Genomic DNA, 115,343 nt, shown 5'->3' on the forward strand with positions numbered 1-115,343 from the left:
TGTAGACAACATTTCGTTTTCCGCAGAAGAGGGAAAAATAATCGGGTTTGTCGGACCGAACGGCTCCGGAAAATCAAGTACTATTACCAATATTATCGGTTTGCAAAACAATTATAAGGGTACAATTAAAATTTACGGCTCCGATATTAAAAACGGAAACGAATATAAAAAAAGAATCGGCTATGTTCCCGAAGCGGGTGAATTATACGAAGTACTTACCGGAAGCGAGTATATAGACTTTGTCGGTAAACTTTACGGTGTAAACGGTGAAGTTATAAAAAAGAGAGCATTACAGTTGGCGGAAAGTTTTAATATTGCAGAAAAATTAAATATAAGAATTTCGCAATACTCAAAAGGTATGCGGCAAAAGGTTCTGATAATTTCAGCTCTTATTCATAACCCCGATATTCTTTTACTTGATGAGCCTTTAGACGGATTAGATGCACAAAGTATTGCCGTATTTAAAAACTTACTGGTCGAGTTGGCAAAAAAAGGGAAGACAATTTTTTATTCTTCACATATAATGGAAATAGTAGAAGAGATGTCCGAGGACATAATTGTCATAAATAAGGGCAAGATTATAGCAAAAGGAATGTTGGAACAAATTAAAAGCGAACTGAATAAAGAAGGTGTAAATCTTGCACAATTATTTCAAGAACTTACAGGAACGCTTAACCCGAAAGAAGAAGCTGAAAAGATATTAAAAATAATGTCGGAGGAAATTTAGGCTTTTTTATGTTATAAAAACTCAAGCCCTCTTGACAAGAAAATTTATTGGGTCATAATAAGGCTTAGCATCGAAAAACAAGGAGATATTCAATGCAAGCTGTTTTTGAAACGGGTTTTGATATTATTTACTTATCCGCAGTTATTTTTCTCGGTATAAAAATGATAATGGAAAGTAAGGGGAAAAGGCAATATCTGTTATACGGTATTATGGCTTTAATTTTAGGTTTCGGAGATTCATTTCATTTAGTACCCCGGGCGGTTGCCTTATGCACAACGGGCTTAGAGAATTATACCGCAGCACCCGGAATCGGTAAACTAATTACTTCCGTTACGATGACGCTCTTTTATGTGCTGCTTTATTATGTGTGGCGGGAACGCTATCGAATTACCGGAAGAAAAAAGCTTACACAGGCGGTATGGGCTCTTGCACTTTCCCGTATTATCCTTTGTCGTATGCCGCAAAATAAATGGTTAAGTGCAACGCCTCCATTATCCTGGGGAATTTATCGAAACATTCCGTTTGCACTTTTAGGACTTTTAATTATAGTGATTTTTTATCAAAGTGCAAAAGAAAAAAACGATTACAGTTTCCGTTTCTTATGGCTTACTATTGTTTTGAGTTTCGGTTTTTATATTCCGGTAGTTTTATTTGCAGATACCGTACCGATTATCGGAGTTCTTATGGTTCCGAAAACTTGCGCATATATTTGGACCGTACTTATAGGATATAATTCTATGAAAGGAGATATTAAAAGATGAAAAAATATATAAATTATTCTTTTATTTATGCGATTGCTGCAATGGCAAGCGGTGTGTTTTATCGTGAATTCACTAAACTGAACGGGTTTTCCGGTGTAACGACGCTCGGTAAAGTACACACTCATTTATTTTTACTTGGAATGATTGTATTTATGATTGTTGCACTGTTTGCAAAAAACAGTACTCTTGATACTCAAAAATCATTCCGTTTTTTTCTATATACGTACAATATCGGAGTTCCTCTGACTTCAGTTATGATGATTGTTCGCGGAGTATTGCAGGTGTTGGACATTCCGCTTTCATCCGGAATAGATGCGGCTGTTTCCGGTATTGCAGGGATAGGACACATCTTAACAGGTACGGGAATAATTCTTTTGTTGACGGCACTTAAAAACAGTAAAGATTTAACCGGTTCCGATAAGAATTCGTTATAATTTTAAATTAAAATCAGAATTTTATTTTTTATATAAAAACAGTTTTATGTTTTTTCGGAACTTCTAACACAAAACCGTTTTTATATCTTATTACTTTTCTGCTATTTTACTTCAAGGTAGTCTATTGCAACACCGGAAATAATTACATAATCCATTGTTGCACTGCCGAATAAACCTTTTTTGTATTTTGCGTCCATAACTATATTAACAACATCATCGGCTTTCGGATATTTTTCTTTTGCAATTTCAAGCAATTTTGTATATCCGGCTCCGGTACCTGACAGCTTTCCGGCATAATCTACTCTGCCTAATACTACATATTTACTTCCATCGGCAGGAAATTGTGCCGTTGTTTCTACAGGCCGCATAGTTGAACAACCCGATACCAGTATAACACTTATCAGTAAAATAAGCATTCCAATCATTGAAACCGATTTTTTTTGTTTCATTGTGTCTAACTCCTTCTTGCAAATTTTTATATTATTTGCAAATTAAAATTTACTTTCGGAATCGAAATTTAGTTTGAGCGGTTCCGCTCCTGCAAAGGTTAAGCAGGTCATTCAATATATTTTCGATTCTCTTCTATTTTACCCCCCCCCCCCCCCCAATTTTGTCAACCCCCTTGACACTATTTTTTAGAAAATTTATAAAGAAATTCGATTTTAAAAACCTGAAATTATATTTCGATTTAATAAATAAGGAGCGGTAAGTATGAAAAGAGGCTTTTTGTATTTTTTATTTAAGCCTTTCCGTATAAGTTTAAAATATTTTTTTCTAAAGATTTCGTCATTAGTATTTGAAGGTTTTTATCCGTTGCTGGAAGTTTTTGCATTTACTTTTTTAATTGATGAATGTATGTCTTTTTAACTTAGGAGAAAGACAAATGAAACCGCAGTTAAAAATTTTATTAAAAAAAGAATTATATGAATTTAGGTATAACTATAAAGCGTGGGCCGTGGCTGTTATATGTACGGCAGGTCTTTATGTCCCATGGATGAAAGATAGAGGACTTCAGGTTTTTACGCTTCTTTTTTTATATTATTAGCCGTAGGGCAATATATTTATAATTCATATTCGGACGAAATAAATTCTTCCGGCTCTATTTTTATCCATAATTTAAATTTCAGCTTTTTACAAGTCTTTTTTATTAAAATATTTTTTTCATTTGTAATTGCAGCGTTAATGCTTATTGCCGATATTCCTAATATAAGCAAAGAAATAAAAATAATAGATTTTTTATGGCTTTCTCCTCTCATAATTGCAGGGGCGAGCATTATGCAATTATCCGGTATTTCATCGAAAGGCTCCGAAGATACGTCTTCTGTAATTATGTTTATCGTATCATTTATAATGCTGACATGTGTAATGTTAATTCAAGTTATGATTTTAAGAATTTTAACCTGTATGTTTTTAGCCGTATTATCGGTATATGCCGCCTATAAGGTTTCTTATTCGCTAAAATACCGTACACAATTATAAGGAATTTTTTTTTTAATTTTATTAAAAATATGTTTTCGATTCCTGTTATAAAGGTGATTACACTCGGTATTTTAGAGGGTAATCGCCGAATAAATTCCTTATCTGTAAGCCTCATAATTTTATTCATTTTATCGGCAATAAGTAATTTCCTTGCTTTAAAACATTCTAACACAGCAGGATACCGCTCCGAAATTTCCAAGTTGTTTTAAAAAATACTTAAATTTCTTTTAAAAATACGGGGAGCGGTTTTAAAAAGAAGTCAATCGGTTAAACTCTTAAATTTCCTGCAAAAAGAGTTAAATCCAATTCCTGAAAATCTTTTAATACATCATCGGGGTAGGGCGGGATTTTTCCCCGTTTTACCCGCTCCATTGCCGACTCCCAAAGGATAAGAGAATTTGAATCTAGAGAGCCCGTTTCTTCCAATGCCATACTGCGGTAAGGATGTTTATGCAGCGGAATATTTCCGGCCATTGCATGATTTAAGAGTTTCCAATTTTTATGAATCAGGTCCCTAACTTGCGTAAAAACTTCTTCGCGCGAAGATACGAATTGAAGAGTGAATTTATTCTTAAACCCGGCATCTTCTTCATAAAATATTTTTACACGCGGGTTATTTGTTATAATTATTCTTTTAGGCAGTGTTTTCATTGTCGTAAAATTAAAAAGGTAAAAAGATAGGGCAGTTTTATAAACTGCCCTTATCAGCTAAAACCTTAAGGGGTTAGTTCTTATATTTACTTGCATCAAAAGGAAGACCGTTATTGTAGTCTTTTAAAAGTTTTGCAACCGTTCCGCTCAGGATAAGCAATGCTATAAGGTTAGGAATAACCATTATTCCGTTAAAAAGGTCGGATAACTCCCAAACCAAATCAATTTTCAATAAACTTCCCAAAAATACAAAGGCTACTACTAATAATTGATAGGGGATTAAACCCTTTGTTCCGAACAGATATCGGATATTTGTTTCACCGAAATAATACCAACCGATAATAGTTGAAAAAGCGAAGAAAAGAAGACAAACGGCGATAAAAATAGTACCGATGGAACTTCCGGGTAAGTGCTGGGCAAAGGCGGTTTGAACCAGTTTAATACCCTTCATTGTAGCTTCTCCGTTTTCAAACTTAATAATTCCCGCACTTAAAACCGTAAATACTGTAATGTTAAGAACTATAAAAGTGTCGATAAATACGGCAACAATACCCAAAACACCTTGCTCTACAGGGTGATTTACTTTTGCAACCGCGTGAGCATGCGGAGTGGAACCCATACCGGCCTCATTGGAAAATAAACCGCGTGCAATTCCGTAGCGTGCAGCCCTTCCTATTCCGAAACCTAAAGCGCCTCCCCAAACGGCTTTGGGATTAAAGGCTCCTTTAAAAATATCGGCAAACATAGCGGGAATATTTTTTGCATTTAATATTATAACCACAAGACCTACTATAACATATACTATAGCCATAATAGGAACTACTTTTTCCGTAACTGAAGCAATGCGTTTAACTCCGCCTAAGAAAATAATACCTGCAAGTACTGCAAGAACAATACCGGTTATCCATGTAGGAATATTAAAGGCATTATTAAAAGCATCTGAAATCGAGTTTGCTTGAACCATATTACCCATAAAGCCTAGAGCAAGAATAATTGCTATTGCAAAAAAGCCTGCAAGGAATTTGGCAAATCCGCTATTTCCCAAACCTTGAGAAATATAATATGCAGGGCCTCCTACGGTTTGACCTGAGTCGTCTTGAGTTTTATATACTTGAGCTATACAAGCTTCCGCGAAGTTTGTTGCCATTCCTGCAAAGGCGGCAATCCACATCCAAAATATTGCACCGGGACCGCCCATAATTAAAGCCGTCATAGCTCCTACAAGGTTTCCCGTTCCTACTTGGGCAGCAATTGCGGTTGCAACCGCTTGGAAAGAACTCATTCCGTGCTTTCCCGCCTGTTCACCTTTTAAAGAAAAGTTACCGAAAAGCCTTTTCCAGCCCATACCGAATTTGGTAATTTGAACACCGGCCAGTCTGATTGTAAAAAATAAACCGGTTCCGCACAAAAGCGGAATTAAAAAATAGACACCCCATACAATTCCGTTTAAACCGGCAACGAAATTTGTAAGACTTTGTAAAAATTGTTCCATAAAAAGATTTCTCCTTTTTCCACAAAATTTCGCGGAAATAATAATTTGTATAAAGTATTATATAATTAAACGGTAAAAGATGTCAATATGTAAGTTATGTTAATAATAAAGCTTTCGGTTCATAATTTCGTTTTAAATAAATTCGGTTAAAAAAAATTGAAAAACCTATTGACTTTTTTTTTAAATTATAATATTATCACTTTATCGGGCGCTTAGCTCAGCTGGTACGAGCGTCTGGTTTACACCCAGAATGTCGGCGGTTCGATCCCGTCAGCGCCCATCTTTAAATCCTTGCTATATATAGACTTATCGAATTTGCGACTTTCACCTGATTTTAAAAAGTCAAGTAAGTAGGGAGTTTATGTATGGAATATCATGTCTTTAAAAAACCGAGAATAAAAAACGGAAAAAATCAAAACAATATAAACTTATATCAAACAGTTTTAAAAATTCCTCAAGCGGGAATTTCTACGTCGGTGATTTTTATCTTTTATGTCCTCGGTAATTAACTTATGTAAAAAATATTTTTAAACTTTGTTATTGATATTATACAAGCGTCTTTACATAAAACCTTAATAATGTTAAAATCGGAAAAGGAGAAAACTATGAATTATCTTGAACGGTTTAAGCGTTATATAGCGATGGATACAAAATCAAATGAAGAAAGTCTTAGTTGTCCTAGCACTCCGGGACAATTGGAACTTGGGAAACTTCTTGTAAAAGAACTTACGGAAATGGGTTTAAAAGCGGAACAGGATTCCGACGGCTACGTTTATTCATGTTTACCCGCCAATACCGATAAAAAGGTTCCTGCGATAGGTTTTATTGCACACATGGATACGGCTCCGGATTTGGACGGAAAATGCGTTAATCCTAAGGTTTTTGTTTATTCCGGAGGAGATATTAAACTGAACGACGAGTACACGATGACGGTAAAGGATTTTCCGTTTTTAAAAGATGTGGAAGGTATGGAGCTTATTACTACAGACGGAACTACTCTTTTAGGTGCGGACGATAAATCCGGTATTACAATAATAATGTGTGCAATAGAACATCTTATCTCTCATCCTGAAATTAAACACGGAGATATAAAAATAGGTTTTACACCCGATGAAGAAATAGGGCGAGGCGCCGATAAATTCGACGTAAAAAAATTCGGAGCCGATTTTGCGTATACTGTTGACGGAGGCCCTTTGGGTGAACTGGAATACGAAAATTTTAACGCTGCCGGCGTAAAAATAGAAATCCGCGGAAAAAATGTACACCCCGGTTCTGCAAAAAACGTTATGGTAAACGCTCTGTCCGCCGCACGGGAACTTGAAAATATGCTTCCTGAAAACGAAAAACCGGAATATACTTCAGGTTATGAGGGTTTTATCCATCTTCATTCAATTGAAGGCACGGTAGATTTTACAAAAATGTCGTATATTATCCGCGACCATTCAATGGAAAAATTTATACATAAAAAAGAACTTATGCAGGCCGCCGTCGATTTTTTAAATAAAAAATACGGAAACATTATCAAAATGGAAATAAAAGATTCATACTATAATATGAAAGAAAAAATAGAACCCCGTATGGAAATAATCGAACTTGCAAAAAAATCTATGGAAGAGTTAGGTATTACGCCTATAATTAAACCCATACGCGGAGGAACGGACGGTGCAAGGCTTTCATTTATGGGGCTTCCCTGTCCCAATATTTTTGCGGGCGGTTACAATTTTCACGGCAGATTTGAATTTATTCCTACAAAATTTATCGAAAAAGGAATAGAGCTTGTAGTAAAAATCGCTGAAAATAACGCAAAGTAAACTTTATGCATAATACTGAAAATTTTCCACGCTTTAAAATTACCGCAAAGGGTTCAAAATTTTTACGAAGCGGACATACATGGGTTTATGAAGATGAAATTACGGAAGCAGAAGAAGCTGCAAACGGAAGCCTTGTAAATATTTTTAGCGATAAAGATAAGTATTTGGGTACTGGATTTTACAGTAAAAACAGTAAAATCAGAGTTAGAATAATTTCCGATAATAAAAACGATAAATTCGACGACGCTTTTTGGAAGCGCCGTTTTGAATATGCTTGGCAATATCGAAAAGACGTAATGCGGAAAGAAGATTTAAACTCATGCCGAATTATTTTCGGTGAAACGGACGGTTTTCCGGGTCTTACCGTTGATAAATTTGCCGATATCCTCGTTATTCAGGTTTTGTCTTTCGGCTTAAACGCAATAAAGGAAACCTTAATTTCAATTTTAGTTGAAGTTTTAAAAGAAGACGGACAAAATATTGCAGGAGTTTTTGAGCGGAACGATTCCGAATTAAGGGTGCTTGAGGGCTTGGAAGAAGGGAAGGGCTGGCTTTTTAAATATACAGAGCTTCCGTCTTCTTTCAGCGAAGTTATAATTTGCGAAAACGGAATAAAATATTCTGTAGATTTTATAAACGGACAAAAGACCGGTTTCTTTTTAGACCAAAAGTATAACAGACTCGCCGTTTCCTCTCTTGCACGCGGTAAGCGTGTTTTAGAATGTTTTACTCATACGGGCTCCTTTGCATTGAATGCCATTGCAGGCGGGGCCGAAGCCGTTACGGCAATAGATATAAGCGCGTCCGCTTTGGAAACCGCAAAGAAAAATGCAGCACTTAATTCCGTTTTAAATGCGGAAGAAAAAATTATATTCGTTAAAGCCGATGTGTTTAATCTTTTAACCGCCTTGGTTGAAAATAAGACGGGAACCGATTGGGATACCGTCCGTAAAAACGGTCCTTACGATATGATTATTTTAGACCCTCCGGCTTTTGCCAAACACCGCAATGTACGGGATAGAGGATTAAAAGGTTACGGGGAAATAAATAAAAAGGCTATGCAGCTTTTACCGCGAGGCGGATATTTAGCTACGGCAAGCTGCAGCCGTTTTATAAGCGAAGATGATTTTACTTCAATGCTTTTTGAAACTGCAAAAACCGTAAACAGACGGCTGCGCATTATCGAAAAACGCGGACAATCCGCAGATCATCCCGTTTTAATGGGACAGACTGAAACAGAATATTTGAAATTCTTTTTACTTCAAGTAGTTTAAGATACGGAAAAAAAGGAAGGGTTGCAAGGAAACTCATAAAAAAAGAAGCCCTTAAAGGCTTCTTTTTCCTAAATCTTAATAGCTTTTTGAGTCTCTTGAACGCCTTGTTTTTTTCATCAGCTTTCGGCGGAGAGCCTTGTTTTTTCTGTTTAAGATTGTAGAAGGTTTTTCATAATACTCGCGTTTTTTCCATTCGCGGATAATACCTTCTTTTTCCACTTGACGCTTAAAACGCTTTAACGCTTTTTCAAGGTGCTCGGAATCATCAATTGAAACAAATGCCATTTTTTTTACTCACCCCCTCCGGCTTTAAGATTAAAGAAACAGTATATAAAAAATTAAAGATACTGTCAAGAGGTTTAAAAAGAAAATATCAAGCCGCTATGGAAATATTCAATATCTTCCGCCATTGCAAAAAGTCTTAACCACCTCTTTTTTTTTTATTTTTTTTTGTTAAAGTACAAATTATGGAAAATAAAAAGCGTATTAAAGAACTTGAAAAACTTATAAAAAAACATCAAGATCTTTATTATAATTCGGAGCCCGAAATTTCAGATGCCGAATTTGATGAGTTATGGGACGAATTAAAAATCCTTGACCCTAAAAATAAAATATTTACTGTAGTCCCTAAAGAATCTGCGGACGGCTTTCCAAAAGCCGAACATATAGTACCTATGGGAAGTCAGGAAAAAGCCGCTAATCCTGAAGCCTTTTCCGCATGGGCTTTAAAAATGCCTTTTAACGAGTTTATAGTTCAATATAAACTTGACGGGGCAAGCATTGAGCTTCAATACGAAAAAGGAAAATTTGTAAGAGCTGTTACGCGCGGGGACGGTAAAATCGGAGATGATATAACGGAAAATGCCCATAAAATGAAAGGCGTTGTAAAAATTCTTTCAGGGCTATCTTCTCCTTCAGGGGAAAATCCTTTTACGGGGGGAATACGCGGAGAGGTTATTATGACCCGTTCGGCTCATAAAAGTTTTTTTTCGGACAAGGCTAATTGCCGCAATGCTGCAAACGGTTTAATGAAAAAAAAGAACGGGGAGGGTAACGAACATTTAACGGTAATTTGTTACGACGCCGTACAAGGTACGCAAGGCAAACCTTTTTCAGGTTATGCACCTTTTAAAACGGAAACCGAAAAACTTGCTTGGCTTAAAGATTCCGGATTTTTAACCGTTGAGCTTAAACTTTGTAAAAGCATAGATGAGGTAATTAAGTACCGTGCCGAAGTTATGGAAAAAAGGCCTTTACTTGATTTTGATATAGACGGTCTTGTTGTAAAAAACGATGAAATCGATTCTTCCGATGTGAGCCGAGCAAGACCTGAAAAACAAATAGCCTTTAAATTCAGCTTGGAAGAAGCCGTTACCGTTTTACGCGGAATTGAGTGGAGCGAATCGGGTGCAACTTATACGCCGATAGCCCTTATTGAGCCGATACGCCTTGCAGGTACGACTGTAAAAAGAGCGAGCCTTGCCAATCCGAACATAATAGAAGCCTTAAATCTTAAAATAGGAAGCCGTGTAGCCGTAACAAAACGGGGTGAAATTATTCCTAAAATTGAAGCTCTTATAGAAAACCCTTCAGGAGTAAAACCTATAGAATATCCCGATAAATGTTCCGCTTGCGGAAGCAGCTTGGTAAATGAAGGAACGCGTCTTTATTGCCCTAATATTTCGTGTAAAAAACTTATTCTACATAGAATTGAAAAATGGATAAGCGTTTTGGATATACGTGATTTCGGTATTACTTTAATACGCCGCTTATTCGATATGGAAAGAATCAATTCCATTTATGATTTATACACCCTTACCGTAGAAGAGCTTTCCGCAATCGACAGAATGGGAAAGGTTTCGGCTGCAAAAGTTTATACTGCTCTTCATTCAAAAAAAGAAATAAGCCTTAAACAATTCATTGCGGGTTTTGATATTGAAGGAATAGGCGAAGTAATGGTAGAAAAACTTGAAGAAGCCGGTTTTGATACGCCTGAAAAATTATTTAAAGCAAATGAAAACGATTTTGCAAAGGTTTATCAATTCGGCGAAGTGTTATCAAATATACTTGTTACAAGTTTAAAACTGTTAAAAGAAGAAATGCAAACTCTTATCGATTCCGGAAATATAAAAATTAAAGAGCCTCTTTCGGAAAAAGACGGGGCCGTATTAAAAGGCTTCAGTTTTTGTTTTACGGGAGAGTTAAATTCGATGAAGCGGGCGGAAGCTGAAATTAAAGTAAAAGAAAGAGGCGGCTCGGTTAAATCGTCCGTTATAAAGGGGTTAAGCTATCTTGTTACAAACACGCCAGATTCAGGTTCTTCCAAGAATAAAAAAGCACAAGAGCTCGGAACCGCAATTATTACCGAAAAGGAATTTTTAAAAATGCTGGAGGTTTAAATTTTAAGCTAAATGAAAATTATAAAAAATAGGAAATGTTTTTTTAGTATATTTTCTTTTGTTTCTTTATTATTTCTTTTTATATTTATAATCGTAAATTTTTATTCTTTAAAGATAGAGTATGCGGAAAAAAAACTTTTAAACGGTAATTTTGAAATCTACAATACGGGCTGTATCGTAAAGGCATTGGGACAAAACACCGAAAATGTCAGCGCAGCCGTTTCATTTTATCTTCCCGACGGAAAGCCTTTAGGAACTTATGAGCGCTCATGGCACGGTTGGGAATTAAAACTTGAATGCATAGTTCTTCAATTGAAAAAAGGAGCCCTTGTGTTTCCGTATAGAATTTTTTCAGATGAATCCAAATACGGAACCGGAATAAAACTTTTTTCTTATTATTTAAAAAACGGATATCCTGCAATTTACGATTATTCTTTTTTTTCCGATGAAGAAAAAGATGCCGTAAAAACACTTTTCAGTTTTGCAGCTTTTTCTCCCAATCTTTTTTTGACGTTTTCTTCAGCTAAAAAGCAAACGGTAAGTTTGCGCCGTTTTAATCCCGATACGGAATATATTTTAACGGTTTCTTCTTCAGGCAGCCTCTTATTAAAAACAAATTAAAATCGGCTTTTCGCTTTTTTCGTATTTTCAAAACCTACGGCTTAGAGGGCGGTGTTTCAGGTTGAGGGCTTTCTTTTTCGGATTGTTTTTTTCCGCTTTTTTCCTTAGAGGTATCTTTAGTTTTTTTAGGAGGATTTAAAATATTTTTTATTTTTTCTTCCAGTTCCGCAATAGTTTTTTTATCTTCTTCCTGTGTAAATTTCTCTTTTGATTCTTCTAAAAGCTTTAAAGATTCTTCGTATTTTTTTGCCGTAACCAAGATTCTTACATAATTAAAAAAATATTCAGGCGTTTCATTTTCTTTCGATATTATCTTTTTATAAATTTCTATGGCCTTTGTTTCTTTACCCGCCGAGGCAAGGGCGTAAGCGTAAGCCGTACTTATTTTTATATTATCGGGGACTTGATTATACATAGGCTCAAGATATTTTAAGCAATTTTCCCAATCTTTTTGAAGAGCGTAAATTTGCGCTAAATTATATTTTACCGCATTTCGGTATTGTTTTGATTTTTCGGCTTTTTTATAATAATCTATTGCCTTATCGTATTTTTTCAGTTCGGTGTATCCTTCTGCAATGGAAAAATACTCTCCGTATAAATTTTCTTTAATTCCTTCCGGAAAAATATTAGGCTGAGGTAAAACAAGAAACAATAAAACAAAATAACAAATAAATCTTTTCATAATACTTTTCCGTTCAATTTCCAAGTACCGTTTTTTCTATTTGGCGAAGCTGCGAGCGGTAAAGGCCCGAAATATTGGACCCGTAATCCGCCAAAAGCTGAATTATATTGCGCGGATATTCGGATGTGTCCTTTCCGTTTATTCTGTCGCCCGCGTCTCCTAAGCCCGGCATTATATAGGCATCGCCGTTTAAAACGGGGTCCATCCAAAGAGTGTACAAGGTGCAATTATCCAATGCCCGTACAATACGTAAAGCTCCTTTTAATGCGGAAATTACATGAAAACAGCTTATGGATTTTGGCCGTACTCCGAGTTTTCTTAAATGTTTAACGACGGTTACTAAACTGCCTCCTGTAGCATTCATAGGGTCCGCAAAAATTAAATCTTTTCCGTCCAAGTCGTTTAAATTAAAATATGATTTATCCAAATCTAAAATATATTGCATATCGCTTTCTTTTTTGGAATCGTCGCGCTTAATCTTAAAAAGAGCAAAGGGGGTTACATATCCGTGAGAAGAATATTCTTCAATTTCTTTTGAAAGAATCATAGAAGGAAGAAGAGCGCCTCTAAGCATAACACACATCACCGCATTTTCTATTTTATAATCTATATCGGATATTTTATGAACGGCATAATTTTGAACGGGATTAGTTACGGGGGTTTTAACTACAAGATAATTTTTTTTATCGTTTTGCTGACCCTTATATGCAAGTTTAAAAAGCATTTCAAAAGACCGCTGCGTATAATATAAAAACTCACTGTGTTCCGTTTTTACCGAACGAAGTTTTGCAATAACGCGTGATGCTTCCGCATGATTTTCATGTTCGGTATCGAAAGAATATATTTTCAACTGGGGAATATCTTTGCAAATATCCTGCATAAGCTGCCCCATTTCATTATACAGCTTTATAATCTCCGAATTGGCTTTTGTTTTTTTTCACCTTTTTCGGTTTCCAAAATAGAAAAACAATTCATTGCTTTAGTATAAAGCTCATTCATTTCATGCAGATTATTAACATCATCTTCGGTTAAATACCCGTCAAGAGCCTCAGCTCCCATAACAACTTTTCCCATAAAAACTCCCGTTAAAGTACGCGGAAAGTATAAAACAAAGCGGTTAAAAATTCAAGAGATTAAATTACAAAGTTTTTCTTTATCTCAACATCTTGACAATATATATAAAAAGATAAATAATAACAAAACGGAAGTTCATTAAAAAGATTTCCGTACCATATTTTAGGGGGAAACTATGTCTAATATTCATGATATGGAATTTTTACAAAAAAAGGTTCAAGAATTAAAAGAACAGGGTTTATATAAGGAACTTGTAACTCTTGAAGGACCTAACGATGCCGAATGTATAATTAACGGAAAAAAGGTTATAAACCTTTCTTCAAATAATTATCTCGGTTTTGCAAATCACCCGCGGTTAAAAAAAGCGGCTATTGCCGCAATTGAAAAATACGGAGCGGGGGCAGGTGCCGTACGCCCGATTATCGGTAATATGAAAATACACGATGATTTGGAAAAGCTTTTAGCCGAATTTAAACGGGAAGAAGCGGTTTTAGCTTTTCAATCCGGGTTTAACTGCAATGCCGGTGTTATTCAAGCCGTTACCGATAAAGGAGACTTGATTATTTCCGACCAATTAAATCACGCTTCAATTATAGACGGTACACGCCTTTCAAAAGCGGATAAGGCGGTTTTTCAGCATTCCGATATGGCGGACTTGGAAAAAGTTTTAAAAGAAAAAAGAAACGGTTATAATAATGTATTGATTATTACGGACGGGGTTTTTTCTATGGACGGAGATATTGCAAACCTTCCGGGCATTGTAGAACTTGCGGAAAAATATAATTGTTTAACTTATGTAGATGATGCCCATTCAAGCGGAGTTTTAGGTGAAAGCGGCCGAGGTTCTGTAGACCATTTTCATTTGCACGGCAGGGTAGATTTTGCAATGGGAACGCTTTCAAAAGCGATAGGCGTTGTCGGCGGATATGTTGCAGGGAAAAAAGTTACAATAGATTGGCTTAAAAATAGGGGCCGTCCGTTTTTATTCTCTACAGGACTTCCTCCGGCGGCGGTAGGAGCCGCAATCGAAGCCGTTAAAATGCTTATGGAATCTACGGAGTATACGGATAAACTTTGGGCAAATGCAAAGCATTTTAAGGAAGGCTTAGGAAAGCTGGGCTTTAATACCGGAAACAGCGAAACGCCGATTACACCCATTATAGTAGGCGATGAAGCTAAAACCTTGGAATTTTCTAAAAAACTTTTTGAAAACGGTCTTTTTTCAGGGCCTATTGTATTCCCGACAGTGCCTAAGGGAACCGGACGATTAAGATGTATGGTTACCGCAGGCCATTCCGTAGAACAGCTTGACAGAGCGGTTAAGATTTGCGAAAAAGTCGGAAAAGATATGGGAATTATTTAACCGTAATTGTAATTTTTTAAAACGGCAAACTTACTGCCTATCCTGTAAGGCGGGGACTTTTAGGTCTCGCCTTACAGGATATTTCCGTATTTTTGCTTTAAGGCTTCCTCCTCACTTATTTCTTTCCGATTATTGACTTAACAGACCTATACAAATAAACTTTTAAAAAAACGCTTGAAAAAAATATGAAAATATGGCATTATAAACAAAGATAGAGAAATATCTTGTCAAAACAACGGTAAATGCCGATTAACCGCCTTTTCGGCTATTATAAATTATTTTCTCTAAATTTGGAGTATGCTTATGAAAATTATTTTATTAACTTTGGCTGTATCTTTAAGCCTTTCTTTAGTATTGGGTTTTTTACTGGGAATATTTAAAAAAAATATTTTATGTAGAAACGGATAAAACGGTTGCGGCAGTTAGAGCTGTACTTCCGGGAGCGAATTGCGGTGCCTGCGGTTTTCCGGGCTGCGACGGATTTGCCGCTGCGGTTGCGGCGGGGGACGCCCCCGTAAACGGCTGCCCTGTAGGAGCCGCTCCCGTAGCTCAAGCCGTAGGAAAAATTATGGGTGTGGAAGCCTCCGCTTCCGCAAAGGTTGCCGTTTTAACCTGTCAGGGCTCTCACGAAGTATGTCTTGATAAATGCGGATATGTAGGAATTAAAACTTGCAAGGCTGCAAAAATTTCTATAAACGGAACAAAGGAATGCGACTGGGGTTGTATAGGTTTAGGAGACTGCGAGTATTCCTGTCCCTTTGATGCAATTCATGTAAATAAGGCAAGCGGCTTACCTGAAGTGGATTACGAAAAATGTACAGGTTGCGGAGTATGTGTTGCCCAATGCCCGCAACATGTTTTATCTTTGATTTCCGCAGACTTAAAGGGAGCCCTTGCATTGTGCTCGTGCCGAAACCCGAAAAAGGCGCAAATAATGAAAAACTGTAAGCGCGGCTGTATTAAATGCATGAAGTGCGAAAAAAACTGTCCTAAAGAAGCTATTAAAGTAATAAACGGAATTCCTGTCGTGGACTATTCTCTTTGTGATTCATGCAATAAATGTGTAGAAGGCTGCCCGACAAAGGTTTTAGTATTGGCGCAAAATAAAGTAACTTATTCTTCCTGTTCCGCATGCAGCGGCTGTAAAACCGCTTAAGGAGCAAGAATGAAAAGCGGAATTGTTACGATTATAGGGCGACCCTCGGCCGGGAAATCCACTTTTTTTAAATACCGCCTGCGGTGAAAAGGTTTCCATTGTTTCGGCAATTCCGCAAACGACAAGAAATGCAATACGCGGTATTGTAAATACGGAAAAGGCTCAAATTGTTTTTATAGATACTCCTGGCTATCATACTTCCGAAAAAAAACTTAATTTAAAATTGCAGGAAATTGCAAAAACAAGACTTTCGGAAGCCGATGCGGTTTTATACCTGGTAGACCTTTCAAGGGAATTCGGAAGTGAAGAAGAAAGTATTTGCGGACTCTTAAAAGATGTTCAAAAAAGACTCGTTATAGGTTTAAATAAATCCGATACGGCAAAAGAAAAAGTTTATCAGCTGCAAGAAAAAATAACGTTTCATTTACCCGATACGCCTTTAAAAAATTTCTTTACGCTTTCAGCTTTAAAAAATACCGGGATAAATGAAATCCTTTGTGCATTAACGGCCTTATTGCCTGAAGGAGAAGCCTTGTATCCGCCCGACTTTTATACCGACCAGGAAGTTATATTCCGCATTACGGAAATTATAAGGGAGCAGGCTATTTTTCATACCCGCGAAGAAATACCTCATGCGGTGTACGCAGGAGTTGAAGATGCCGAAATGCGGAAAAACGGAAAAGAACTTTGGGTTAGAGCCTTTTTATACGTCGAACGTGAAAGTCAAAAGGCTATGGTAATAGGGAAGGGCGCCTCCGTAATAAAAAGCATAAGAATAAAATCTATGGCCGAAATGCGGAAAATTTTTCCATATAAGGTACAGCTCGATTTACAAGTCCGCGTAAATAAAAATTGGCGGCAAAAAGAAAATATAATAAAAACCGTAACAAGCTGATTCCCCGTGAATTACCCGTTTTCATGTTAAAATCCAAGCCCTTGATTTTCTTCTTAATTATAATGTATACTGAAAATTATGGAATTTACCGAAGAATTTGTTGAAGGCCTTAAAGTAAATGAGGTCGATATTATGAAACGTATAGCGGAAGAGTTGAGTATAAAAACCGCTCAAGTTTCCGCAGTTATCAGCTTGGTTAATGAGGGCTGTACAATTCCCTTTATTTCGCGCTATAGAAAAGAAATGCACGGTTCACTTGATGAAGTTCAAGTTAAAGACTGCGACCGTCTTTTTAAATCCTATGTTAATTTGGAAACGCGCCGTCTTGAAATTGTACGCGGTATTTTTGCAGCCGGAAAACTTACCGAAAGCCTCTACGAAAATATTATAAAGGCAGCAACGCTTACGGAGCTTGAAGATATTTGGCTTCCGTTTAAAAAGAAAAAAAGACGCGCGGAATGCTTGCCGCAGAAAGAGGTCTGCAACCTCTTGCCGATTTAATGAAAGAATTGGAAGCCGTTCCTCTTGAAGAAAAGGCAAAAGAATTTATCGTTACAAATGCGGAAAACGAAGAACTTAACGTTCCTACGGCGGAAGAAGCTCTTGCAGGTGCGGCCGATATTATTGCCGAAGAAATTGCACAAGATACCGAAAACAGAAAAACAGTTCATTCGTATTTTATAAAAACAGGAAAGTTTGAAGTTAAGGGTATCGGAGATGAGGAAGCGGCAAAAACCTCAGTATATCAAATGTATTGGGAATATTCTGAAAATTTAAACGAAATAAAACCTCACAGAATTCTTGCCATTAACCGCGGAGAAAGGGAAGGAGCTCTCGAAGTAAAAATCGATGTAGACATTGATGAAGCTATCTCACTTTTACAAAACCGCTATGTACTTCATAATGATTACCATAAAGAAGCTATTGCAGACGGATTGGTTAGACTTTTAAGTCCCGCCGTTTTGCGCGAAATAAGGAGCGACTTGGCCGAAAATGCCGATGAACACGGAATAAATATTTTCAGTGAAAACTTAAAACATCTTTTAATGACACAGCCTATCAAGGGAACCCGTGTTTTAGGTGTTGACCCGGGTATCCGCACTGGAACAAAATGTGCGGCCTTAGACTCTACCGGAAAATATTTAGGTTCATTTGTAATTTTTCAGCATAAGGCCGATGAAGCAAAATCGGCAATTGCCGAAGCCGTTAAAAAATATAATGTTCAGTTAATTGCAGTAGGAAACGGAACCGGTTCCCATGAGGTACAGGAAATAGTTTCTTCAGTAATAAAAGAAACGTGCCCTTCGGTTTTATTTACGGTTGTAGATGAAGACGGAGCTTCGGTGTATTCTGCAGGTGATGTCGCCCGCGAAGAATTCCCCGATTTGGATTTGACTATACGGGGTGCCATTTCAATAGGAAGGCGGTTACAGGACCCTCTTGCGGAACTTGTAAAAATCGACCCTAAATCAATCGGAGTCGGGTTATATCAACATGACTTAAATCAAAAAAAATTAAGCGAAGAGCTTGATTCGGTAGTAAGCTCTGTAGTAAACAGGGTAGGCGTAAATTTAAATACTGCAAGCGCCTCTCTTTTAAAATATGTTTCAGGTGTAAGTTCATCTCTTGCAAAAAAAATAGTTGCACATCGTGAAAACGAAGGAATTTTTACCGACCGTGAACAGTTAAAAAAATTAAGCGGAATGGGGCCTAAAACTTTTGAGCAATGTGCAGGTTTTTTAAAAATTCCGGAAAGCGAAAATCCTTTGGACAATTCTTGGGTTCACCCTGAAAACTACGAAGCGGGAAAAATTATCTATGAAGTTGTTCATAAAAACGAAGAAGTGTCTGGAGAGCTGCGAGGAGAAATAAAACAAAAATACAATATCGGAGATGCAACTATCTCGGATATTATTGAAGAACTTAAAAAGCCCAACCGGGATCCGCGTGAAGATTGTCCCAAGCCTATTATGCAGCAAGGCGTTTTGCAGTTTGAAGATTTAAAAGTCGGAATGACGGTAAAGGGAAAAATTAAAAATGTTGTAGACTTCGGTGCCTTTGTCGATTTGGGAATTAAGGAAACGGCTCTTTTACATATTTCCGAAATGAGCGATAAATTCATTGCAGACCCCCTTGATGCGGTAAAAGTAGGAGATATTGTTGAGTGTAAAATTATTGCCCTTGATGAAACGCGCCGCAGAATTTCTTTAAGCAGAAAAACCGAATCGGGAAGTGAAAAACTTACCGCAAAGCAAAAAGCGGAAGTAAAAAAACTTGTTATTAAAACAAAAGACGGAAAAAGTGTAACCGTAAAATCCGTTTCCGGTAAACCCGCTGAAAGGAACGCTTCACCGCCTTTAATACAAGGAGAAAAAAATCCCGCTTTACGCAAGGATAGAAGTCTTGCCGAAGGCCGCTCAAAAAAAGACGATGACGGAACTAAGTATAATCCTTTTGCAGTTTTATTAAAAAATAAATAATTTTATCCGTATAAATTTAAAAACCTTCCGATTGTTTTTACAATCGGAAGGTTTTATTTTAAAACTGCGAAATATATCCCATCAAAAGTAAAATTGTATTTTCAAGTCCTTTTTTATGAATGCGCTCATATCCGTGCGAGGCCGCAACTCCCGTGCCTATAAGAGCATGGCGATAATCGTAACCTGCGTGCAGAGCTGCGGAAGCATCGGAGCCGTAAAAAGGATAAATATCCACTGCAAAATTTAAATCCATTTCTTTTGCAACGTTTATCAGTTCTGTCGTAAATTCGTAATTATAAGGCCCTGAAGAATCTTTTGCGCAAATTGAAACCGTATATTCATCGGTATCAAGGTCGCTTCCTACAACACCCATATCTACGGCAAGCATATCGGTTATACCTTCCGGATGTCCTGCAGAAGCACCGTGTCCTATTTCTTCATAATTAGTGAACATAATATAAGTTTTACGTTTCAGTTTTAAACGGCCCGCCGCCGCTTCTTCAGCAAGGTAAATAAGCATAGCGCAGCTTGCCTTATCATCCAAATGCCGGCTTTTTAAAAAACCGTCTCCTGATTTACGGGCAAGGGATTCTATTGAAACGATATCGCCGGCCATAATACCTAATTTTTCCACATCTTCACGTGATTTTACAATCTCATCAAGAACCAATTCCATAGTGGAATCATCTCGCTTACTTTCGTTTATTTCCCTGGAAGCGTGAACGGCAGGTTCGGTAAGCCTAATAGTTCCTTCATATTTTTTTCCGCTGCGCGTAATAACGGTTACGTTTGATTGCTCCACATAATTATACGGATACCCTCCGCAAAGCGAAGTACGTAAGCGTCCTGACGATTTAATATGACGAACAAAAAGACCTAACGTATCTATATGAGCGGAAAGAAGTATTGCATTATCTCCTTTTTTCCCGCTGTACGGTTCGGCATTTTTATTAAGCTCACAAATAACGGCACCCTTGTTTGTGAGCCATGGCTTAAAGCCTAAATCTTTTAAACGCCGTATCACATAATTTGCGGCCTCGCAAGTATAACCTGTAGGGCTTGGAATATTGCATATAGTAATAATTTCATTCATTACCTTATCGGAATCATTTTCAACTAAGGTTTTAAGTTCCGCAATTTTATTTTTTTCCATATTTAATCCTTTTAAATTTAAATTTTTAAAATATTTAATGCTTAAAGATATTATAAATTATGACAGCTGTCAAGCGGCTGTTAAGCGGTTTATAATCGAGGAATTGACCTAACCCGAATTATCTAGAAAAAAGGGCGGGGCAGGGAAGTCTGTTTTAAAAAGGCTAATCCTAAAAATAGGATTAGCCTTATACCTTTGAAATTTACTTTCTGTTTTTTTGAATTTGTTCGATTGCGTATTCCAATGCTTTTTGATAAAGTTCTTGGGGAGGTTCTTTGATATAATCTTTATCCATTAAAAGTTTTGCAATTTCACGGCTTGCCTTTATATCTTTTTTTGCGGCTTCGTAAGCTTCTTCCCAAGTCATTGTCACACGGGCTAAACCTTCTTCAATTGCCTGCATTGCAACATCGGCAGCTTCTACGGCAAATACATCTTCATCTTCCATTGTAACTACAATATTATCGGGTGTAATTCCTTTTTTCTCGGAATAATCTGCAATTGAGTGCGAACAGCGTATTGCCATTCCGTCGGAAATCTTTTTAGCTCTAACCAATAAAGCGCCTTTTAAGATTCCGGGGAAGCAAACCGAGTTGTTAATTTGGTTCGGAAAGTCGCCTCGTCCGGTACCTACTATAAAAGCACCGGCGGCCTTTGCTTCATGCGGCCAGATTTCAGGAATGGGATTTGCACAGGTACAGGTAAACACAATCGCATTTTTATTCATAGAAGCTACTTGTTCTTTTGTTACCGTATTGGGACCGGGTTTTGAAAGAGCAATTAAAACATCCGCACCCTTCATAGCCTCTTCAAAAGTTTTTATTTTTTGAGGATTTGTCTGCATACAAAGTTCCCACTTTCGATAATAGCGGGTATCGGCTTCAATATCCTTTCTGTCGGAATGTAAGGCTCCTGCGGAATCGCAAATTATCATATTTTCAGGCTTTCCTCCGTCAGCCAAAATAAGGCGCGCGATAGTTGTATTGGAAGCGCCGGCTCCCAAAAGAACTATTTTGCAGTCCGAAATATTTTTCTTTGCGAGTTTTAAAGCATTTAAAAGACCTGCAAGTGTTATACAGGCAGTTCCTTGAGCATCGTCATGCCATACAGGGATATCGCAAACCTCGCGCAAGGTATCCAATACCTTAAAGCAATCCGGCTGCTGTATATCCTCAAGATTTACCGCTCCTACGGAAGGCTCAAGCATTCTGACAAAATCAATTATTTTGTCGGGGTCATGTTTTCCGGCTTTTACACTTCGGCGGTTTTCTTCATCCACACGCGCAATGGAATCAATACAAAGAGGGTATGCGTCAACACCGCCTAAATACTTCATAAGCATACACTTTCCTTCCATAACACCTAAGCCGCCGGGCGGAGTGCAGTCGCCGTCTCCCAAAACCCGTGTAGAATCGCTTACAACCGCTACCAAGTTGCCTTTGTTGGAAAGAGCAAATGAAACCTCATTATCATCGCGAATTGAAGTGGAAACTGCCGAAACGCCGGGTGTATACCAAACGTTAAACCAGTTAAATCCGTATAAACCGCATTTCGGAACGGTTTGTAATTTTCCGCCGTAAAAACTGTGTGTAAGAACCGACAGTTTTTTTAAAAAATGCGTTTTCGCGAGAGCCTTTTCATCATCCGTAAAATCGGACGGGAATAATTCTGTGATGGAGTTCAACTCCTTATTTATGGACTTCATACTTTAAATATTACCATACAGTTAAAAATTTATCAAGAGAGAGTTTTAAGTTAATTTTAAATTTTATACGAAAAAAAAATTATCAAGTGAAAAATTAAGAAAAAAGAAGAGAAGAGGTTTGTCTTTTTTTGGAAAGCGGGGAAAACAACTCATATTTATTATAAGGATTATTATATTTTATAATTTTAGTATAAAAAATAATACATAATGATATTTTATATAAGGTTATTGGAGAGTTCGTTTACATTTAAAGCAATCTAAAAAACATAAAGGTTCTTCAGTTAAAAATTATAAACACGGCAGAAGTAGACGGAACATACATTATCGGAAGTTTTTTATATATAAAAATTATATGATTTTATACGGCGGCGCTCTTCTTTTGCATAGCGGATTTTTTTTCAAGATATCCTGAATCCGCTAAATATTGTCTTCTTGAAACTACCAACTCCATAAGCTCTTTATACATATCAAAGTTTACATCCAAGGCAATCGGAAAAACATAAAGTTCCGTTTCATCGCAATATCTTTCAATAAATGCGGGGTCCGTTACAAAGCCCAAACTAATCATATTGCTTATCCTGTCGGCACACTTTAAAATTTTTGCCTTTTCGGAGCCATGTTTTATTATATTTTTTAAATATTCGGCTTTGTTTTGTCCGGGTTTTTTCGTAACCTCCAAAACGAGTTCATATACAAGCCCCGATTCGGAATCTATGTTTAAAAGTTCATTTATATTAAAATCTTCTATATCTTCAATTATATCGTGAACAAGAGAGGCCTTTAATAAAATACTGTCTATGTAACCGTAATCGACAAGAATTCCCATAGTATCCACTTGATGACGGAACATATTTCCGCCCGCCTGCCTTGGTTTTCCTATAAGGATTGTAGCAAGCTGCATATATGGAGCAAGGTAAATTCCGCTTAAGCCATGTAAATCTCTTGTCAAAATAAAATTCCTTTTATTTAATTTTAATGAATTTATATATATTGTCAATCGGGCTGTAAAAACTTTATAACTTAAAACAAGCCTTTTTTATAAAACCTTTTTAAAATACGCCGTTATGCCTTTTATACCGATAATAACGAAATGCTTTAATGAACCCTTATTCATAATTTTACTTACCGTTTCAATCAGTTCTTTTCGATATTGTTCGGGTTCTCTTTTTAAAAGAGTTTTGTTTTCTTTTAAGAATTCTTTATGAAGAAAAAATGCCGCTATAATGCCGTATAAAAATAAGGCAAAAAGAAAACTGAAAAAAAAGAAGACAATTAAGATGACAAGTTTCATATTTTATAGTATATTATATAAAGAAATTTAATTCAACCGAATAGCGGTATAAATTAAGGGGTGATTTTTATGTTTGATTATTATTACATTGTACTGGTTGTGCCTACCCTGCTTTTATCTCTTTATGCACAATTTAAGGTTAAAAGCACATTTGCAAAATACTCGCAAATACAAACTCAGCGCAGGATAACCGGAAAAGAAGCTGCAAAGCTTTTAATGCGTACAAACGGAATTTCAGATGTAGGGATTCAGCAGGTTGCAGGCTCTTTAAGCGACCATTATGACCCGGCAGGTAAAATGTTGAGACTTTCGGAGCCCGTATATGATAAAACTTCAATTGCGGCCGTAGGTGTTGCCGCACATGAAACCGGGCATGCCATTCAAGATAAGGAAAAATACGGACCCCTTGTTTTAAGAAGCACTCTCGTTCCGGTTGCAAATATAGGCTCTACAGCAGGGCCTTATCTTGCTCTTGCAGGAATAATTTTCAGTATAAATCTTCTTTTAAATTTGGGAATTATTTTATTTGCGGTTGCGGTTTTATTTTATTTTGTAACCCTTCCTGTAGAAATAGACGCTTCAAGAAGAGCTTTAAAAGTATTGGAAAGCAATGCCGTACTTTCACAAGATGAATTGCGAGGAGCTAAAAAAGTTTTAACGGCAGCCGCCTTAACTTACATAGCCTCGGCTTTAACCGCAATGGCAAACCTTATCCGTTTAATTTTAATTGCCAGAGATAGAAGATAAATTTATTAAATAAACATCTATTCTTTTTTTTGAATAACCGAAAAATAAATAGGGCCTGCCCCCTCTGCGGTATCCGGTAAAAACATGTACCCGTGTTCCGTTTTTTCCGCAAAGGGCGGCGGCTCAAAACTTTTTTCCGAGTTGTGTATCAAAACCTTATCTTTGTATTTTAAAATCAGTTTTTTTACAACCGAGTCATTTTCCAAATCCGATAATGCGCATGTGGAATAAACTAAAAAACCTTCCGTTTTTAAAAGTAAAAACGCTGCCGATAAGAGAGCCCATTGTCTTTGTGCAAGATTTTTTATTCTGGCCTCGCTCCATTGTTTTAAGTATTTTTCATTTTTAAGAACATGTCTTTCCGAAGAACATGGAGCATCAAGTAAAATTCTGTCATAGATATTTTGTTTATATTTAGGCATTTTACATGCGTCGTAACCTGTTATATTTATTCTTAACCTGTTCTCTTCGCATAAATGTTCATCTAAAACTTTTATAAGACGGTTTCTTCTATCTGCAGAAATTTCGTTTGCGGTAATTTGTGTGTTTTCTTTTATTCTGCTTAAAAGTACTAAGGTTTTTCCGCCGGGTGCCGCACACATATCCAAACAACTCCCTTCGGTTAATTCCGGCACGGCTTTTGCGGCTTGAACACTTGCATAATCCAAAAAATAAGGACGGATAAGGTTTTCGGTATATGCAACTTGTTTTGTTTCCTCTAAAAGAGAGGTTTTTAAATTATTCCATCTGGAGCCGAAAATCTTTGCATAATAAATTTCAAAACCTTCCGCTCCCGCTAATTTTTCTTTTTTCATTATCTTAAAACTCTTCTTTTTTTATGCAAGCGTCAATGCAGGCTTCCCATAATTTATCGCGGAAAGGAGGAAGTGCGGAATATTCAAGTTTTCGGTTTGTAATAGGATGAATAAATTTAAGGGAATAAGCATGAAGTCTTATTCCTCCCGATTTTTCAGTACGGTTAAATCCGTATTTTATATCTCCTTTAATCGGCATTCCCAAATTACTAAGCTGAATTCTAATTTGGTGAGTTCTTCCCGTTACAGGATTCACGCGTAAAAAATTATAATTTTCACCCATACCTGTAACTTCCCAATAAAGAGAAGCTTTTTTTGAATTTCCGGTTTTTCCGCAAAATCCTTTTTGAATTTTATGATTAAACGATAAATAATCTTCCGTAAATTGTTTTATGTTTAATCCGTATGCTTCATTTTTTTTACAAATTGCCCAATATTCTTTTTCCACTTTTTTATTTTGAAAGAGCTTATTTATTTTCGTATGAATATTTTCGGAAAAAGCAATTATTACTAAGCCGCTTACGGGTTTATCCAAACGGTTTACCGCTTGAGAATATTTTTTTTCTTTAAAGATTTCTTTAAAAAATATTTGAGAATCTTCACCTATATTTTTTGCGGCAATGGCAAGATATTCATCTTCAAACAAAACCCGCTCTTTATTTTTTTTCATAAAAATCCTTAAGGCATAATGCTCCAAAGCTTATGTATTTTTTTATTACGGAAATCTTCAGGTATTGATTGTTCGGTTAAATCTTTTATTTTTAAATCGGTCTTAGAATTAAATTTTATTTTGTAAGCCTCATTAAGTTCTTTAAAATTAAATTTCAGTTTTAACGAATTTGATGAAAAGTACAGTGTACCGTCGGTTTCCAAAACGGAAAGACATAAAAGGCATAAATTAAGCCAATCCTTATTTACATCGAATTCGGCGGCACTTTTCGAATTTGAAAATGTCGGAGGGTCGCATATAATTAAGTCCCATTTCAGTTTTTTTTCCGCCGAATCTTTTAAAAATTTAATTACATCGCTTTTAATTATTTTGCATTTTTCACGGTTGTAAAGATTATTTAAAATAAAATTTTCTTTTGCCCAAACGGAATATGTGTTGGATAAATCTACGGAATACACAGCCCTTGCTCCTCCTGCAAGGGCATGAACGGAAAAACTGCCCGTGTAAGAAAAAAGATTTAAAACGGTTTTATTTTCGGCTTCTTTAAAAATTTTTAAGCGTGCAGGTCGATGGTCTAAAAAAAGCCCCGTATCCAAATAATCTTCAAGGTTAACGTAAAAAAGACACTCCCCTTCCCTTACTATTATTTTTCCGTTATTCGATTTAAGTTTTTCGTATTGGGCGTTTCCCGACTGTTTTTGCCTTAATTTTATAAATATATTTTCAACAGGAACCGAAAGCTCTTTCGAGGCGGCGTTTGCAATAAGTGAAAGCCATTGTTCTTCCGTTTCTTGAAGTTTTTCATACGGACGCTTATAAAGAAATAAAACAAGAAAAATTTGAGTATAAGAACCGCTTTCTTTTGCTTCGGAAAAATAAATATCCAAAGCAACAGGCACTTCGGGAATATCTTTGTCGTACAGCCTATATGCAAAGACACCTTCTCTCTTTGCCCATTTGGATAAATGTTTAAACCGTTTTTTTATACGATTTTTAAAGAGTTCCGCCTGATACTCATCTTTTCCCATATTCGGTTTATTTTAAAGAATTTTGTCTTTTATTTATCATAACGCCCAGCATAGCATAACCGGAGCTTAAATCTTCTTTTTGAACAAGCACATCATCGGGAACATTAATTTTTACATTGGTAAAATTCCAAACGGCTTTTATTCCCGCCTCAACGAGCTTATCGGCGGCTTCCTGCGCATATTCCGAAGGGACGGTCAAAATTGCAATAACCGGCTTATATTCGGTCATCTTTTCGGAAAGCTGAGAAAGATTAAAAACAGGTACTCCATGAAAAGCCTTACCTATCTTTTTCTTATCGGAATCAAAGGCGGCACAAATATTTAAACCGTGCTCCCTAAATCCCTGATAACCTGAAAGAGCCGTTCCCAAATTTCCTACCCCTATAAGAAAAGCGGTATTTTCCCTATTCCAGCCTAAAAATTCTTCTATGGCGGTAATAAGAGGGTCAACGGGATAGCCTCGTTTGGGCACACCTACTATACCGGTAATGGTTAAATCTTTCCTTACCTGAATAGGTTCAAGCTGAAGCTCTTCAGCGATAACAGTTCCTGAAATATAATCAAGTCCACGCTCTTTCGCATCTTTTATAAGATGAAGATAAGAAGGCAGCCTTCGTATTGAAGGAGCCGCCAATATTTTTTGCTTCGCCATTATGACCTCCAAAAATAATTATGTATAACGTAGCATTATATATGAAAAAAAGCCGTTATGTCAATCGGTGAAAGCAGGGAATTTACCGTAAGCAATACCGATAGACTTTTATTTAATTTTAAGGTATTATAGTAAAAACTAATTTCACATTAAGGAGAATGGAATGAAAATATTGGTTATAAACTGCGGAAGTTCTTCATTAAAATATCAGTTAATCGATATGACAAATGAAGATGTATTGGTTAAAGGTCTTGTAGAACGGATAGGGATTGAAGGCTCTAGAATTAAACATGAAAAAAAAGGAATGGACGCCGTACTTATTGAAGAAAAAATGGAAGACCATAAAAGAGCAATTCAGCTGGTACTTGAAGCCCTTATAGATAAAAATCACGGTGCGGTAAACTCTATGAGCGAAATCTCCGCCGTAGGACACCGCGTAGTTCACGGAGGTGAAGAATTCAATAAATCCGCACTTTTAAACGACAAGGTTATGGCCGGAATTAAAGAGTGTATCGACCTTGCTCCCCTCCATAATCCTGCCAATATTATGGGAATAGAAGCCTGCAAAGCTCTTATGCCCGACACCCCTATGGCAGCCGTTTTTGATACCGCCTTTCACCAAACAATGCCTGCAGAAAATTACATATATGCCCTGCCCTATGAATATTATGAAAAATATAAAATTCGACGATACGGTTTTCACGGAACATCGCACCGCTTTGTTTCCGCAAAGGCCGCAGAAATGTTGAATAAAAATGAAGAAGGTTTTAAGGTAATTACATGCCACTTAGGCAACGGGTCGAGTTTGGCCGCCGTAAAAGGCGGAAAATGTGTTGATACATCTATGGGATTAACCCCGCTTGAAGGTCTTGTAATGGGAACCCGTTCAGGCGATTTAGACCCTGCAATTCTTCCGTTTATAATGAATAAAGAAAAGCTTTCCGCAGATGAAATGAGTAATATTTTAAACAAAAAATCCGGCGTATTCGGAATTTCCGGTGTAAGCAGCGATTTTAGGGATATAGAAAAAGCCGCTTCCGAAGGAAATAAAAGAGCATCTTTAGCCTTGGACGTTTTTTGTACAAGGGTACGTAAATACATCGCTTCTTATGCAGCTCAATTGGGCGGAGTCGATGCCGTAGTATTTACTGCCGGCATAGGAGAAAATTCGATAGAGCTTCGCGAAAAAATTTGCTCAGGCTTGGAATTCTTAGGTGTAGAAATAGACTCGGATAAAAACAAAGTTCGAGGAAAGGCGGCGGAAGTAAATAAACCGTCTTCCAAGGTAAAGGTTTTGGTTATTCCTACAAATGAAGAGTTGATGATTGCAAAAGATACAATGAGTTTGCTTAAATAAAATAATCGGTGTCAATAGGCGGCGATTAGCCCCTATTGACTATCGTATTAATTTGTAGTATTGTTTATTCAATAATAAATTATATTTCAGATATAACCGTATATTTTTTTAAATAGTATAGTTAAATCGGAGTTCTACAGCTTGAATGTACAAGAAGGTTTTATAAAAACGGCTGAACAGCCTATTAAAGGGTTGTCTGCCGAACAAAAAGCGAAACTAAACAGAAAAGGCAACGAATTTTTTAACAAAAAAGATATTCAAGCGGCTGAAAGAATTTTTATGACCACAGGATATTCGGACGGACTTACCAGAATAGGCGATTACTATGTATTAAACAATGAAAAAATCAAGGCCTTAAAATTTTACCGCCTTGCTCATAATAAAAATAAAGAAAATATGCTGTTAGATGAATTTGCTGCAATTATAAGGTTATTTATCTGAGCTTGCATGGAGGTACGAATGTCAGAGATAAAAATAACGGACGAAGATTTAAAAATGTTCCCCGACGGAGATTTTGAGGCTGTTTACCAAAGCGGATATCCTCCGGATAGCGGTACTGAAAATGATGCTGAAGATCCGATTCAAGTGGAAATATCCGAATTGTCCAAACAGGCTTATTCTCTTTTAAAGGCAAATAATATTTCCGAGGCAATTAACGTATTTAATAAAATCATAGAGCTTGACCCCGAAAATAATTATGCTCTTGTGGGATTAGGCGATGCGGAGCGCAAAAGTAATAATTTCAATAAAGCTATAGATTTTTATAAAAAATGCCTTGAATACCATCCTACAAACAATTACGCCTTATTCGGACTTGCGGATTGTTACAAATCGACAAATCAATTTTCAAAAGCCATATCCATTTGGGAAGAATATATAAAATTCGATGATAAGAATATTACTGTTCTTACCCGTGTTGCGGACGTTTACAGAAAGAACAAAAATTTTGAAAGAGCCGAAACGCTTTACAATAAGGTTTTAGAAACGGCTCCGAAAAATGCCTATGCTTTAATCGGAATGGGGCATTTGCATTACGACTTTAAAAAATATCGTGAAGCCCTATCTTATTGGGAAAGGGTTTTGGAAACAAGCGGCGAATTGGTAGATATAAGAATTTTAACATCTATAGGTAACTGCTATCGAAAGATGAAGCTTTTTGAAAGGGGTGTTTACTACTTTGAAAGAGCGTTGGAACTTGACCCGAAAAATTTTTACGGACTTTTCGGACTTGCAGATTGTTACCGCGGTTTAAATAAACAAAACAAATCGATTATCTATTGGCAAAAAATTCTTGAAATGGATCCGAATAATAAGGTAATTTTAACCAGAATCGGAGATGCTTACCGCAATATGGGCGACTTTGAAACTGCAAAAAGCTGTTATCAAAAGGCTTTGGATATAGATTTTGATTCTTATGCTATGCTGGGTCTTGCAATTTTATGTAAATTACAAAAAAAATATGATGAAGCAATTACAACTCTTTCAAACTTAAAAGATGCGAAGGATTTAAGCAGCAGAGTCTATTTGGAAATTGCGCAATGTTATATCGAAAAAAACGATAAACAAAAAGCTGTTGAAGCCTTAAAGGAATTTCAAAAAGCGGGAGTAAAAAATCAAACCATAAACGACTTGCTTTTGGAACTTACAAAAGAATGACGGGCTTAAATGAAGTTAAGCAAAATTCCGAAGTTTTAAAAAAAGTTACCGCTCCCCTTTCGGGACTTTTACCCGATGAAATTGCCGATTTTTGCGGTTTAAAACAAAGATTCAGAGCCTCACAAATTTTCCTGTGGATTGCAAAAGGCGCTAAGACTTTTGAAGAAATGAGTAATCTTTCTTTAGAAACACGTAAATTTTTAACGGAAAATTTTATTTTATTTTCCACAAAGGTAAATAAAATTTTAAAAGATTCCGACGGAACAATAAAATTGGCAATAAAACTTTATGACGGAGCAGTTGTAGAAACCGTTTTATTACCTGATAAGACGGGAAGAAAAACCGCCTGCGTTTCCTGTCAGGCAGGCTGCCCCGTAAAATGCGCATTTTGTAAAACGGGACAATTGGGATTTTCACGGAATCTTTCCGCAGACGAAATTGTAGAAGAGTTTTTTCATTTGGAAGCTGTAGCGGGAAATCTTGATAATATAGTTTTTATGGGTATGGGAGAGCCTATGCTCAATTTGCCTGAAATAAAAAAGGCAATTCAAATTCTAACTCATTCAAAAGGACGAGGGCTTTCAAAACGGAGAATTACAATTTCAACATCCGGAATTTGTAAGGGGATTTATGAAATGGCCGATAACGGACCTGAGGTAAGGCTTGCGGTTTCTCTTACAACGGCCAATCAAATTTTAAGAGAAAAACTAATGCCGATAGCAAGAGCGAATCCTCTCAGCGACTTGAAAAAAGCAATTCAATATTTTAACTTAAAATCAAATAAGCGGGTAACATTGGAACTTGCCCTTATGAAAGACGTAAACACTTCTTTTGAAGCTGCAAATGAAGTTATACATTTTACAAGGGAGTTAAATTGTCTTATAAATTTAATTCCATGGAATCCTGTTGAAGGACTTGATTTTGCAACACCTTCGGAAACGGAAATAAAAACATTTGCAGCCCGCTTGGAAAAGGCGGGTTTGAATATTACCGTAAGACAAAAGAGGGGACAAAAAATAGGAGGAGCATGCGGTCAGCTCGGAAGCACTTAAATCTTTCGTTTAAATATTAAGAGGCGAGTACTTTAATTTTTTTCCGCTCTATAATACGATGAGGCTATTCCAAGTTCTTTGCGGTATTTATTCACGGTACGGGTACTTATTTCAATCCCCTGCTCTTTTAAAAGTTTTCCGATTTTTGAATCCGAAAGAGTTTTTTGCTCATCGTTTAAATTTAAAATATCTTCAATTTGAGCAAGTACATAATCTTTAGAAAAACCGCCGGGTACTTCGTTTGAAAATAAGTCTTTAATTTCAAAAAGCCCCCACTCGCATCGTATGTATTTTCCGTTTGCGGCTCTGGAAATTGTTGAAACGTTAAAACCGGTCATTTCCGCAATATCCGCTTGCCGAAGCGGTTTTAAATAACCTTTTTGCATTTTATTTTTATCTTTTTTATTTCGTATCCCTGCAAAAAAATTATATTGAACATTTACAATTGCCGTAAGAATTTTTAAAATAGTTCTGTTTCTGTATTCTATAATATTCATCAACATTGAAGCTCTGTTTAAAAATTCTTTAACTTGTTCTTTTTCTTCCTGTGATGAAAAAGAAGAATTTTTAGTTTTTCGAAAATTCAAATTCTTATATTCAGGTGAAATTTCCAATGCGGGGATTTCCTCATCGTTAATTACGACCTTAAATTCGTTTCCGTCCCGTTTAATTTCGGCGATTGGAGTAATAAACCTTTTTTCTTCGGCAGAGCCCGAATAAGAGCGTCCGGGATACGGAGTAAGCGATTTTAATAAATCGATTGTTTCTTCGGCTTGTTCATGTGAAATAAAAATATTTTTTTTTGTAAGTTTTTGTATAAAAAGTTCCTCATCGGATACGGCTGATAAAACCTCATAATACTCTTTAATTATTTTTACGATAAGCTCATAAGAGTTTTTATATATATCAAGTATGAGTCCCGTCTTAGGAGATTCGCAAATTATGCCCGCCTGTACTATAAGAGATTGTTTAAACCCCGAACAGGCACAACCTATAGGGTCAAACCTACGCACCGAGTGCAAGGCTTTTTTTATTTCGCTTTTTGTAATATTATTTTGTTGCTCCGCTTCTAAAAAAAGTTCTTCTATAGGAACATAATTAAAACCGTTTGTGTCCAAGTTTTGAATTATAATTTCGGCGGCATTCAAAACATATTCATCGCTTATGGATTCTCTCGCCTGCTTTAATAAATGTGCTTGCAAAGTTTGATAAGAATCATCTTGAATATTTTCCAAAAAATTTTGAAACTCATCTCCTTTTTCCAAGGCCGCAGCGCTTACATAAGAGGAGCTTTTAAATACAAGGGCAGGATTTTTTTTTACTTCTTTTACAATTTCTTCCTGAAGTTCTTCCGAAGATAAATTTAAAAGGTTTACAGCATTTATCATTTGCTGACTCATTACCATTTTTTGAGATAATGCTTGCTGTTGCCTCTGTGCTAAAATCATTTTTAAATAACCGATTTGGAAAAAAATCAAAACGGCTCTTTATGAGAAAAAAATAAAGAACCGTTTTTTTAATTTAGTTATAATGTACAATTAAAATCTTTTACAAGAATCCCGGGTAAAAGGCTTCCGCCGGTGCTTCTTCCGCCGTAGGTTCCCGTAGAAGCAAAGATATGACGCTCTTTTGTAACCGCCAATAAATTTTTACCGAACATATTGTAAACCGATTCGTCCCAACGCATATCGGTAATCGGAGCTATTATTTTCCCGTCTTCCACCCAAAGACAGGCAAAGCGGGTCATTCCCGTAATTCTTGCAGAAGAGGTATCGCTCCAATTTAAATAATTAAAATTGGAAATATAAATACCGGTACCCAATTCTTTAACCGCTTCGCTTTCGGAAAAATTTCCCTCGCCTATTACGATTGAACGCATACCCTCGCTTAAAGGAGCTCCGTTGGATTTCACTCCGTATTGGGTTTCACTGCGTAAACTTACGAGAGTATTTTTTAATTTTCCGTTTTCGACAATAGTTAATTTTTCAGGAGCCGCTTCTCCGTTTGAGTTAAATGACGGTTCAAGACCGAGAGAAAAGTCTTGAATTAAACTGAACTTTTCAGAAAGTTGCTCCCGTCCTTCACGTAAAGCAAGATATGCGCTTGAGCCTTGCCGCATACTCCTTTCGCTAAAACCGTTCCACGAAAAAAAGTCGATAACGTCTACTAAAGCGTCCGCAGAAATAAACGCTCTATATTTTCCGGGTTCAAGTTTTTTTTGCGGAATATGTAAAACCCTTAAACCTTCGCGTGCATTTTGCAGCTTTGCCTTATATTCCGCATTTTTCCATTCGGTACCTGAATAAAGAGATTTTATACCGCGTCCGTTTTCAAGCCATACGGAATAATCCAAAGTAAAACTGTCGGTTTGAAACCAATGACTTGCTCCGGCGGAGGTTATAACGCCTTCACAAATTGTTCCCTGAGAATAAAGTCCAGTAAAATCCAAGTCTTGAGCAGGCTTTAAAACGGCCTCAGGTATTTTATCCTCCGGTAAAAGTTTTCCTGTATAAACGGTTTCTGAAGTTTCCGCTTTTTCTGGAACGGATTGGTATTTATCTTCCGGTAAAAGAAGAATAATCTCCCTTGCAGCCTGTAAAGCGTTTGCCGCATTTTTTTTATCTTCATCTATATCCGCTTTAATACCGAAACCGAATTTATAAGTGCGGTTTTTTTTCCAAAAAGTAAAACTGAAATACCCCTGCTCTACCGTTCCGTTTTGACGCACCCTTGCCTTATTAAATCTCATAAAATATGATTGTTCGCCCGAAAAAGAAATTGAAATTTTTTCATCTTCAAGCATTTCGGATAAAATAAAATCCGCAATTGACTTAAAATAATCTTTAAAATTTATTTTCATTTTCCGCCTCCAAATACTTCTACATCGGAAAAAGCGCATACGGGACTTGCATGTCCTACCGCTATTTCTTGATTCGGCTCTCCCTTTCCGCAAGAAGGGGTTCCGAAAACTTCAAAGGTTGATTTATCGCCTACGGCGCAAAGATTGCGCCAAAAGGTTTGCGAAACGCCGCGGTAATTGGGGTCGCGTACCGTTTCGGTAATTTTTCCGTTTTCAATCAGTTTTGCGTATTCACAACCGAACTGGAATTTATTACGGTAATCATCTATGGACCAAGAACGGTTTGATGACATTATAATTCCTTTTTCAATAGAAGAAATTATTTTATCAAAACTACTTGAGCCCGGTTCAAGGTTTAAATTTGCCATTCTATCTATCGGCGGGCGGTTCCACGAAGCTGCTCTTTGGTTTGCAACTGTACATTCCGCAAATTTAGGAGTTTTTTTATAAAGACGGTATGAGCTTTCGACTCCGCCCAGAGCACATTGTAAAATTCCTTCCTTTATAATAAACATTTTTTTTGCTTGAGTGCCGGTTTGGTCTGCACCGTATGAGGCAATTTGATAAGGAATTGAAGGGTCAAAACAAATATTCATCAACTTTGAACCGTATTGAAATTTACCTATATCTTCAGGTTTTATAAAACTTCCGCCTGCATAATTTCTTTCATCGCCTATAATGCGGTCAATTTCGAGGGGGTGCCCAACACTTTCATGAATTTGTAAAATCATTTGGTCGGGCATAAGAACCAAGGTGCGCCTATCCGAGGGGCATGTTTTGCACGATAAAAGTTCTATCGCTTCGTTGCCCACTCTTTCCGCTTCTTTTTTTGAAGCGGAAAAATTTAAAAATTCACAGCCGCCTTGAAAAAGTCTTGCTCCGCCGTTCCAACTGCGCCTTTGAATTACATCTCCGCGCCTCGCCGCCGCTTCAAAACCCGAAAGCACCGTATTGAAATTTTGAAAAATGTTTGCACCTGAAGAAGTTAAAAGTTCTATTGTATGCTCGTTTAAAAACGCATAAGAATCCGTATCTATAATTTCATCGGAAATTTTAAGCGTATTACAAAGTTCAAAAAGCCAATCGAAAATTTCCGCCTTTGAAGGATAAGTTTTTTTACCGCATAAGGTTTCGTTTTTAAGTACGGAATCAGGCCTTATACTTAAATCGAAATCGGCGATTTTAAAGGAAGACCCGGAATCCGCTGCATTAAAGGCTTTTTGTGCAGCCTCTGCCGCCCCTTGAGGTGTTAAATTTTGTGAAGCTGCATACGCAATATGCCCCTTATACAAAACTTCAACCATAAAACCGGCATCGTAAAAATATCCTGCATTTTCAAATTCCGCATCATGTGCGAGAAAGGAAGAGTTCTTTTTACGATGAATACGAAGCGTTACAAGCTCCGCCTTAGGCACAGCATTTTGAGCCGCTTCCAACAGGCTTTTACTCGAATAAACCATAGTTTCCTCCATTAAAACTTTTAAGAGTTTTTATTATAGCATAAATCCTTGAGTATTGCTATAGCATTTGTCGAGTAAAAAGATTTACTTTATAACTTGACAAAATTAAAAATTGTAAAGTATAATTCTTAGTTAAGGAGGTTTGTAAGTGTATAAAAGCAAAGTAAAATGGAGCTTTATCCTGACCTTAGGGATATGTATATTTTCGTGTACTAAGGAAGCGAAAGAACATAAGGAAGAAGAAAAGCCTGTAGTAAAAACTGAAATTACGGAAAATAAAACAGAAGTAAAACGGGAAACACAAGAAGAAAATAAAAAAACATCTATCGAAACTCCTGATGAAGAACCCCATTTAAAAGCCGAAAAAGAGGGGCTTAAATATCTTTCCGATGAAAAGCACTATATGGCAAAGGGAAGTTTATTGTTTTATAACTTAAATATAAACGATACCTATGAGCAGGCATTAGCCAAATTAAAAGAGTGATGAAACTGCATATTGTAGAAAATAAATTATGGAGGGCAAGTATGGAAAAGAAATAATAAAAATCAAGTGCACACATATAGGATATCATTGGATGTGTGAGTAAAGATGATTGGATAGATATAAAATATTAGGAGGCTTACCTAATCTACCCGTCAGTTATAATCTTATCAATAATGATATTCAACTTAACTATTAAAATACCCGTATATCGTTCGATATTTTCTATTATATATTTTTGGAGCTGATGAATTTTTCCTGTAAGTTGTGTGCCGAACGGAATATCAACCGTTAAAGACAGTTCATAACCTCCGGTATCAACGCGAATACTTAACTTTTTAATTACGATACCCTTATCGTATTCTTCCACGCAATGAAATACCATTTGGGTTAAAGCCGATTCCGAAATTTCGACGGCACCGACTTTTGAAAATTCGGGACGAACAACGGATTTTTCAAATAACTTGGACTGTTCGGTACCTACAAGAGGCGCTTTTTTCTTTTTAAAAAACAATCGCACCTTATCATAAAAAATTTGAGGATAGTTGCGCTGTATTTCCAGCGAAGGAACCGGAATTACATGCTTTCCTTCAACGCGCCTGGAACGCATTGCAGCTTCAATTTCTTCGCGTGTAGCGATTTCCTCAATTTTTTATAATTTTTTTAGGCTGCGGAATTTGAAGACGGACTGCAATTTTATTTACCATTTTTTCGGAAGTACCCAAAATAAGAATTTTTTTAAAATTGTTCCTCTGCAAAGCTTTTGCAGCTTCATCTCTATGTTTTTTATCGTCAAACAAGGCCGTTTTTACCGCAGCTAAAAAAGTTTTTTCACGCTTCGCAGAATGCCCCGCAATAATTTTATCATGATGAATTAAAAGGCCGTCATCAATTATAAGTTCAACCCTCAGTTTTTCGGCTAACAGTTTTGCCCGAAAACTTTTTCCTGTTCCGCTTTCACCTACAAGAGCATAAACATTTATTCTTCTAACCGTCCAAAATATATTTTGAAAAAATCCCATTTATTATTAATAACGACCTTTAAAATAAGCAAGCTCAAAAACCTTATTAAATTGTTCATTTATTGCCCGTTAATTTTCCCGGAGTCGGAAAGAAAAATTATGAGCACTGCTTATTTCCCGCTTCTAATTTCTTTCCGAAAGAACTAAGTTAAGTTCAAGTGTTTTTTTACCGCGTATGATTTTAATCTTTACTGTTTCTCCGGGTTTTTTGTCTTCTAAAACGGAATAATAATCGGTAAGGCTTTTTATTTTTTGTCCCGCAATTTCCGTAATAATATCACCGCCTATATAAAAAACGGTGCTGTATCTTCCGAACCCTGAACGAACGGCTTCGCTTCCGCCCTTTAAATCCGCTTTTGCGGCATTGCTTCCGCGTTTAACTTGCGAAACAAGAAGTCCCGCTGAAACCGGCAATTCCGCATAAGAAGCAAGCTGACGGGAAATTTGCACCAATTCCGCATCAATGGAGCCGCGTATAACTTTTCCGTATTTTAAAATATCGGCTGTAACCCGTTTTGCGGTATTAACCGGAACCGCAAAACCCACTCCGGCAGAGCTTCCGGAAGTTGAATAAATCATTGTATTTATTCCTATCATTCTGCCTTGAGTGTCTAAAAGGGGCCCTCCGGAATTCCCGGGATTAATTGCCGTATCGGTTTGTATCATATTTTTTATGATAATATTTTTATCATTTTGAATTGGTCGTCCCAAGGCGGAAACAATTCCATCGGTAAGAGTACGCTCCAACCCGAACGGATTTCCTATTGCCAAAACTCTTTGTCCTACTTTTAACGTGGAAGAATTTCCGAATTTAATCGTGGTAAGTTTTATATTTTTAGGAGGCTCAAACTTTAAAACCGCCAAATCGTTTTCGGTATCCGTTCCCACTATTTTTGCCTCATATTGTGAACCGTCGTAAAGTGAAATAAAAATTTTTGAAGCTTCGGCAATTACGTGGGTATTTGTCAAAACCAAACCGCTTTCATCTATGATGGAGCCCGAACCCGAACCGCCTTCCACCGGAACGGGTTCCAAAAACCAGTTTACCGATACGGTTTCGGTAGTAATATTTACGACGGCTTCATTTGCAGTTTCATATACAAAAATATTTTGTGTTTCAACCTGACTGTATGATGAATCCGAAGCCGTATTTATAGGCTGAATCTGTTTTACGGTTTCTTTGCCGCTATTTTCAGCCAAGGTTTCCGTTAAAGTATTTTTTTCAAAAACGGTTTCTTCCGATTCGGAAGAAATTTTCGAATGTCCGTTGTTAAGATTTAAACCCGCCCAAAATGCAAGAGAACTTACAAAAACCGTAACTACCGCAGTCCAAACAAAAAATTGCCGTTTACTATATAATTTCATATCTATTTCACCGCCTCCGATTAAAAAAAATTATATTACTAATGTAGTAAAATTTAAGAGGGATTGTCAAGTCTATTACCGCCTGTTTTCAGGTACGGGTTAATAGACTTGATACAAAAGAGGCTACCGCCCTGCCCCTTCCTATAATGCCCAAACCTTCGCCCGTTTTTGCTTTTACAAAAACCGAATCCTTTTTTATTTTTAAAATATCGGCAATAGATTCTCTAATAATCTCGCGGTAAGGCAATATTTTAGGCTTTTCTATAAGAATAACGCAATCTATATTTTCTATTTTCCAACCCGCACCGTTTATTTTTTCCCGAACGATTTTTAAAAGCTCCGCCGAATCCGCATTTTTCCAAGTTTTATCTTCGGGAGGAAAAAACTCTCCTATATCTCCCATACCCGAGGCGCCTAAAAGAGAATCTGTTACGGCATGTAAAAGAACATCTCCGTCGGAATGAGCCGCCTCTCCTTTTTTAAAGGGGATATGCACTCCTCCAAGCATAAGTTTTCTTCCACGTACAAGTTTATGTAAATCGTATCCCAAACCGGTTCTCATTGTAAATCTTCCTTAAAAGTGATTTTTTTATTTGAAATCTCTCCGTTACATACAAAAACGGGAGCTGCAAAATCCGAATAAATTTCACTGTCATCGGTATACTCCTTTTCGCTCCGAGCGGCGGACGAATGGGCGTCAAGCAGTTTTTTAAAATTAAAACCCTGCGGAGTTTGTACGGAAAAAACAGAGCTTCTTTTTAGATGGTTAATTATTTTTCCTTTATCATCAACAATTTTTTGAGTATCCACAGCCTGATAACCCGGAACGGCAGCCCCGTATTTTTCCGCGGTCTTACAAATTTCTTTAATCAAATCGCAAGTTACGAAGGGTCTCGCCCCGTCATGGATAAGTACATATTCGGTATTTTTAAGTTTTAATAAGGCTTTAAAAACGGACTCTCTTCTTGAAGAACCGCCTTCTATAAAAATAAGCTCGGCCGTATTTTTTAAAATGAGGTCATTTATTCTGAAGTCCGAAAATACTATTTTTTCGGCTTTTTGCAAGTCTCCTTTCGGGACGGTTATAATTATTTTACTAAAGATGTCAACATTTAAAAATTTAAAAAGACATTCCGAAAGAACGGAAACGTTTTTATCGTTTCCGTTTAAAGGCAAGTATTCTTTTTTTATTTTTGAATTTTTATCCTGATTCATTCTGGAAGAATTTCCCGCCGCCGTTATAACGGCGGAAAATCGGCATTTATTCGTCTTCATACATGTCCGAATCGTCCATATCCTCTTCATCTAAATCATCGGTATCATCTTCGATTATTTCTTCTTCTGCAAGGTCATCATCGGCTTCATCCAAATCATCATCGAATACAATTGCCGATTTTTTTACGGGAACGGGACTTCCTCCGAGCGGCTCCAAATGAGAATGAATAAGCGATTCCGCTTCGGATTTTGAAAGTTTCATTGCGGCGGCAATTTCGTCTTGAAAAATTCGATATGCCGAATCGTATAATTTTCGTTCTTGAATCGGCAGCTCTTTTGTTTTGCTGCGCTGATAAAGAGAGCGGACAACGGAAGCCGTATTTAAAATTTCACCGCTTTTAAAAAGGTCCATATTCATTTGATATCGGGCTTTCCAATCAATCGGTATAGGTTCAAATACTTCGGATAAAAACTTTAAAGCTCCTTCAGCTTCCGCCTTTGTTACAATTCGGCGTATTCCAAGCCGCTCCGTTCCGGTAACAGGCACAAGAACCGTCATATCCGATTCCGATAAATAGATAACATAATAATCAATTACTTCACCGCCTATTTCCCGTTTAGTAATCTCCGTTACGGAACCTACTCCCTGACCGGGATAAACAACAATTTCTTTTACAGAAAAACCTGATTTTTTACTCATATCTCGTCATTATAGCAAAAAACAGCTTTTTAGTCTATTACGGAGCCGATAAAAACAAAATCCGACTTTAAGCTTAAAAATTACCGCCGCCAAGTTTAAACGAAATAGAATATCCTATCGAGCCCTTGGAGGTCGAATTTTTACTTAAAGGATATTTAAAATTAGGCCCCGTACTCATACTTGCAAATTTATAAATCTTCCAATTTAAATTTAACGAAGTATGGCCTTCCGATTCCGAAATTCTGAATTCCTGAAACATAATTGCCGACAGCTTATCCGTTCCTATTTTATTTTGCGAAACCGACAAAGCTATATAGTGTTGCCCCTTATTTCCGTTTCCATTAACCGCTTCGGAAGGATTTTTTTTACCGAAACCGTTATAAAAATATTGCGCTGAAACCGAAGTATCGGTTTTGGAGCTTGAATACGACGCTCCTATAGTAGCTTGAAAAAAGGGCTTATTTTTTTCTTCATAAACGGTGCCTGTATTTTCATTTTTGTAAACATAATCGCTTCCCCATGCAAAAACGCCTTCCGCAAAAATACCCACAGTGCCTGCAATACTTCCTGAAAGAGTTGAAATTAAACGAGGGGCTTTTTTATAACGATACCACCCTCCTATGCCCAGCTCCCAATCGCCTATAACAAATTCGGCCTTTGCCGCTCCTGCCGTATTTTCAGGTAAAAATGAAGAAGTATCAGGCAAAAGATAAAGCCAAATATTGTGCTGACTTTTAGGAATTATTATATGCGTCCTGAGAGAAACCGCCCCTTCCCTATCCAGTTCGGGGTGTTTAGGGTCTATGCGCGAAATATTTATAACGTCGGCGGGACTGTAAAAATACCCGGTACCCCATTTTACGGCATGCTTACCGAAGCGGAAAAAAACAATATCTTTTGCCGAAAAATCTGTATATAATTCCTGTATCTTAATATTGGGAGCGCCGTTTACCGTAACCGGTGCAATAGGTTCCTTATCCTTATTTAAAACCGAGCCGTTTAAGTTTTTTTCAAACGGAAAGCCGAAAATAAATTTTCCGTACAGCTTTAAATTCTCAACGGGACGCGCATCAAAAAAAAGACTCGCACCCAATACCGTCATAGATTGTTTATAATCTTCTTTTTTTGAATAAGGCTCCTCCCAAATAAAATCTAAACTTAGTTTTGAATCCAAGGAACCTCCTATTCTAAGTTTACTGTTTTCCAAAGAAACTTGAGCGGTATTTAAGTCGCCTGCCAATTTTAAAGAATTTGAAACATTTTCTTTTTTTGTTTCTTCTTGAGTAAGCACGGTATTTTCATCGTTTCCGAAAAGCTCATCTTCAAGATTCTCTTTATTTTCCTGAGAAAAAACGGAAACCGAAACCGAAAAACAAAACAAGATAAAAAATATTTTTTTCATTGTAAATTTCCTTAAAAAATAAAGAATCAGTTTATTTTTTCCAAATAAGCCTTTGTAAACACCACATCGGGTATTTTGGAAGTATCGAAATCGGAAAAAATCTGCGTTGTTTTATCGCCCTTATTTATTTCGTTTATATAAATTTGGTGAACGGGAAGATTGGCCTTTCCCAATTTTACGTATTTGGGAATAAGGGTCGTGCGCATAAGTCTTCCGCTTGCACCGTAACTTTCAATTTTTAAAATAAGGGGTTCGGTTTTTTTTATAAAATACTTTTCTTCAGAATATGAGGCGTCCCTCGATAAGGTCTTTGCAGTTACCGCATATACTTCCACCTTACCGACCTTGGCTTCTTCTATTTTTTTTATCTCGTGCGTATCTTTAAATTTCGCTTTTTTCTTAACATCGGAAACCTTTGCGTCCGTATCGTTTAAATTTTTCTTAATAGAAGAGTGTGTAAACTGGTGCGAAATCGGGTCATAAAACCAAAGATTATTTTTTTCCTGCAAGTATCCCTGCCCCTTATCAACCTCAGGAGCAAGTAAAACAAGCGTCGTTTGGTCTGAAGAATCCCGCCTGTACAATTTATATTGATATACGGCTTTAGGGGTTTGAGGTTTTTCGGCAATCAGCGAAACCGAACAAGTAAAATCGTCGGTAAAATTCATTCCTTCAAAAACTTCTTCAAAAATTTTATACATTTGTTCCGTGCTCGGAACTTCGGCAAACAAAAAACAGCTTACAATTAAAATAAAAAAACTTATAAATATTTTTTTTGTCTTCATAAAAACTCCTTAAATTTTATTATTTCCCTACGCGCATAGCTTCGGCAGGCACCATATTTGCAGCCCTGCCTGCGGAAGATACAGCGGCAAGTAATGTTAAAAAAATCATTAGTGAAAATTTAGCCGTTACGGAAAGAAACGACAAGTTCCAGCTGAAATACCCGTCTTTTGTAAAAAGTGAAAGGGCGGAAGAACTTGCAATCGGAATAAAGGAAACGGCCTGCATCGCTATAATTGCAAGTGCAATACCGGATATGGAGCCTATTATCGAAAGCATCACAGCTTCCGAAATAAACAAAAACCTTATGTTCATACGTTTTACTCCGCAAGAGCGCATAGTACCTATTTCACTTTTTCTTTCGTGTACAATCATTCTGAAAGTATTTGAAATACCTATCATAGTTATAAGTAAAAGAACAAGAAGTATTACAAAGCTCGCCGTCTGTACATAAATAATTAATGTAGCAATCTCGGGAGATGCATCATACATAGAGACTACCATATATTTTGTACCCTCCCATTTTCCGTGATTAAGCTGCCGCGTAAGGTCATTTATAGGACGCTGCCGGTTTAAAAGCCTTGCCTGCATTCTGTTTGTAACCGGTGCATATTCGGAAATCTTTTTTTCAAGCATATCGGCAACCGTTTCCTGCATATTTGCATTTTCCAAAAATATACTGTAGGCGTGAAATCTGTTTTCAGGCGATTCGGTAATTTTGTTTATGTAAACCTTGTTTGCGTAAACGGAAACTTGCCCTGTAATTGATGTTGAAAGGCTTATTCCCCTAACTTGAAATTCGGCTACCGTTAATTTACCGGAAGAGGTTTTCGTTTCGCACAAAAGAATATCGTTAAAACGTATATTAAAATTTTCCGCAGTTTGCTCCGAAATTAAAATCGCATTTTCCGCCTTCATAGTTTCCCAGCTTCCTTCTTTAAAAGAAATACTGTCTTTTAACAATTTTTCTTTATCAAAATCGCAGCCTAAAATCAATTGAGAAAAGTCTTTTCCTTCAAAAATAAGCGTACTGTCAAGCTCGGAGCGGCGGGTTACGTACATAGGCTTTATACCCGTTTCGGCAATTACCTTTTCGATAAATTCATACGAATCAAGATACTCTTCCGCAGAGTCATCTTCATTTTTATCGCTTGATTTTTGAGCTCCGGCTATCGAAACATGCCCCCCTATTATTTTTGCAAGCTGATATTCCAAACTCTTCATTGCGCCTTGAGAAAAGCCGTCAATAAAGGTTACGATAAAAAATCCGAAAGCTACGGCAACTACCAGCAGTATACTGCGCCGTTTTTGTCTGTTTAAATTTCTAAATGCTATCTTTAAAATATTCATAAATTACTTCCTTAAAATAAATTCCCGCTAGCTGTTAATCGCTTCAAGCGGACTTATTTTTAATGCAAGTTTTATCGGATAAATATTTGCCGCAAAACCTGCCGCAAACATTGCAAAAGCCGTACCCAGCACCGATAAAATCGAAATATTAACCTTTACGTTATAACCTCCGAAAAGCAAAGCGAAGCCGCTTCCGAAGCGTAAATTTAAAGAATTAAAAATTATAGCCGTAATTAAGGCTAAAATAATTCCTGCCCCTGCACCGGTAAACGACATAAAAAAAGATTCCGCATAAAATATTTTTTTTTACAAAACCTTTTTTTGCTCCTATTGCCCGCATTGTGCCTATTTCTGAAGTACGTTCCATAACCGAAACTACAAGGGTATTCATAATTACGATTAACACCACCACTGAAAGAAGAACTAAAATAACCGTAAGCATTTTTTTTGTCGCGTTTATTCTGGCCGAATATGAGGCCATACCCTTATCCCAAAGAAGAGCTTGAGCTTTAATATCCTCGTTAAGAAACCATTTATTTAATTCGTCGGCAGTTTGCTCCGTAAAAAATCCGTTTTTTAACTTTATCGCAATATGGTGCCAAGCCTCCGTATCCGCCATATTAAGACTGTCGCGCAATTCGGTACTGCCCAAAATATTTTCCACATCGGCTTCGGTTAAGCCCTTTCCCGAAACATCGGCCTTTTCATCAAACATATTTTCTTCGGAGCCGAAAAGGTCTTCTTCGGATTTACCTGAAAGACTTAAGTCTATCGAAGAAGGAATTTCCGTTGCAACCTTTGCTCCCATTATCATACCCGCCAACATTCTGCAAGAGTTTATATCGCAATAACTTATTCTGCCTATATCGGTATCTGGGTGCGCATAGTTAAAAAAGCCCGTAATGCGAACCTTTTTAGTTTTGGTTTTTTCACCGTAAGCTGTAATAACAATCTCATCTCCGATTTTTAATTCCCTTTCAAAATATTTTTCAAAGGCTTCTTTGGTGCTTTTAGGCATAAGAAAAAATTCTTCGTTATTTTGTTGAGGAAAAGAGCCTTCGTAAACTTGTATCGTATCGAACATTTTTTTATAACTTTCAGGCTCAATACCAAGGCAGTTAGTAAAGGGAGGAAATCCGTTTTTTTTATTATCGGCTTCCCATGAATCGGGAAGGTTTACGGGTTTTAAAGTATTGTGTTGAGAAACCGCACTCGGTGTAAAAGAAAGCACCCCGTCCACAGTTTTTAATTTGGAATAAATTTTTTCCTTTTGGGGAAGATACGGCATTTTAAGGGAACCCCTGCCTACTGAAATTCCGCTTACTCCTACAAGCTCTACAAAAGATTTATCGTTTTCAGGCTTTCCCGTAATTAAAATATGCCCCGTAAAATCGCTTATACAGACATTTTTAGTTTGTTCTTCGGCAAAATTTAAAAGGCCCAAACCGAGTATAATTAAAAAAGTACCCAATCCTATTAACGACAAAGTTATAAGCGTTTTCGCCTTATTGGAAAAAATATTTTTTAAAGCCATTTTAGTAATTGTTTTATTCATCTTAATTTCTCCGTAAATATAAAAAGTAAAAACAGAAAATATTTTTGCGTTTATATTTCACTGTTCTTTATTTTTATGCGGAAATTTTTATATCTTCCACAATGTTACCGTCCAAAATTTTAATGCGGTGCTCAGTCAAATTTACTATTTTCGCATCGTGAGTGGAAAAGATAAAAGTTGTTTTTAACTCTTTATTTACTTCTTTCATTAACTCCAAAATTTGGTCTCCCGTCTTCGAATCAAGGTTTGCCGTAGGCTCGTCCGCCAATACTATTGAAGGCTTTGTAACCAGGGCTCGGGCAATCGCAACACGCTGTCTTTGTCCGCCTGAAAGTTCATTGGATTTATGATGTGTCCAATCCGTTAAACCTACCTTATCGATTAAATAACGAATCCATTCTTTTTGTTTTTCTTTTGATTCCTTTGCCTTGCCGAAAAGAAGAGGAAATTCGATATTTTCATAAACATTTAAAACCGGAATAAGATTAAAAGATTGAAAAATAAAACCTAAATATTCATGCCTTAATATTGTCATCTTTTTATCCAATTTTGAAGAGATTTTAACCTTTTTATTTTTTCTTTTTGAAAGCGAAGCAAAATCGCTTTTACCGTAAATGCTGTTATTATTTATAAAAAGCTCTCCTTCAGTCGGAGTATCGATTAAACCTATCATATTTAAAATAGTGGACTTCCCGGAACCTGAAGGCCCCGAAATGGAAACAAATTCCCCCTGTTCCACGGAAAAATTTACCCCCTTTACCGCTTCAACTTCAAGTTTACCCAGAGGATAGGTTTTACGTAAATTTTTAGCTTGTACAATACTCATAGTTTTCTCCTTAATTTAAAAATTTAAACCAATCAAGACCGCCTGAAGCCTTTATAAAGCAACAGTTAAGCCTTAAAATAGTTTTATAGCTTGATATAATACAATGTTTCAGATAATAGCACAGCCGTACTTTTTTGTCAAGTGTTTTAACGAAAATACCGATAAAAATTTAATTGCTTCAATCCTTTGCGGGTAAAGCAATATTTTTTGCCCAATCAGGTTTGCTGTCTTCAAGTATATCCGCAAAATTGTCCGTATATACTTTTTCTTTCCATTGTTCATCATTTAAGCGATTGTAAACGGGCTGTTTAAATTCGTAATAGTTAAAACAATAACCTACGGCAACGCGTTTTCCTCCTTGCGCATCATTAAGCGGAACATAAATTCTATACGGAATACCTGTTGCGGTTTCCAATGCGGTTCCGGTTTCGTGATTTGTAAACACATCGGCAACCAATGCCGATTTGAGAAGATTTTCATCGAGTTCGCTTCCCGACGGAGCGGCAATAAGTACAATACGAACAAGCTCGAAAGGAATTGAGGCAATCCATTTTATATCTTCTTTCGATACGGGTTTATCTTGAATTTCAAGCTCTACAATTTCGGCAGCCTTTTTACAAAGCGTTTCAAAATTTTTTAAAATATCCTGCACGGATTCGTCAATTAAGCCGTAACCGCCCAATACATTTGAAAGAAGACCGATTGAATTTGCGGTATTTTTAAAAAACGGTAAATTGGGTTCAATATAATGGACTAAATGAGGAACTTCTTCGGTTCTAAATGTCGCTTCTTCATCGTAACCTCCTCCGTATTCCGCACCGCTCATCTTTGCATATAAAATAGTATCATGTCTAAGTTCAGCCCAAGCCCCATGTGCGGAAAGTAAACTCTTCCTGTTCCATTCAGGTGTTTCGGTAAAATAAAAACCTGCCCCCTGTTCAAATTGCGCAAGAAGAGAAATACCGTTTAAAACCCTTGAGTAATAAGTATGGCCTAAAACTTTTTCCGGATTTGACAGGATTGCCCTTTCAAAACCGTCCAATATCGGTTTTAATAACTTAAATTTTCTATACTCGTCCTGTAAAAGAAAATCCGCCGCTTTTGAACCGAGAGCCTTCATTATATCCAAACCGCTTACCATACCTCTGCCTATATTATTGCCGTTTTCGTCAATGCCCGTTAAACGCGGTGCGCTTACGGAATGATGTATAAAAGAATCTAAAACAAACCTTTGACCGAATAAACGCCAGCCCATAGGAGGCCGTCTTTCTTCTTCGGTACCTTCGGAAGGAGAATAAAAAACCGAAGAACCTGCAATTGCAGGAGGCTTAAGCTTTTTATGAGCATCTTTCATAAAGGCTATAAGATTTTTTTTATCCGAACTCCATTCTTTAAAATTTTTTACATTGTATTCCCCCCATAAGGGCAATACCTCTTTAAACGATAAATCATCGGATAAGCCTATTAAAGCCGTTATCGGCTCAAATAAATTACACCATTCGGTATAAAGCTTTTCATTGTTTTTTACGGTTTCGGTTATTAAAAGAGCAATAGGCTCCATATTCATCGTAAGGTCTTCCGACCCGGAAGCCTCCTGTCCGTTTTGAGATAAAACTTTAGGCCCCTTATCGGCAATTAAAAAATGAATATGACCGAACCACATCATAGCTCTAAAATAAGCTTCAAGTTTTTTATTTTTTGTATAATGTCCCCGCGGTTTATACTGCGAATAATCCTCGCTCATATAATTTTTATCGGCAAAGGTAAAAATTTCAGACCGCATCAGTCCTTCGGCACCGTATATAAGCTCTATTTCCTTTCGCACCTTATCGGGATATTCTTTAAGCACGGTTTCTTTATCCGGTTCTTCATAAATAATTTCGTCGTTACCGTACTTATCCTCACCTTTTTTAGGCTGTCCGCTCAATTTAAGAAGGGCTTGTGCCGTAAGAAAATAAAGTTTTGCTTTTTCCAGGGTTTCTTCTTTTGCAGTTATGGCGGAGGAAGTATTTACCTTCTCCAAATCTTTTAAGAAAAGAGTAACCAAAGTTTCCAATTTCGGCATAAAAAACGTTTCTTCACAATACTGCAAAAGCCGGTCAAAAACCAAGTGCTGAGAATGTGCAATTAAATCCGTAGTTATAAAAACGGGGTCTTCTTTATAATCGGATTTAAATATGGAGGATAAATGATTTTGATAAAGAGAAATCATATCGTCGGGGCTAAAAGAGTCAAGCCCATATTCTTTTTTGTTTACGTTTTGAAAAATAAGCCTTTTTTCTTCAAGCATATTCCTTTCAAGAGCCGAAAGATAATTAAAACCGCATATCGGATAAAACTCGGAGGGGCGTCCGTTTGTTTTATACAGCATTGAAATGATTTTATTCATCTTAAGGTCTTCATTTAATATAAGGTCCGCACCGAAAACCAAGCCTGTTTTTCCATTCAGTTCGGTTTTATAAAACAGGTTTACATTATCTTGAAATTCAAAAAAGCCCGTATCATCTTCTTCGTCCGCGGCACTTTTAACAGGCTCTCCTAAAATGGGAATAACAGTTGAAAACGGAACAGGAATACCTTTCGGAAGTTTTTTTAAATCGGCATTGCTTTTTATATTTTCAATTTCCGTATTTTCAAGCGGATAAAACATACAAACCTTGCTTCCGACAACTGCCGTCTTTTCGGTTTTAAATTCTTCCTGCGAAAGAGGCATAAAGATAAGTTTATCGTTAAGATATTTTTGATGAGCACGCGCTTTCGGGGCTTTTTTTTCAAGCGGTAAATATATAGTTACGGGAGGTTCTTTTTCTAAAACGGCCTTAACATCTTTTTGCAGATTATCATTTGAATTCTCGGCCTTCGAACCTATGTTGTCGGAAACGGATACGGCCTTATCATCTCCGCTCCCTTTGCATGAGCCTAAAACAAAGCTTAAAAATACAAACAATATCGCAATATAAATACAAACGGTTTTTAAAGCCGCATACCGTAATTCGGTGAATTTACTAAAAATATAATTACACATACCGTAATTATATTGCACAAAATATCAAATGTCAACTTAAAAATTTAAATTATCAATACTTTGTGTTAAATAAAAAATCCGTTTCGACGGCACCTTCCCGTATAACTGCCGGTTTTTCCCCTACAAGGCTTATTATGGTAGAGGCGGCACATATTTTATCGTTATAGACTTTCCCTCCGTCAACAATCAGAGGAATTATATCTTCAAATTCTTTTTTTATATCCTCTATCTTCGTCAATGCGGGAAAAGCCGAATAATTTACGCTTGTAGAATAAATAGGAGCCCCTGTTTTTTTTATTACGGAACGAAGCCAATCGTCATCGGGACATCTAAAAGCCGAAGTGCCTCCGTTTTCCGTATCTTTAACAATCAAAGTAAGAGGAGCGGGCCATAAGCCGAATAATTCTTTAGGAACGGACGAAGATGTATAGTTAAAAATATCTTCAGGTTCCGCAATAAGGGTAATAAGCTCCTTGGAAGGCGGCCGTCTTTTAATTTTAAAAATTTCCCGCTTTGTGTACGGAACAATACCCGAAAACCCGTATATCGTATCGGTAGGAATAATTATCACCTTGCCGCTTTTTAAAAAAGAAGCCGCAATATCGGCAGAATCAGCCCCGTCTTTTTGAATAAGCATCTTTTTTAACCGCAAACATCTCGAAAATTACCGCAATAATCCCCATAGAAACGGCAATTGTCTTACATACATAATCCGAAAGAAAATGAGGTTTTGAAATTTTAAGCACGGCCCCGGGATTAAAAGTTTTACCGAAGCCTGAATTAAAATTAACCAGTTTTATAATTCCTTCATTTTCATATATATATCCCAACTCATGAGCATAAACCGCAATTGTTTCCGGATTATACGTTAAATTCTTTATATAACCGTCAAGTTCAAACCCGGTTTTATTTAAAGAATTAACATGTTCAATCAGCGCATCTCTTTGTACTTCCATAAACCGCTTTGAATAAATTCCCTTAGCTCCGAAAAATAGTGTAAGGATACTGTAACTAAGAACGGTAATAAAAACGGGTACAACTACCCTAAAATATATTTTCATAATCTTACATTATATAACGGCATCTTTTTCTTTTTTCTTGAATTTTATTTAAAACCGTGCATAATTATTATCATATATATTTAGGTTCTTTACAAATTCAGCCGATATATAGTATAATTAAGCAGGCAGGGAGACAAAGCATGGCAGCAGAATTTAATAAACACGAAGAACCCGATGATTCGATTTTTCCTGTAAAAATTGAAGACAATTCCGAACTTGATATGTACGGCGTTTGGATAAAGAAAAAGCCGGAAAACAGCGGCGAAATTACACAGGAAAAAAATGATTCTGAGGATATAATCTTTGACGATAATAAAATTGAATTCGATGAGCATGATGTTATCGATTTAAATAAACTTGAAGAAGAAAATATATCTTTTGAAGAACAGGCAATTTTTGACGAAAATATAAGACCGGATTCCGATAAAATCATAGATTTGGAAGAAACGACAGGGCTTGCTTCAATGGCGGGTATAGAAGAATTCGATTTAAGCGATTCTTCACAAACCGAAATTATAGATGAAGAAATTGCAGATGATAACGATGAACAGCTGAATAACCTGCCGGAATTTCAAACAATTACAGCGGAAGACAATATTACGGTTATAGAAAATAAGGAGCAAGAAGCGGATATGGATATTAACGATTTTGAAACTCTTGATTTGGACGATTTTTTAAACGAAGAAACGGCCGCAGAAAAAGAAGTTGAAAAAGAAAAAACTAAGAAGTTGAAGACATTTCTTCCGGTTTAGATGAAAATCCCGTTTCAGATATTGTCTTCGACTCCGATGAAGATATAAAAATAATTACCGATACGGACGACTCCGAAACAAAGGCTTTAAACAAACAGGATACGGATTTAAACTTCAGTATAGAAGAAACCTCCGAATTCGATGATATCCTTAATGAGCTGGGTGCAGGCCCCGAACCTCAAGCCGATACCGAAAAAGAAAAAGACGGAATAGATATAAATATAACCATAGATGAAGATTCCGACATATCTTCAATTGCGGGAAAAACCTCAGGTGCCAATGAAGATTTTGACGATGTCGCTATTTTTGCGGAAACTCCGAAACGGGAAGAAGTTATACCCGCTAAACTCGAGGAAACTCCCGATGAAGATTTAATAATAGAAAGCACCGTAATTGAAGCGGAAAATATCAATGAAATTAGAGAAGAAAACAAAAGAATATTAAACGAAACGGAAAGCGAAAGTTCGGCACCTGCGTCCGTAACTGAAGAAGACAATAAGGCTCTTGATTCAATGCTCGATGATATAATGGCCGAGCCCGTTTCCGAAACGGCCTTACAAGCGGAACCGGTTCCCGAAAACGAGCCGTCCGAAGATATTTTCTTCGATGATATTGAAGCCGTAAAAAACGACTTATTTGACGAACCTCAAAAACAAACCGCTCAAAGCAATACCGTATTACAAAACGACAGAGCTACCGAAATTCTTTTACAAATTGCGGGAGAATTATCCAGTATTAAAACCGAGCTTGCAACCTTAAAACCGAATTGGCTTCGGCAAAGGCTGATATGGATAAGGCAGTAAGCAATAAACGTTCAGCCTCCGAAACCGGTAAACAAAATGCGGAAGGCAACCCCGAAAGCAAAGACAGTAACGGCTTTTTCAGCGACGACGATGTAGATGAAACAATAGCTCTTACCGGAGATGAACTTAACAATATACTTATAACTGCGGACTTTACGGAAGAAAACGCTAAAGATGAATTTGAAGTACCCGAAGTAATCGATATGCCGATAGAAGAAGATACCGATGAAACGAATGACGTATTCGAAGATGTTAAAATAAGCGACACGGAATCGATGGAGCCCATTTTGAATGAATTCGAAAACGGACACATCAATTCCATCTCCGAAGATTTAAGTTATTTGGAACAAGATGATATTCCCGAAGCCGGTAAAATTGACGACAATGCCGAAAACTACATTGATATGCCTGATTTTACAGGAGAACAAATTGAAGAACCTGATTTGGAAAATTTCGATTTAACTATAAAAGAACTTGAACTGCCTGACGGAGAAAGCGTTCATTTTGAACAGTCCGCAGACATTTCTGAAACGCAAAACGAAGAGCCTTTTTCGGAAGATGCGAATTTAAGCTCATTTGATTTGACTCCCGAAGAAGCGGAAGAAACTGTAGATGACGACTTTAAAATACCGGAAGAACTTGTAATTGACAATCAAACTTCTACGGAAGAAACGTTTTCACCCGAGGAACTTTCGGAAGCGGCGGAAGATATTCCAAGGCTGGATTTAACAACAAATACCGAAGAAGAAATCAAAACCGAAATAAAAACCGGAGATGGCGCGGAATCTTTACAGCCCAACCCTGCCGACGGCAAAACTCTTCCCATACATCTTAAGGAAGAAATAAAATCGGTATTGACTTATATGGACCAACTTTTAGAAAGTCTCCCCGAAAATAAAATCGAAGAATTTGCAAAGTCGGAATATTTTGATACCTACAAAAGATTGTTTGAAGAATTGGGGATTTCCTAATGGGTTTAAGACTTTTAGCGGAGGCTGTAATCAAAAACAAGCCTCCCCTTATTGACGAAACAAATAAAGGAGAGCTTTTTTTTAAAGCGGAAAAATATTTCATTAATTTTCTTTCCTCTATAAAAATAGAAAAAGGCGGATTTCTTATAAAAAATGAAGAAGATTTTTATGAATTATGTTTTCCTTCCGGCTTGGATATTACTACTTTTCACAGATGCGTAATTCCCGCAGAGACTTTTGAACCTACCCTTACTTCTTTAAACGAATGGACAGCTTTAAAAAGCGGAAATTTTTCGTCATTGCGCAATTTTTTTTCTTCACAGGAGTATATAAGCATAACCGATATCCATATTTTCCCTTTGGAAGCGGAAAAGGCTTTTTTATTTTTATTAAAATCACAAAAAGATGTTTCAAGAGAAGAATTCAATTTTACGGCGGATACAAATAATCTTATTTTACAATATAATAAATATAAAAACATTTTTAAAACGGCCAAACCCGTATATCCGTTTCAATACGGAAAAAATGCGGTAACTCTAAAAGTAAAAGCCGCCTTAAATGCGGATAATTTTGCATGTTTAACAACTTTTTCATTTACCGAATTATTTCCCGATACTGTAAAACTGCAAAGCGATGTTTCCGTTTTAAAGCTATACTATTCAGTCATAAATAAAATTTTACAAATTATCGGAAGGTCAAATATTTCGGTTTTAAAAACAAACCGAACCTTAGCCTTATGTCTTTTTTCAGCTCAAAAACTGCCTCAAGATATTTATGTAGACAAAATAAAGTTCGCAATTTACCCTATTTACGGAAAAGATTTTTGTGACAGGATTATAATTGAATACTCAGGATTTTCCAAAGATGTAAAGACTGTAATGAATTTCTTGGAAGAAAATACACAACAATAATTTATCGGTCCCGTTTTTGAAAAATAAAATTAAATTTTATCTATATAAGCGTCTCTTAGAGCTTGCAGCTTTTCAGGAGGAATGGGTTCTATAGTAAACGAAGGCTTTGCAAAGAAATAGCCTTGAAATAAATCCACTCCGAAGCTCAGCAAAACTTTAATTTCTTCTATTGTTTCAACGCCCTCCGCTAAAACAATTATATCTCTTTTTTTCGCATAAGAAATAAGGTTTTCAAGCAAATTCTGCTTATCCAAACTTTTATGAATTTCCCTTACAATCGAAATATCTATCTTAACAAGATTGGGAGAAAGAAATATTAAAGAAGAATCATTGCTGTATCCGCTTCCGAAATCATCTATTGCAATCATTGCATTCCATTTTTGAATAAGGTCGCTTTTTATCGAATAAAACGCCGTATTAAGAGGTTCGCTTTCGGTAATCTCCAAAACTATATTTGAAAGATACGGAGTAAATCTGTCTTCAAATTCGGTAATTTTCGTTTCGGTTAAAATTTGAGAGCTTACGGTATTTAAAAATACTTTCGAAGTTTTAGAAATTTCTCCGCTTTTAATTTTTTCCGTAAAAGTTTCCATCGCGGCAAAAAATGTAATTTCTTCAAGAATATGCAATTTGGATTGAGCTCTTGCAAGCCGTAAAATATCCTCAGGACTTTTAAATTCACTCATCATCGAGCGCATAAGCATTTCATATCCGTATATTTCTCCGGTTGCGGCAACTATAATAGGCTGCATGGCATATTCAATTAAATTCTTTTCAAACATTTTATTTAAGGCTTCGGTTCCCTGAATCAAAATGTAATTCTTTTTATACATATCCAAATTAAAATCATGTAAAGAACCTTTAAACGAATGTTTAACATCATATATTGCAAAATCGGCATACCTTATCAAATCCGCCTGATTATCCGCATCATAAGGATACCACGCTATACCGCCTGAAACCCTAAGTCTTGTTTCCTCTCCGCTTGGAAGAACAATCGTCATTTCCTGAATTTCTTTCCAAAAAGCATTTAATAAGAGTCTTATTTCATCTGCCGTAGAAAAACTGTAAAAGAAGGTGTAAAATTCGTCTCCCGACCGTCTACAAACAATACACCTGTCCTGTTGAAGCGTAGAAAGTTTTTTTCCGAAAATTTGTAAGTGGGCATCGCCGTAAGCATGACCGAAAGAATCGTTTAGATATTTTAAATTATCTATATCCCACATAACCAATGCGCAAATTCCTATATGCCGTTGTTTAAACACTTCGGATATTTTTCTGTCAAATGCATTACGATTATATAAACCGGTAAGGTCATCATAGTTCATTTGCATTTCAAGACGGGTCCTGTCTTCATTTTCGCGCGTAATATCCAAAGCAATCCCCATAACACGTTCGTTTTCCTTCATTCCCGTAAAGCGTATCCATCTGACCTTACCCGGCTCTCCTGTGGGTATTGCATATATTGTTTTTGTGCCTTCTTTACTGTTTATATAATACTCAAGCTCATTAAGCATTTGATAAAATTCGGCATCATTTAAAACGGTATCGGTAGAATACTTTCGTATATTAAAAAGTTTAAACCAAATGGAATTACAAAAAACAGTACCTAAAATAATATTATGCTCAAAAACACCTATGGGAACTTGAAGCTGTTCTACAATTTTGGAAACTCTCGAAGCGGCATTAAAAACTCCTATACTCAAATTTTCTATCGAGGAAATAAGAGAATCAAGTTCCACTATATTCATTTTTTCAAGATGTAAGGGTTTAGTTTGGTCGCTGTTTTCAATTTTCGATACCACTCTTGCAAGCATATTTGAAATATGCTTACTTGATAAATATGCGCCCGTTAAAAATAATATACCGGCTATAAACAGTGTTTGCCAAAATATACCTATAAGAGTGGAAGAAAATGATAAAATATCGTTTTCAGGCACAATACCCATTAAAACCCACTCCTGATTGCCGTAAAACGATTTAGGAGGATACATATTGAATTTTTCTACGGCAACACATTGTTTTGAACCCAAAAACATGGAGTTTTCTATACGGTATACATTTTTATAACCCGTCTTTACAACATTTAATACGGGAAACTGGGAAGCCGTCAAATCTACGGAAGTTCCGCTTACACATATAGGTGTAAATTCAAGCGAGTCGACCGAAGTATCGCGTGTCGCTATACAATATAACCCCTTCCTGCCTGAGTAAAGTTCGTCAAAGTATAAAAATGATTTTAAATAATTTATCGATAAATCTATACCTAAAACACCGTAAATATTCCCATCATCATCTTTTAAAGGTATTGAATAAGTGATAACCTCTTCCTTCTCACACAGATTAAACGGCGGGCTCCAATAAGACATTTGCTCAGTACTTGCATTTATCCCCAATTTTGCAAGTCTTATAGGGTAATTAAAATACTTGGAATTTTCGTCATTTAAGCGGTTGGAAATGGAAAAATATTTTTTATATTCATCATCTAAAGCTATTTTATATTGTTCTACCGTTTCAGGATTTCCATGTAAGAGCCTTAAATCGTTATTTTCGGCAGGCGAAAGTAATAAAGAAGGGTTGCGTAAATAAATACCGGGATACGAAAAATCGGTACCGCTTTCGGAAAGACTTCGCGGAGAATCCAAAACCAAAAAAAATCCCATAACATTATTTTTTCTCAAAAGATAAATTAACATAGGAATAATGTCTTCCATAATTTTATTTTGAACATCATCTCTGTTTATAATTTCTTTTTGAGAAAGACCTTCTTCGTTTAAAACATTTATAATAACACTTAAAATCTCTTCGTTTATTCCTTGAAAGGCTGTCCAGCGTTTAAATTTTTCATTTTCAATATATATTTTTCTGCTTAATACTTTTTCCGAAAATTCTATATATGCGCTGTCATCGGATTTATTTAAAAGCCCGGAATTTAAGAACATAAAAATCATAACCGAACTTTGAATCACAAATACAAAAATCATCGGAATCAAAAGACGGGTAAGCATTGTTGTTTTGTATCGCGAAGTATTCTTTTTAACTTTCATTTTCTATATAATATCATATATTAAAACTTATTGCAATATTTTTACGGAATAATAAATAAAATAAAAACAATTTAATACGGTTTATTTATTCTTACATAACCCAGTTTTACAATACCGCTGTAAAAAGGTTTAAAATATTTATCGGTGCCGTAGGCGGCGGTAAAAACCGCAACATACAGGTCGGAAGAAGAAGAGTTTGAAGTTTTTACATCAGGGTCGGTTCTCAAAATGGAAGAAAAAGATTTATTATTGGCTCTTAAAACATTACCGAAGTTTATTCCGTTAATTAAAATCTCGGCCTTATGTGTAGAGTAATCCGTAAGTCTGAAGGACACCTTTCTGTCGGCGGTAGCCGAAGAAATAAGAGGATTGGGAGAAGAAACGGAAGACCTTAAAAATGAAAAAGACAAAGAGGAAAGTAAATAATTTGCGGCGGCGGACGGATTTGAATCGTTGTAAGAATATGCACTATTTATTGCGGAAACACAGTCGGCTTCATTTTCATAAATTCTGTAGAATATGTCAAAACCTTTAAAATACCCCAAAGCATCTTCGGTATTTTTTTTATCAGATGTTTCAAATTCAAAATATTTTTGTTCGCCGTCAACATGGGAACTGGGGTCATGAATTACGGTCGGAGATACCAAATAAATAATATCATCTATTCCGCATGAAAAAAAGAGAAGGATACAAAGTAAAATCGGGAATTGTTTTTTCATAAACACCCTTTAAAAAAACTGCGGTAAATTATCGATAGCGGCCCGCACTTTAAAACAACGTATGATAATTTTAAACGGCAAAAGTTATGCCGTTTAAAATCAAAAAAAACAAATTAAATTTATACGGCTCCTTATATTATAAGTTATCTTTGGAAATGTCAATTATCCTGGACTTTGCAAGTAAGGCCCATTCATTTTTGGGATAAGACTCCAACAGTTTATTGTAACGGGAGACGGCTTCATCTTTTTTCGACATAGCTTCATATATGCGGCCTGCATTAAATAAGGCTCTGGGAATAAGAGGAAAGTTTTCGATTGTTGCGGCTTTTTCATAAAATTCCAAAGCCTTTTCATTATTTCCCGATTCGTCGGCACAAGATGCGGCGTTAAAATAAGCAACGCCGGCCGCGTAAGAATTTTTAACGGCAAGGGCAGCCAATTCATAATACTTTAAAGCCTCTTCATACGATTTTCTTTGAAAATAAATTTCCGCAATTGCGGTATTTGCTCTAAAGGCCGAATAAGAAGAAGAGCGTTTTGCAGTTAATGCCGAAAGTTTTTCAATAGCCTTATCTTCTTCCGCTTTTACCTCTTCCGAAACCGTATCCCTGTTTTTTTTCGGATTTTTCTTCCGCTTCGGCCGTTTTTTCGTCTTCGGAATCGGCTTTGTTTTTCAGCTTAAACTCTTCCAAATCATAAATAACTCTTTCAACTTCACTTACGGCTTTTTTATTCAATTTATTTGAAATTTCAAAACCGGCAATGAGTCCTACCGTTATTATTACAATGCAGCCTAAAACCGCCAGTACAATTTTCTATTGGCATACAAAAAATCATTTACTTTGCGGGCCAAATCTTTATTTTCATTATTATCAGAAGCCATTTTAATTCTCCTTAATTTCAAGTTCTTTTATCAATCGCGATAAATAAGTACGCTGTATATCAAGTATCTCGGCTGCAGCGGTTTGATTCCATCTGCATTTTTCCAAAATTCCCGTAATATGATTTTTTTTAAAATCGTTTACAGCGGTTTTTAAATCTTTCGGTTTAACTTCCACAGTACGGAGCGCAGGTTCATCTCCCAACTTAATAAACAAATCTTTTCGTTCAATATAAGGCGGGGTTCCCAAAACACAGGCTCTTTCAACGGCATTTTCAAGTTCGCGGATATTTCCGTGCCACGGACAAGTATTTATCATATCCATAGCATCGGCTGAAAAACCTAAAAAACTTTTTTTCATTTCTTTACCGAATCTTTTTAGAAAAAAATCCGCCAACTCCGGTATATCTTCCCGTCTATTACGCAAAGGCGGAATATAAATGGGAAGTACGTTCAATCTATAGTATAAATCCGAGCGGAATTTACCTTGAGCTACAAGCTCTTCGATATTTTTATTTGTAGCCGTTATAATTCTGGTATCTATTGTAATTGTTTTATTTGAGCCTACCCGCTCAAACTGCATTTCCTGCAAAACCCGTAAAAGTTTTGTTTGAAGCTGTAAGGGAATATCTCCGATTTCATCTAAAAATATGGTGCCCCTATTTGCAAGCTCAAACCTCCCTACCCTGTCCGAAACGGCATCGGTAAACGCGCCCCGCACATGACCGAAAAGCTCGCTTTCCAATAAACCGTCAGGCAGGGCAGCGCAGTTTACACGGATAAAAGGCTCGTTTACCCTGCGTGAATGAAGATGCAGCTGTTCCGCAATAAGTTCTTTACCTACTCCGCTTTCGCCCAAAATTAAAACCGATGCATCGGAAGCGGCTATATTTTTGCAAAGTTCCAGTTTTTCAAGCATAACGGGACTCTTTGCTATAAGAGTATGATAGCCCTTATCCTGTTTCAGCTGGTCTTGAAGACAGATAATTTCTTCCCGCGATTTATTATAATGCCTTGCATTTTGATAAGCAATTGCCGTTTGGTTTGCAAAAAGCTCAAGGACATTTAAATCATCGGTATCAAAATCCTTTCCGCCTACCTTATTTAAAACCTCAATTACGCCTATGCATTTATCTTTTATACGCATAGGAACTGCTAGCATATTACGGTTTTTATATCCTGTAACATCTTGAACGGTTGAATCGAATCTTGGGTCGTGCTCAACATCGTTTATAATAACGCTTTTGTTGTACTTTATAACCCAACCGGCAATACCGTTCATGCCTATAACGATTTTTTTTGCTTCAATACCTTTAGGACCTATGGCAATTTCAAACCTGAGATGTTCACTGCCTTCTTCACGCATTAAAAGAGACGCCGCATCTCCTTCAACAACCATCATCGCCGATTCTACAATTTTTTCCAATAAAACACTTAAATCGGAATAATTGGAATTTATCAGCAAGCCGGTATTTATAAGAGTATTCAGTTTATCTCTTTTAATGCTATCAATTGTCCCCATAGCAAAACAAGCTTATTCCGGTTTATTTTTTAAAAGGTCTCCGAGCGTGTACGAAGAGTCTTCCCCTTCCTGTTCATTGGACATATATTGGGAAATTTCTTCCTGCTGCTGTCTGCGTTTTAAATCACGGATAGAAAAGGCTGTTTTTTTGGTTTTAGGATTAAGCTCAATTACGACCGCTTTTACCTTATCGCCTACCTTGTATTTAGCTAAAACCTCATCGGGATTATCTTCCCTGTTTTCAACTAAATTCTGTTTGTGAATTAAGCCTTCAATATTTCCGGGAACTTTTACGAAAATTCCGAAATCGGTGATTGAAGAAACCTCACCTTCAACTACCGAGCCTTGCTTATATGAAGCTGCAAACTGTTCCCACGGGTCATCGGTAAGCTGTTTTATTCCGAGCCTGATTCTTCTTGATTCGGCATCACATTCAATAACTATAACTTCAATTTCCTGACCTACTTCAAGCTCGCTTCCCGGATGTTTTACCCGTTTAATCCACGAAATATCATCGGCATGTAAAAAACCGTCTATACCTTCTTCAAGCTGAATAAAGGCTCCGGCATTGGTTATTTTTACAACCTTTCTTGTAAGACGTGTTCCCACCTTGTATCTATCTTCTATAGAATCCCAAGGATTATCGGTAACCTGTTTAAGGCCCAGCGAAACTCTTCCAGCCTGGATATCATAACCTAATATCATACAGGTAACTTTATCGCCCGGTTTAACCATATCTTCCGGCTTACTTATCTTTTTTACCCAGCTGAATTCGCTTATATGAGCCAAGCCTTCGATACCTTCATCAAGTTCAATAAACGCACCGAAATCGGTAGTTTTTGTAACCGTACCCGTAACGACATCATCTACATGGAATTTATCTTCAAAATTAAGCCAAGGGTCTTGAGTAAAGTGTTTTAAAGAAAGGTTAATACGTTTGTTTTCGGGGTCAAGCCGTATAACTTTTACTTCAATTTCTTCGCCTTTTTTTACAAAATCTTTCGGACGGGTAACATGTCCCCAACTCATATCGTTTATATGCAATAAACCGTCAAAACCGCCCAAATCTATAAACGAACCGAAGCTTGTAAAGCTTTTTACGGTACCTTTTACGGTATCTCCTATTTTTGCGGTGGCAAAAAAAGCTTCCCTTTCTTTTTCCGTACGTTCTTCCATATATTTTCTGCGGTTTACAACGATATTTTCACCTGTACGCGCATTAAAACTCAATTTTTCGATGTAAAATTTGGATTTTACACCGAGTAAGCTTTCCGGTTTTTCGACGCGGACAACATCGGCCTGACTTAAAGGCAGAAAAGTCGTAAGACCGCCGCCGAGCTTTACCTCGTAGCCTGCCCGAACCAGTTTTGAAATCGTCCCTTCGATAGGCGTATTATTTTCGTAAGCTTCTTTTAAAGCTTTTTGAAGAATTTTCCTATCGGCCTTCAGTTTGGATACGACCAAAGAACCGCTAAAGCCTTCGGTTTTTTCGATAAAAACATTTACCTTATCATTTACCTTAGGTTCTTCATCAAATTCCTCCAAAGGTATATGACCTTCGGATTTTCCGCCTACATCGACAAAAACGGTTCCGTTGTTTACAGCAACAACATAACCTTCTTTAATTGTCCCCGCCTCGGGAGCCTCAAAATTGTTCAAGTACTCCTCTTGTAATTGTGCTTGGATGTTTTTATTGGAGCCGTTTTCAACATCCTTTACCACTTCCATCTTTTCCATAGATAACCCTTTATTGTGTATTTTATCCAGCATTTTCGCATAAACCTCGCTTATAGTCAAGTCCGAAGTATCCAAATAAAAAGCATCGGAAGCAATTTGTAAGCTGCCTTCTTTTTTATTTTTATCAACTTCATCTCTTTCTATAATCGTCTTCTTTATTTCTTCCAAAGACAATTTACTGGTTCCCTGCTCAAAGCGGCGTTTTGCTCTTGATTCCGCGGAAGCGTCAAGATAGAATTTGTAGTCCGCATTAGGAAAGACTACAGTTGTCATATCCCTTCCTTCACAAACAGCCCCTATCTTTTTCGCCTCGCTTCTTATTTTTTCGTTCAAAATTCGGCGGATAGGAACGATTGCGGAAATACGAGCGACAACGGATTCCACCGCATCGCTTCTTAAATATGATTCCACATTTTCACAGCCCAAATACATATTACCGTTTTTATAAAACAGTTCGGTTTTTTCGGCAAAAGAAATCCAGCGCTCTTCATCGGAAATATCGGGAGGCATACCGCCTGAACCGTCGGCAGCTCCGCCTAAGGAACGCAAAACCGCTAAAGCCAAGGCACGATAAAAACTCCCGGTATTCATAAATGTAAGGTTAAATTTTTCGGCAATCATTTTTGCCAAGGTGCTTTTACCGGAACCTGCAGGCCCGTCAATGGCTACTATCATATCCTTATATTATACATTTTTTTCAATATTATGTATATAGTTTTTGCAAAAAAATATAGTATTTTTTTTAAAATTTATTTTTCCGTGAAATATTCATTTTTTTAAAGAAACTTTATATTCAAGGTTAAATCCGTATGCCGGTCTTCTAAAATACTTTTTCCGGCCGAATATTTTGATAAATCAAAATATTTTCTTAAAATGATAAAAATATTTTAAAAATTCGGTAATAAGGGTATTGATTTTTTCGGGGGGGGGGGGGGATATAATAGAAGAAAGTTATACAGACAACATATTCTTATAAAATCTTAAAATATGCACTGTTATTTGCAGGTAATATTTACATAGGGTTTATTCGGTTTTAATATGGGGAATGTTAAATTTTACGCAGTAAATTAAGATAGCGGACAATTTTAAGTAGGAAGGAAAAATGGCTGAAAAATTTTATTGTAAATGGTGCGGACATAGTGCTTCCGATATCCAAAGTTTAACATCTGCTCCCTGTACAAGAAATTCTACGGGAAACTGTCATGTTTTATATGAAGGAAGCGAAAAACAGCAATATACTTGCAAGTACTGCGGCAGAAAGGGTTTTTCTATAAGCACTTTAACTTCCGGAGCCTGTCCGAAAAACCCCGAAGGAAGTAACCACGTTCCGTATGAAGGAGATGAAAAACAGCAATACACTTGCAAGTACTGCGGGCAAAAAGCTTTTTCCATAAAATCTCTTACATCGGGGATTTGTACAAAAAGTCCGCACAAAAGGCATCATCCGGCTTTATAGAAAGTTTTGTTTAATCCGGCTTAAAAATTTTAAAAATTCTTCTATTAATAATACTATAACCTCTATGCAAATACAGACATAGAGGTTAAGGAGTTTTGAAAAACCGGAAAATCGTTCCGTTGTTAAAAGATTTTTTTTAATATCTTTTATCCCGAAATTAAAACACCGGTTATAAGCCTCTTGAAGAATTTCATATAAAAATATAAAATACTTAAGTACATATTTTAATTACCGCTTAATTTATAAAAGGTAAATTCAAGAAGGTTGGAAGTGAAAAAATTAAAAAAAATAAATACAGTTCTTTTTTTTGTTTTAGGGGTTGCAGTACTTAGGCCGCACATAAATTATAATTTACTTTTTGCTCAAGATGCCGTTACGGCTCAACCGTCTTCTTCAGACCGTAAAATAGCCTCCGACGAATTCAGGCGAGGTGTTCAAGCCTATTACCGCGGCACATTTAACGAGGCCGTTATTTTATTTGAAAAAGCTCTGTCGTACCTTCCGGGAGAACCGCTGATTTTAGATTGGTTGGGTAAATCGTACTATAGGACGGGAGTTGAAGGAGCGGCCGCAGTTCAGTGGGAAGCCGCATCGGCTTCAGGATACGGCGGTATGCTTTTAAAAAATAAAATTGAAATTTTAAAAGAGCGTAAAACTCTTATGTCCGATTCTATTGATAACTTAAAGTATGTAGAAGCCGTGGAGTTTTCATCAAAAAACGGAGATGTGGAGTTATTCAGACAGCCGCTTTCGATTGCAGCAATTTCCGACGGCAGTTTTTGGATAACGGCATACGGTTCAAACGAGCTTTTGCATTTTAATGTAAACGGAATTATTTTAGACAGAACAAAGGGGCCGATTCAAGGGTTTGACCGCCCCTTTGATGTAATCGAGTTAAAAAACGGTAATTTGCTGGTTTCCGAATTTGCTTCAAACAGAATTTCTTTATTGGATAAAAACGGAAAATTTTTAAAATATTTCGGACAAACAGGACGCGGCTTGGGCGGCCTTATAGGGCCTCAGTTTTTGGCGGAAGACGAATACGGAAATATCTATGTTTGCGACTTCGGTAATGCAAGAATTGCAGTATTTGCACCGGACGGAGAACCCTTATTCAATTTCGGAGAAAAAGGAGGCCTTTTTTCAGGCTTTATCGCTCCGGCGGGAATTGCAATTATAGACGGCCTCGTATACGTTGCGGACGCTTTAAAAGGTGCCGTTTATATTTTTGATACGGCAGGTAATTATATTCAAGATTTATTACCTGAAAATTCTTTAAAAAAAATAGAAGCATTACGTGCATGGAACGGTAACTTGGTGGCCGCCGCAAATAATAAGGTTTATTTAATCGATACCGGATTTTCGACAATAACCGAATTGGCAAGTTTAGGTAACTTTCCGTCAAAGATTACGGCTGCCGTTCCGGACATAAACGGTAATTTACTTTTAATAGACCATAAAAATCAAAATATAGAAATTACCTCGCGGATTAATGAACTTGCGGGCGGTTTATTTGTACAAATAAAACGTATATTTTCCGACACCTTCCCTAAAATTATAATGGAAGTAAGCGTTCAAAACAGGGACGGAAAACAAATTGTGGGTTTAACGGAAGAAAACTTTATCGTTACGGAAAAAAACCGAATTGCCGCAAACTATACTCTTGACGGTTCGGCATACTTAAACGACACTTGCGATATTGCAATTATCGTAGAACGCTCCCCTTCTTCAATAAAAGAAAAACAGGCAATTGAATCCGCAATTAAAGAAATATCGGAAGCAATGCAGGGTAAGGGTAAAATAACGCTTGTATCGGCAGGAGCTCTGCCCATACTCGAAGGAAAATTCTTTCCGAAAGATTTGGAAACAATACCCAACCGCTTAAAAACGGTGCAATCGCCCGATTGGAAATTCGATTCGGCATTAAGGCTTGCCGCAGGAGAATTGATAAATGCGGAACAAAAACGGGCGGTCATCTTTTTAAGTTTAACGGAACCAAATGCGGATAATTTTAAACAATACAGTCTTAACGACTTGGCATCATATATGACAAACAATAATATCAGGTTTTATGCGGTAAACTTAAAAAAAGAATCTTCAATCCCTGAAACGGCTTATTTAGCAAAAAAGACGGGAGGTAAGACCTTTTATGTTTACGGGGAAAAAGGGTTAAAACCTATAATTACCGATTTATTGGAACAACCTATAGGTACATACCGTCTTTCCTATAATTCAACCCTTCAAACCGACTTCGGCAGGGCTTTTTTACCTGTAGAAGTGGAAGTAAGATTGTTAAACAGGTCGGGAAGAGATGAAACGGGATATTTTGCCCCGCTGGAATAAACTTTACAAGCAAACATAAGTTCAAATCCTGAACGGTTTACTAAGGTTGTTTATTTAATTTCGCCCCTGTCTACGGTAAACTTGTTATTCTCTTTTTTAGCCTGAACTTTTATATCTCCTATCGGTTTCCATTGTACTACAAACGAAACGGTAGGTATCATTTTATAATTTTTATCTTCAGGTTTTTTAACGGGTTTTACCGAGTAAGAAAATTTCATAATCCAATCTTTTAAATAATGCGTTAATTCAAAATCAAGCGATTTTAACTTAAAGGCGGAACGCCGTCTCGCCTTTTCATCCCAAAAATAAAAAGATTCAGCCAAATCCTTTATGACATTTTTTTCACCCGGAATTACAATCGGTAAATTCATTGCATCTTGAAAATATTTTGCAATTGCTTCGTTACGGCTTGTAGAACTGAAACTGAAATCCAAAAATTCGTGTATTTTAAAAGTTATCTTGGGAGAAAACGTAAAATAACTGTCGGTAATTCTGATTAAATTAAAACTGAGAGAAGAAGAAGCGGACAATTGCAGCCTTATTCTGTTTTTCCAAGAATAAAATTCCAAAGGCGATGAAGAATTGGAAAAGTTAAAATTTAACGAATACGGTATAAATTCCTTTTCTTTGGATTTTTCAATCCAGCCGTTTAAAGTATCCAGTTTATAAGGGATTTCTCTTCTCATATTATAAGATGCCGATATATACTTCCAACCCAATGAAACGGCATATACATCATGTTTTTTATCTTCAATATTATAAACATAAGATTGACTTACAAAAATATCATAAGGAAAAGAAAATTTTAATTCCACCTTAAAAGGTTCCCAATTCCATTTTTTTAGTTTAGCGATTTCTTTAGGAGATTTTCCTTTTTTTTCTTTTTCGATATCTTTTTCAAAAAGTTTACTTGAAACGTTCAGTGCCGTGTAAGGAAAATTAAAATTTCCTGCAAAAGAATAGGCTCTTAAAAGAGGAGGTAAATCTATACTTGAAGTTACTAACTGAGTATATTCGTTTAATGTAAAACCCGTACCTATTGTAGCAGCATGCTTAGTAATATATTCTTTTTCCCACTTTGCTTTTTCTTCTTTCCATGCAGGTTTATCATAAGTGCCCGTAAATTTATTTTGAATCAATATTTCGGTAATAGCCCATTCAAAGTAAACGGGTTTAAAAACAGAATTAAAAACAAAGGGACGAACCTTAAAAGAGTTGGAATTTTTTAATGAATAAACATTTAACTTATAATTATTTAATTCCAAATCTTTAAGGAGTCCCTTATCCTTAACCCAAAAATGTTTTTGATAATTCCCCTGTAACTCAAATGAGTTGGATATATCCAAAAGGCCCATGTTATAAGAAAATTTACTTTCAACCGAAGCGGTTCCGTTCAATTTATAATACTTTGAATAAAATTCTTTCCAGTTAATATCAAAAAGTTTGTTCCAACTTTTATGGTCGAAGGTTATATCTTTTTGAAAAAGGCCGCTCAATTTATAATTTAAATCGTAGCTGATAAAATCCAATTCGTTATATGTTTTAACGGGTTCAAGATGAAAAGGCGGAAAAACCGTCTCTACGAAAAGAGGAGGCTCTTCAATTTCCTTTCCGCTTTCGGCACTTTCTTCGCTCTTATTTACAGTATTTTCAGTTTCACCTTTATTTTCGACCCCGCCCGAACCGCCGCCGTTTTCAATTTCCGATTTTAAAGTGTTTCCGAAATTATCGTCAAAGGGATTTTTTATGCCCGTCAAATCCGTTTCTTTGCTTCGGCGTATTCGGTTTTTAAGCATTGAGGTCGAAAAAATAGAACCGCTCATGCCCATTCGCAATTCGGGAACAAAATTTTTAGGGTAAAAAAAAGTTCTTTCTGGAGAATATGATTTTTCTTTCCCGATAAGAGTGCTGTCGGTTTTACTTTCAAAATTAAATCTTCCCGATGCCGCATCAATGGCAATGGAATTTATAAACGGCTGTAAAATTGCAAACGACGGCCTTAAGGAGCTGTCCAATTTCCAAGAAAATCCGTGTACCGTATCCGCATCTTTAGCCTCGGCCAATTTATCCTTATCCAAAAGATACTTAAACCAATTCATATCTTCGCTTCTGTTCATAAAATCCGACCTGAAATACGGGTCCGATAATAGAGGCATACTTAGCGATAAATTAAAAGGCTCTTTTGTCATACTCATTCCGAATTCAAAATCATATCTGAAAGGAACGGTAAGACCGAATAATTTAGCTTTATTTTTATTTATTTTCCCGTTCGAGTCGAATCTTGAAAATTTAACCGTATCGGTATTAGGCCCCGTTACCAATGTGCTTAAGCCGCTAAATTCCGCAGGATAAATCGTATTTGAAAATCCGAAAAGATAGTGAAAATTTATTTCTTTTACGTATCCTTTTTTAGGCATAAATTTTCCGTCAAGCCCCAGCATAAAACCCAAATTTGAATATTTATCCGCAAGAATTTTAAGATGAGAGCCGCCTTCCTCATCGGCAGGTTCATCAAGATTTTTAAAAAATAAGCCTTCAAGTTTTTGTTTTTTTAAACTGTCGCTTTGCATAAAATTGGAAAATGAAGAACCGTCTTCGGCTTTCGGCAAGGGTTTTCTTCCCAGTAAATAGGTAGTTGTCTGAATAAAAGCTCCCTGCCTGTTTTTATAACCGAACACGGGGTGAAACAACATTTCATCTGCCGGATAATAAAAAAAACGGAAGATATAATACGGGTACAATACCTACCGATAAAAAACCGTTTGCAAAAGCCATTTCGTTCCCGGGCAAAAGCCAAATACGGCTTGCACGGATTGACCAAAGAGGCTCGTCATCTTTACTTGTCGTCAAAAGAGCATCTTTAAAAGCTATGGCTCCGCTTTCGTTTTTACCTGCAACTTCCGTATGAATTCTAAAAGGGTCTTTTCCTTTTTTCGTTTCAGCCTGCTCCAGTATTCCGTCTAAAAAAACACCTTCCAATTTTTTAATGTTAAAAAGTAAATATTCGCCTTTAAAAGATTCGCCCGACGAAGAGCCTATTTTTCTTTCATAAAAAACGTTACCGAAAGCGGTAAGAGTTTCGCGGGTTTTATTGTGAATTATTTTATCGGCATTAATTGTAGAAGTGGAGCTTCCGTCAGATACGGAAATAGACACCGAACCGGTAAAAATAACCAGTTCGTCTTTTAAGGGCTCGGAGTTTTTTTTATCTTCATCTTTTTTATTATTATCGGAATCCGCTTCCTCCCGCTCTTTTTTTTCAGGTTTATTTTTTTTCTCGGGTTCTTCGGTAAGAGGAGAACTCAAAACTTTTTTATATTCGGTATACTGTGCGGAATTTATAATTATTTTTTGCCCTTCGGAATATACGGAAGAGGAAAAGAGAATGATTAAACTTGCAAAAATATAAATCCGTTTTTTCATTTTATAAATTTATATAAAACCCGCTTTATGCTTTGCGTTCAAGCATTTCTTTTATATAATATCCCGTGTAGGATTTTTTTACCCTTGCAACTTCTTCGGGAGTTCCTTCCGCAATTATTTCACCGCCGTTTGTGCCTCCTTCAGGACCTAAGTCGATTATTTTATCGGCTTGTAAAATTACATCGAGATTATGCTCAATCATAACTACGGTATTCCCCTGCTCTACAAGTCTTTGAATAACCTGCATAAGCTGTTTAACGTCCGCAAAGTGTAAGCCGGTTGTAGGCTCATCTAAAATATAAAGGGTTTTTCCTGTGGAACGCTTTGCAAGCTCGTTTGCAAGTTTTACACGCTGGGCTTCTCCGCCTGAAAGAGTTAAAGCCGATTGCCCCAGTTTGATGTAGCCCAAACCTACCGATAAAAGAGTTTCAAGTTTACGTGCAATATGAGGAATAGGCGCAAAAAATTCCGCAGCTTCTTCTATAGTCATATCCAAAACGTCCGCAATATTTTTTCCTTTATAGCGGACGTCCAATGTTTCCTTATTAAACCTTTTACCTCGGCACACATCACAAGTTATATAAACGTCCGGTAAAAAATTCATTTCGATTGTAAGAGTTCCGTCTCCCTGACAGTGCTCGCACCTTCCGCCCCGTACATTAAAAGAAAAACGTCCGGACTTATAACCGCGAGCCTTCGATTCGGGCAGGCTTGCAAATAAGTCGCGTATACCGGTAAATACTCCCACGTATGTCGCGGGATTGGAGCGGGGAGTTCTTCCTATAGGACTTTGGTCGATGTTAATTACCTTATCTATATTTTCAAGACCGGTTATTTTTTTATAAGAGCCTTCTTCCAAGGAGCTCCGCATTAAGCGGTTTGAAACGGCAGGATATAAAACATCGGTTAAAAGCGTAGATTTTCCCGAACCCGAAACGCCTGTAATACAGGTAAAGGCTCCGAGGGGAATTGAAACCGAAACGTTTTTTAAATTGTGTTCGGTTACATCTATCAGGTTCAAAAAGTTTCCGTTGCCTTCCCGTCTTTTTTCGGGTATATCCATTTTAAGAGTACCTGCAAGATATTGACCGGTTAAACTTTTTTTTACCTTTGCAACTTCTTCAGGACTTCCTTGAGCGGTAATGTTTCCTCCGTGTACCCCTGCTCCGGGACCCAAATCAACTATGTAATCGGCAGTACGGAGCGTTTGCTCATCGTGTTCGACTACAATTAAAGTATTTCCCAAATTGCGTAAGTATAAAAGAGTATCTATCAGTCTTTGATTATCACGCTGGTGAAGCCCGATTGAAGGCTCGTCCAAAATATATAAAACGCCTATTAAACTGGAACCTATTTGAGTTGCAAGCCGTATCCGCTGGGCTTCGCCGCCTGAAAGAGTTGCGGCTTTCCGCTCAAGGGTTAAATAATCAAGTCCTACGTTTTTCATAAAACTTAGGCGCGAGGTTATTTCTTTTAAAATTTGTTTTGCAATATGCTCTTCCGTTTCCGTTAATTTTAAATTTTCAAAGAATTTAATCGAGTCGCCTACGGAAAGACAGGTAAGCTCGTAAATATTTTTTCCGCCTACGGTTACTGCCAAGGCTTCCGGTTTTAACCTTTTTCCGCCGCAGGTTTTACACGGCTTTATCGACATAAACTTTTCGTAGTATTCCCGTATTGAGGCGGAATAAGATTCATTATACCGTCTGTTTATATCCGCCATAATTCCAATCCATTCGCGGTTATAAGAATGCTCTCCACCCGTATGTTTTGAAGTATACGAAAAATGAATACTAACTCCGTCAGAGCCTTCCCAAATTATGTTCAATATTTTTTTAGGCAATTTGTTAATAGGGGTATCAAGCGAAAACCCGAATTCTTTTGCAAGGGCTTCAAACCTCGCCCTGTTCCAATCCGAATCGGGACTATACGGAACAAAAGCTCCCTCGTTAAAGGAAAGCGTTTTATCGGGAGCGATTAAATCCCTGTCGAAGTGCTGCGTCATTCCGAGTCCGGTACAGTCGGGGCATGCGCCGAAGGGATTATTAAAAGAAAAAAGGCGCGGCTGCAACTCCGGCATGGAAATACCGCAATCCGAGCATGCGTTTTTTTGCGAGAAAAAAACTTCCGTTATGGGAGCGTCTGGAAAATCTTCCTGCTTTGTCGCAAGTAAAATTCCTCCGGAGCTTTGAAGGGCGGTTTCCACCGAGTCGGAAAGACGCTTACGCACATCGGAGGAAAGTTTTATCCTGTCTACGATAATTTCTATCGTATGTTTTTTTTGCTTATCGAGTTTTATTCCGTCTTCCAAATTTACCGTAAGTCCGTCGATTCTTGCCCGCACAAAACCGGCAGCGATTGCATCGGTAATTATTTTTTGATGTTCGCCCTTTTTTCCTTTTATAATAGGAGCCAAAATTTGAACGCGCGTATCCTCTTTCCAGCTCATAATCGTGTCGATAATTTGGTCAACCGTTTGCTCTTTGATTTCCTTACCGCAGTTTGGGCAATGAGGTCTTCCTATACGTGCAAAAAGGAGGCGGTAATAATCGTAAATTTCCGTAACGGTTCCTACAGTAGAACGCGGATTTCTGTGAGTGGTTTTTTGTTCAATTGAAATTGCAGGCGATAAGCCTTCAATATAGTCCACATCGGGCTTATCCATTCTGCCCAAAAATTGGCGGGCATAGGCAGACAAAGATTCCACATAGCGGCGCTGCCCTTCGGCAAAAATAGTATCGAAGGCAAGAGAACTTTTTCCCGAACCTGAAAGCCCAGAAATAACTATCAGCTTATCGCGGGGAAGCTCTACATCAATATTTTTTAAATTATGCTCTCTGGCACCCTTTACAATCAGCTTATTTAAATGCTCTGCCGTACCCGTATTTTTTTTTTGCATAGTAAATAATTATATAGGAAGAAAGAAGAATTGTCAATTGACCGTCATATAAGACAGTTTTATAAAAAACTCAATTCCGCACAAGGCTGCGGCCATTACGTTTTAATAAATTAAGATTCAAAATCAAGAAAAACACAAACTATATTTTCGGGCATAGTTGAATAATTACTTATTTTTTAGTATGATTTAAAAATGAAGCAAAATCAGGTAATAGGATTTTTATATTTACCTACCGGCGCGGGGCATTTGTCCGGTGCAAGGGCATTATCGGAATATCTTACGGAATCCTATCCTAACGAAGTAGAGTGTAAATTAAAAAACGGGTTTACCGAAAAAATGATATTCTCCAAATTATTTTTCGAAAAAGGCTATTCGGCTACGTCGAATTATTTTGAAAAAGGATATGTAGCATTTTACCAATTAACAAGTCTTAATTTCAGTCTTAATATATTCAAAAAAATCTTTGCGCCCTTTTTTATACAGGGTATAGTAAAATTTATAAAAGAAAATAAAATTACAAAACTTGTTTGCACTCATGAAATACTTATCGTTGCCGCAAGGGAAGCTATAAACAGAACAAAAAAGGATATTCCTTTAATAAGCATAGTTATGGACCCGTTTACGGCACACCCGATATGGTTTTATGAAAAAAACACCGACCTTATAGTTTTTTCGGAAAAACTTAAAAACGAGGCCATACAAAAATATAAATTTAATCCCGACAGAATTCATAAGTTTCCGATTATGCTTTCACGTAACTTCGATACGAAGTGTACGCAAGAAGAAAAAATAAAAATAAAAAAACTGCACGGTATACCGGAAGATAAAAAAAATAGTCCTGATTGCCGGAGGCGGCGAAGGATTAAAAAAGGCCGTCAAAATAGTGCATAATTTTATAAGAGCTAAAACGGATTCCTACCTTATTGCGGTATGCGGTAAAAACAAAGAATTAAAATATACTTTGGAGTATTTAGCGAAACTGGCAGGATTTAAAAATATAAAAATCCTCGGATTTGTTCCTTTTATGAAAGAGCTTATGAATATTGCAGACTGTATTATCACAAAAAGCGGCCCCGCTACAATTATGGAAGCGCTTTTGATAGGGAAGCCGCTTATTCTTTCCACTTATGTCCGCGGTCAGGAATGGGGAAATTTATTATATGTTACTCAAAATCATGCAGGCTGGTACATTCCCGAACCTAAAAAAATTGTAAAAAAAACTCAAGAAATTTTTTCCGATGATTCGCTTTTAAATGAAATATGCTCCAAAATAGAAAATATGGATATAAAAAACGGCCTTAAAGATATTGCGGAATTTATTTACAACTTTTAAAATCGTAGCTTATAAAAAAAGGGTTGCCATAAAATTATTTGTGTGATACAATTACCGAATTATGAATATTAAACGAGTTTTTTTTAATACGGTAACCGAAAAACTTTTTATTTTCAGCTTTTTATTTTTTTCTTTATGTAATTCTTATACTGAAGAAATATCCTCTTATTCTAAAATTTTATATGAATATGATTCGCTTTTTTATGATGAACTTCATCTTACTTCTTTGGAAAGCGGATATGTATGGCTTTCATATAAAAAACCCGCTTCGTATGCCGAATTAAAACTTAACTTTGACGGAATAAATGAAAAAGCCTTATCCGAACACGGGAAAGTCTCTTATGAAAACCTATATAACATGTTTTATAAAAGTAAGCCTCTCCTTTCGTATGAACAATTTGCCTTCGACATAAATTTAAAATTGGCACTGCAAGCTCAATATTTGTATAACGGCGAAAAAGAACCGTTTATCAATAAATTCCACAGATATAATAAAACACCTGAACCTATCGCCGTTCCGTTTGAATTTTATTTTTCTCAATATGTTTATCTTTATTGCGTGCCCGTTTTCGGCAAAAATTTTTCAGGCTCAATACACTCCTATCCTTATACGAATTTACCCCTTGCGGGGAACGCTATGGATTATCACTTCCCGAAAAAAACGGGCCTTTCAATCGGAAATAAATTTTTTAATTTTCACATAGGACGCGGAAGGCTTAATGTGGGGAGAACCTTATCAGGCGGAATGATTATATCCGACACCCCGGACAGACTTGATTTTGCTTCAGCCTCACTTTTTTTTAAATATGTAAAACTTGATATGACGGTTGCGGAAATAAACCCCACCCGTTTTTTTATAAGTCATGAAATAAGCATACGCCCGTTAAAACAACTTTCCGTTACTTTACATGAAGGAATAATTCTTAATTCCGTATTTGACCCGCGATTTTTAAATCCGTTTATGATTTTTCATAATTATGCACCTTGGAAAGACCCTTACATAAACAATAACTACAACGGGAATTTAATAGGTTGTCAATTAGGCTTCGACATAAATATAATACCGGTTAAAAATTTAAGAATTTACGGACAATTCGGAATGAATCAGTTTCAAACGCCTTCGGAGTTAAAAGGCGGCGCAAATAATATCCCGAACAGTATGGGAGGCATAGCCGGTATTGAATACTCAATTCCTATGCAGGTCGGTTATTTAACTTTAAATACCGAATTTATGTATGCCGACCCTTGGCTTTATATCGGAGATACGGGCAGCAAAAACAGTTTTTCGGCAAGCAGAAAAGAAAACGTTTATGCTTCGAAAACTTATGACGCTTCGGAAATAAAGACATGGCTTACAAATCCGTACGGTCCCGATACAATTGCGGCGTTTTTTAAAGCGGATTTTAACGCCCCTCATAAATACAGGGCGGCTTTTACATACAGATTTTTATGCAAGGGCGAAAATGAAGAAAAATTTTTTAACAGTATAGATAAAGGAGAATATTATTACCCTATACACTATAAAGAAGGAATAAAAATGGCCAAGTGGAAAACTCCGACGGGTACGGTATCTTACTTTCACACTATGCAGCTTGAAAGTTCTTATACAATTATAAAAAATTTAAATATAAATGCCGCCCTTTCATGGACGATTGCCCGCGGAAAAATAAACGGGCATTCTGTTGACTTTTCGACATATATAATGTATTCTCTGCGGTAAACTATAATTTTTTTAAGGAAATAAAATGAAAAGAAAATTTATTATAACCTGTTTTTTATTTATTTGTTTTTGTGCATTTACTCAAGTTGCCGTAGATGTTTTAGACCCTTTTTATGAAGATGTAAAAATATGGGAAAATATGAGGCTTATAAACGATACACCGTCAGTACGCCCCTACCCTTTACAGGAAGTAAAAAGAATCCTTGAAATAATAATTGAAACCGGAGATGAAGGACAAAAAAAAATAGCCGAAGAGCATTATAACAGATTTTTCGGCAGAGCATTTCACTTCGGAGGAAAAACCGAGTTTACATTTAAATTTCCCGATAAAGATTATGAAATAATCCTGTCGCCAGTAATGGATTTAAACTACGAAATACATAAGTATTTAACTATATCCGCAAATATAAATGCTTATCTTACAAATAAACTTCCGTCCAATTCGCCGCAGCCTGCATTTATGTATTCAAAACACGATTTGGCAAGCGATGACGTAAAAGTTGGAAAACTGTATTTTCTTCCCGTATTTAACTCAGGCCTTTCAATAGGTACACCCGAATACTATTTTACGGCAAATATAGCGAGAACGGATTACGGACCGTTTTATAAAAACAATATTATTATAGGCTCTCATGCTCTTCATCAGGGACAATTTAATTTTGCAGTAAATAAACCCAAATGGACTTATGAACAAACCTTTCTTACTCTTTCTCCGACAGATGATACGGGAAGGTCTTGGTTAAGACCGAATAAATTTTTAGTTGCACATTCATTAAATATACGTCCTCTGCCATGGCTTTCTTTCGGTTTAGTCGATTCCGTAATATACGGCGGAAGATTTGAACCTATTTACCTGCTGCCGTTTTCGGCTTTTTTTGTAAGTCAGGGCTTATACGGTTTCCCTGATAACAGTTTAATCGGAGCGATGTTTACCGTTAAACCTATAGACGGTTTAAGATTTGACGGAGTTCTTTATGCGGACGATATCGGTTTTAATGAAATAATCAAATTCAAAAAAGATGCAAAATGGCGGTTGGCGGGTCAATTCGGAACATCTTATACAATGCCTAAAACCCATTGGTTTACATCGGTAGATTTTCATTATACCTTTGTAACGCCGTATACATATACACATTATGACGGAAATAGCATAACCTCGATAAATTATCAAAATTACACACATGCAGGTACTCCGTTAGGCAGCAATTTACCTCCCAATTCCGACAGAATTTACCTTAAACTGAAATTCCGTCCTGTGCACGGGCTTTCGATAAATTTATCCGAAACTTTTATACGCCACGGAAATGTTTCCGAAAGTATAGAAGACGTAAATGTATTACGAGCTTATTTTTCGCAAGAGCATACAACGGACGGCTCGGTTTTTAACCATTCCTATGCTCATGGAGCGGGCACTCATTCATTTTTATATTCAACCCCCTTTATGAAGCAAAAAACAATTCAATATGTAAATCAGCTAAATCTTGAAACCTCATACACATATCCCTTTGCAAAATCCGGAGGGAATATGCAGTTTAAGATAGGCTATACTTTTGAAGCGAACATAAACGGCGGTATAAACAGTAATATCTATAAAAAAACCGATAAGATATTAACTTCGGACGTGGAAATTATAAAAGAAAAAGATAGACAGCATGGCGAATGGGAAAAAAATGCCGTAGGAAAACAATTTAATCATTTTTTTAATTTTGCAATAAAAATTACGTACTAAGCGGTGTAAAACTTAAATTTTTAAAAGATGCACCGAATTAAGACTTATAAAAGACAATCAATTCCCTCTTGATTTTAAGACGATTTTAAAGTATACTCTTCTTTAAGGAAGCATAGATAACCTTGCAACGGGTTATCTATGCTTTTAAGGAAAAGTTAATGCTCGAAAATTTATCGGTAAAAAACATAGCTCTAATTGATAATCTCTTTGTCGAATTCGAAAACGGTTTAAATGTTTTAACCGGTGAAACAGGCGCCGGTAAATCAATATTGATAGGCTCGCTCACGGTACTTTTGGGCGGAAAAACCTCTACCGATATAATCCGAGCGGGAACAGATGAAGCCGCAGTTTCAGGAAGTTTTTTTATCGGTGCGGAACACGCGGAAGCTTTGGAATGGCTTAAATGCCACGGAATAGAACCTGAAGATAACAGAATCTTAATACGAAGAAATATAAAGCAAAACGGCAGGTCGGCGGCATGGATTCAAAGCCTTCCGGTAACAAGAAACGAACTTGAAGAATTAACCTCTCTTTTAGTGGATATTCACGGACAGCATGACCATCAATCCTTATTTAAAACCGCCGAACACCGCCGCTTTTTGGACAGCTTTGCAGGGCTTAACGGCGAAGTAAAAACGTTTACCGCTCTTTATACGGAACTTGCTCAAAAAAGAAGCGAGCTTGAAAATTTAAACCTTTCCGAAAAAGAACTTGAAGAAAAAAAAGAGCTTCTTCAATTTTCAATAGAAGAAATAAGACGGGCAAAACTTAAAGAAGACGAGCGCGAAGAATTGGAAGCTGAAGAAAAAAAACTTAACCAATTTGAAAAACTGTTTGAATTCGTAAACACCGCCTCGTCTCTTCTTTCAAATGAAGAAGGCATAGTTTCTCTTGTAAAAAAAGCTGCGCATAATCTTTCTTCGGCAAAAACTTCCGATACCTCGCTTGAAGAATATGCAAAACGGCTTGAAAACGCTTATTACGAACTTGACGATATAAGCTCTTCATTGGACTCTTATCTTTCAAACCTTGTATTTAATCCCGAACGGGTTGAACAAGTTCAGGAAAGACTTTCTCTCATTTATAAACTTTCGAAAAAATAACGGCGGTACCGTTACCGAAATTTTAAAATATGCCGATGACGCCGAAGCCCAGCTTGAAAGTCTTTCCAAAAGCGAAGAAGGAAAAACGGAACTTGAAAATTCAATAGGAATTTTGGAATCAAAAATACTGAAACTGGGCTGTGCGATTTCCGAAAAAAGAAAAACGGCGTCCGTAAACTTACAAGCCGAAGTGGAAGAAGTTTTATCCAATTTGGGTATGAATAAAACAAAATTCCAAGTACGGGTAGAAACCAGACTTCCGGAAGGAAATAAGAGAATTGCCAATCAATTCGGTTTTGACGATATAGAATTTATGATAAGCCCGAATCCGGGAGAACCGTTACGCCCTCTTGCCAAAATAGCTTCAGGAGGAGAGCTTTCGCGGGTAATGCTTGCATTAAAAACGGTTTTATCAGGAGGCGATGAAGCGGACACCCTTATTTTCGATGAAATAGACACGGGAATAGGAGGAGAAATTGCCGTAAACGTAGCCGCACACATGAAAAAATTGTCTAAAAAAAAGCAAATTCTTTGCATAACACACCTTGCGGTAATCGCCTCTCATGCCGATAATCATATTAAGATAGAAAAAAATACGATTGGGGAAACAACCAGAACCTCGGCAAAGGCGGTATCGGATAAAACAAGACTTGAAGAAATAGCCAGAATGCTTGCAGGAGATGAGTTCAGTGAGGCTTCGCTGAAACACGCTGAAGAACTTATTAAAAAGTATACCCATTAAAAGGAGACCACTGTGGACGGCGGTAAAAGTGCAAGTAAAGAGTTATACACTGAAAGAGTCTACGAATACGACCAGGAAATAAACAAGATTCTAAAGCGGGAACAAAGTCTTTTGCACCTCATAAAAAACGATAATTTCGGAGCTGGATATAAAAAACTTGTTCTGGTAGATGAAATGATTTATCTTACAACGCTTTACTTGGCAAAATTTAAATTATCCGTTACCCTTTTAGGGGGGAAAAACGAAAACATTTTAAATGAAGCCAGAAAAACTCTTTACCGCCCCATAATTTATCTTGAAGAAATAGTTTCTAATTTTATAGATGTGCCCTTTTCGGATTATGAAGAACAACTGAAATCCATTTCCAAGGTTACCGAAAAACAAAGATATTATTTGATAAGAAAACTTGGACTTGCAATCAATATGGTAATAGAAGCTTACGGAGGCAATACAAAGTGGCGATGGTCATTTGCGGAAATTGAAGGCCGTTTTGCCGTTGTGGCAAAAAATATAATGGACTTAAAAGAAATAACAAAAACCGGTTTAAACCCGCATGCCGAAGATTATGATATTGTAATATTCCATTTACGACTTGTAAAAAAACTTTTGGCAAAAACCGCCGATAAATATAGAGAAAAATATGAAGTTGCAACAAATGCCATAAGCGATTTTAGAACGGCAATCTTGGTTTTGGGAGCATTAAAAAGAATTCACATGGTTTTAAACGAACATAAAGAAGTTGAAGAAATAAAACGCAAACTGGAAATCTGGCACGATAAAATGGAAAAAGATTTAAAACTGAGGGAAAAAGATAAGATAAAAAAATGATTTTTACAAATAAAACCGTATTAAAAATATTTGAAGCTTTCTCAATTCAGCGTTGGAACGACTTAATAAGGCCGTTTGATATTGTCGAAATGGATAAAACCGCAGAAAAAGCCTTTTTAGCTTTTATTATAGGCAAATATGAAGAAAAAAACGGAGCTCATATAGATTGGGAGATAATAATAGACGGATTGGTATTCGAACTTTTACGTAAAATCGCCCTTTGCGATATAAAGGCCCCCGTTCAAAGACGTATCAGAAAGGATTATCCTGAAGAATATAAAAAAATAAATGAATGGATTTTTGAAAAATACGGTGAGATAATAGAAGACGGAGAATTTAAAAACGGCTTTAAAAATTTCCTTTCCGAAAAAGAAGATAATAGCGATATTACAAAACGTGTTTTAAAAGCGGCTCACAGATATTCCACTATTAGAGAATTTGAAATGTTAAAACCTGTAAACGAACCGTTCAGATTAACCGAACTGGATTCAGGCTTAAAAAAAGAAATGAGCGAATTTATGGACTTAACAGCTGTAAAACTTTTATTTACTCACCAAATCCCGCATAAATTCCTTACGGAAATAGAAAAACTGAGATTCCAAATTCGCTGGAATCAAACGCCCAGAGTTCCGGCTACTACCGTTTTAGGCCATTCGTTTTTCGTTGCCGCCCTTACGCTTTTAATGTGCTACGATTTAAACATCAAAGGGTACCGCAAATATAATAATTTTTTTTCCGCCCTTTTTCACGATTTACCTGAAGCCGTAACCCGCGATATAATTTCACCCGTAAAGCAGGCAACGAATCATCTTCCCGAAGTCGTAAAAGAAATTGAACAAATAATTGTCGGCGAAGAGCTTTTACCGTTAATGGACAGCTCTTTTAAAGATGAAGTAATGTTTTATATTCAAAATGAATTTGAAAACAGAATTCTCCTTGACGGACAAATAAAAATCGTCTCTTTTGAAGAATTAAATGAAAAATACTCAAGTGAAAAATATAGACCGACCGACGGAAAACTGGTACGTGTTGCCGACCAGATTGCGGCCTTTGTAGAAGCGGACAGTTCTATCCGCTACGGAATTACTTCCGCACATTTGCAAACGGGCAAAAAAAATATAATGGGAGCATATCCGGTAGGAACCCGTATCAACAATTTTAATACTGATAGTTTTTTTAATGCATACAGATAAATTTAACTGAGAGGTAAAACTATGAACAAGATAGAAATGACTAAAGATATTTTTTTAAATGAATTAAAACAAACGGCAATTTTTTCGTGTATTGAAGATACCGAACTTCAAAATATCACGGATTTTTCGGAAATCCTTTCGTATGAACAAGATGAAACCATTATAAGCGAAGGTACGGAAAACAAGGGGTTTTATGTTTTATTAAGCGGAAAACTTGAAATTGTCAAAAACGGCAAACGGGAAAGCGTAAAACTTGCTACACTAAAAAACAATGCAAGTTTCGGTGAAACCTCTTTATTCAAAGATGAAACGGCAACAGCAACGGTAAACGCAATTGAACCTTCAAGCGTATTATTTATTTCCAAAGAACAGTTTACGGCATACATAAATGCCCATCCTAAAGCCGGCATTGTAATTTTAACATATATTGTTTTCAGTCTGCTGCAAAAATTAAAAAACACAAATGAAGAACTTGTTCAGGAAAGAAACATAGAATTTTCATCGGAAGACTGGGCTTCTATGATGAATATGTTTAATCCGAACTCCGGCGATATTTTAAACGAACATACTGCAAGCGGACAATAAGAAACGGAGTTATGAATAAAAAGCTGTTTATATTTTGCTTTATTTTTTTTATTTTCTCAACACTGAATGCGGAAGACATCGTTCACATAATAGAAAAAGGTGAAACTCTATATTCTTTAAGTAAAAAATACAATGTGTCCGTTTCCGTAATTTTGGAAACCAATAAAATTAAGGACGCTTCTAAAATAAAGGCGGGACAAAAACTTATAATTCCTCAAGAAAAAAAAAGCGGCAAAACTACGGAAAAAACCGATACGGAAAAAAATACGGCTTTAAAAACGGGTACTTATATCGTTCAAAAAGGAGACTCCCTTTTCGGTTTGGCAAAAAAATTCGGAGTTAATTTTTCGGAATTTTTAAAATTAAATAATCTTACGTCCGAAAGTTTAATTAAAATAGGCGATAAACTTAAAATTCCTCAAACAAAAACGGCTCAAACTCAAAAAGAAGAAAAACGAAACAAAGTAAAAAGCGGCGAAACTCCTTTTTCAAATTCAAAACAAGCCGATTCAAAACTTTTATGGCCGGTACCGGCATCGGAAGTTTCTTATCTTTCCGGTAAGATTGCGGGCGTTGTAATTGACTCTAAAAAAGGGCAAGCCGTTAAAGCAATCTCTTCGGGAAAAGTTGTATCTACGGGACAACACCGCGGCTTCGGTCAGGTGGTTTTCGTTCAATCTAAAACCAAACATATTTATGTCTACGGCGGAATGGAAAAACTTTCGGTAAAAAAGGGTGAGACCGTAAAAACGGGACAAAAACTCGGAGAAGTCGGTATGGAAATATTTACAAATAAGGCCAGAATGTATTTTATGGTTTACGATAAAAATAAACCGATTGACCCTGAAAAGGCTCCGAGAGGATTATAATATTTTTAAATTAAAGACTTTAACCGCCGTTATATTTTAAATTAACCGTTGACTTTCAATAATTTATCGTTTAAAATCTTAAGTATATTTTAATTTCTAAAGGAAGGAATTTATGGAAAAATCAAAAATCAAACCGAACGGTTCCGCTCTGCTTCCCTTTTTTATTTTTGTCGTTGCCTATTTGGGAATAGGAGTAACCTTAGTCGCAAAAGGCGACCCGATGGGGTTTTACGGCTTTAAAGGTCCTATTGCCGTAATTATAGGAATTATTGCCGCCTTTTTAATGCATAAAGGCTCAATAAACGATAAATTCGATACATTGATAAAAGGCTGCGGAGACGCAAATATTATTACAATGTGTATAATTTATGTTTTAGCCGGCGCATTTTCGGTAGTTTCAAAACAAATGGGAGGAGTAGATTCAACCGTAAATTTAGGCCTTACACTTATCCCTGCAAATTTCGTTGCCGCAGGCTTATTTATTATCTGCTGTTTTCTTTCGGTTGCAACGGGGACAAGCGTCGGCACCATAGCTGCCGTAGGGCCTATTACCGTAGGTCTTGCGGAAAAAGGCGGAATATCCATGACGCTTATGATTGCAACGATGATAGGCGGCGCTATGTTCGGAGACAACCTTTCAATTATTTCCGATACTACAATAGCGGCAACAAGAACACAAAATGTAAATATGCGCGATAAATTTCGGGTAAATTTAATAATTGCAATACCTGCGGCAATTATTACGGTCGTTCTCCTTTTAATTTTCGGAAGACCCGCCACTCCGCCCCAACTTCAATCTTTGGATTTTAACATAATAAAGGTTCTCCCGTATATCTTCGTACTGGTATCCGCCGTAGCAGGCTTAAATGTATTTATTGTTCTTTTAGGCGGAATAATTTTTTCAGGCTCAATCGGAATAGCTTACGGAAGTTTTGATGCACTGCAATGGACAAATCATATATACGACGGCTTTAACGGAATGTTTGAAATATTCCTGCTATCGATGTTGACAGGAGGGCTTGCATATATGGTAGCCGAAGCCGGCGGCATGGAATGGCTTTTAACTAAAATAAAAAGCACGGTAAAAGGAAAAAAATCCGCCGAAATGGGTATAGGATTATTAACCCTTGTTACAGATGCCGCTACGGCAAACAATACCGTAGCTATTATTATCGACGGCCCCATTGTAAAAGAAATGAGTGAAGAATTTAAAATAGACCCGAGACGTTCAGCCTCGCTGTTGGACGCCTTTTCATGCGTAATGCAGGGCATTATTCCGTATGGGGCTCAAATTTTAATTGCCTGCTCGTTTACCGAAGGTGCCGTAAATCCGGTGGCCCTAATTCCGCTTTTATGGTACCAGCTTTTACTCGGAGCGGTTCTCGTTCTTTCAATCTTTTTCCCGTTTGCAAACGGGTACATAAAAAAACATCCGTGGAATTTTAACGAATGGAAGGCCGAAAAATAAAAAAGAGTAAGACCTCTAGCCGTAATCGAAAAAAAAACATATAATTTATCTTTATGGAGGAAAACATGAATAAAGACGAATTGAAAAATATGGGTTTTGCTTCAAAGCAAATCCATGCCGGTTACGAAAAAAATAAATACGGGGCGTTAGCTACCCCTATTTATCAAACGTCAACCTTTATTTTCGATTCTGCGGAACAGGGCGGAAAAAGATTTGCCCTTGAAGAAGAAGGGTATATTTATACCCGCCTGGGGAATCCTACCGCTACGGTTGTTGAGGAAAAACTTGCCTGCCTTGAAAACGGAGAAGCTTGTATATCCGCAAGCTCAGGTATGGGAGCGATTACTTCCTGCCTTTGGACGCTTGTCAGCGCGGGCGACCATATAGTAGCAGGTAAAACCCTTTACGGTTGTACTTTTGCATATTTTAGTCACGGACTTTCACGTTTCGGAGTTGATGTTACCTTTGTGGATACGCGGAATCCCGAAAATGTACGCAAGGCAATGAAAGCGAATACTAAAGTAGTATATCTTGAAACTCCTGCAAACCCTAATATGTATTTATGCGACATAAAAACAATCAGCGAAATTGCACATACAAATCCGGATTGTAAGGTAGTTGTGGATAATACATATATGACGCCATATTTACAACGGCCGTTGGATTTGGGAGCCGATGTCGTCGTTCACTCGGCAACAAAATATCTGAACGGACACGGAGATGTAATTGCGGGCTTTGTTGTAGGTAAAAAAGAATTTATCGACCAAGTACGTTTTGTAGGTGTAAAAGATATGACAGGTTCCACCTTAGGCCCCTTTGAAGCCTATTTAATCGGCAGAGGTATGAAAACCTTAGACATACGTATGGAAAAACATTGTGCAAATGCTCAAAAAGTTGCCGAATTTTTAGAAACACACCCTGCCCTTGAATCGATTTACTATCCCGGGTTAAAGTCTTTTCCGCAATATGAACTTGCAAAAAAACAAATGATGTTACCGGGAGCAATGATTGCCTTTACTGTAAAAGGCGGCTGCGAAGCGGGCAGAAACTTGATGAACAGAGTAAAATTCGCTACTCTGGCGGTAAGTTTAGGGGACGCCGAAACCCTGATTCAACACCCCGCAAGTATGACGCACTCTACATATACTCCGGAAGAAAGAGCCGCATCGGATATTGCGGAAGGTTTAGTACGCCTTTCGGTAGGGCTTGAAGATTCCAAAGATATTATAGCGGATTTAAAACAGGCTCTGGACAGTTTAAAATAAGACTTGTCCATATTTAACAAAAAGATTTCCTAAAGCCGTTTCCTCTTTAATGCAGGAAACGGCTTTTTAATTGTTCGGCTTGTATAAACAGTCTTAAGCTGGGTTTATTTTATACCGTTTCTTAGCTGATATCACAAAACGGCATAAAATAAGGCGAGCTTGCAAAGGCAAACTCGCCGGTGTTTTTAAGCGGTAGTATTTCTACCGCTTAAAATAAACCTTCTTCTAAAACCTAAAACGGTTTTACGCTAAAAAGCTCCAAATTCTGTATTTCCGCAGGCCCTATCTTAAATAAGGTAGGTTTAAATTCTTTTTGGAAACCGGCTATTTTTATTCCCGCAACCCAGTTAATGGCACCTTCATGCGAAAGTTTTATAAAACCTGAAAAGGTTCTATCTTCTTTAATGGAAACAGTAAATGCGGCAGGTAATTTATACACACCTTCCAAGCCTGTCCAAACGGTACTTGCAATACCTATATTAGGTTTTGCGGATACTGAAGGAGATGCGGATATTGAAAGGGCAAGCAGCCTCTTATCGTCCAACGAAACATGTTCGCCTCTTCCCATATAGAATACACCCTCGGTTATCGCATAGGGATTTGCAAAAGGCTTTACAAAGTCTCTTGTCAAAAATTTATTCCAATTTATATCCGCGCCCACCGCTATACCGGCACCGTACAATGCGGTTGTTGCGATAACGAAGGGTTGAGAATCCGGGCCTTCCAATTTTAAGTCAATCGGCATTTCAAAAGTAACGGGACATGCGACCGTTACCGGTACCGGACCTATAGCAAAAGTATAGCTGTTTTCAAAGCTGTAAGGCCCTATTTTCGCCAAATTCTGCGTAATAGCTTCGCCCAGCCTTATATCAATTTTTCCGCTCACATACACGCCCGCCATCAAGTCCGCCTCAATATGCGACCAGCTGATAACAAAACGTCCGTGCAAACCTATGGAAGTATCCAAACTGACATTTTGATACTTACTCAACTCCTGCTGAAAATGTTCCATAGGAATTTCTACAAAGGTCTTATATTTTTTAAACAGCTGGTCAATCCGCTCTTTTTCTTTAAGATAATCTTCATAGCTTTCCGCAACGGAAGGAAGCCCGTTCCCCTTTGCGCGCGAAGCCGTCCAGCTGGCAAGCGGTAAAACATCTGCAACGGATACCGGTTCGGCAACTATATCCTTATCCTCTACGGCTCGAGCGGAACCGGTTTGACTTACATTTGCGGTTTTAAAATATGAGCCCGCTTCGCTGTCAAGCACGAAGTCATCGTCCGACAAACCGTAAACTACAGCGCGGGTAGTAGAATTGGGTTCATACTTTGAATAAATAAACTTGCCGTCGGGGTTAATACCTATCAAACCGGAAGGATAGGAGCCGCCGTACTGTTCCACTATAACGGCAAACATTGTAGTAACAAGTTTTTCCTTTGAACTTAAAAAGGTTAAATATAAGGCATTTTCAAACCCGGCTCTTGTTGTCTTCGGGTTGTAATAATGAATATCATTTACACCGTCGCCGTTAATATCCGCCTGCTCTCCAACTGCAAGCTTATATTCCCTTTGGGTTTGTCCTCCGTTCTTATCGAACAATACAACGGAAAACCCCAGTTTTTCCGAATCAACATCTAAAACCTTTAAAATACCGAAGCGTTCATCATCGGCATTATCCGTATAGATAACGGCATCTTCCTCGCTGCGCTGAGCTACGGTACCGAAACGTACTGCAATTACGGCTCCTTTAACCAAATGCCCGCCTGAAGGATTATCGGGATTATAAAGCACGCTGCCTCCCATATAGGCTTGCTCGCTCAGATACGGCATATCAACGGTTCTGGATAAAGATACCGTATTGGAAGTTTCCAAATCGGTAGGCAAAACCGAAACTGTACAAGTTACAATACCTATAACGGATACTGCAATTAAAGCTACATACAATAACCTCTTCTTCATAGTCATCATTCTTTCCCCCATAATTTAAGAAAACCGCACAAAATCCGCTATAATGCGTACAATGTGCCGTTCCCCGTCTGTCAATAATTTCCTTAACTTATAATATAAGGCCTGAAAGCTCATTCTGTCAATAGGTTTATTTACGATTTTGGATATAATAATCGCAAAATTTTGCCTTACGCCTCTCCTTGCAAAAAAAACGGAAAAATGATATAATTTTACCTTTAAAATAGGGTAAACTGATGAAAGAATTTATAACTTACAACACTGTACGCGATAACGGCCTCCTTCTTGCAAGAAAAATGTATGATGAAAATTATATTCCCGATATAATTTATACTTCAATGCGTGGAGGCGCTTACTTGGGAAACATATTAAGCGAATTTTTTAAACTTGCTTATAAAAATAAAAAAAGAATTTTATATTCCACAGTAGTTGCCCATTCATATTCAAACATACACGAAAACACCGAAGTTACCTTGGACGGCTGGACCTTTCCTCCTGAAAAATTGCCGCCCGATGCCTCCGTGTTGATTGTAGACGATATTTTCGATTCAGGTGCGACTATAAATTATTTGGTAAACGACTTAATTAAACGCGGCTTGTACAAAGAAAATATAAAGGTAGCCGTTCACGATTATAAATACTTTCACAGCAGTAAAGAACAGTACGAAATTCAGCCGGATTATTGGTGCAGAAAACACGATATTCACAATAAAGATGAAGATATTTGGATTCATTACATGAGCCATGAACTCGTAGGGCTTTCTGAAACCGAACTTGAAGAATACTATTACAAACGCAACCCTTCATTACGGGAAGTTTTTAAAGGAATAGAGCTTTGAAAATAAAATTCTTTTTCGTTTTTTTATCTTTTACTTTCTTTATTTGTGCCTCGGATTTACCTGAATTAAAAATAGAGAAAAAATATAATGAAAACGGAATGGACATTTACTTACACAATACGGAATACAAAGAAGCTAATTATAAACTTTATAACCCGTTTTATAAAACTTACGGGAACGGTAAACTGAAACAAAAAGAAAAACTTTACATTCCTTACGGTACGGAAATTTGTATTTGGTTAAAAACAAAGAGCGGTAAAAATTCCCGAATAACTCATTTTATTGCCAAACCGAAAGAAGAAACCGAAATAATACAGGTTATAAATCCTGTTGCCGGAATATGGAAGGAAAAACAAATTCTATTTATTGACGCCGAAAAAAAAACGGAAGTTATGTATTCCGTAGACGGAAGCGACCCTTCGCAATTCGGCCTTTTATACACTGAACCCGTTTTAATAGAAAAAACCGGTAACGTTAATTTAAAAATTAAGGCTATAAGCGAAGACGGAACCGTAAACGAAAAAGAAATAAATTATACCGTTTCCGATTCGGGAGCACCCTCTCCGGAATTCAGTACGGTAAAACCGGAAAGCGGTACGGAAAAAACATCTTTTAAAATTTTAAACTGGTATTTTATAGAATTCTCTCAGGATTCTTCCGTGTACTGGTTTAAAGGAAGCGTCAAAGATAAAGATGTTTTACAAAAAGAAAAATTTAAAATTTATGACGGGCCCGTTTTTACGGAGCGGAATGAAGATGAGATTTTGTACTGGTATTGTAAAGAAATCGAAAACGGAAAAATAAATAAAATAGAACTTCCTAAAAAACCTGAACTTTCAGGCTGTCCTTTACACCCCGTAAACTCAAATGTAGAACTTATGTTCGAAGATTTACGCTTTTCTTACTTTTCGGATTTAACCGAATTTAAAAACGGAAAACTTAATTTCGATACCGCCGTAAAAACCGAAAAAGAATTTAATGTTAAAATAACGGCCTTTCTCGGCGGAATTATGCACGGCGAATTTAATGTAAAATTTAAAATCGATAAATTGCCGCCGCCTAAGCCCAATGTAGTTTTTAATCCATCTTTTTCACCCTCAAACAAAGAAGTAAAAATAAACTTTCAGGAAATTCCCGAGGCTGAACTTATTGCGGAAATTTCTCCTAAAGATTATACGCGCTCAAAAAATCAAATTATTTTAACTGGTTCGGAAGAAGGACGTACATTATATTCAATAAATATTTACAATAAAGATTTTGCGGGAAATAAAAGCCCCTCAATTATAAAAGAATTTATCATTGAAAAAAATGCGCTTTATGTGGATACGAATTCGGGAAGTAAAAATGCTGAAGGCACACCGTCCGACCCCTTTTCTTCCGTTACGGACGCGGTTAATTATATAAATAAAATTTCATTTGCAAAAAACGGTAAAAAGACCGAATCTGAAAAGTGGAAGATTTTTTTACGAGGCGACAGTATTTTAAATGAAGCGATTTTAATTACAAAAAACATAAAACTAATTTCTGCGGAAAAAAGAGCCGTTATCCGTTTTTCCAAAAATGCAGGTTTTGTAATAAACGGCTCTTCTTTTGAAATGGAAAACATTGATGTTTTCAGACGCGAACGGCCAGAAGAGCCGAGAGAGGTTCCTGTAATTTATGCGTCAAACGCTGCTGTAAAATTAAGCGGAGTAAAAATACACACGGTAGAAGGAGGCTCGGCTGTAAGAGCCGTTTATTCTCATTTGGACTGCTCAAATACCGGAGTTATTTCGGAACAAACGGATTACTGCGTTTTATTTAATTTAAACAATTCTTCCGCAGTTATACGGAATACCAACTTTACGGGTAAAGGAAGCTCCGTTGCGGCTCTTTCCTGTTCAAAATGCAATATTGAACTTGATGAAATTACTTCAAACCTTACTCCCGGTTTTACCGCAAGATTTTTGGAAGCATGGGATTCCGAAATCGGTTTGGGTAAGTTAAACTGTATACGCAATCCGGAAACAAAAAACAACAAAGATACTGCAATTTGGTATAACCGCAATTCCAAACTGGATATAAAATATAATCCGATTGTACGCGGTTATGCAAAACCTATAGAGCGGGAACCGTAAAATGCTTTGCGGGATAGATGAAGCAGGACGCGGCCCTTTGGCAGGTCCCGTAACGGCTGCGGCCGTAATATTACCAGATGATTTTGAAGTTTCAATATTACGGGATTCAAAAAAACTGACTGAAAATCGGCGCGAAAAAATAAGAAAAATAATTTATTCAAAAACCTTTTTTTGGAGTATAGGCTGGGCATCAAACGAAGAAATAGATAAAATAAATATTTTGCAGGCGACATTTTTAGCAATGGAAAGAGCGTATAACGGTGTTTATAAAAAATTGCTTAACTTTTTTAAAGCGGAACAAAGAGCTTTTGAAAAGCCCGATATAATTGTGGACGGTAAACTGATTCCTAAAATAAATAATTGCCGCTCGATTAAAGCCTTGGTAAAAGCCGATGATTTAATATATGAAGTTATGGCAGCTTCGATATTGGCTAAAACCGCACGGGATAAAATGATGATAAGGTATTCTTGGCTTTATCCCGAATACGGCTATGAAACACACAAAGGATACGGAACAAAAAAACATATTGAAGCGATAAAAAAATTCGGAATATCGCCTATTACAAGAAAAAGTTTTAAACTCGAAGGCATTACGGACTGAAAAAAGAAAACCTATACAAATCTTATCTAAAGCTTTTTTTTATAAAACCGATATTTAGAGTATTCAAGGAGAGTTTAATATGCGTAAAGCCGTTTTTTGTTTTTTATTTACCCTTTCCTGTCTTTTTATATATGCAGGTGATATTGCTAATTTCGTAAACTTGGGGTTTTCTTCGGACGGAACTAAATTTGCTTTCGGCGAGCACGGGTTAACCGACGAAACATATCAAGCATACGCAAACATATATTGTATTGATGTAATAGATAACAGTTTTTTACCTTCAGGTTATTTTAAAACAAGCCCCACAAAAGAAACCGGCGGAAAAGAAAGCAAAAATGTTTTTTTATCGCTTTTAGACAGAGCAAATTACTCTCTTGATAAATGGAACATAAAACAAAAAAACGAAGGCAGAGCTATTTATGTTTCCACCAATTCTACAGTAAACGAAAACACCCTTATGTTCAGAGATTTTGAAACTGAAGACGAATATGTTGTAGTTATTCATAAAGACAAAAAATCCGATATGGAAGCGGCATTTTATATTACCGTTGAAATTATAAGACCTAACGGTTCAAAAATAACAAAAGAAATAGGGCAAAAAGGAAAATTTAGAACCGGTATAAGAGATTATTCCATAAAAAAGATAATTATCGATAATACAAATACAAGTCTTATTTTTGTAATCGAAAAACATTTATATACAAAATCGGGTATTTCAATACGCTATATGGCCGAAGCCGTTAAACTGTAATTTAAAACCAAAGTTTTAAAATAAACTCTTACAATTTTTACTTTACATAAGACCTCAAGCACAACCTCGGCGTGGAAATCCCCGTATGTCATAAGTGCGGAATAAGTTTTTACGGCAAACGATGATTCTTTTTCCTCTTGACTTTTCCGTGCTTTTGATATACTATCCGTTAAAATGATTACTATAAGCGATTTAAGTTTAAAATTCGGCGATAAGCCTCTTTTCAAGGACGTTAATTTAAAATTTACAAAGGGCAATTGCTACGGAATTATAGGTGCCAACGGTGCGGGAAAATCCACTTTTTTAAAAATTCTTTCAGGAGAATTGGAACACGATTCGGGAGAATTCAGTATTACACCGGGGGAGCGTATGGCGGTTTTAAGGCAGGACCACTTCGCCTTCGACCGGTATGCCGTAAAAGACACGGTTTTTATGGGCTACCCGAAACTTTATTCCATTATGAAAGAACGCGAAGCGATTTATGCAAAACCGGACTTTTCCGAAGAAGACGGAATAAGAGCTTCGGAACTTGAAGGCGAATTTGCCGATTTAAACGGCTGGGAGGCGGAAAACCAAATAGAGCAAATTCTTTCGGGATTGGGGCTTGATGAAAATTATCATGACAGAATGATGAGCGAACTCGATGAGGGGCAAAAGGTACGCGTGCTTTTAGCTCAAGCTATTTTCGGAACACCGGACATTCTTTTATTGGACGAGCCTACAAACGGTTTGGATTTGGAATCCATTGCATGGCTTGAAGAATTTTTAATCGATTTTCCCAATATCATCATAGTAGTTTCGCACGACAGGCATTTTTTAAATACTGTTTGTACTCATATTTGCGATATAGATTACGGAAAAATAAGGCTTTATTCGGGAAATTACGACTTTTGGTATCAAATGAGCCAAATTATGCAAAGACAGGCAAAAGACCAACAAAAAAAACGCGAAGAAAAAATGAAAGACTTACGCGAGTTTATCTTACGTTTTGCTTCAAATGCCGCAAAGAGCCGTCAAGCTACCAGCCGTAAAAAAGTTTATGATAAACTTGCTCTTGAAGAAATTGAAGTTACAACCAGAAAATTTCCTTATGTAAACTTTAAACCTAATAGAGAAATAGGAAACAATGTTGTACGTGCGGAAAAAATTTTTTATAAGACGAAGGACAGCGGAACCGAAAAAGGTTTGCAGCTTTTAAACGATTTTTCTTTTACCGTAAATAAAACCGATAAAATTGCCTTTGTAGGACAGGAGCATAATTCAAAATCGGCTTTATTCGATATTCTTACGGGAAAAATAACAGCCGATTCGGGAGACATATATTGGGGGCAAACCGTTTCTTACTCTTATCTGAGTAAAGATACTTCCGAGTATTTTGAAAACGAGTTAAATATTACGGAATGGTTAAAACAATACTCGCCCGAGCAGGACGATGCTTATGTGCGCGGCTTTTTAGGCAGAATGCTTTTTTCAGGCGATGAATCTTTAAAGCCCGTAAAAGTTTTGTCCGGAGGAGAAAAGGTTCGCTGTATGTTAAGTAAACTTATGCTTTCCGGCGCGAATGTTTTAATTTTAGATGAACCTACAAATCACTTGGACCTTGAGGCTATAACAAGTTTAAACGACGCTTTAGTGTCTTTTCCCGGGGTTATTCTTTTTAACTCGCACGACCATGAGTTTATTTCTTCAATAGCTAACAGAATTATAGAAATTACACCTAACGGTATAATAGACAGAATGATGAAATTCGATGATTATATAAACGATGAGCAAGTCAAACAGCTTAGAGCCGACCTTTACGGCGGCAATATAAAAAAGCTCAGACTGTAAATTAAGGAGGCTCTTATGTTTTCTTTAAAAAAAGACTTTTTGCTTGGAACCGCTACGGCTTCCGCTCAAATTGAAGGCGGACGCGTTAATTCAAATTGGAACGATTTTTGCGACAGAAAAATGACAAATGACGGTTCCGATGTTGCACGTGCAAATATGCATTATGAAAAAGTAAAAGAAGACATTGAGCTTTTAAAAAATCTTAAAATCGAAGCTTACAGAATGTCGGTGGAATGGGCACGCATTGAACCAGAACGGGGGAAATTCAATGCGGAAGTCCTTTCTCATTACCGTGAAGAGCTTACCCTTTTAAAACGGGCCGGAATAAAACCTCTTTTAACGCTTTACCATTTCAGCCACCCTATGTGGTTTGAAAACTTGGGCGGTTTTACAAAAAAAGAAAATATAGATATTTTTTTAAAGTTCGTAGAAACATGTATAAAAGAATTCGGGGATTTATGTGACGATTATATTACCGTAAATGAACCGAATGTATACGCGGTTCACAGTTATTTCTTAGGCATTTGGCCTCCTGAGCAAAAATCTTTTTTTAAGGCCCTTAAAGTAATGAATGTTTTTATTGCCTGCCATTGCAAGGCTTATGACTTAATACATAAGATACGGAAAGAAAAGGGGCTTTCCTCCACGCGGGTAAGTTTTGCCCATCATGTTCAAGCCTTTCACCCGAAAAATCCCGCAAGCGCCTTCGACCGCTTTTCGGCAAAAAAACTGACTCATCTTTTTCAAGACGGAATAATGAAAGCTTGCTTTAAAGGAGAATTTAAATTTCCTTTTAAAAATATTTCAAAAATAGAACAAAAGCAATATGCCGACTTTATTGCGATAAATTATTATTCAAGGCAGGCCGTTCACGGTTTCGGGTATAAACCCTTTGAAAACACCCCGAAAAACGATTTAGGTTGGGATATTTATCCTGAAGGTTTAATAGAATGTGCAAAGGTATGTTATGATTATCTGCCTCTTCCGATTATAGTAAGCGAAAACGGTACTTGCGATAATAACGACAGGTTTAGAAGTCTTTATATTTATAATCATCTTAAAGCTATTGCGGAATCGGATTTACCGTTTACGGCTTATTTTCATTGGTGCTTTATAGATAACTTTGAATGGAAAGAAGGCGAAAGCGCCCGCTTCGGTTTAATCCGCTGCGATTATAAAACTCAAGAACGCAGTATCAAAAAAAGCGGAGAATTTTACCGCGATATGATTGAAAAAAAAGCGGTAGACTCCGTTATGATGGAAAAATATATTTTAAACTGTAAATACGATATAAGATAAAACGGGAAATCTTTAACTGCACAATTGTCAAATTTCCGTTTAAGGAGAAAGAGTTTATGAACAAATTATTTTACGGTATAGGGACTATCGGAAGGGATATGGTATATGCCCTTACGAATATGTATCTTATATATTACATAACGGAGGCTCTTTCTCTTCCGCCGCAATTGATAATTACAATAGGCTTTATAATGACCGTATTGCGTATTTTCGATGCCTTAAACGACCCCTTTATGGGCGTAATTATAGACAATACAAAAAGCCGTTTCGGCAAATTTAAACCGTGGATTTTAATCGGTGCCGTTCTTTCAGGGATATTTACGGTTTTAATTTTTACGGATTTTAAATTAACCGGGGCAGCTTACGTTGCGGTTTTTACTTTTTTATATCTTTTTTGGGGAATATCCTATACGGCAAACGATATTTCGTATTGGTCCATGCTGCCTTCTCTTTCCCAAAACCAAAAAGAGCGTGAAAAAATAGGTTCAATAGCCCGTATATTTGCAAATTTGGGGCTTTTTACGGTAGTTGTAGGAATTGTTCCCGCAAAGAAATTTCTTACGGCACAATTGGGAAATGAAAAAACGGCTTATTTTCTTATTGCAACAGCTTTAAGTACGATTATGCTTTTTTTTCAAATTATAATGCTTGCAGGCACAAAAGAAAATAAAAATTTAAAAACCGTAAAACGGACAACTCCAGTAAAAGAACTTTTTTCGGTAATAGTTAAAAACGACCAGCTTTTGTGGATAACCGTTTCAATGGCGCTTTTTATGATAGGTTATATGACAACTACTACCTTCGGTATATATTATTTTGAGTTTATTTTCCGCGATATAGATATGTACGGAAAATTTGCCGCAGTTTTAGGCCTTTCTCAAATTGCAGCTTTAGCGGTTTTTCCTCAAGTATCGAAATTTTTAACACGGAAAAAAATATACCGTTATGCAATAATTTCGGTTACCGCAGGTTATATTCTTTTTTATATTTTCGGAAAATTTTCCGTTGCGGTGTTAACTTCAGGAATTTTAATATTTTTCGGACAAGCCTTTATTCAACTTTTAATGCTTATGTTTATTGCGGACAGTGTAGAATACGGAGAATTAAAATTGGGAAGGCGGAACGATTCGATAACTTTTTCATTACAACCTTTAATAAATAAAATTGGCGGAGCCGCCGCCGCCTTAGCCGTCAGTATAACGGTTTCATATTATAAAAAAGGCCTTCGCCGCGGAAGGAAGTGCTTACCCTAACGGTGAAACCGTATTTAAATTTGCCATGCTTATATTACCTTTGGTTTGTATGCTTATAGGTTATTTTATTTACGAAAAAAAATACATAATAGATGAAAAAAAATATTCAGAAATTTTAGGAAAACTTAATTCCGAATAAAGCAAAACAAATTAAACTATTGTATTTCTTCAGCTTTCCAGATATCGGAAGTTTTTTCCGTTATATCGTCGCCGAAAACGGCTCCGATAAGAATAAGACGCTTGCCGCTCATCTTATATTTTTCGGCATAACCCTTTTCTTTTATCTGTAAAATAGCTTCATCGGGACTTCCCGTTCCGTCGGTTTTAAACTCGAAAACATAAACCGTATCGGCAGTGCGTAAAACCAAATCCGCACGCCCCTTATGACTGTGTACTTCCGTTTCAGCATAATACCCCATAAGCGTAAAAATTATATAAAAAGCTATTTGATAATCCCTTTCCCGCACCGCTCTGTTTTTCTTTGCCGCAGTACTGTACGGAATACCTTCGCAGGCCGCATACATTCTTTTCATAAAAGCGCCCACCTTACCTTCCCTAATATCGGTTATAAAATTTTTTATATAAAATCCCGTTTCATCTTTCGTTATTCCCGTAAATGCGGGAGCAAGGTTATTAAAAAAGCCCTGTCTTACTTCTTTATTCGGAAAGCCCATTTTATAGACTCCAAATTCGGTATCATAACTTTTTATCGTTAAATACCCAGCCTGAAAAAATACGGGTATGGGATTTTCGGCATCGGGGCGGTAATCGAATAAGCTTTCCTTACTCATTTCCGCTTCTTCGGTTATATCGCGTAAATCGTAATCGCCTCCTTTTAATAAATCTATTAAAAAGGTGGGAGTGCCAGTGGCAAACCAATAATAGCCGAACTCGCGGGAAGCAAAGGCATTTATAAGGCTTAGGGGATTATAAACGGGCTTTCCGTTTTGATGAAACAAATAGCCGTCGTAGGTTTCTTTTAAACGCTCAAGAGCCGCTTTTTCGGTAAGAGAGCAGTTTTCCGCAAGAGCTTTTATTTCGGGCATAAAATTTGCTTCAAGTTCTTCTTGAGTAATGCCGCAAATTTCCGCATAGGATTTTTCAAGCGAAATGTCCAGTAAATTGTTTAAATCGCTGAAAATACTTATTTTACTGAATTTGGTAACTCCGGTTAAAAAGGCAAAGCGTATATAGGCGTCGCAGCTTTTTAAAACTCCGTAAAAACCTTTTAATATTTTACGGTAAGTTTCATAAAGCTCATCGTTTTCATTCATTGTTTCAAGAAGAGGCTTATCGTATTCGTCCACTAAAATTACAACCTGTTTACCGACGGTTTTATAAATAGTTTTAATTATTTCGAAAAACCTGCCGTCCGCGGAAGTTTCATTTTTAGGTATATTAAACATAGCTTCCCATTCTCTAAAATGAAAGTCAAGAATATCAAAAATAGCTTGTTTATCCGCATAGTTTTTCGGATTAAAATCCAAATATAAAACAGGATATTCCTGCCATATCTCGCGGGTATTTTTTTCGGCATCTTCAAGGGTTTCGAGTTTTAAGCCCTTAAACAATTCTTTTTGGCCGCGGAAATATGCCGCAAGGGTAGAAAGAAAAAGACTTTTTCCGAAGCGGCGCGGACGGCTTAAGAAGTAAACCTTATAACCGTTAACCAAGCTCCATACCCATTCGGTTTTATCGACATAAAGAAATTTCTTTTTACGTAAGTCTTCAAAACTTTGCACCCCTATGGGTACTATCCTCTTTTCGTTCATACTTGTAATTATACCATAGATAGCGGTAAAATTCAATTGCAGTTTTTAAGCGGTAAACTTTTTAATTTACGGACTGTCTTATATTGTAAAATACGTTTTATATCCCTTATAGCCAAAATTAAAAAATTATGTTATGCTTAATCCGCTATGAAAAAAATAAAAAATAAATTTTCCGCTGCGGGATTTTTATGTATTTTCATTTTGCAAGGTTTATGCCTATATCCGCAGGAAACGGGAAATTCGATTATCAAACTTAGAAATTCAAGTATGGAAACATACAGGAAGGAAATTGCAGCCGCCTCCCTTAACGAAATCAAAGCGGAGGATATAGGCGTTTGGTACGAAGTTTTGGAATCCTCTCTTTTTATGCTTATCCGCCGGACCGAACTTTACCGCGGAAGAATGAGACTCATTATAGAGGACTCGCGGAATGCAAAATGTAAAATATTCCCCGACGGAACAATTTTAATAAGTACGGCAATTTTCGACTATATCGATTCAAAACTTGCGGAATCTCAAAATGTAAGCCCCCGCCGTATTAAAAATTTCAACTCGGAACGCGAAAATCTTCTTGCTTCTTTTATCGCATTTGAAGCGGCCGACTTCGCATTGGATAATAAGATTTTATATTTAAATAATCCGAAAAAAAATATCGAGCCCGACCTTTTAAAAAGATATAACTTACAAGCCGACCGATTTGCCGTAATTTTTTTAAAGTTGGCAGGGTATAACGCTAACCTTTTTTATACACATCTTGAAGAACTGAAAAAAATACAAAACGATACCGTTAATTCAAAAAATTTTGAATCTTTTTTTACCGAATATTTTTCTCCTCAACAAAGAATAGCCGCCCTGTTAAAAACTTCCGATGAATCGGAGGTAGTTGCAGATGAAATAAGCAGTATTATAGAAGCTATTCAAAATGAAAACGAAAATACTATTGAAGATGCAAAACAAAGTATTCTTAATTTAAGCAAAAACTATCCCAACAACCTTTATATCAAACGTTTGGCGGCTTTGGTTTTACATAAAAAATGGTCCGTAAATGCCGAAGAAAGGTCCGAAATAAAACTGATTACCGCCTACCCTTCCGCAATGCAAAACAGTAAAACCGTAAATAACAATTTTCATATTTTAAACAAAGAAAGCGGAAGCCTCGTTATCAATCAAAAACCTTTGCAAAACGAAACGGCGGTAATCCCGGGAGATATAAATGAATATGATGAAGCCGTCCGCGCATATAAAATTTATTTAAATTCCGTTTATGAATCAGGCATCGCTTCTTCTTATTCGGCCCTGCTTTTTTATTCTCCCAATTTAAAAGATAAGGCTACAGCTCTGTCTCTTGCGGAACAAGCCGCATTAAATGAAAACGGAACCGAAAGTATGACGGCAGCATTAAATTATGCGGGAATTTTATATCTTTTAGGAAAAGATTATACCAAGGCAAAAACAATTTTAGAAAATATTTTAACCTCCGCGGCAAAAAAAGACTTACTCTTTTTACGTACCGGAAAAATTATAGATGAAAGAATAATTTTATACAATTACTCGATAATGCTTTTCGGGCTGTCGGAAACTTTAAAAGCGGAAAAGATTCGTGAAAAATTAAAAATTTTAATTTTTCCGTTGGAAGAATACTCCGCCTTGCCGGTAAAAAAAATAAAGCTCGGCGACAGTACGGACGATTTAACGGAATATTGGGGAACACCTTCTTCAATAAAAAATAATTATTTTTCCGAAAAATGGAAGTATGATTTTTTAAATGCCGAAGTAACGATAGATACAAAGCAAAGCGGAACCGTTGAAAAAATCGTTATTTTAAAAGATTCCGTTTTATCTTTACCCAACGATTTACGTACAGGAGAAAGTAAGAGGAATTTTGAAGCCGTATTCGGCAAACCCTTATATTATGCAGGCGATACCGAAACGTATTTTTATAAGGCAAATAAAATTCAGGTTATGTATTTAAACGATTATATCCGTTTTATTTATTTATCCAAATAACATTTTAATTTTAAAAATAACATCTTATAAGGAAACAAATGTCAGCAAATACTATTGTCCTATACAAAAACCGCCCTGCAATAATAATAAATAAAGCGGACGGTAAATTTGAAATTGAAACGGAATCGGGCATTAAAAAAGTGCGCGAAAAAGATTTTTTTGTTTTAGATGAAAACAACACTCAAAATTTAAAAACGGTTTTAAATACGGAATGTCCAGAAGCGAATTTTTCCGAAGCGGCGGAATTTTTTGAAAACGGAGAAGCGTCTTTTATCGAACTTAAGGAATTATTGTGGGACAATTTAAAGTCCGAAGCAATTTGGGCGGCATGGCAGAAAGTCTCCGCTTCTCCGTTTTTTTCCGTAGAAAGCCCGGATAAACCGATTAAAATACTCACTAAAGAAAAACTGCAAGAGGCTTTAAAAAAACAGGAAGAAAAAGAAAACGAAGAAAAAATACGAGCCGATTTTATTAACGACTTATCCAAGTGTATAAAAACAAAAAATTTCAGCGATTTCGATATAAAAAAATACGCTCATTTTTTACAGGAAGTTGAAGCCTTTGCTTTACAAAAAACGGAAAAATCAAAGATATTAAAAGAAGCTCATCTAAAAGAAGAATGTGAAGCGGCTCATAAACTTTTAATACAAACCGGTTATTGGAAAATCGAAAAAAATCCGTATCCTACGCGCTGCGGTTATCCTTTAAATTCTCCCAAAATAGAATTGCCTCCGCCCGATTTAAACCATGAGTATTCGGATTTAACCGATTTAACGGCCTATGCAATAGATAATGAAGGAAGTACGGACCCGGACGATGCGGTATGTTTTGACGGAGAATTTCTTTGGATTCATATTGCAAATCCGGCCGATACTATTACACCCGATTCAAAAAGCGATTTGGAGGCCCGTAAACGCGGAGCTACATTATATTTACCTGAAGGTATTTCCCGCATGCTGGGAGAATCGGCCGTGGAAAATTTTGCACTAGGTTTAAAAGACGAATCTTATGCTCTTTCGTTTAAGTTAAAGTTAAACGGGAATGCGGAAATTATTGAAAGCGATATTTTGCGCACAAAAATAAAAGTAAATTGTATAACTTACGAAGAAGCGGACTTACAAAAAGAAAATCCCGATTTAAAACCTCTTTTTGAAATTGCAAAATTGAATAAAAAAAAGAGAGAGGAAGCTGGAGCCGTTGCCATCGAAATGCCTGAGGTAAATATAAGTGTAAGCATGGAAAACGGAGAACAAAGGGTTTTTATTACTCCTTATAAGAGCTTGGAATCTTCTTTAATGATAAAAGAAATGATGCTGTTAGCAGGCGAAGCTGCCGCCCGTTTTGCATTTAAAAATAATATTCCGTTTCAGTTTATAAGTCAGGAAGCTCCCGAACAAATGAAAAAACTTCCGGAAGGGCTTGCAGGCGAATATAAAAAGCGGAAGGGAATGCGCCCGCGTAATGTAGGAACAATTCCTTCTATGCATGCAGCCCTGGGCATTGCTATGTACAGCCAAGTTACAAGTCCCTTGCGCCGTTACGGAGATTTAGTGGCTCACCAACAGCTTTTAAAATTTATCGACGGAAAAGAAGTTATGAAAACGGACGATTTTCTTATGAGAATTGCGGCCGGGGATATTGCAGGGCGAAATTGTACATCGGCGGAAAGAGCTTCAAAACAACATTGGACTCTTATTTATCTTTTACAAAACCCTCATTGGCAGGGCGAAGCCGTAATTTTAGAAACGGTAAAACAGAGAGCCAGAATTTGTATTCCCGCCATAGGCTACGAAACCGATATGAATTTAAAAAAAGAACTTTCCGTAAACGAAAAAATAACCGTAAAAGCGGAGGATATAAATCTTCCGCATTTAACCGTACGGTTCATACAAGTTTAAAATAATTTTTACAAAAAAAAGCGGAATACTTAAAAAATTTAAAGTACTCCGCTTTTTTTATATTAGATAAAAATTTTACCTACGGCGTTTTGATATAAAAGAAATCTATATCTTCATTATTCGTGCCGTGTGCTGCAAGGTTACATGCATATTTCTTTTCCCATGCATTACCTTTTAATTTCGCCTTATCCGGTTCATCATCATCTTCATGGGTATCATTATCCGATGCAACTCTTGAGCCGTCGATTATATCCTCACCGTTTAAATCAAGAGGAGTAAGACCTATTTTTACAACATAGTTGCCGCCGCGGAAAGTCCCCCGCTCATCTTTCAAGCCTGTAATTGCCGTATAGTATTCAGCTCCGCTTTCATATTCAAAGTAAGCCGTATCAAGATAATCCTTATCATATATTAAAATCGGAGACGGCCTCCGAGACAAATTACCTGAAGAATCCGCTTTAAATACGATAATTTTTGTATCGGGTTGCTCGTTTCCTCCATTATAATGAAGACTGGGTACCGTTGAAACCCATGCAAGATTTTTATTAAATTGTATGGTAACGGTTTTATCGCTTCCGTCTGCCGTAAAGGTCTCTTTTTTTGCATATTTTAAAAGGGACGCATATACGGAATAGCTTTTACCCTTAACCAAGCCCTTGAACTCTACAACAGGATTATTGCCCAATCCCGCAACATATGCCAACGGAACCTTTGTTTCCTCATCAACAAGAGAAATTTTAGATGCAATTACCTCGTTATTGTTTTTAACCTCAACATAAACGGAACCTTCACTATATATTTCATTTACTTGAGGAATGTTATTTTCTCTTATCGCTTTTGCGGCATTATATACGTTTACGCGGCCGTGTCCGTAGCCTTCGGTAAATGAAACTGCGCCGTCAACCTTATCGGCAGTTTTTTCAAGTAAGCTCTTAATTTGATAAGGAGTTAAATTATGAGCGTTATTAAAAGAAAGTAAATAACTTATTACGCCTGTTACAAAGGGCGTTGCCATAGACGTTCCGCTCATAGTTTCATAATCATCATCACCTGATATACCGCAAGATTTAATTCCGTCTCCGGGAGCCGAAATACTTATCCAAGCACCTTTATTGCTGAAGTGAACCTTTTTATCTTTACCGTTAGTGGCTCCAACCGCAAGCATTCCGGGAAATGCCGCAGGATAAGCTGCAGTATAACGACCTTCATTTCCCATTGCAATAACCGGTAAGATATTATTTTTTACCGCAGCGGTTAACACGGAAAAAGCAAATTCCGTACCGTACGAACCGCCTAAACTCATATTTACGGGAACAGTTTTTTGAGTAATTTGAAAATCCTCATTTTTTAAATAAGACGGCAAGGCATTATTTTCATCAAGTGTTCTATCCGATTTCGGTTTACGCAAAATATTAACTGTTCTGGTTAAATCCGCCAAAGCTCCGTAAACAGCCCATGCGCTTCCTCCTCCGTCAACATCTAAGGATTGGTAGGAAATAAGTTTTGTATTTTTCCATGCAACACCGGCAATACCTACGTTATTATCTCCCCTAGCGCAAATAGTACCGGAACAGTGCGTACCGTGAGCTCCCTTATCCCAATTTTCACCTATGGGAATTTCCGTAAACGGGTTGCCGTTGCCTATATATGTACCTCCGTTAGATTTTACACAGGATTTTGCATATAAAACAATTGAATTACCGTTTTCATCTTTAAAATCTTTATGCGTCATATTTATACCGGTATCTATAATACCTGCAACAACGGTTTTATCACCGTAACCTATTTCTTTATAGGACTTTAAAGCTTCGGTAATGGAAAGCCCGTAATCGGAATTATTTGCAATAGGGTCTCCTGAATAATCTCCGTTTATCAGTCTTGAAATATCTGCAAGTCCGCCGCCGTCGACAGTTTTTGCAACTTTTATACCGTCGGGAGGTCCTACCTTATAATCGGATTCAGCTGAAATAACACCCTTGACGGAAGATATAACCGAAAGATTTTTTTTGTCGTTACCTTCTTTATTAAGATACCAGTAAGTAAAACCCGTACCTGTAAGAGGAAGAGCCCCCTTAACCGTAAAGCCTTTTTCTTCAAAAGCCGTCTTATCGAACCCGTCCTTCGTCTTAACTATAAAAAACCCGTCAACCGTATCTTCATCTTTAGGGGCATACGGAAGAACGGAAGAAGAGTTCCCGTACAAGGCTTCCATACTTTGAACCCTTTGTTCGTTTGAACTAATATTTTGAGGGTCTATATTAAATGAACAGGAACCTGCCAGTATTGCAAGTACCGCCGACAATACCAATATTTTTTTCATCTTATAACCTCCTTATTCCGTAACCGTAAATGTAAACCTGCCGTTTACGGCATTACTGCCGCTCGGGCTGTTATTCCCCATAGTTCTGGATTGAGCCCCGCCGTACATTTTAACGATTCGTAAAGCTCTGTCGTCGGTTAATCTATACGGACTTTCACCCCAATCTTGAATATCCCATTGATAGTTTACCCCCGCCTTATATTCCATAGCACCCGAAGCGGCAACATTGAAATAAGGGATTTTCATAAATTTATGAGTAAAGGTAATTATACCTGAACCGGCATCAAGTTTTACAATGTCTTCAAGATTGTTAATTCCTAAAGATTGTAATTTTGATTTTAAGTGTTGTTTATATGAACGACGTACAGGTTTAGGTGTACCCTCTGCCGTATCCACTAATATATCCGGAGTTCCGTCCCCGCTATCAAATACATAACGCAGCTTTGAACCGAACAACGGCTGGCCCTGACCGTCGAGAATAAGTAAGCCTAAATCACACCAGTCGGCCGCCTGTTCGGTTAAAAGTCCCGGATTGCTTATTTTGCATGAATAAGCAATATCCGCCGCTAAGCTTAAAGGAATCTCTTTACGGTTAATCGGAGTTTCAAGCGTATAAGTAAAAGCTTCCATAAGTTTTCCCGCCATAACGGGAGACTCGATAGTTCCGGCTTCATTAAACGCTTTAATTTTATACTCGTATTCTCCGTTTTCTTTAAGTTCGGAGCTGTTATCGAAACCTTGATGCAGCCCCCAACCGACTCCGGTTTCTACCTTGGGTTTGTCATATAGAGTTCTGCTTACAAATTTAAATTCTCCTATACTTCCCATATCTCTTCGATATAAATCAAATCCGCTAATAGGAATTTTAGTTTTGCCTGAAGTTTTATCAACTATATCGAAAACCACGATAGCTCTATAAGAAGAAGACTCTCCGTTATAAGGGTCAAGCACCGCAGGAGCCGTAAAATCGCTAGCGGTTTTTAAGGTTTCAATCTGAATGTCCCCGTTTGCAGAAAAAGTATTATTTGAAAAAGGAACTCTTTCAACGATTATAAACGGATTTTTAAACTGAGCATTTGCAAGCGGATTAGCGTTAAAACCCTTTTTAAACCGGACAGGAATGTGTTTTTCAACTCTGTTATTTGCCACATCGTAACCTACAATAACAAGCTCCGTTTCTCCGTCAGGCAATTTAACATCCCGTATATCGAATTTATACTTTGATATAAAAATATTATCGGAGACCGTATCCGGCGTATACTCTCCCGAAATTCCCGTCGAACTGCCCGGACTACCGCCTATAGAAAGTTTAGCTCCGTAACCGTTCCAGGCAACCTCTTCCACCGCTCCTACGGAAGAAGTAAATTCAACATAAATTTTATTTATTTTACCGTCAATTTCCGTATTTTCCGTTATATCCGCTCCCGTTTCGGAATCCGCTTTTACCGCAGTTATTTTAGGAGTTTCAATTCCTCTGGTTATCTGCCCGTGTTGAAACTGAAGCATTGTAAGACTTTGTCCGCCGCCGATAAAATAATCGTAAATAACGGAACCCGCTCTGACACCTTTTTTACCTAACAGTTCAAAATCATAAGTTTGATTCGGAATTAAGTTGACATAACCTTTTCCGTTTTTTATATCAACTTGAGCCGCCAAACTTTTTGTCTTTGAGTAAAAAACTTTCAACTCGGTACCGTCTACAGCACTGCCGCTTACCGAATCTGCAACAAGTACTTCCACGCTTACTCCGTTTTGCCTGCCCTACCGGATTGCGGACAGGAAGCGAATACAAGCGCTAATACGATGATGCAAAACAACGTTATAGCGTTCCGACGTTTTTGTGACATAGCGTCCTCCTAATTATTAAATATATCTTATTACAAAGCGATACCGTTTATAAAACAGGTACCGCCGTCATAAGCCGTTTTTAACAATCTTAAAAAAAGACCGATAGTTTGGCAAAGATTACCAAGGTGCTAAAAACCTTTTCCGTTTTGCATATCCTCCGTATTTACAATAATTACGGTGGAAGGTTCTGCATTTATCGAAATTATAAGATAAGGTCGGGTAAAAGCCTGTGTTACGGCTTCATCCCATGCGGGTTCTTTTACGCGGAATAATAAATTTAAAATATTATTCGTTTTAATTGCTGAAACAAGCTCAATACTGTAGCCGCCGGTACTGAAAGGTCCCGCGCTTACAGCAACAACGGCATTTTTGTTAAAATCGATTTTAGGAGGCTTTAAATTTCCGCCGTATAAAACAGAATAGAGTCTATTTAATTCATCTTGATTTCTTATAAGCGAAGGAATTCCGTTTTTTATGTTTGTTCCGGATATTAAAACTTCATAACAAATCTTACTATCTTCAAACAGTTCGTTTTTTTCGCTATGTTTTTCATTTGCTTTTGTGGAGAAAATTAAATTATTATGGACGTGAGGCTGAAAACCGTTATAAGATGTGCCCGAGGAATTATCCGCAGTAAACGTTTTACAACCCGATAAAGAAAGAAATAATAAAAACGATACAACATAATACTTCATACTTTTATTGTATCATACATAATCCGAAAACGCAAGCTTTTTTTTAAAATAAATTTAAATTTTTAAGGACTGAACACACCTTCTTGAGGCGCTCTTACTCTAACAAGGGCGGTAAAGGCATCTTTATTCAGTTTTGTGAACTCTTCAATGGAAGTTTTTTCTCCGCTTTCATAAACGTCAAGATGAAAATTACCGAGTATATCAAAATACGGGAAAAAAGCTGCAACATGGTGATAGCGGCGTAAAACAGGCGTTCCCTTATCCCGACTTACCGCACCGAGATAAAAATGCCCCGGTTCTTTTACCGCAAGATAATACAATAATGCCTGTAAGTAATTAGTTTGATAACCTGCATTTTTCTCATAACCTTTAAAAACGGCAAACTCATCTTGGGCTTCAATACTTTTAATAGGAGGAACAAGAGCAAACGGTTCTACGGTAACATCTACACCGGAACCTATGGGAAATACCGTACGCTTTGTATTCAATGTTAATGCCGCAGCCGCCAAATTGCGTATCCATTCCAAACCGAAATATAAATCCTGATTTTCATACGGCTGCGTAAAATGGGTGTCGGGAACATCTGTGGGCGTAAGAAGACTTTTAATAAAGGTACCCTGTCCCGCTACAGGCTTAATCATTCCGTCTATAATCCATTTTACAAAACCCGAACAATTTACACCGCCTATAATATCTTTTAATTTTTGCTCCGGTTTTATCGCGGCGATAATTTCAGTATCGGTTTGCACTTTTCCGTCTTTCAGATGAACGGGAACACCGTTTTCATCAAATCCGCCGTCTTCAAGATAAACAAGTTTATAAAGTCTTTCCGCGACAATATCGGAAGCCGACTCTACCCCGCTGTAAGTTACGGGCGGATTAAAAATCTCCCAAGGTAAAACCGCTTCGGTAGTTTTTCTAAGTTCTAAAAGAGATAAATAATATAAAGATTCAAACGGAACACCCACGGCTATATTTTTACGTACATAGGCGTTAAATAAACATATATCTATAAACGATTTACCCTTTTCGGAATCTTTAACGGAAGGCCGCAGCATTAAATAAAGTTCGGGATTTTCACGCGGGTATATTTTTATACATACAGGCTCTCCTGTTGTATAATTACGGTATAAAATCCAAGTCCCCTGCGGAACTTTTTCAATATTGGAAAATTCGGTATCTATGGGGCTTATAACAACTGCAAGCAGATTTTTTTCTTTTAAGTGTACCGAACGCAGTTTAAAACGGTTTCCCTTCGTATCGGTTTGTATTTGAAAATTTTGGCTAACTACCTGTTCTGGAGAATTTAAAAACCATGTTTTTGCAATTTCTTTACGAATTAACGATGAATCGGGAATTTGTTCAAAAGAAACAAGCGGTATAATTTCATCATTTGAGGTTAAAGTTTTTTTCCCGTCATAAATTTCATCTTCGGCATTTTCAATACCCGAAGTTTCCGCGTAAAGGAATACAAAGAACAATAAAAAAAGTTTAACTTAAAAATTAAATTTTTCATATACGTATTATCGGTATATTTTATGTGTTTTATTAAGTTTAAAACCGCACCGCAAAGCCTTAAATTCTTCTCATTGCAATAAATAAACGGTTTTAAAACTCAAAATGCCAAAGGGTTTCTTCACTGTAAAACTCTCCCGCTTTTACAATACTTGTAGGGAATCCGCTGTGGTGAACAGCATCGGGAAAGGCCTGACTTTCAAGGCAAAGTCCTGCAAATTTATCATAAACATCTCCGTTACGTCCAAGTTCATCGGCTAAAAAATTTCCAGTGTACATTATAAGGGCGGGTTGTGAGGAATAAACCCTTAATGTTCTCTTTGTTACGGGTTCCCGCACGATTGCGGCAAGGGATTTTTGCCCGTCAAGCTCTTTTTTTATAACCCAGGCATTATCAAATCCGCCGCCCAATTCTTCAACGCCGCTTACAAGAGAGCGCGGTTTTCTAAAATCGTATGCGGTATTTTCCACATCGACTAAATTTCCCGTCGGAATAAGTTCCTTATTAACTTCCAAATATTGCTCGGAATAAATTTGAACCTCATGATTTAATACCGAAACATAAGAGCCTGATGCCTGCATTCCGGCAGGATTTAAATTAAAATAAGTATGATTTGTAAAATTAATCGGAGTAGTTTTATCGGAAACTCCTTTATACCGTAAAATAATTTCATTATCGGGAGTAAGCGAGTAACTTATTTCCATTTTCAGATTACCCGGAAATCCCTGTTCTCCGTTAGGAGAAATACGAAAGAATTTTACACCGGCCTCATGCCTATTTTTAAAGGTTACGGGTTTATAAAGCATTTTATCGTAAGGCGGATACCCCCCGTGCAGACAGTGCTTTCCGCAATCGTTGGGAGTTAAAAGGTATTGTATATTTCCCAACGAAAATTCCGCATTGGCGATTCTTCCCGCATATCTTCCGATAAGCGAGCCGAAATGAGGGAAATTATTTATATAGCCCGGAAAACTCGAATAACCCAATACTACATCGTCGAAACCTCCGTTTTTCGACGGAAGTCTTATACTGGTAATACAACAGCCGTAATTGGTTACCGAAAAAAACATTTTTCCGTTAAACACGGTAAACAGTAAAATTTTTTCTCCGCTTGAAAGAACTCCGAATTCGTCGGTTATTATTTTCATTCTCATATTCCTCAAAATATTTTTGGTATCCGAAATAGGTTTTTTAACAGTATAGCACATTTTTTTGTTTTATGGTAGAATATCGGCATGAAAAATTTCAGTAAATTTAAAGCCGCCTTTGCGGCGTTCATTTTTTTTACGGCGGCAATACTTTTATCTTGTACAAAAGAAGATAAAATACAGCCTATAAGATTTATTTTTTTGCCTAATGAATCCGGAGAGGCAAGAAAAGACTCGCGTAATGCTTTTAAAGAAATTTTAGAAGAAGCGACCGGTAAACCTGTCGAAATAATAACGACAACGGACTACAATATTGCTCTTGAAGCAATTATTTCGGGAAAAGCCGATATGGCATATATAGGAGCCGAAGGCTATATTACCGCTCATAAAAGAAATCCTGCGGTTATTCCCATTCTAACCAATTCCGGCCCGAGCGGTACTTTGGAAGATGCCTTATACTACAGCTTTATCGCTGTCAGGACGGAAGATGAAGACGGTTATAAAACGGAAAACGGTTATGATTTGGAAAAATTAAAAGGTAAGATAATATCCTTTGTTTCTACAAGTTCCACTTCCGGATTTGTAATTCCCGCAAATATCTTAGCCGCAAAATTCGGTTTAAAAAATATCGATGAACTTATTCAAAAAAACGATATTTTTCCGAAAATCCTGTTTGCAGGCTCTCACCAAGGAGCGGAAGTAAACCTTTTTAGAAAAGATGCCGATGCGGCCGCTTTTGCAATCCCGCGCATAACGGGATTTTATAAACTGATTGCAGGCGAAGATTTTCAAACAGGGGCAGTGTATAAAGTCCTTGAAGGAGCGGCGGAACCCTTCGGTGAATTTGCAGGACAGGAAATTACGGTTATTCAGTCAATTCCGGTGTTAAATGCTCCTATCGTAATAAATACTCAAACCCTTTCGGCAGAAGAAATAAAAAAAATTAAAGAGGCTCTGGCTTCGGAACAAACTGCAAACAATCCGTATATCTTTCAAGTACCCGGTTCGGAAAAGCCGGGAATGTATCCGAAATATAGCGAAAAAACAAAATTAGTTGAAACCGATGACATCTGGTACGACAAGATAAGAAAACTTACGGAATAATCTTATAAAATTTTAATTTTTAAAGCTTTCCTCAATGAGTTTACTCCGCAAACTCGCCCGTGTTTTTAAGCGGCTCCCTTTCAAGCCGCTTAAAAATAAGCAATGTTTTGTATTTTTAAAATTAAAATATTTTTATAATAACCTTATTCTTCGCATGTCATAAGCTTCCAGCTTGCGTATCTATCTTTGTGTATTTTACCCTTTTTAAGGGCTTCAAGTACGGCACAGCCGGGTTCCTTTATATGAGAACATGAAAGACCGAATTTGCATTTTCCTATTAGGGGTTCAAACTCCGGAAAATATAAGGCGGTCTCTTCGGATTCTATTCCCCAGATAAAAAAATTGCGAACGCCGGGAGTATCGATTATATTTATCATGTGAACCCCGCCGTCTAAAGTTTTCGCTTTTATTTTAAAAAATTCGCCTTGAGTTGTAGTGTGTGTTCCGCGGTCGTATTTATCCGATACCTTTGAAGTTTTTAAATTTAATTCAGGCGAAATGGAATTTAATAAGCTGCTCTTCCCCACTCCGGATTGTCCTATTACTGCGGAGGTTAAACCGGACATTTTTTTAATAAGTTCATCGGTGTTTTCCTTAGTTTTTGCCGAAACACATAAAACCTCATAGCCCAATCTTTTCCAATCGTTAATACGTTCGACAACGTCAGCTTCAATTTGTAAGTCGCACTTGTTTATTACAATTATTACGGGGATACTTTGAATACCAGCCTGAACTAAAATACGGTCAGTAAAGCGTGGACGGAACGGCGGATTTGCAGCAGAAGATACGCATATAATTAAATCTATATTTGAAGCCAATAATTGCGGGCTGTCCGATTTCGGATTTTTACGCAAAAAACAATTTTTCCGTTTTTCCAATTCTAAAATCAATCCCTCATTTTTTGAATGTACATCAGGTTCTATCTTTACAAAATCGCCCGCCGCAATCGGGTTATAATAACCTTCACAATCTTTTAATATCTTCCCTTTTATTGTACAAGCTCTTATGTTTCCGTCTTCACATTCCACCGAAAAAGAATTATTCGCTCCCTTTAAAATTAAACCTTTCATTTTAATTTAAGTACTCCAATTGCATATTAAAATTTTCCGCATATATCGAATATTTTTTTTCGGTTTTAAAATTTCGCTCCGCCGTAATATAGAATTTATTTTTACCGTTTGTTTTATGTTCCAAATTAACGGGAGAAATTTTTAAAGCTTGGTTAATAACTCCGTCAAGCGAATCTACAATTCCGATATCGGGAGAGCAGACCCTTATAAATTCTTCACGCAAGTGCAAAAAATGAGTACAGGCTAAAACGGCGGTATCCGCCCCTACGGCTTTAAAAAATTCTACAGCGGGAGAGAGAGCCTTTTCTTTTTCGGTTTGAGAAGAAGCAAACAGCTCTTTTTCAATTTTTTTTACCAAGGTTGAATCGGCACGCATAAAAAAATTACAACCGGCACCGAATTCTTCAATAAGTTTTTGTGTATAAATATCGTTTACCGTACGCTCCGTTGCAAGCACTGCAATTTTTTTATTTTTGCTTACAGCAGCGGCGGGTTTAATTGCCGGAACCGTTCCTACAAATGGAATATCGAACGTTTTTCTTAAATGAGAAAGGGCCGCAACGGAAATGGTATTACATGCAATAATAATTATTTTTAGGATTTATAACTTTAATTATTTTTTTTACCGTTTCCGAGCTGAATTCAATTACTTCTTTAAGAGTTTTTTCTCCGTAAGGAAAATGTTTTATGTCGGCTACATAACTGCAAGAGGCTTCAGGATAAATATCCGTTAAGTGTTTTAAGTATGGAAGCCCTCCTATCCCCGAATCTAAAAAAACATATTGCGCCTTGTCCATATTCAAAATCAAACTCCTCCCGCCTTATTCAAATGAACAATTAAATCCGTCAAGAAGAGGAATGTTTTCTTCAAGATGTTCATAAAAATTATTCATAAGATTTACACCTATTTTAATTGAACCGTCGAATAAAATAAGCAATTCTTTATTTGTAATTACGCTTTTAGGATTTGATTTTTTTTTCATTATATGTCCCTGAAGCGAAGTATATAAACAAGTTAATTTCAGCAATGCAAAAAGTAAATTTTGCGATAAACTGTTCGGAGAATAAAAAAAGCGTTTGCCCCGTTTAAAACTTAAAAACGAATATAAAATATTTTCAAGTTTAATCGAAGATAAAATTGAAGAATAAATTTTTGCAACAGCTTCGGCTTCTTTTTCAGTTATCGAAATATGTTTATATGCCTTATATTTTAAAGGCGGAAGACAATCCTTTATTAACAAAAATTTATCGAACTCTATTTCCATTTCCGCATGGTCGAAATTTAATTTCCGTACGGTTTTGTTTATATAAGGGTGAGCGCTGCTGTCTAAACAAAAGTGACCTATAAATCCCATAAGATAGGAAAATTCATCGGTACCGGGTATTACTTCAGTTTTTTGTAAAACCTTAGTTAAAAATACGGAACAATGCATTTTATGAATATCGGATGCAAGCTGTAAGACAGGATTATTTTCTTTTTTAAACGGGTGATAAAAATATAAAAAATCGGGCCCTTGCAAACCCAAGTTATATAAATTTTTATTTGAAATTGCAAGAGCCGTTTTTTTAGGCAACAGAGAAAATATTTTTTGCCCATGCGAATAATGCGCATAAAAGTCCGGCATAAAAATTTCCCAACTAATACTTTTCCAAAATTTTTTTCAGTTTTTCTTTACCGATTGTTTTCATAAAACCTGCAAGACGCGGTCCCTGTTCCTTTGCAATTAATACCTGATAAACGGAAGTAAAAAGGGCTTTCGGCTCCATACCGCATTCCGAAGCTACTTCATATAAACTTGTGGAAAAAGTTTTTTCATCCATTTCTTCCATTTTAGGTAAAAGCTCATCTCTAATTTTTTTTACGGCTTCCAAAGCTTTACCGTCAAGGACTGCAACCTCTCCGTCATCTTTAAGCGAAAACTTAAATTCTTCCGGAGCCCCCGCATCGGTAATCCAATTCCATGCACATGCTGCACGCATTCTTAAACGCTCAAGCTGCTCAGGCTTTACATCCGGCAAGGTTTTTATAACCGCTTCAATATCGCCTGAATTTATTTGAAGTAAATTGCATAGGTGTCTAAAAGGAATTTGATAAGAAATACAAGGAGGCATTTTTTCCACTTGCGAAAGCTCATAAATTCTATATTCTTTTTCAAAAATTTCTTCATTTTTAGCTTTTTCCACCTTCCATGCAATTCTTTCGGTTTTATCGTAATCTTCATAAATTTTAATTACGTCCAAATCGAAGCTGATAACAAATTCGGTATTGGGGCGCGTACTTGCAAAAAGATATCGGGCAACCTCAGGCTGATATACTTCAAGCACTTGTTCCAAGCTGATAACCTTTCCCTTGGAAGATGCCATCTTACCCGGCACTCCCTTTAAGCCTATAAAATCGTAGCGGAAACTGACAGGTGCGGGCCAATTGTAAATACGGTCCGAAACCAAACGGGCAGTATCAAAGGAACCGCCTTGAGAGTGATGGTCCTTTCCGGCAGGTTCAAACACCGTTTTTTCATAGGCCCAGCGCATAGGCCAATCAACCCTCCAGCCCAGTTTTGCGGTTTGAGCTTTACGTAAATCCAATGTTTGCTCATGTCCGCAATCACAAGTATAATGCAAACTCCAATCTCCGTCCCAAGAATCTATTTTAGTTGTGTCCTTATTGCAAGCAGTACAAAAAACGGAAACGGGCCAGTATTCTTCAGTCATCTTATGTTCATCATCTCGGTAAGTATTTAAAATTTCTTTTAATTCCTCACGCTTATCCATCGCTTTTTTCATACCCTCTGCATAAAGACCTTTTACGTATCTTTCCGCTTGATATAAATACTCGGGGCTGATACCTACTCGAGGTAAAACTTCTTCTACATCACGCTCGTGATGGCGTGCATAGCTTTCATCGCGCTCGAAAGTATCGGGTACCATAGTAATCGGATAGCGGAGGTATTTTTCCAATACCTCCGGCTTAGGCATATTTAAGGGAACTTTTCTGAATACGTCGTAATCGTCCCAAGAATAGATAAACCGTACATTTTTACCGCGGCTTTTTAAAGCGCGTACAACCAAATCAACGGAAATAATTTCGCGGAAGTTTCCGATGTGTACGGTACCGGACGGTGTAATGCCCGAAGCACAGGTATAAACTTCAAGGTCTCCGCGCTCCCGGATAATTTTTTCGGCGGTTTGATCCGCCCAATGAAATAATTTTTTTCGTTTTGCATAATTTTTTTTACCTTAATTTATAATCGGAAATCAATCTAAGATATCATACTGATGATACATAAATCCCGTAAAAATTCAAGTAGGAAAATAAATAAGCTGTAACAACTTAAAATACAGGTCATTAAAATCGGACAATTACGCCTTATTTAATTCGGGCAAAACTTCCTTTAATGCACCTACAATATAATTGTTATCTTTCTCGTCCCTAACCGCAAGGCGGATATAGTTTCCATGTTCAAAACCTTTTTTTGAAGACAGGTCTTTTATAAAAATCCCGTATTTTTCCAGCAGGTAAACCGCAAGAGTTTCGGGACAAACACCGTCATCGAGTTTACATAATACGTAATTTGCTTCACTCGGAAAAACGGAAATGCCTTTTATTGCGGAAAGCTCTTTAATAAAATGTTTTCTTTCGTATGCTATAGAATCACAGGCCGCATGATAAGTTTTACCGTACTTATCATAAATCTGCAAAAAATATTCTCCGAAAGAGTTTATATTCCAAATAGAATTTTCTTTTTTTATTTTGTTGACATATCCGCAATCCGCACAAGCTAAAACCCCCAAACGCAAACCCGGTACCCCGTAGCTTTTACTTATAGATTTTATAACGGCAAGATTCGTATAATCAGCCAATATTTTTTCATCGATTAAAGAGTAGCGTTTTTCTTTTTCCGCAAAATCTATAAACGATTCATCAAAAATAAGCATAATATTTTTTTCGCGTAAAAACCCGCATAGTTTTAAAACTTCATCTTTTCCTAAAAAATTACCCGAAGGATTATCGGGATTAATTAAAATAACCGTCCCGGGGTTTTCTTTATTTACGCATTCCATTATATCATATAATGTATAGCGGAAATCTTCTTTAGAGGTACGTATAGGAATAATTTCCGCATTTGTAAGTCTTTCGGGATATTCATTAAATGTAGGGAACGGAACAGCGACCTTACCCGTGATTTGTTTTGCCAACGATGAAATAAGTTCCGCAGCTCCATTCCCGACAATAATATGTTCGGGACTTACATTAAAAATTTTTGCAGCAAGCAAACTTTGCTGATATGCACCGCTGGGGTACTCCGTAAGCAAGGTTTTAAAACTTGCAGTCATTTCATGCACCAAGTTTTCAGGCGGGAAATACGGATTTACCAGATAGCAAAAATCTTTTAACTGCGGGAATCTCCAATAACCTCCGAACCGCTTTTGCAAATTATATAATTTTTCTTTTCCTGTTTTAAAACGGTCTTCGGCAATTG

93 protein-coding genes, 1 tRNA gene and 8 pseudogenes (2 of these 102 cut by a window edge) are annotated in these 115,343 nt (G+C 36.9%); 47 read left to right on the forward strand and 55 right to left on the reverse strand.

Going from position 1 to position 115,343, the window contains the following annotated elements:
• The 3 genes from DYQ05_RS08785 to DYQ05_RS08795 all read left to right on the forward strand — a co-directional run.
• Positions 1–727: the 3' portion of an ABC transporter ATP-binding protein gene (locus DYQ05_RS08785; protein ID WP_020965641.1), read on the forward strand. Its footprint begins 53 nt before the window's first position; only the last 727 of its 780 coding nucleotides appear in the window; the start codon falls outside the window, past its left edge; its stop codon occupies positions 725–727.
• A 92-nt stretch (positions 728–819) separates the two neighbouring features.
• Positions 820–1,488, forward strand: a complete 669-nt coding sequence (locus DYQ05_RS08790) for a hypothetical protein (RefSeq protein WP_206183278.1) — start codon at positions 820–822, stop codon at positions 1,486–1,488.
• A complete protein-coding gene (locus tag DYQ05_RS08795) occupies positions 1,485–1,922 on the forward strand; it encodes a DUF2871 domain-containing protein (protein WP_206183279.1) in 438 nt (145 codons plus the stop codon). Before DYQ05_RS08790 ends, DYQ05_RS08795 begins: the two co-directional genes overlap by 4 nt.
• A gap of 101 nt (positions 1,923–2,023) precedes the next feature.
• Here the strand turns inward: DYQ05_RS08795 and DYQ05_RS08800 are convergent, their stop codons facing one another.
• Positions 2,024–2,371: a hypothetical protein gene (locus tag DYQ05_RS08800; protein WP_024467949.1), complete on the reverse strand. Its 348-nt coding sequence runs from the start codon at positions 2,369–2,371 to the stop codon at positions 2,024–2,026.
• Positions 2,372–2,805: 434 nt separating this feature from the next.
• On the opposite strand from DYQ05_RS08800, the gene DYQ05_RS08805 reads away from it, so the two are divergent.
• Positions 2,806–2,967 carry a hypothetical protein gene (locus tag DYQ05_RS08805; protein ID WP_206183280.1) on the forward strand — a complete coding sequence of 54 codons (162 nt, stop codon included), beginning with the start codon at positions 2,806–2,808 and terminating at the stop codon, positions 2,965–2,967.
• A 16-nt stretch (positions 2,968–2,983) separates the two neighbouring features.
• On the opposite strand, the gene DYQ05_RS08810 is transcribed toward DYQ05_RS08805, so the two are convergent.
• Entirely contained in the window at positions 2,984–3,196 is a 213-nt protein-coding gene (locus tag DYQ05_RS08810) for a hypothetical protein (RefSeq protein WP_206183281.1), read from the reverse strand.
• Between the two features lies 1 nt (position 3,197).
• On the opposite strand from DYQ05_RS08810, the gene DYQ05_RS08815 reads away from it, so the two are divergent.
• Positions 3,198–3,401 (forward strand): hypothetical protein, encoded by a 204-nt coding sequence (locus tag DYQ05_RS08815; protein WP_206183282.1) that lies wholly within the window; start codon positions 3,198–3,200, stop codon positions 3,399–3,401.
• 267 nt (positions 3,402–3,668) lie between these two features.
• Here DYQ05_RS08815 and DYQ05_RS08820 read toward each other — a convergent pair whose 3' ends face one another.
• Together DYQ05_RS08820 and DYQ05_RS08825 are read right to left on the reverse strand one after the other, a co-directional pair.
• The gene (locus DYQ05_RS08820; protein ID WP_024467114.1) at positions 3,669–4,052 is read right to left on the reverse strand and encodes a GrdX family protein; all 384 of its coding nucleotides are present in this window, start codon (positions 4,050–4,052) and stop codon (positions 3,669–3,671) included.
• Positions 4,053–4,125: 73 nt separating this feature from the next.
• Positions 4,126–5,544: an alanine/glycine:cation symporter family protein gene (locus DYQ05_RS08825; protein WP_029410539.1), complete on the reverse strand. Its 1,419-nt coding sequence runs from the start codon at positions 5,542–5,544 to the stop codon at positions 4,126–4,128.
• 206 nt (positions 5,545–5,750) lie between these two features.
• Here DYQ05_RS08825 and DYQ05_RS08830 point away from each other — a divergent pair.
• The 3 genes from DYQ05_RS08830 (at position 5,751) to DYQ05_RS08840 (ending at position 8,629) form a co-directional block, all read left to right on the forward strand.
• A tRNA-Val gene (locus DYQ05_RS08830) sits at positions 5,751–5,824 on the forward strand.
• Between the two features lie 325 nt (positions 5,825–6,149).
• Positions 6,150–7,355 (forward strand): peptidase T, encoded by a 1,206-nt coding sequence (gene pepT, locus DYQ05_RS08835; RefSeq protein WP_024465321.1) that lies wholly within the window; start codon positions 6,150–6,152, stop codon positions 7,353–7,355.
• 5 nt (positions 7,356–7,360) lie between these two features.
• A complete protein-coding gene (locus DYQ05_RS08840; protein ID WP_194075319.1) occupies positions 7,361–8,629 on the forward strand; it encodes a class I SAM-dependent rRNA methyltransferase in 1,269 nt (422 codons plus the stop codon).
• A 75-nt stretch (positions 8,630–8,704) separates the two neighbouring features.
• Here the strand turns inward: DYQ05_RS08840 and rpsU are convergent, their stop codons facing one another.
• Positions 8,705–8,914, reverse strand: a complete 210-nt coding sequence (gene rpsU, locus DYQ05_RS08845) for a 30S ribosomal protein S21 (protein ID WP_024465320.1) — start codon at positions 8,912–8,914, stop codon at positions 8,705–8,707.
• Positions 8,915–9,096: 182 nt separating this feature from the next.
• Here rpsU and ligA point away from each other — a divergent pair, with 182 nt between their 5' ends.
• Positions 9,097–11,028, forward strand: a complete 1,932-nt coding sequence (ligA, locus tag DYQ05_RS08850; RefSeq protein WP_206183283.1) for an NAD-dependent DNA ligase LigA — start codon at positions 9,097–9,099, stop codon at positions 11,026–11,028.
• Between the two features lie 12 nt (positions 11,029–11,040).
• On the forward strand, positions 11,041–11,649 hold the full coding sequence (locus tag DYQ05_RS08855; protein ID WP_225969035.1) for a hypothetical protein: 609 nt from the start codon (positions 11,041–11,043) through the stop codon (positions 11,647–11,649).
• A 34-nt stretch (positions 11,650–11,683) separates the two neighbouring features.
• Here the strand turns inward: DYQ05_RS08855 and DYQ05_RS08860 are convergent, their stop codons facing one another.
• The 3 genes and pseudogenes from DYQ05_RS08860 to DYQ05_RS14685 form a co-directional block, all read right to left on the reverse strand.
• Positions 11,684–12,331 (reverse strand): tetratricopeptide repeat protein, encoded by a 648-nt coding sequence (locus DYQ05_RS08860; protein WP_194075321.1) that lies wholly within the window; start codon positions 12,329–12,331, stop codon positions 11,684–11,686.
• Between the two features lie 13 nt (positions 12,332–12,344).
• Positions 12,345–13,223, reverse strand: a pseudogene (locus DYQ05_RS08865) (uracil phosphoribosyltransferase); the annotation flags it as partial.
• 14 nt (positions 13,224–13,237) lie between these two features.
• Positions 13,238–13,405, reverse strand: a complete 168-nt coding sequence (locus tag DYQ05_RS14685) for a hypothetical protein (protein ID WP_435372820.1) — start codon at positions 13,403–13,405, stop codon at positions 13,238–13,240.
• 175 nt (positions 13,406–13,580) lie between these two features.
• On the opposite strand from DYQ05_RS14685, the gene DYQ05_RS08870 reads away from it, so the two are divergent.
• The 4 genes and pseudogenes from DYQ05_RS08870 (at position 13,581) to DYQ05_RS08885 (ending at position 19,299) form a co-directional block, all read left to right on the forward strand.
• The gene (locus DYQ05_RS08870; RefSeq protein WP_024465318.1) at positions 13,581–14,768 is read left to right on the forward strand and encodes a glycine C-acetyltransferase; all 1,188 of its coding nucleotides are present in this window, start codon (positions 13,581–13,583) and stop codon (positions 14,766–14,768) included.
• Between the two features lie 303 nt (positions 14,769–15,071).
• Positions 15,072–15,924 (forward strand): annotated as a pseudogene (locus DYQ05_RS08875) (RnfABCDGE type electron transport complex subunit B).
• 9 nt (positions 15,925–15,933) lie between these two features.
• A pseudogene (gene era / locus DYQ05_RS08880) lies at positions 15,934–16,819 on the forward strand (GTPase Era).
• A 78-nt stretch (positions 16,820–16,897) separates the two neighbouring features.
• Positions 16,898–19,299, forward strand: a pseudogene (locus DYQ05_RS08885) (helix-hairpin-helix domain-containing protein).
• Positions 19,300–19,357: 58 nt separating this feature from the next.
• Here the strand turns inward: DYQ05_RS08885 and DYQ05_RS08890 are convergent.
• The 4 genes from DYQ05_RS08890 to DYQ05_RS08905 form a co-directional block, all read right to left on the reverse strand.
• On the reverse strand, positions 19,358–20,452 hold the full coding sequence (locus DYQ05_RS08890) for a M42 family metallopeptidase (protein ID WP_194075323.1): 1,095 nt from the start codon (positions 20,450–20,452) through the stop codon (positions 19,358–19,360).
• A 202-nt stretch (positions 20,453–20,654) separates the two neighbouring features.
• Positions 20,655–22,157: an NAD(P)-dependent malic enzyme gene (locus DYQ05_RS08895; RefSeq protein ID WP_206183284.1), complete on the reverse strand. Its 1,503-nt coding sequence runs from the start codon at positions 22,155–22,157 to the stop codon at positions 20,655–20,657.
• 358 nt (positions 22,158–22,515) lie between these two features.
• Positions 22,516–23,106 (reverse strand): nucleotidyltransferase family protein, encoded by a 591-nt coding sequence (locus DYQ05_RS08900; protein WP_024465316.1) that lies wholly within the window; start codon positions 23,104–23,106, stop codon positions 22,516–22,518.
• Positions 23,107–23,193: 87 nt separating this feature from the next.
• Positions 23,194–23,448 (reverse strand): hypothetical protein, encoded by a 255-nt coding sequence (locus tag DYQ05_RS08905; protein WP_206183285.1) that lies wholly within the window; start codon positions 23,446–23,448, stop codon positions 23,194–23,196.
• Positions 23,449–23,517: 69 nt separating this feature from the next.
• On the opposite strand from DYQ05_RS08905, the gene DYQ05_RS08910 reads away from it, so the two are divergent.
• Positions 23,518–24,195, forward strand: coding sequence for a zinc metallopeptidase (locus tag DYQ05_RS08910; RefSeq protein WP_038095493.1), 678 nt, complete (start codon positions 23,518–23,520; stop codon positions 24,193–24,195).
• Between the two features lie 17 nt (positions 24,196–24,212).
• Here DYQ05_RS08910 and DYQ05_RS08915 read toward each other — a convergent pair whose 3' ends face one another.
• From DYQ05_RS08915 to DYQ05_RS08930, 4 genes are read right to left on the reverse strand one after another with little or no spacing between them, the layout of a single operon-like run.
• Positions 24,213–25,010, reverse strand: coding sequence for an NOL1/NOP2/SUN domain family protein (locus DYQ05_RS08915; RefSeq protein ID WP_029410729.1), 798 nt, complete (start codon positions 25,008–25,010; stop codon positions 24,213–24,215).
• Positions 25,011–25,014: 4 nt separating this feature from the next.
• Positions 25,015–25,680: an RluA family pseudouridine synthase gene (locus tag DYQ05_RS08920; protein ID WP_024467348.1), complete on the reverse strand. Its 666-nt coding sequence runs from the start codon at positions 25,678–25,680 to the stop codon at positions 25,015–25,017.
• Between the two features lie 8 nt (positions 25,681–25,688).
• On the reverse strand, positions 25,689–26,708 hold the full coding sequence (locus tag DYQ05_RS08925) for a class I SAM-dependent methyltransferase (RefSeq protein WP_194075326.1): 1,020 nt from the start codon (positions 26,706–26,708) through the stop codon (positions 25,689–25,691).
• A 7-nt stretch (positions 26,709–26,715) separates the two neighbouring features.
• Positions 26,716–27,360 carry a redox-sensing transcriptional repressor Rex gene (locus DYQ05_RS08930; RefSeq protein ID WP_020965669.1) on the reverse strand — a complete coding sequence of 215 codons (645 nt, stop codon included), beginning with the start codon at positions 27,358–27,360 and terminating at the stop codon, positions 26,716–26,718.
• A 163-nt stretch (positions 27,361–27,523) separates the two neighbouring features.
• Here DYQ05_RS08930 and DYQ05_RS08935 point away from each other — a divergent pair, with 163 nt between their 5' ends.
• From DYQ05_RS08935 to rlmN, 4 genes are all read left to right on the forward strand, one after another.
• Complete coding sequence (locus DYQ05_RS08935) at positions 27,524–28,717, forward strand: acetate/propionate family kinase (RefSeq protein ID WP_020965670.1); 1,194 nt, start codon at positions 27,524–27,526, stop codon at positions 28,715–28,717.
• A gap of 141 nt (positions 28,718–28,858) precedes the next feature.
• A complete protein-coding gene (locus DYQ05_RS08940) occupies positions 28,859–29,158 on the forward strand; it encodes a hypothetical protein (RefSeq protein WP_024469242.1) in 300 nt (99 codons plus the stop codon).
• An 18-nt stretch (positions 29,159–29,176) separates the two neighbouring features.
• A complete protein-coding gene (locus DYQ05_RS08945) occupies positions 29,177–30,373 on the forward strand; it encodes a tetratricopeptide repeat protein (RefSeq protein ID WP_024467343.1) in 1,197 nt (398 codons plus the stop codon).
• A complete protein-coding gene (rlmN, locus tag DYQ05_RS08950) occupies positions 30,370–31,425 on the forward strand; it encodes a dual-specificity RNA methyltransferase RlmN (RefSeq protein WP_024469243.1) in 1,056 nt (351 codons plus the stop codon). Before DYQ05_RS08945 ends, rlmN begins: the two co-directional genes overlap by 4 nt.
• A 32-nt stretch (positions 31,426–31,457) precedes the next feature.
• Here the strand turns inward: rlmN and rpoN are convergent, their stop codons facing one another.
• The 3 genes from rpoN to DYQ05_RS08965 form a co-directional block, all read right to left on the reverse strand.
• Positions 31,458–32,873: an RNA polymerase factor sigma-54 gene (gene rpoN, locus DYQ05_RS08955; protein ID WP_206183286.1), complete on the reverse strand. Its 1,416-nt coding sequence runs from the start codon at positions 32,871–32,873 to the stop codon at positions 31,458–31,460.
• Between the two features lie 77 nt (positions 32,874–32,950).
• Positions 32,951–34,285 (reverse strand): TldD/PmbA family protein, encoded by a 1,335-nt coding sequence (locus tag DYQ05_RS08960; RefSeq protein WP_024467340.1) that lies wholly within the window; start codon positions 34,283–34,285, stop codon positions 32,951–32,953.
• Positions 34,282–35,745, reverse strand: coding sequence for a TldD/PmbA family protein (locus DYQ05_RS08965; protein ID WP_029410663.1), 1,464 nt, complete (start codon positions 35,743–35,745; stop codon positions 34,282–34,284). The genes DYQ05_RS08960 and DYQ05_RS08965 overlap by 4 nt, the downstream gene beginning before the upstream one ends.
• Positions 35,746–35,893: 148 nt before the next feature.
• On the opposite strand from DYQ05_RS08965, the gene DYQ05_RS08970 reads away from it, so the two are divergent.
• Positions 35,894–36,229, forward strand: coding sequence for a hypothetical protein (locus tag DYQ05_RS08970; protein WP_206183287.1), 336 nt, complete (start codon positions 35,894–35,896; stop codon positions 36,227–36,229).
• A 145-nt stretch (positions 36,230–36,374) separates the two neighbouring features.
• Here DYQ05_RS08970 and DYQ05_RS08975 read toward each other — a convergent pair.
• From DYQ05_RS08975 to DYQ05_RS09040, 14 genes and pseudogenes are all read right to left on the reverse strand, one after another.
• A pseudogene (locus DYQ05_RS08975) lies at positions 36,375–37,248 on the reverse strand (hypothetical protein).
• 123 nt (positions 37,249–37,371) lie between these two features.
• The gene (locus DYQ05_RS08980; RefSeq protein ID WP_024469248.1) at positions 37,372–38,613 is read right to left on the reverse strand and encodes a S1C family serine protease; all 1,242 of its coding nucleotides are present in this window, start codon (positions 38,611–38,613) and stop codon (positions 37,372–37,374) included.
• An 88-nt stretch (positions 38,614–38,701) separates the two neighbouring features.
• Positions 38,702–39,175, reverse strand: a complete 474-nt coding sequence (gene ispF / locus DYQ05_RS08985; RefSeq protein WP_024469249.1) for a 2-C-methyl-D-erythritol 2,4-cyclodiphosphate synthase — start codon at positions 39,173–39,175, stop codon at positions 38,702–38,704.
• Entirely contained in the window at positions 39,172–39,888 is a 717-nt protein-coding gene (locus DYQ05_RS08990) for an IspD/TarI family cytidylyltransferase (RefSeq protein WP_020965680.1), read from the reverse strand. The genes ispF and DYQ05_RS08990 overlap by 4 nt, the downstream gene beginning before the upstream one ends.
• Positions 39,875–40,528 carry a CarD family transcriptional regulator gene (locus DYQ05_RS08995; RefSeq protein WP_020965681.1) on the reverse strand — a complete coding sequence of 218 codons (654 nt, stop codon included), beginning with the start codon at positions 40,526–40,528 and terminating at the stop codon, positions 39,875–39,877. Before DYQ05_RS08995 ends, DYQ05_RS08990 begins: the two co-directional genes overlap by 14 nt.
• Before the next feature lie 73 nt (positions 40,529–40,601).
• Positions 40,602–41,930 carry a hypothetical protein gene (locus DYQ05_RS09000; protein ID WP_206183288.1) on the reverse strand — a complete coding sequence of 443 codons (1,329 nt, stop codon included), beginning with the start codon at positions 41,928–41,930 and terminating at the stop codon, positions 40,602–40,604.
• Between the two features lie 26 nt (positions 41,931–41,956).
• On the reverse strand, positions 41,957–42,715 hold the full coding sequence (locus DYQ05_RS09005; protein WP_020965683.1) for an outer membrane lipoprotein-sorting protein: 759 nt from the start codon (positions 42,713–42,715) through the stop codon (positions 41,957–41,959).
• 19 nt (positions 42,716–42,734) lie between these two features.
• Positions 42,735–44,063, reverse strand: coding sequence for an ABC transporter permease (locus DYQ05_RS09010; RefSeq protein ID WP_206183289.1), 1,329 nt, complete (start codon positions 44,061–44,063; stop codon positions 42,735–42,737).
• Between the two features lie 27 nt (positions 44,064–44,090).
• Positions 44,091–44,339 (reverse strand): hypothetical protein, encoded by a 249-nt coding sequence (locus DYQ05_RS09015; protein WP_206183290.1) that lies wholly within the window; start codon positions 44,337–44,339, stop codon positions 44,091–44,093.
• Positions 44,278–45,618, reverse strand: coding sequence for an FtsX-like permease family protein (locus tag DYQ05_RS13985; RefSeq protein WP_252723324.1), 1,341 nt, complete (start codon positions 45,616–45,618; stop codon positions 44,278–44,280). Before DYQ05_RS13985 ends, DYQ05_RS09015 begins: the two co-directional genes overlap by 62 nt.
• A 73-nt stretch (positions 45,619–45,691) precedes the next feature.
• On the reverse strand, positions 45,692–46,444 hold the full coding sequence (locus DYQ05_RS09025) for an ABC transporter ATP-binding protein (protein ID WP_020965686.1): 753 nt from the start codon (positions 46,442–46,444) through the stop codon (positions 45,692–45,694).
• Between the two features lie 178 nt (positions 46,445–46,622).
• Positions 46,623–49,469, reverse strand: coding sequence for a DUF3160 domain-containing protein (locus tag DYQ05_RS09030; RefSeq protein WP_206183291.1), 2,847 nt, complete (start codon positions 49,467–49,469; stop codon positions 46,623–46,625).
• A gap of 52 nt (positions 49,470–49,521) precedes the next feature.
• Positions 49,522–50,106, reverse strand: a complete 585-nt coding sequence (locus DYQ05_RS09035) for an L-threonylcarbamoyladenylate synthase (RefSeq protein ID WP_206183292.1) — start codon at positions 50,104–50,106, stop codon at positions 49,522–49,524.
• Positions 50,081–50,530, reverse strand: a complete 450-nt coding sequence (locus tag DYQ05_RS09040) for a septum formation initiator family protein (protein WP_024467330.1) — start codon at positions 50,528–50,530, stop codon at positions 50,081–50,083. The genes DYQ05_RS09035 and DYQ05_RS09040 overlap by 26 nt, the downstream gene beginning before the upstream one ends.
• Before the next feature lie 140 nt (positions 50,531–50,670).
• On the opposite strand from DYQ05_RS09040, the gene DYQ05_RS09045 reads away from it, so the two are divergent.
• Positions 50,671–51,282: a hypothetical protein gene (locus tag DYQ05_RS09045; RefSeq protein WP_206183293.1), complete on the forward strand. Its 612-nt coding sequence runs from the start codon at positions 50,671–50,673 to the stop codon at positions 51,280–51,282.
• Between the two features lie 178 nt (positions 51,283–51,460).
• Here DYQ05_RS09045 and DYQ05_RS09050 read toward each other — a convergent pair whose 3' ends face one another.
• Complete coding sequence (locus DYQ05_RS09050) at positions 51,461–51,778, reverse strand: hypothetical protein (protein ID WP_206183294.1); 318 nt, start codon at positions 51,776–51,778, stop codon at positions 51,461–51,463.
• Between the two features lie 16 nt (positions 51,779–51,794).
• On the opposite strand from DYQ05_RS09050, the gene DYQ05_RS09055 reads away from it, so the two are divergent.
• From DYQ05_RS09055 to DYQ05_RS09065, 3 genes are read left to right on the forward strand one after another with little or no spacing between them, the layout of a single operon-like run.
• On the forward strand, positions 51,795–52,085 hold the full coding sequence (locus tag DYQ05_RS09055; RefSeq protein WP_206183295.1) for a hypothetical protein: 291 nt from the start codon (positions 51,795–51,797) through the stop codon (positions 52,083–52,085).
• The gene (locus DYQ05_RS09060) at positions 52,070–53,056 is read left to right on the forward strand and encodes a hypothetical protein (RefSeq protein ID WP_206183296.1); all 987 of its coding nucleotides are present in this window, start codon (positions 52,070–52,072) and stop codon (positions 53,054–53,056) included. Before DYQ05_RS09055 ends, DYQ05_RS09060 begins: the two co-directional genes overlap by 16 nt.
• Positions 53,056–53,967 (forward strand): hypothetical protein, encoded by a 912-nt coding sequence (locus DYQ05_RS09065; protein WP_206183297.1) that lies wholly within the window; start codon positions 53,056–53,058, stop codon positions 53,965–53,967. Before DYQ05_RS09060 ends, DYQ05_RS09065 begins: the two co-directional genes overlap by 1 nt.
• Positions 53,968–53,996: 29 nt before the next feature.
• Here DYQ05_RS09065 and DYQ05_RS09070 read toward each other — a convergent pair whose 3' ends face one another.
• The 6 genes from DYQ05_RS09070 to rpsA all read right to left on the reverse strand — a co-directional run bounded on the left by DYQ05_RS09070 (position 53,997) and on the right by rpsA (position 62,547).
• Positions 53,997–57,014, reverse strand: coding sequence for a bifunctional diguanylate cyclase/phosphodiesterase (locus DYQ05_RS09070; protein WP_206183298.1), 3,018 nt, complete (start codon positions 57,012–57,014; stop codon positions 53,997–53,999).
• A 71-nt stretch (positions 57,015–57,085) separates the two neighbouring features.
• Positions 57,086–57,733, reverse strand: coding sequence for a hypothetical protein (locus tag DYQ05_RS09075; protein WP_024465311.1), 648 nt, complete (start codon positions 57,731–57,733; stop codon positions 57,086–57,088).
• Between the two features lie 136 nt (positions 57,734–57,869).
• Positions 57,870–58,298 (reverse strand): tetratricopeptide repeat protein, encoded by a 429-nt coding sequence (locus tag DYQ05_RS13990; protein ID WP_252723557.1) that lies wholly within the window; start codon positions 58,296–58,298, stop codon positions 57,870–57,872.
• A 4-nt stretch (positions 58,299–58,302) separates the two neighbouring features.
• Positions 58,303–58,470: a hypothetical protein gene (locus DYQ05_RS13995; RefSeq protein WP_252723325.1), complete on the reverse strand. Its 168-nt coding sequence runs from the start codon at positions 58,468–58,470 to the stop codon at positions 58,303–58,305.
• A gap of 147 nt (positions 58,471–58,617) precedes the next feature.
• Positions 58,618–60,135 (reverse strand): sigma-54-dependent Fis family transcriptional regulator, encoded by a 1,518-nt coding sequence (locus DYQ05_RS09085; RefSeq protein ID WP_020965695.1) that lies wholly within the window; start codon positions 60,133–60,135, stop codon positions 58,618–58,620.
• A gap of 12 nt (positions 60,136–60,147) precedes the next feature.
• Positions 60,148–62,547, reverse strand: a complete 2,400-nt coding sequence (gene rpsA / locus DYQ05_RS09090; protein WP_206183299.1) for a 30S ribosomal protein S1 — start codon at positions 62,545–62,547, stop codon at positions 60,148–60,150.
• Positions 62,548–62,974: 427 nt separating this feature from the next.
• Between rpsA and DYQ05_RS14000 the strand changes: the two genes are divergently transcribed.
• Together DYQ05_RS14000 and DYQ05_RS09100 are read left to right on the forward strand one after the other, a co-directional pair.
• The gene (locus DYQ05_RS14000; RefSeq protein ID WP_020965697.1) at positions 62,975–63,328 is read left to right on the forward strand and encodes a hypothetical protein; all 354 of its coding nucleotides are present in this window, start codon (positions 62,975–62,977) and stop codon (positions 63,326–63,328) included.
• A gap of 339 nt (positions 63,329–63,667) precedes the next feature.
• The gene (locus DYQ05_RS09100) at positions 63,668–65,671 is read left to right on the forward strand and encodes a hypothetical protein (protein WP_051267559.1); all 2,004 of its coding nucleotides are present in this window, start codon (positions 63,668–63,670) and stop codon (positions 65,669–65,671) included.
• Positions 65,672–65,721: 50 nt separating this feature from the next.
• On the opposite strand, the gene DYQ05_RS09105 is transcribed toward DYQ05_RS09100, so the two are convergent.
• The 3 genes from DYQ05_RS09105 to uvrA are packed head-to-tail and all read right to left on the reverse strand — an operon-like array spanning position 65,722 to position 71,993.
• Positions 65,722–68,364, reverse strand: coding sequence for an LPS-assembly protein LptD (locus tag DYQ05_RS09105; protein WP_206183300.1), 2,643 nt, complete (start codon positions 68,362–68,364; stop codon positions 65,722–65,724).
• A 1-nt stretch (position 68,365) separates the two neighbouring features.
• Positions 68,366–69,094 (reverse strand): LPS-assembly protein LptD, encoded by a 729-nt coding sequence (locus tag DYQ05_RS09110; RefSeq protein WP_206183301.1) that lies wholly within the window; start codon positions 69,092–69,094, stop codon positions 68,366–68,368.
• A gap of 25 nt (positions 69,095–69,119) precedes the next feature.
• Positions 69,120–71,993, reverse strand: a complete 2,874-nt coding sequence (uvrA, locus tag DYQ05_RS09115) for an excinuclease ABC subunit UvrA (protein ID WP_206183302.1) — start codon at positions 71,991–71,993, stop codon at positions 69,120–69,122.
• Positions 71,994–72,185: 192 nt separating this feature from the next.
• Between uvrA and DYQ05_RS14005 the strand changes: the two genes are divergently transcribed.
• The 11 genes and pseudogenes from DYQ05_RS14005 to megL all read left to right on the forward strand — a co-directional run bounded on the left by DYQ05_RS14005 (position 72,186) and on the right by megL (position 84,828).
• Complete coding sequence (locus tag DYQ05_RS14005; RefSeq protein WP_252723326.1) at positions 72,186–72,884, forward strand: MGDG synthase family glycosyltransferase; 699 nt, start codon at positions 72,186–72,188, stop codon at positions 72,882–72,884.
• Positions 72,877–73,326 (forward strand): glycosyltransferase, encoded by a 450-nt coding sequence (locus tag DYQ05_RS14010; protein ID WP_252723327.1) that lies wholly within the window; start codon positions 72,877–72,879, stop codon positions 73,324–73,326. The genes DYQ05_RS14005 and DYQ05_RS14010 overlap by 8 nt, the downstream gene beginning before the upstream one ends.
• Before the next feature lie 61 nt (positions 73,327–73,387).
• Positions 73,388–75,046: a hypothetical protein gene (locus DYQ05_RS09125; protein WP_206183303.1), complete on the forward strand. Its 1,659-nt coding sequence runs from the start codon at positions 73,388–73,390 to the stop codon at positions 75,044–75,046.
• A gap of 25 nt (positions 75,047–75,071) precedes the next feature.
• The gene (locus DYQ05_RS09130) at positions 75,072–76,775 is read left to right on the forward strand and encodes a capsule assembly Wzi family protein (RefSeq protein WP_020965703.1); all 1,704 of its coding nucleotides are present in this window, start codon (positions 75,072–75,074) and stop codon (positions 76,773–76,775) included.
• A gap of 158 nt (positions 76,776–76,933) precedes the next feature.
• A pseudogene (gene recN / locus DYQ05_RS09135) lies at positions 76,934–78,620 on the forward strand (DNA repair protein RecN).
• Between the two features lie 12 nt (positions 78,621–78,632).
• Positions 78,633–79,448: a TP0443 family flagellar-associated protein gene (locus tag DYQ05_RS09140; protein WP_020965705.1), complete on the forward strand. Its 816-nt coding sequence runs from the start codon at positions 78,633–78,635 to the stop codon at positions 79,446–79,448.
• A complete protein-coding gene (locus DYQ05_RS09145; protein ID WP_020965706.1) occupies positions 79,445–80,641 on the forward strand; it encodes an HD domain-containing protein in 1,197 nt (398 codons plus the stop codon). Before DYQ05_RS09140 ends, DYQ05_RS09145 begins: the two co-directional genes overlap by 4 nt.
• A 21-nt stretch (positions 80,642–80,662) precedes the next feature.
• The gene (locus DYQ05_RS09150) at positions 80,663–81,226 is read left to right on the forward strand and encodes a cyclic nucleotide-binding domain-containing protein (protein ID WP_020965707.1); all 564 of its coding nucleotides are present in this window, start codon (positions 80,663–80,665) and stop codon (positions 81,224–81,226) included.
• 11 nt (positions 81,227–81,237) lie between these two features.
• Positions 81,238–82,095, forward strand: a complete 858-nt coding sequence (locus tag DYQ05_RS09155) for a M23 family metallopeptidase (protein ID WP_020965708.1) — start codon at positions 81,238–81,240, stop codon at positions 82,093–82,095.
• Between the two features lie 112 nt (positions 82,096–82,207).
• Positions 82,208–83,563 (forward strand): Na+/H+ antiporter NhaC family protein, encoded by a 1,356-nt coding sequence (locus tag DYQ05_RS09160; protein WP_024466298.1) that lies wholly within the window; start codon positions 82,208–82,210, stop codon positions 83,561–83,563.
• A 65-nt stretch (positions 83,564–83,628) separates the two neighbouring features.
• Positions 83,629–84,828 carry a methionine gamma-lyase gene (megL, locus tag DYQ05_RS09165; protein WP_024465310.1) on the forward strand — a complete coding sequence of 400 codons (1,200 nt, stop codon included), beginning with the start codon at positions 83,629–83,631 and terminating at the stop codon, positions 84,826–84,828.
• 232 nt (positions 84,829–85,060) lie between these two features.
• Here the strand turns inward: megL and DYQ05_RS09170 are convergent, their stop codons facing one another.
• A complete protein-coding gene (locus DYQ05_RS09170; RefSeq protein ID WP_206183304.1) occupies positions 85,061–86,788 on the reverse strand; it encodes a hypothetical protein in 1,728 nt (575 codons plus the stop codon).
• Positions 86,789–87,030: 242 nt separating this feature from the next.
• Here DYQ05_RS09170 and DYQ05_RS09175 point away from each other — a divergent pair, with 242 nt between their 5' ends.
• The 7 genes from DYQ05_RS09175 to DYQ05_RS09205 all read left to right on the forward strand — a co-directional run bounded on the left by DYQ05_RS09175 (position 87,031) and on the right by DYQ05_RS09205 (position 95,484).
• Entirely contained in the window at positions 87,031–87,633 is a 603-nt protein-coding gene (locus DYQ05_RS09175; protein WP_020965712.1) for a phosphoribosyltransferase, read from the forward strand.
• The gene (locus DYQ05_RS09180; protein ID WP_206183305.1) at positions 87,630–89,750 is read left to right on the forward strand and encodes a chitobiase/beta-hexosaminidase C-terminal domain-containing protein; all 2,121 of its coding nucleotides are present in this window, start codon (positions 87,630–87,632) and stop codon (positions 89,748–89,750) included. Before DYQ05_RS09175 ends, DYQ05_RS09180 begins: the two co-directional genes overlap by 4 nt.
• 1 nt (position 89,751) lies before the next feature.
• On the forward strand, positions 89,752–90,351 hold the full coding sequence (rnhB, locus tag DYQ05_RS09185; RefSeq protein WP_194075365.1) for a ribonuclease HII: 600 nt from the start codon (positions 89,752–89,754) through the stop codon (positions 90,349–90,351).
• Between the two features lie 79 nt (positions 90,352–90,430).
• On the forward strand, positions 90,431–91,102 hold the full coding sequence (locus tag DYQ05_RS09190) for a DUF2259 domain-containing protein (protein WP_024466302.1): 672 nt from the start codon (positions 90,431–90,433) through the stop codon (positions 91,100–91,102).
• 174 nt (positions 91,103–91,276) lie between these two features.
• The gene (locus DYQ05_RS09195) at positions 91,277–92,932 is read left to right on the forward strand and encodes an ABC-F family ATP-binding cassette domain-containing protein (RefSeq protein WP_020965716.1); all 1,656 of its coding nucleotides are present in this window, start codon (positions 91,277–91,279) and stop codon (positions 92,930–92,932) included.
• Between the two features lie 15 nt (positions 92,933–92,947).
• Positions 92,948–94,231, forward strand: coding sequence for a glycoside hydrolase family 1 protein (locus DYQ05_RS09200; RefSeq protein ID WP_206183306.1), 1,284 nt, complete (start codon positions 92,948–92,950; stop codon positions 94,229–94,231).
• Positions 94,232–94,287: 56 nt separating this feature from the next.
• Positions 94,288–95,484 (forward strand): glycoside-pentoside-hexuronide (GPH):cation symporter, encoded by a 1,197-nt coding sequence (locus DYQ05_RS09205; RefSeq protein ID WP_252723328.1) that lies wholly within the window; start codon positions 94,288–94,290, stop codon positions 95,482–95,484.
• Positions 95,485–95,639: 155 nt separating this feature from the next.
• Here the strand turns inward: DYQ05_RS09205 and DYQ05_RS09210 are convergent, their stop codons facing one another.
• Positions 95,640–97,256 (reverse strand): ATP-binding protein, encoded by a 1,617-nt coding sequence (locus tag DYQ05_RS09210; RefSeq protein WP_029409449.1) that lies wholly within the window; start codon positions 97,254–97,256, stop codon positions 95,640–95,642.
• A gap of 147 nt (positions 97,257–97,403) precedes the next feature.
• Between DYQ05_RS09210 and DYQ05_RS09215 the strand changes: the two genes are divergently transcribed.
• Together DYQ05_RS09215 and DYQ05_RS09220 are read left to right on the forward strand one after the other, a co-directional pair.
• Positions 97,404–99,263 carry a M48 family metalloprotease gene (locus DYQ05_RS09215; protein ID WP_252723329.1) on the forward strand — a complete coding sequence of 620 codons (1,860 nt, stop codon included), beginning with the start codon at positions 97,404–97,406 and terminating at the stop codon, positions 99,261–99,263.
• A gap of 38 nt (positions 99,264–99,301) precedes the next feature.
• Complete coding sequence (locus tag DYQ05_RS09220; protein WP_206183307.1) at positions 99,302–101,161, forward strand: ribonuclease catalytic domain-containing protein; 1,860 nt, start codon at positions 99,302–99,304, stop codon at positions 101,159–101,161.
• A gap of 79 nt (positions 101,162–101,240) precedes the next feature.
• On the opposite strand, the gene prtP is transcribed toward DYQ05_RS09220, so the two are convergent.
• The 5 genes from prtP to DYQ05_RS09245 form a co-directional block, all read right to left on the reverse strand.
• Positions 101,241–103,481, reverse strand: coding sequence for a dentilisin complex serine proteinase subunit PrtP (gene prtP / locus DYQ05_RS09225; protein ID WP_206183308.1), 2,241 nt, complete (start codon positions 103,479–103,481; stop codon positions 101,241–101,243).
• A 12-nt stretch (positions 103,482–103,493) separates the two neighbouring features.
• On the reverse strand, positions 103,494–105,221 hold the full coding sequence (gene prcA / locus DYQ05_RS09230) for a dentilisin complex subunit PrcA (protein WP_353934582.1): 1,728 nt from the start codon (positions 105,219–105,221) through the stop codon (positions 103,494–103,496).
• A gap of 236 nt (positions 105,222–105,457) precedes the next feature.
• Positions 105,458–106,024 carry a dentilisin complex subunit PrcB gene (gene prcB, locus DYQ05_RS09235; protein ID WP_024466308.1) on the reverse strand — a complete coding sequence of 189 codons (567 nt, stop codon included), beginning with the start codon at positions 106,022–106,024 and terminating at the stop codon, positions 105,458–105,460.
• Between the two features lie 62 nt (positions 106,025–106,086).
• A complete protein-coding gene (locus DYQ05_RS09240) occupies positions 106,087–107,505 on the reverse strand; it encodes a DUF8515 domain-containing protein (RefSeq protein ID WP_206183309.1) in 1,419 nt (472 codons plus the stop codon).
• A 127-nt stretch (positions 107,506–107,632) separates the two neighbouring features.
• Entirely contained in the window at positions 107,633–108,688 is a 1,056-nt protein-coding gene (locus DYQ05_RS09245) for an aldose epimerase family protein (RefSeq protein ID WP_206183310.1), read from the reverse strand.
• 87 nt (positions 108,689–108,775) lie between these two features.
• Here DYQ05_RS09245 and DYQ05_RS09250 point away from each other — a divergent pair, with 87 nt between their 5' ends.
• The gene (locus tag DYQ05_RS09250; RefSeq protein ID WP_206183311.1) at positions 108,776–109,792 is read left to right on the forward strand and encodes a phosphate/phosphite/phosphonate ABC transporter substrate-binding protein; all 1,017 of its coding nucleotides are present in this window, start codon (positions 108,776–108,778) and stop codon (positions 109,790–109,792) included.
• Between the two features lie 143 nt (positions 109,793–109,935).
• Here the strand turns inward: DYQ05_RS09250 and rsgA are convergent, their stop codons facing one another.
• From rsgA to DYQ05_RS09275, 5 genes and pseudogenes are all read right to left on the reverse strand, one after another.
• Positions 109,936–110,862: a ribosome small subunit-dependent GTPase A gene (rsgA, locus tag DYQ05_RS09255; RefSeq protein ID WP_024469083.1), complete on the reverse strand. Its 927-nt coding sequence runs from the start codon at positions 110,860–110,862 to the stop codon at positions 109,936–109,938.
• A gap of 1 nt (position 110,863) precedes the next feature.
• Positions 110,864–111,659: pseudogene (murI, locus tag DYQ05_RS09260) on the reverse strand (glutamate racemase).
• A gap of 24 nt (positions 111,660–111,683) precedes the next feature.
• The gene (locus tag DYQ05_RS09265; protein WP_024466313.1) at positions 111,684–112,487 is read right to left on the reverse strand and encodes a zinc dependent phospholipase C family protein; all 804 of its coding nucleotides are present in this window, start codon (positions 112,485–112,487) and stop codon (positions 111,684–111,686) included.
• Between the two features lie 13 nt (positions 112,488–112,500).
• Positions 112,501–114,084: pseudogene (lysS, locus tag DYQ05_RS09270) on the reverse strand (lysine--tRNA ligase); the annotation flags it as partial.
• A gap of 138 nt (positions 114,085–114,222) precedes the next feature.
• Positions 114,223–115,343, reverse strand: partial view of an aminotransferase class I/II-fold pyridoxal phosphate-dependent enzyme gene (locus DYQ05_RS09275; RefSeq protein WP_206183312.1) — the 3' portion only. The gene runs 724 nt beyond the window's last position; only the last 1,121 of its 1,845 coding nucleotides appear in the window; the start codon falls outside the window, past its right edge; its stop codon occupies positions 114,223–114,225.

The sequence above is a fragment of the Treponema pedis genome (assembly GCF_017161325.1).
Lineage (GTDB): Bacteria > Spirochaetota > Spirochaetia > Treponematales > Treponemataceae > Treponema_B > Treponema_B pedis.

Coding starts and splice junctions, on each gene's coding strand:
- rpsU (WP_024465320.1), bottom strand. CDS start 8,914: ATGGCATTTGTTTCAATTGATGATTCCGAGCACCTTGAAAAAGCGTTA.
- prcB (WP_024466308.1), bottom strand. CDS start 106,024: ATGAAGTATTATGTTGTATCGTTTTTATTATTTCTTTCTTTATCGGGT.
- DYQ05_RS09000 (WP_206183288.1), bottom strand. CDS start 41,930: ATGAAAAAAATATTTTTTATCTTGTTTTGTTTTTCGGTTTCGGTTTCC.
- DYQ05_RS09040 (WP_024467330.1), bottom strand. CDS start 50,530: ATGAAAATATATTTTAGGGTAGTTGTACCCGTTTTTATTACCGTTCTT.
- DYQ05_RS08790 (WP_206183278.1), top strand. CDS start 820: ATGCAAGCTGTTTTTGAAACGGGTTTTGATATTATTTACTTATCCGCA.
- DYQ05_RS08910 (WP_038095493.1), top strand. CDS start 23,518: ATGTTTGATTATTATTACATTGTACTGGTTGTGCCTACCCTGCTTTTA.
- DYQ05_RS09195 (WP_020965716.1), top strand. CDS start 91,277: ATGATTACTATAAGCGATTTAAGTTTAAAATTCGGCGATAAGCCTCTT.
- DYQ05_RS08915 (WP_029410729.1), bottom strand. CDS start 25,010: ATGAAAAAAGAAAAATTAGCGGGAGCGGAAGGTTTTGAAATTTATTAT.
- DYQ05_RS09190 (WP_024466302.1), top strand. CDS start 90,431: ATGCGTAAAGCCGTTTTTTGTTTTTTATTTACCCTTTCCTGTCTTTTT.
- DYQ05_RS09010 (WP_206183289.1), bottom strand. CDS start 44,063: ATGAATATTTTAAAGATAGCATTTAGAAATTTAAACAGACAAAAACGG.
- DYQ05_RS09065 (WP_206183297.1), top strand. CDS start 53,056: ATGGGTTTAAGACTTTTAGCGGAGGCTGTAATCAAAAACAAGCCTCCC.
- DYQ05_RS08840 (WP_194075319.1), top strand. CDS start 7,361: ATGCATAATACTGAAAATTTTCCACGCTTTAAAATTACCGCAAAGGGT.
- DYQ05_RS08960 (WP_024467340.1), bottom strand. CDS start 34,285: ATGAAAATAAATTTTAAAGATTATTTTAAGTCAATTGCGGATTTTATT.
- DYQ05_RS09205 (WP_252723328.1), top strand. CDS start 94,288: ATGAACAAATTATTTTACGGTATAGGGACTATCGGAAGGGATATGGTA.
- DYQ05_RS08905 (WP_206183285.1), bottom strand. CDS start 23,448: ATGAAACTTGTCATCTTAATTGTCTTCTTTTTTTTCAGTTTTCTTTTT.
- DYQ05_RS08870 (WP_024465318.1), top strand. CDS start 13,581: ATGTCTAATATTCATGATATGGAATTTTTACAAAAAAAGGTTCAAGAA.
- DYQ05_RS09025 (WP_020965686.1), bottom strand. CDS start 46,444: ATGAGTATTGTACAAGCTAAAAATTTACGTAAAACCTATCCTCTGGGT.
- DYQ05_RS09005 (WP_020965683.1), bottom strand. CDS start 42,715: ATGAAGACAAAAAAAATATTTATAAGTTTTTTTATTTTAATTGTAAGC.
- DYQ05_RS09045 (WP_206183293.1), top strand. CDS start 50,671: ATGGCAGCAGAATTTAATAAACACGAAGAACCCGATGATTCGATTTTT.
- rsgA (WP_024469083.1), bottom strand. CDS start 110,862: ATGAAAGGTTTAATTTTAAAGGGAGCGAATAATTCTTTTTCGGTGGAA.
- DYQ05_RS08925 (WP_194075326.1), bottom strand. CDS start 26,708: ATGGGAAAAGATGAGTATCAGGCGGAACTCTTTAAAAATCGTATAAAA.
- DYQ05_RS09220 (WP_206183307.1), top strand. CDS start 99,302: ATGTCAGCAAATACTATTGTCCTATACAAAAACCGCCCTGCAATAATA.
- DYQ05_RS08995 (WP_020965681.1), bottom strand. CDS start 40,528: ATGAGTAAAAAATCAGGTTTTTCTGTAAAAGAAATTGTTGTTTATCCC.
- DYQ05_RS08890 (WP_194075323.1), bottom strand. CDS start 20,452: ATGGAAAAAAATAAAATTGCGGAACTTAAAACCTTAGTTGAAAATGAT.
- DYQ05_RS09105 (WP_206183300.1), bottom strand. CDS start 68,364: ATGTTGTTTCACCCCGTGTTCGGTTATAAAAACAGGCAGGGAGCTTTT.
- DYQ05_RS09015 (WP_206183290.1), bottom strand. CDS start 44,339: ATGTCGTTTACCGGTGCAGGGGCAGGAATTATTTTAGCCTTAATTACG.
- DYQ05_RS08795 (WP_206183279.1), top strand. CDS start 1,485: ATGAAAAAATATATAAATTATTCTTTTATTTATGCGATTGCTGCAATG.
- DYQ05_RS13985 (WP_252723324.1), bottom strand. CDS start 45,618: ATGAATAAAACAATTACTAAAATGGCTTTAAAAAATATTTTTTCCAAT.
- DYQ05_RS08965 (WP_029410663.1), bottom strand. CDS start 35,745: ATGGTTTATTCGAGTAAAAGCCTGTTGGAAGCGGCTCAAAATGCTGTG.
- DYQ05_RS09265 (WP_024466313.1), bottom strand. CDS start 112,487: ATGCCGGACTTTTATGCGCATTATTCGCATGGGCAAAAAATATTTTCT.
- DYQ05_RS09170 (WP_206183304.1), bottom strand. CDS start 86,788: ATGAAGAAGAGGTTATTGTATGTAGCTTTAATTGCAGTATCCGTTATA.
- uvrA (WP_206183302.1), bottom strand. CDS start 71,993: ATGCAAAAAAAAAATACGGGTACGGCAGAGCATTTAAATAAGCTGATT.
- DYQ05_RS08805 (WP_206183280.1), top strand. CDS start 2,806: ATGAAACCGCAGTTAAAAATTTTATTAAAAAAAGAATTATATGAATTT.
- DYQ05_RS08855 (WP_225969035.1), top strand. CDS start 11,041: ATGAAAATTATAAAAAATAGGAAATGTTTTTTTAGTATATTTTCTTTT.
- DYQ05_RS09130 (WP_020965703.1), top strand. CDS start 75,072: ATGAAAAGAAAATTTATTATAACCTGTTTTTTATTTATTTGTTTTTGT.
- DYQ05_RS09160 (WP_024466298.1), top strand. CDS start 82,208: ATGGAAAAATCAAAAATCAAACCGAACGGTTCCGCTCTGCTTCCCTTT.
- DYQ05_RS09175 (WP_020965712.1), top strand. CDS start 87,031: ATGAAAGAATTTATAACTTACAACACTGTACGCGATAACGGCCTCCTT.
- DYQ05_RS14005 (WP_252723326.1), top strand. CDS start 72,186: ATGAAGCAAAATCAGGTAATAGGATTTTTATATTTACCTACCGGCGCG.
- DYQ05_RS08980 (WP_024469248.1), bottom strand. CDS start 38,613: ATGAAATTATATAGTAAACGGCAATTTTTTGTTTGGACTGCGGTAGTT.
- DYQ05_RS09030 (WP_206183291.1), bottom strand. CDS start 49,469: ATGTGTAATTATATTTTTAGTAAATTCACCGAATTACGGTATGCGGCT.
- DYQ05_RS08990 (WP_020965680.1), bottom strand. CDS start 39,888: ATGAAGACGAATAAATGCCGATTTTCCGCCGTTATAACGGCGGCGGGA.
- DYQ05_RS08815 (WP_206183282.1), top strand. CDS start 3,198: ATGCAATTATCCGGTATTTCATCGAAAGGCTCCGAAGATACGTCTTCT.
- DYQ05_RS08935 (WP_020965670.1), top strand. CDS start 27,524: ATGAAAATATTGGTTATAAACTGCGGAAGTTCTTCATTAAAATATCAG.
- rnhB (WP_194075365.1), top strand. CDS start 89,752: ATGCTTTGCGGGATAGATGAAGCAGGACGCGGCCCTTTGGCAGGTCCC.
- DYQ05_RS09150 (WP_020965707.1), top strand. CDS start 80,663: ATGAACAAGATAGAAATGACTAAAGATATTTTTTTAAATGAATTAAAA.
- DYQ05_RS09075 (WP_024465311.1), bottom strand. CDS start 57,733: ATGAAAAAACAATTCCCGATTTTACTTTGTATCCTTCTCTTTTTTTCA.
- rpoN (WP_206183286.1), bottom strand. CDS start 32,873: ATGATTTTAGCACAGAGGCAACAGCAAGCATTATCTCAAAAAATGGTA.
- DYQ05_RS09035 (WP_206183292.1), bottom strand. CDS start 50,106: ATGCTTATTCAAAAAGACGGGGCTGATTCTGCCGATATTGCGGCTTCT.
- DYQ05_RS14000 (WP_020965697.1), top strand. CDS start 62,975: ATGGCTGAAAAATTTTATTGTAAATGGTGCGGACATAGTGCTTCCGAT.
- DYQ05_RS08945 (WP_024467343.1), top strand. CDS start 29,177: ATGTCAGAGATAAAAATAACGGACGAAGATTTAAAAATGTTCCCCGAC.
- DYQ05_RS09215 (WP_252723329.1), top strand. CDS start 97,404: ATGAAAAAAATAAAAAATAAATTTTCCGCTGCGGGATTTTTATGTATT.
- rpsA (WP_206183299.1), bottom strand. CDS start 62,547: ATGATAGTAGCCATTGACGGGCCTGCAGGTTCCGGTAAAAGCACCTTG.
- prtP (WP_206183308.1), bottom strand. CDS start 103,481: ATGAAAAAAATATTGGTATTGTCGGCGGTACTTGCAATACTGGCAGGT.
- DYQ05_RS08860 (WP_194075321.1), bottom strand. CDS start 12,331: ATGAAAAGATTTATTTGTTATTTTGTTTTATTGTTTCTTGTTTTACCT.
- DYQ05_RS08810 (WP_206183281.1), bottom strand. CDS start 3,196: ATGCTCGCCCCTGCAATTATGAGAGGAGAAAGCCATAAAAAATCTATT.
- ligA (WP_206183283.1), top strand. CDS start 9,097: ATGGAAAATAAAAAGCGTATTAAAGAACTTGAAAAACTTATAAAAAAA.
- megL (WP_024465310.1), top strand. CDS start 83,629: ATGAATAAAGACGAATTGAAAAATATGGGTTTTGCTTCAAAGCAAATC.
- DYQ05_RS14685 (WP_435372820.1), bottom strand. CDS start 13,405: ATGGGAAAAGTTGTTATGGGAGCTGAGGCTCTTGACGGGTATTTAACC.
- DYQ05_RS09070 (WP_206183298.1), bottom strand. CDS start 57,014: ATGAAAGTTAAAAAGAATACTTCGCGATACAAAACAACAATGCTTACC.
- DYQ05_RS08800 (WP_024467949.1), bottom strand. CDS start 2,371: ATGAAACAAAAAAAATCGGTTTCAATGATTGGAATGCTTATTTTACTG.
- DYQ05_RS08920 (WP_024467348.1), bottom strand. CDS start 25,680: ATGAAAAAAAATAAAGAGCGGGTTTTGTTTGAAGATGAATATCTTGCC.
- DYQ05_RS08895 (WP_206183284.1), bottom strand. CDS start 22,157: ATGAAGTCCATAAATAAGGAGTTGAACTCCATCACAGAATTATTCCCG.
- DYQ05_RS09145 (WP_020965706.1), top strand. CDS start 79,445: ATGATTTTTACAAATAAAACCGTATTAAAAATATTTGAAGCTTTCTCA.
- DYQ05_RS09155 (WP_020965708.1), top strand. CDS start 81,238: ATGAATAAAAAGCTGTTTATATTTTGCTTTATTTTTTTTATTTTCTCA.
- DYQ05_RS08930 (WP_020965669.1), bottom strand. CDS start 27,360: ATGGCGAAGCAAAAAATATTGGCGGCTCCTTCAATACGAAGGCTGCCT.
- DYQ05_RS09060 (WP_206183296.1), top strand. CDS start 52,070: ATGGATAAGGCAGTAAGCAATAAACGTTCAGCCTCCGAAACCGGTAAA.
- DYQ05_RS09200 (WP_206183306.1), top strand. CDS start 92,948: ATGTTTTCTTTAAAAAAAGACTTTTTGCTTGGAACCGCTACGGCTTCC.
- ispF (WP_024469249.1), bottom strand. CDS start 39,175: ATGAGAACCGGTTTGGGATACGATTTACATAAACTTGTACGTGGAAGA.
- pepT (WP_024465321.1), top strand. CDS start 6,150: ATGAATTATCTTGAACGGTTTAAGCGTTATATAGCGATGGATACAAAA.
- rlmN (WP_024469243.1), top strand. CDS start 30,370: ATGACGGGCTTAAATGAAGTTAAGCAAAATTCCGAAGTTTTAAAAAAA.
- DYQ05_RS09210 (WP_029409449.1), bottom strand. CDS start 97,256: ATGAACGAAAAGAGGATAGTACCCATAGGGGTGCAAAGTTTTGAAGAC.
- DYQ05_RS08820 (WP_024467114.1), bottom strand. CDS start 4,052: ATGAAAACACTGCCTAAAAGAATAATTATAACAAATAACCCGCGTGTA.
- DYQ05_RS09125 (WP_206183303.1), top strand. CDS start 73,388: ATGAATATTAAACGAGTTTTTTTTAATACGGTAACCGAAAAACTTTTT.
- DYQ05_RS09110 (WP_206183301.1), bottom strand. CDS start 69,094: ATGAAAAAACGGATTTATATTTTTGCAAGTTTAATCATTCTCTTTTCC.
- DYQ05_RS09250 (WP_206183311.1), top strand. CDS start 108,776: ATGAAAAATTTCAGTAAATTTAAAGCCGCCTTTGCGGCGTTCATTTTT.
- DYQ05_RS08825 (WP_029410539.1), bottom strand. CDS start 5,544: ATGGAACAATTTTTACAAAGTCTTACAAATTTCGTTGCCGGTTTAAAC.
- DYQ05_RS09245 (WP_206183310.1), bottom strand. CDS start 108,688: ATGAAAATAATAACCGACGAATTCGGAGTTCTTTCAAGCGGAGAAAAA.
- DYQ05_RS09055 (WP_206183295.1), top strand. CDS start 51,795: ATGCTCGATGATATAATGGCCGAGCCCGTTTCCGAAACGGCCTTACAA.
- DYQ05_RS09085 (WP_020965695.1), bottom strand. CDS start 60,135: ATGGGGACAATTGATAGCATTAAAAGAGATAAACTGAATACTCTTATA.